Raw genomic sequence first — 106,331 nt, forward strand, 5'->3', positions numbered from 1 at the left:
CATAGGGAGGTGGACGTGACCGATGCCGCCGCCGTCGCGCGGGCGATGGTCGAGGCGCGCGATGCGATGGGCGGGCTGGACCTGCTGGTCAATTGCGCGGGCATCGCGCCCGGCGCGCGCACGGTCGGGCGGCAGGGCGCGCACGACGCGGCGCTGTTCGCCAAGGTCGTGCAGGTGAACCTGATCGGCAGCTTCAACTGCGCCTCGCAAGCCGCCGCGCTGATGTCGGAAAACGAGGCCGTGGGCAGGGATGGCGAGCGGGGGGTGATCGTTCACACCGCATCCATTGCGGCATGGGAAGGGCAGATCGGCCAGGTCGCCTATGCGGCATCCAAGGCCGGGATCGTCGGCATGACGCTGCCCATGGCGCGCGATCTGGCGGGGCTGGGCATCCGCGTCTGCGCCATCGCGCCGGGGTTGTTCCTGACGCCGATGATGCAGGGCCTCCCCGAGGATGTGCAGGCGTCGCTGGGCGGGCAGACGCCCTTTCCGCAAAGGCTGGGCGACCCGGCCGAGTTCGCGGCGCTGGCGCTGCACGTTGCGGAAAACCCGATGCTGAACGGCGAGGTCATCCGCCTGGACGGCGCGATCCGGCTGCCGCCGCGCTAGGCCGCGAACGCATAGCGTGTGGTCTGGCGGAAGGTTCGGCCGGGGCGCAGCACGATGTCGGGCCAGTCGGCGCGGCCCAGGGCGTCGGGCCACATCTGCGGCTCGAACGCCAGGGCGAAGCGGGGGCGATAGGGCCGGGCGTGATGGGTCGGCACGTCGCCCAGGTCGATGGTGCCCATGTCGAAGACCTGCATTCCCGGCGCGGTCGTCGCAATCTCCAGCGTGCCCAGCGGCCCGGCCAGCAGCAGCGCCGGGGTCAGGTCGCGCGGGGCGTCGGCAAGGCAGAAATTGGCGTCGAGCTTGGGAAGCGTCGGGTCGAGTTCGCGGGCCTCGCGGAAATCGAAGGGCGTGCCCGCGACGGGGACGATGGCGCCGGTGGGCAGGTTTTCGTCCGTCGTGGGCAGATAGCGGTCGGCCAGAACCTGCAACCTTTGGCCGGTCCAGTCGGGGCCGCCGTTCATCGTCCAATAGCCGTGATTGGCCAGGTTCACGGGCGTCGGCGCGTCGGTCGTGGCGGTCAGATCGACGATCAGCGCCGCGTCGTCCAGCCGATAGGACGCGGTCAGGCGGCGGTTGCCGGGAAAGCCGCCTTCGCCGTCCGGCAGGTCGATCCGAAACGTCGCATGGGCCGGGCCGTGGTCCGCGATCCGCCAAACCTTGAGATGCGTGGCCGCCGATCCGCCATGGCGGGTATGCCGCCCGTCCTGATTGGCGTCGAAGCGGTATTCGCGGCCGTCGATCACCGCCCGCGCGCCGCCGATGCGGTTGACGACCGGCCCCATCACCGCGCCGAAATGCCCCATCCGCCCCGCATAGGCGGCGATGTCGGGCGAGCCGAGCGTCAGCGCCGTTTCGATGCCGTTCAGGCGCACATCCTGAATCAGCGCGCCCAGATCCAGCAGCCCGACGCGCAGCGCGCCATTGTCGAGCGTCACGCGCCGCACGGGGCGTCCGTCGGGCAGGGTGCCGAAATCGTCGATCGGGGCGGCCGGGCGCAGGGTCACAGCACGACGCGGTGTTCGGCCTGGCCCTTGGCGACGCCCTCGATGGCGAAGGTGCGGCCGTTGCCCATGCGCTCGGACAGCTCGCCCTCGGACAATCCGGCGGCGGCGGAGGTGCAGAAAAGCGTGGTCAGATCCGGGCCGCCGAAGGCGGGGCATGTGACCTGCCTGGCGGGCATCGGGATCGCGTCCAGAAAGGCGCCGTCCGGCCCGTAGCAGGCGATGCGCGACGCGCCCCATTGCGCGTTCCACACCCGCCCCTCGGCGTCGCACACGGCCCCGTCGGGGTTATAGCCGTCGCCGCCATCGGCGTTGCGCAGGTCGGCCCAGACCACCGGGTCGCCCTTGGGCCAGCCGTCGCCGTCCAGATCCCAGCGCATGATCATCTGCGTGGGCGTGTCGCTGAAATAGGCATGCCCCCCGTCCGGCGAGAAGCAGGTGGAATTGTTGATCGTCATGCCCGCCTTCAGCTTGCGCAGTTCGCCCCGATACCAGCGATAGAGCGTGCCTGCCCCGGTTTCCTTGGCATGTCCCATCGTGCCGATCCAGAACCCGCCCCACGGATCCGCCCGGCCGTCGTTCGAACGGTTGGCGGGCCGGTCATCCTCAAGCGGGCAAAGCCGCTCGCGCAAGTCGGTCTCGACGTTCAGGATCGTCAGGTCGGTGCGGGTGGCGACCAGCAGGCGGTCGCGGTCGATCCAGCCGCAGGTGGAAACGTGGCTGTCGAACGCCCATTCTCGCAGGCTGCCCTCCACCCGGCTGAGCACCCGGTTCGACAGGATGTCGCACCAGAAAAGCTGCCGCCGCTCGGGATGCCAGAGCGATCCTTCGCCCAGAAGGCAGCGGGTGGCGTCGTGCGTGTCGATCCTGCGGTCGGTCATGTCGTCGCCTCGTCCCAGGCGGCGACCATCTGCGCTGCGCGTCCGGCCACGTCTTCGGCCGTGTCGCCGGGCCGGTAAAGCGCGCCGCCGATGCCGAAGCCGTTGGCCCCCGCCGCCAGCCAGTCGCGGAAATCCGCAGGTCCGACGCCGCCGACCATGAACATCCGCGTCTCGACCGGCAGCACCGCGCGCAAAGCCTTCAACCCCTGCGTGCCAAGCTGGAAGGCGGGAAAAACCTTCAGCCCCGTCGCCCCCGCCTTCAGCGCCGCAAAGCATTCCGTCGCCGTCAGCGCGCCCGGATAGCTGGCCAGCCCCCGCGCGCGGGTTTCGCGGATCACGTCCGCGTCGGTGTTGGGCGACACGATCATCCGGCCGCCCGCCTGGGCCACCAGCGCGACCTGTTCCGCGGACAGCACGGTGCCGGCCCCGATCTCGGCCGCGTCGCCGTGGGCGCGCACCATCGCGGCGATGCTGTCGAAGGGTGCGGGGGAATTGAGCGGCACCTCGATCCGGGTGATGCCGGCCCCGATCAGCGCGGCGGCCACGTCCACGGCCTCGTCCGGGTCGATGCCGCGCAGGATGGCGATCAAGGCGCGGCTCATGGCGCGACCGTCCGCCGGGCGGCGGCAAGGCCCGCCAGTGTCGTCGTGTCGGCGCGGGTCAGCATCGGCGTTACCCCCTGTGCCTGCAACGCCGCCGCGTAATGACGGCAAAGGTCGGGCGCGCCGATCAGCGCCACGGCCCGTCCCAACCAATAGGCACGGGTCGCCGCCAGTTCCATCCCGATCAGCAGTCCCGACAGCCGCGCGGTGGCCGAGGCGGGCGCCAGCCCGTCCAGCAGCCCCTCCGCGCGCAGGCCGAACAACCCCGTCGCCAGACGTTCGGGCCGCGACAGCGCGGTCGAGACGGCATCGCCGAAGGCGTCGTCGTCCCAGCCGTCGCCGATGGAATGGCGCAAGACGGTGTGGCGGGACAGGGCGGCGAACAGCTCGCCGGTCATGGCGGTCTGGAACGACACGACCTCGCCCGCGCTGACATGCACCCATTTGCAATGGCTGCCGGGCAGACAGACGACGCCGTCGAAATCGGGGTTCAGCGACAGGAACCCGGCGATCTGCGTCTCCTCGCCGCGCATCACGTCGGGCGGGGCGGATTGCGACAGGCCGGGAACGATGCGGACGTTCAGACGGGGATCGTCGCAGTGGGCGGCGACGGGCACGCCGCCCAGCGGCGGGCAGGGCACGGGCCGATAGGGCGCCTCGACCCAGCCCTGCCGCGCGCCGACCATGCCGCAGGCGATCACCGGCGTCGCGGGCGCCAGCGACCAGCCGCCGACCAGGTCGAGCAGCGCCGCCTCGAAACCGCCGGGGGGTATGGCGTTCATGCCCGTTTCAGCCCGCGCCTCGGCCAGCGGATCGGTGCCGCGCATCGCCCAGGCCCGCAGGCGCGTGGTGCCCCAATCGACGGCGATCCAGTCCGGCGCGGTCACGGGCGCGCCCCCGTCCCCGCAGGGGTCATCCGCCGAACCTGTAGCCGAAGCGGTCGATCAGCCCGGCATTGCGCCGCGCGACGAGGGCGCGGGTTTCGTCGTCGTAATAGGCGGTGTAATCGGTGCGGTCGGACCTGTTCTTGTGGGGCAGCGCGATGTCCTGTCCCAGACGGTCGCAGATGCGCGCCCAGTCGTCCTGCAACCGCTCGAACCGCGCGTGGAAGGCCAGCGGGGCGGGCCGCCCGCGCAGCCCGATGGCCAGATGCCGCCCCTGCGTGATCTGGGTGTGATAGGCGACATAGCCGCGCGCGGATTTGAACTTGCGCTTGTGGGGGTTGTCTTTCAGCCCGTCCTTCCATGCGCCGCGCAGGAAATCGGCGAAGGCCGGGGGCGTGTCGCCATAGGCCGGGCGGTTGCGGGTGACGTAAAGCCAGCCCGAGACCGTCCAGTCCCACGGGTTGCGCAGAAAGCAGAAGCTCCACCGCCGGGCGAGGATGTCGGGGCCCAGTCTCGATGCGATATAGGCTGCGGCCCCGCGCCGGCCCCGTTCGTTCCGAACCGGGAACGCCGTCGCGTCCTGCACCTGTTCTGTCAGGGCCGAAGTGATCGAGAATCCGGCGGTCTTGGGCACGTGCAGGAACAGGGCGTTCTGCCGGGGAAGGTCGATACTGGCCATCAGCGTCCCCCGGCCAGAAGCGGCCAGGCCAGCCGGATGAACGGCCGCATCGCGGGCCTGTCGCGCTGGCGGGCGATGGCACGCCGCCAGCCGCCTTCCACCTCGGCGCGATGAAAGGCGCGGTCGGCCTCGTATTCGGGGGCGGGGCGGAAGGCGTCCAGTCGGCGCCGCACCTCGTCCCCGGCCATCGCGGTCAGGGGCGGCTTTTCGGCCATGCCCGCCGGGACCAGCAGCGCGTCGATATTGTCGGCGAAACCGCGCACGTCGATGGCGACATTCTCCATCTCGCGCAGGCCCGGTCGGGCGATCCAGGGATCGAGCAGCCGCGCCAGTTCCAGCGACCAGAGGGCGACGCGCAGATCGGGATCCTCGTTCGCCATCCGCCGCCAGTATCGGCGGGCATATCCCATCAGATAGGCATGCTTGCGGCTATGGGCGAAAACCGTGCGATAGATGTCGCGATAGGATTGTTCGTCGTCATGCAGGCCGATGACGGTTTCGGATGGATGCCAGCGATGCCCGTCCTTGCGCATCTGCCGCTTGACGTGGGATTCGGGCCGCCGCTTGGCCGCGTCGAAGCTGCCGATTTCCAGCGCGCGGGGGATCCGTGCCGTGAAATAAAGCGAATTGCCCGCGATGCGCCACTGGCCCAGCAGCTTGTCCGCTACCGTACCGCTGACGCCGTAAAGCTGCGGATCGTTCTCCAGCGCGGCCTCGGCCGCCGCCACCAGATCGCCCACCGCGCCCGGCCGCAGCAGCACATCGGCATCGAGGCAGAGCGTCCAGCGCCGCCCCGCTTCGACGCCCAGTTCCAGCCCCCGGCGCAGGGCCGCGGCAAAGGGCACCTCGCGGATGACATGAACCCTGTCCGCGCCCACCTGCGCCGCGGCCAGATCGCGCGCGGCGGCGACCGTCCGCTCGCCCGCCTCGCGCAGGATGACGGCGATATCGGGCGCGTCGCGATTTCCTGAATCCGCCATCGCGGCATCCCCCAAGGCACGATGGGCGCACTAGAAAGCCGCATGCCGCGAAGATCAAGGCCGCGCGGGCGGCGTCAGGGCAGGCGGCGGCCATAGTAGAAGCCGACGACATGCTCGGCCTCGGCGAAGAACAGCCAGCGCTGCACGGCGACGCCCGCGGCATGCGACAGCACCGCCAGTGCGGCAAGGATGTGGCCGAAGGGCAGCAGCAGGAATGCCACCGGCACCGCGAAGGCCAGCAACAGCGCGATGACGCGCAGTTTGACCGCGTGACGCCGGGCGACGCGGAACACCATCTCGTGCGTCAGATAGTTGCCGCCGGTATGGGGCGGCTCGAACAGGCGCACCGCGCCGCGCCCGCCCAGCCCCGTGGCCGTCGCGATGTCGGTGCCGCTTGCCGCAAGGCGCGCATCCCCGGCAACCCATGCGGCGATCTGCGCGGCCGACATCGCCGCCAGCAGGATCGCGGCAGGCCCGACATGCCCCGACAGCAGCGTGCCGCCGGCGATCGCATAGCCCAGAAACAGCGCGGGCGTGGACCAGTGATGCCAGCGCGGCACGGTGCGTAATTGCGCATAGATCATCGCCGTTGCGAACACCGTCCCCAGCGACAGGGCGGCCCCCAGCCCGCCAAGCGGCGGCACGACGATCCCGGCCAGGATCGCCAGCGCGGCATAGGTCGCCATGACCGCCAGCGCCGTCACCGCCAGCCACGCCTCGCGCGACAACCATGACGACCGCCATTGCGTGAACGCCTTGAGCGCGCGTTCGGGATGGCCCAGATGCAGCGCCGAGGACAGCAGCCCGCCGCCCGCCAGCGCGAAGGCCAGCGCGAAGAAGACCAGCCCGGTCAGCCCGGCGACCGGGGCCAGCCCCAGCCCCAGCATCGCCAGCAGCCCCAGCCCCAGCCCCGACAGCGTCGAGAACGCGATGAGCGACGGCGCGGGATGCATCAGATCCGCTCGAGCGTCCGGTCGAGCCAGCCCAGAAACCCCTTCGGCCCCTCGTCCACGGGGGGCAGCAACGGGGCCAGAACGTCGAGCGTGTCGCGGTCGCGGGGCGGCAGATACTTGTTCACCGGTGCCGTGCCCTGTTCGGGCATCAGATCGAACCCGCCGCGTTCCGCGACCAGCCGCGACACGGCGCTTTCGGGATCGGCCAGATCGCCGAAATGCCGCGCCCCGGTGGGGCAGGTGCGCACGCAGGCCGGTTCGCGGTCCTCGGGCGGCAGGGTGTCGTTATAGATACGATCCACGCAAAGGGTGCATTTCTTCATCACCTTCTCGACCGGATCCTGTTCGCGCGCGCCATAGGGGCAGGCCCAGGCGCACAGCCCGCAGCCGATGCAATCGTCCTCGTTCACAAGAACGATGCCGTCCTCGGCGCGTTTGTAGCTGGCCCCGGTCGGGCAGACCGTGACGCAGGGCGCGTCGTCGCAATGCAGGCAGGATTTCGGAAAATGCACGATCTGGGCGGGACCGTCGCCGGGCTGCACCTCGAAACTGTGGACGCGGTTCAGGAACGCGCCCACCGGCTCGGCCCCATAGGCATCGGCATCGGCCAGCGGCGCGCCGTAATTCTGCGTGTTCCATCCCTTGCAGGCGATCACGCAGGCATGGCACCCGACGCAGGTATCGAGGTCGATCACCAGCCCCAGCTTGCGGTCGGTCGTGGCGGGCAGCGTCGTCATCCCGGCATCTCGAACGCGACGTTGCGGGGCGCGGGCGGCACGGGCGAGGTCTGGGCGGACAGGACGGGGTGGCTGACCGAGGCCGCCGGAACCTTCTCGATCCGCACGCGCAGGTCGAACCAAGCGGCCTGCCCGGTGATCGGGTCCGAATTGGCCCAGCGCAGCCCGTCGCCGCGCGGCGGCAGCAATTCGTGGATCAGGTGGTTCAGCAGATAGCCCTTCGTCGCCTCGGGGGCGTCCGCATCCAGCGCCCAGGCGCCGCGCCGCTTGCCGATGGCGTTCCACGTCCAGACCGTGTCGGGGTTCAGCGCGGCCATATGCGCCACCGGCACCGTCATCTCGCCCGAGGGCGACACCAGCCGCGCCCAGTCCCCTTCGGCAAAGCCGTGCCGGTCCCAGATCCGCGTCGGCACGTAGAGCGGGTTCATCCCGTGGATCTGGCGCAGCCAGGCGTTCTGCCCGCCCCAGCTGTGATACATTGCCATCGGCCGCTGGGTCAGGGCGTGAACGTCGTATTCGGCCGGATCCGCATGGCCGTCGCCCAGCGGCGGATACCAGATCGGCAGCGGGTCGTGCGTGGCCTTGATGCGTTCGCGCAGATGGTCGGGCGGCTGGCGGCGGCCCTTGCCCTCGGCGGCAAGCTGGAACCGGCGCAAGGGTTCGCAGTAAAGGTTGAAGGCATAGGGGGTCGGCTTATCCTGAAGCCCCGTTGCGACCGCCCAGTCCTGATACGCGGCGTTCCACGGCTTATAATACGCGGCATTGTCAGGAATGTGCGCCGTCCAGAAGCCGCCGTGGCGGATGTATTCGTCGATCTGCGCGCCGTTGGGCATGCCGCGTCCGTGCGCGATGCCCGTCTCGCCGGTGCGCCAGCCGGCCAGCGGACCGATGCCGGGCCGGCGTTCGTGGTTGACCATGTAATCGGCGTAATCGGCGTATCGCGGGCCGCCGTCCTCGGTCACGAAGCCGGGCAAGCCCAGCCGCGCGCCGAGGTCGATCAGCACCGACTGGAAGGGCCGCACGTCGCGGTCGGGCGCGACCACCGGCCAGCGGATCGCGTCGGCGGCCATGTCGGCCTCGCTTATGGGGCGGTCCAGCAGGCTGATGCAGTCGTGCCGTTCCAGATAGGTCGTGTCGGGCAGCACGATGTCGGCATAGGCCACCATCTCGGACGCATAGCTGTCGGCGACGATGACGTTGGGGATGACATACGCGCCGTCCGCGTCGCGGTCGGTCAGCATGTCCATCACGGCGGCGGTGTTCATCGAACTGTTCCACGCCATGTTCGCCATATAAAGCATCAGCGTGTCGATGGGATAGGGATCGCCCGCATGGGCGTTCGAGATGACCATATGCATCATCCCGTGCGCCGAAAGCGGGTTTTCCCAGGTGAACGCCTTGTCGATGCGCGCGGGGCTTCCGTCGTCGCGCAGGCACAGATCGTCCGGCCCCTGCGGATAGCCCAGATGCGGCCCGTCCAGCGGCTGCCCCGGCACCACGCCGCAATGGGGGCGCGGATGGGCCTCGGCGGGTTTGGGATAGGGCGGCTTGAACCGGAAGCCGCCCGGCACATCGACCGTGCCCAGCAGGATTTGCAGCAGGTGCAGCGCGCGGCAGGTCTGGAACCCGTTGGAATGGGCCGAGATGCCGCGCATCGCGTGAAAGCTGACCGGCCGCCCGATCATCGTCTCGTGCCGCTCGCCTCGGAAATCGGTCCAGGGACGCGGCAGTTCGATCGCCTCGTCGAAGGCGACGCGCGCCAGTTCGGCGGCGACGGCGCGGATGCGGTCAGGCGCGATGCCCGTGCGCCCGGCCACGGCTTCGGGCGCATAGGCGTCCGAAAGATAGCGCTCGGCGATATGCTGGAACACGCTGCGATGAGTCGTGCCCGCGCGCCGCATCCGCCCCGCCAGATCGGGCCGCACGCCGGGTGCGTCGAACGCGGCGGGCTTGCCCGTGCGGCGGTCGATGACCGTCTTCGCGCCCCCTTCGGTCCGCATCAGCAGACCGTGCGTCGGGCTGGCCGGATCCTCGTCCACCAGAACGGCGGCGTCGGTATAGCGGGCCAGATAATCCAGATCGACCTTGCCCGCCTTCAGCAGGCAATGCACCAGCGACAGGATGAACAGCCCGTCCGATCCGGGCGTGAGGCCGATCCAGTCGTCGGCGATGGCGTTGTAGCCGGTGCGGATCGGATTGACGCCAATCACCCGCGCCCCGCGCGCCTTGAGCTTGCCCAGCCCCATCTTGATCGGGTTGCTGTCGTGATCCTCGGCCACGCCGAAGATCATCAGCAGCTTCGTGCGGTCCCAGTCGGGCTGGCCGAATTCCCAGAACGCGCCGCCGATGGTGTAGATGCCCGCCGCCGCCATGTTGACGCTGCAAAAGCCGCCATGCGCGGCATAGTTCGGCGTGCCGAAGGCCTGCGCCCAGAACCCGGTGAAGGATTGCGACTGGTCGCGCCCGGTGAAGAAGGCCAGCTTTTCGGGGACGGTGGCGCGCAGATGCGACAGGCGCCCCGCGACTGTGGCCAGCGCCTCGTCCCAGCCGATGGGTTCGAACCGGCCCGAACCGCGCGGGCCGGTGCGGCGCAGCGGCGTTCGCAGGCGCGCGGGCGACAGGTGCTGCATGATGCCCGCGCTGCCCTTGGCGCACAGCACGCCGCGATTGACGGGATGGTCGCGGTTGCCCTCGATATAGGCGACGCGCGGGCCGCCCGCAGTGTCCTTCAGATGCACGTCGATGCCGCAGCGGCACGCGCACATATAGCAGGTGGTCTTCGCCACCCGGTCGCCGGTGCCTGGAGTGAGGTCGATTCCGGGTTCGCTCATGCCGCCATCCTCGCCCTCAGGGGTCTAGCGCGTCCCGTCACCGGGCGCAAAGGGGCCGGTCAGCGCCCGCGCGTCGCGGGCGATCTCGCGCTCCTCGTCGGCCGGAACGATGTGGACGGGCACCCGTCCGGCCCAGGCCAGGCCGTCCGCGATGGCGTCGCGGACCGGCGCGCTGTTCTCGCCGATGCCGCCGGTGAAGGCGATGGCGTCCAGCCCGCCCATCGCCGCGATCATGCTGCCCGCATGGCGGATCGCCCAATAGATGAACGCCTCCACCGCCTTCGGTGCATCGGCTTGCAGGCGGCGCATGTCGTTGGTGCCGCCCAGCGCCGTCAGCCCGCTGTCGTGGTTCAGGATCCGGCCCGTTTCGGCGATGCCGGCCTCCTCGGCCATCCGCAGGACGGCCATCGCGTCGATGTCGCCCGTGCGGCTGCCCATGACCAGACCCGATACCGGCGAATAGCCCATCGTCGTGGCCACCGACCGCCCGTCCGCGATGGCGCAAAGCGACGCGCCGTTGCCCAGATGGCAGGCCAGCAGGCGCGGGATGCCCGTCAGCGACCGCGCCAGCGCGGCATAGCTGAGCCCGTGAAAGCCATAGCGCCGCAGGCCCCTGGCGCGCCATGCTTCGGGCAGGGCATAGGTGCTGGCGACGTCGGGAATTGTGGTGTGAAACGCGGTGTCGAAACTGGCGGTCTGCGGCAGGCCGGGCAGGATCGCGGCAATGGCGTCGATCCCTGCCAGGTTGACGGGATTATGCAGCGGCGCCAGCGGCGACAGGGCGTCGATGCGCGCGCGCACGTCCCGGTCGATGCGGACCGGCGCGGTCATGTCCGCGCCCCCGTGCACGACGCGGTGCGCAGCGACGCGGATTCGCGCCATATCCACCGGCAGGGCGGTCAGGATCGCCTCGATGGCCGCCGCGTGGTCGGGCAGGTCGGCGGGCAAGCCCCCGATCCGCGAAGCGCCGCCGATCTCGGTCGCCTTCAGGGTGGTGACGCGCTTCAGGTCGCCGTCGAAGACCGCGCACTTGACCGACGACGACCCGGCATTGACGACCAGGATCACGGCGCCGCCGCCGCGATCGCCCCGAGCGCCGCCGTCCCGATCCGGGCCGCGGATTTCTGCGCCCGGCTGGTCAGCAGGATCGGCACCTTCGCGCCCAGCACGATGCCCGCCGCGCAGCACCCCATGCCGAACACCATCAGCTTGAAGACCGCGTTGCCGGTGGTGATGTTGGGCGCCAGCACGATGTCGGCATCCCCAGCCACCGCGCTGTCATAGCCCTTGATCCGCGCCGCTTCGGCCGACCAGATCAGGTCCAGCGCCATCGGTCCCTGCACCACGGCCTGCGGCAGCGCGTCCTTGGCCCAGGCGGCAATGGCGGCCGATGCGCCGGTATGCGCGATGGCGGCGACCACGTCCTCGCTGGGGGCCAGCAGCCCGGCCTTGGGCGATTCGACCCCCAGCCGCCGGGCAAGCGCGACCGCATGCGTCAGACAGGCGCGCCGCGTCTCGACATCGGGATCGACGTTCAGCGCCGCGTCGGTCAGCAGCAGCGGCCGGTCGCTGCCGGGCGCGGTGATGTGGAACACATGGCCGCAGCGCGCATCCGGTTCGCGCAGACCCGCATGGGCGGGCAGCAGGCCGCGCAGGAAGGTGCTGGTATGGATCTGCCCCTTCATGATGGCATCGACCTCGCCCGCGACGGCCAGCATCGCGGCGCGCGGGGCGGCCTGCGGGCCGGGCGCCTCGTCGATGCGCAGCCCGGCGATATCCCAGCCGATGGCCTGCGCCGTTTCGCGGATCTTCGCCGTGTCACCGATCAGGACCGGCTCGGCCAGGCCGTGATCGGCGGCCTCGCGGATGCCTTGCAGGGCGGTCTCGGACCCCGCGTTGACCAGCGCCACGCGCGGCACGGGCAGACCGTGCGCGATGTCCAGCAGCGTCCGGGGAACCTGCGGCACGATATCCGTCAGGAACGGGAAGGGCGGTCTTTCCGGCACGGTCTTTTCCTGGTCCTGGCGGGCTTTCAAAGAACGCGGGTCAGCGCGCGGTCCACGGCATCGGTCAGATGGTCGATCTCGTCGGCGGTGGCGATCAGCGCGGGGCTGAAGCACAGCGTATTGTTGCGCCCCGGCACGCTGCGGTTTGTGGCCCCGATGATGACGCCCTGCGCCATGCAATCCTTGACGACCGCCTGCACCTGCGCCTCGGCCAGCGGTTCGCGTGTCTTGCGGTCGGCGACCAGTTCCGCGCCGCAGAACAGCCCCATGCCGCGCACGTCGCCGATGGCCGCGTGCTTCTCCATCAGCCGCCGCAGGTTATCCATCAACCGGTCCGACATCGCATCGACATTGGCCAGCAGATCCTCCTCCTCGATGATGGCCATGTTCTCGAGCGCGGCGGCGGGGCCGGCCGTGCAGCCGCCGAAGGTCGAGATGTCGCGGAAATAGTTCAGCGGATCGGACGGATCGTCGCGGAACATCTCGAACACCGCATCCGTCGTCACGCAGCACGAAATCGCCGCATAGCCAGACGCCACGCCCTTGGCCATCGTCACGATGTCGGGCCGGACCCCGTATTGCTGGTATCCGAACCACGCGCCGGTGCGCCCGATGCCGCAGACCACCTCGTCGATATGCAGCAGCACGTCGTATTTGCGGCAGATCTCCTGCACGCGCGGCCAATAGCCCTCGGGGGGCGGGATGACGCCGCCGCCCGCCGTCACCGGCTCTAGGCAGAGCGCGCCGACGGTGTCGGGGCCTTCGCGCAGGATCACGTCCTTGATCAGGTTCGCGGCGGCGACGCCGAAATCCTCGCCTGACAGGTGGCCCAGCCCCAGCTCGTCCTTGCGGTATTCGAGGCAATGGGGAACCTCGACGAAGCCGGGGGCGAAGGGGCCGTATTGCGCGTTGCGTTCCTGCTGCCCGCCCGCCGACAGACAGCCGATGGTCGTGCCGTGATAGTCGCGGTCGCGATAGAGGATCTTGTGCTTGGCGCCCTTGCGATGGGCGATCTGGCGGACGATCTTGAACGCCTTCTCGTTCGCCTCGGACCCCGAATTGGCATAGAACACGCGCGACAGCCCCGGCATCTTCTTGATCAGGCGCTCGGCGAATTGCGCGCCGGGGACGGAACCCAGCGATCCGCCGAAGAAGTTCATCTTGACCAGCTGGTCGCGCACCGCGTCGGCGATCCGCGCGCGGCCATAGCCGACATTCACCGTCCAGACCCCGCCCGACACCCCGTCGAGATGTTCCTTGCCGGTTATGTCCCACAGCTTCAGGCCCTTGCCCTCGACGATGATGCGGGGATCGACGGCGGTGTCGAGATAGGGCGCGTGCTGGCTCAGGTGATGCCAGACATGGGCGCGGTCGGCCTCGATTATTCCGCGCGGATCGTTGACCTGGAAGGGAACCGTCATTGTCGCGACCTTTCGGGATGGGCTGCACCGTGATGCGTCCGATCATCGCGGCAAACGGACGCCGAAGCAATCGGCGCGCGGGTGCGGAAAAAACATTGGCCGCGCGGCCCGGCCCGTGTTCTGGTCGCCCGCGGGCGGCGGCACCGTCCGCCCCGGCACTGGCAAAGGACGCGACGGATGAAGACCCATGTGAAGGCCCTTGTCGTGGGCGGCGGCGCGGTGGGGGCGTCGATCCTCTATCATCTGGCGCGCGCGGGATGGGACGCCATGCTGGTCGAACGGGACGAGCTGACCGCCGGCAGCACATGGCACGCCGCGGGACTGCTGCCCTATTTCAACATGAGCTATGCGTCATCGTGGATTCACGACTATTCCATCAAGTTCTACACGGGGCTCGAGGCCGAAACCGGGCTGAACCCCGGTTTTCGCGTGGTGGGCAACCTGCGCATGGCGCAGACGCAGGACCGCATGGACGAATTCATGCTTTATGCGGCGACCGCCGAAAACGTGGACATTCCCTTCGAATGGCTGACGGCGGCGCAGATCGCCGACCGCTATCCGCTGGTGCGCACCGACGATCTGAAGGGCGCGATCCTTCATCCGACCGACGGCTATATCAACCCCGCCGACGTGACGCAGGCGATGGCCAAGGGCGCGCGGCAACAGGGTGCCGCGATCGAACGGCGCTGGCAGGTGGACGGCTATGACTGGACCGGGTCCGAATGGCGCGTGACCTGCACGAAGATGGCCGAGAAGGGCGGCAACCTGGTGTCCACCGACGAACGGGTCGTCGTCACCGCCGAACACGTCGTCACCGCCACCGGCAACCACGCGCAGCGCACCGCGCGGCTGCTGGGTATCAGGACGCCCGCCATCCCGGTCGAACATCAGTATATCGTCACCGAACCCGATCCGGCGCTGGTCGAATGGCGCAAGGCGAACGGCGAACATCCGGTGCTGCGCGATGTCGATGCGCGCTGGTACGTGCGCGAGGAACGGGGCGGCTGGATCCTCGGCCCCTATGAGGACGGCGCGCCCGCGCGTTTCCGCCACAGCGTTCCCGACAGCTTCCGCGCCGATCTCTTTCCGCTCGATCTGGACCGGATCGAAAAGGAATACATGGATTTCATCCACCGCATCCCGTCCTCGGAACAGGTCGGCATCAAGGACGATTTCAACGGCCCGATCTGCTATACCCCCGATGGCAACCCGCTGATCGGTCCCGCACCCGGTCTGCGCAACATGTGGCTGGCCGAAGGGTTCAGCTTTGGCATCACCGCGGCGGGCGGGGCGGGGCATTATCTGGCGCAGATGATGACCGAAGGCGAGGCCGAGATCGACATGGCCGCCCTCGACCCTCGCCGCTTCGGCCCGTGGATCGCGTCCGATCACGCGGTGGCGAAGAACGAGGAAACCTATGCCTTCCTGCTGAAACCCCACTACCCCGACGAGGAACGGCCCGCCGCCCGGCCCCTGCGCACCGCGCCCTGCTATGACCGGATGAAGGCGCTGGGCGCGCGGTTCGGGCAGGTCGATGGCTGGGAACGGCCCAACTACTTCGCGCCCCAGGGGTTTTCGGACAAGGATGCGTGGTCGTTCCGGCGCGGCGGCTGGTGGCCCTTCGCCCGCGCCGAGGCCGAGGCGATCCGCAACGCCGCCGGGCTGATCGACGCCAGCGCCTTCGCCAAGCATGTGCTGAAAGGGCCGGGCGCGGCGGCGTTTCTCGACTGGTACACGACCAACCGCCTGCCAAAGGTGGGCCGCATCGCGCTGACCTATGCGCTGACGCAGGCCGGCACCGTGCGCAGCGAATACACCGTGCTGCGCCAGGCCGAGGATCGGTTCTATCTGGTCAGCGCCGGGGCCTGGAACGGCTATGACGCCGATCACCTTCTCAAGGCGATGGAGGACCGGGCCGACGATTTCGGCCCGATGGTGTTGCAGGACGTGACCACGCAATTCGGCGTCTTCGCGCTGGCCGGCCCGCATTCGCGCGACATCCTGTCCCGCCTGCTGCGCGACCCCGATCCCGACGGCGCGCTGGGCAACAAGCGCTTCCCGTGGCTGGGCGCGCGCGAGATCGAGCTTGGGATGGTCCCCCTGACCGCCATCCGCGTCGCCTATACGGGCGAGCTGGGATGGGAGCTGCACCACCCGATCGAGATGCAGAACCACCTGCTGGACCGGCTGGTCGAGGCGGGCGCCGATCTGGGGCTGCAACCCGTGGGCGCGCGGGCGCAGAACTGGCTGCGGCAGGAAAAATCCTATCGCGCCTTCGGCACCGAACTGGGCCGCGACGCATCCCCGCTCGAGGCCGGATTGCACCGCTTCGTCGATCTGTCGAAGGATTTTCACGGCAAGGACGCGATGCAGGCGCTGGGCATCCGGTCGTCCTGTGTGACGCTGCTGATTGACGGGCCGGACGATTGCGACCCCTGGGGACGCGAATCGCTGTGGCAGGACGGCACGCGCGTCGGGCGGCTGACCTCGGGCGGCTATTCGGTGGCGTTCGGCAAAAGCATCGGCATGGGCTATGTCCGCCCCGATCTGGCGCAACCCGGAACGCGGTTGACGGTGCGGATGCTGCGCGACCTCTGGGATGCCGTCGTGACCGAGGACAGCCCCCACGATCCCGGCAATGCCCGCATCAGGGCCGACGGCTAGCTTTGCCGCGCCGCCCGACCGCCCCGAACGCCGCCAGTCCCGCGATCAGCAGCACGCCGCCCGCCGGCAGCGGCACGGCAGGGACATCGACCGCCGGCGCCGCATCGCCTGGATTGTCGGACGTCAGGTTCAGCGGATCGGGCTTGCGCGCCTGATCCGACCAGGACGATGTCAGCCGCAGGGTGTCGGGGCTGTCGTCCCTCTGCGACGAGGTCAGCAGAAATTCGGCGGGGCTGCCGCCGGTCAGACCGGGCCGCCCGGATCCCGCATCGCCGCCGGGCGCGTCCGTCGGATGTTCGTCGCCAGAAGGCCGTCCGACCTCGACCCGGCCGCCGACGTGCAGCGTCGCGTCGAAGGGCTGCGCGTCGGGCGGCGGCGTGAACACTTCGGGCAGGAAGGTGACGTTCGCCGCAGCACCCATGCCGGCGGTCAGAAGGACCGACAGCGCCGCCGCCGCAATGATGATCGCCTGTTTCATGGCCGTTCCCTCGATTTACGTCGCATTCGACATAAACCGGATGGTAGGCCGTAGCCTAATCCTTTATGAACAAAGGGTTAAGGAACATGGCTAACGAAGCGAGCGCCTGATCCGCCAGTCGTGCCATGCCGAGGCCGACCCCACGAAGGCGTTGATGTCCGTGCCACCCGAAAACCCCGGCACCGTCCCCGTCGCGGTGTATTGCCAGAACGTCCAGCGCGCGCCCGGATAGCGGTCGGCGGGCGTCGCCGCCGTGGAGCGCAGCCAGAATTCGGCGTCGAGTTGGCCGATATCGTTGCGGTCCCAGAAATCCGGCGTCGTATAGACGATGGGCCGCTGCCCGTAATGCCGCCCCACGATGTCCAGCCATGTGCGCGCCTCGGCCCGCACCACGGCGGGATCGGGGCGGAAGGTGCAGGTGGGCGAATGGGGGTTCCATTCCAGATCCAGCACCGGCGGCAGGTTGCCCGCCCGCCGCGGGACGTTGGCGATGAACCAGCGGGCTTGATCCTCGGCCGGGGTGCAGAAATAGAAGAAGTGATAGGCTCCCACCGGAATGCCCGCCCGCGCCGCGCCCTCCGAATGGCTGCCGAAGGCCGGGTCCAGCCTGTCGCCGCCCTCGGTCGCCTTGAGGAAGGCGAAGTTCACCCCCGCCGCCCGCGCCGCGTTCCAGTCGGGCGCGGCCTGCCAGCGGCTGACGTCGATGCCGTGCACGCCATAGGCCGCGGGGCCGCGTCCCGGCCAGTCGTGCGGGCGGCTGTCCCCGAAGGCGGGCGGCACCACCTGCATCTGTCCCGGCACCGGCGGGGCAGGGCGGGCGCAGGCGGCAAGCAGCAGGAACAGGATCAGCATCGCGCGCATCGGGTCAGTCCTTTTGATCGGTCAGCCAGTCGGCGCGGTTCGCGGCGACATAGGCATCGAAAGAGGTCGCGGGCCGTCCGGTCAGCCCCTGGAAATCCGGCGAAACCGGCGCGGCGCGGCCCAGCCGCTGCACGGTGTAAAGCGCGGCCATCACCGCGGTCATGCCCGCGGGCCGCCCTTGCGCCAGGTTTTCGGCGACGAACCGGGCGATGCCGACCGGGCGATAGACGATGCGCCGGTTCAGATGCCGCGTCAGGATCGCCGCCACCGCGTCGAAGGTCAGCGCCTTCGGCCCGGTCAGGTCGAAGGCGCGCCCGACGGTCGCAGGCTCGTCCAGCGCCGCGACCGCCGCGCGTCCCACATCGCCCACATCGACAAAGGCCGACCGCCCGCGCCCCGCCGGCACCGCGATCTCGGATCGCCGCAGGATGCCGCCGGCCAGCGGCCCTTGCAGGTTCTGCATGAAATCGGCGGGCCGCAGCAGCGTCCAGGGGATGCCGCCGCGTGTGATCTCGGCCTCCATCGCGTGATGGGGCAGGATGCGCGTCCGTCCCGCGCCATGCACGCTCATGCATACGACGCGCTTGACGCCCGCCCGGCGGGCCGCGCCGATCAATGCGCGGAAGGGCCGCCCGCCCGTCACCTGCGGCGGGCGCATCGCGAACAGCGCCTGCGCCCCTTCAAGCGCCGCGTCGAAGCTGCCCGGATCGGCGATGTCGAACCGGCGACCGGGTCGCCCCGCCACCGCGCCGCCCGTCCGCGACAGGGCCACGGCGGCGCTGCCGGGGGGCAGGGCGGCCAGCACCGCGCCGCCCGCGCGCCCCGTCGCCCCCATGACGGCGATCATCCCGCCAGGCGGCGGGGCGACAGCGAGGCGGTCAGCGACGCCAGGTCCGACGCCCCGCCATTCATCACCCCCTTCAGCACCCGCGCCGCCGCCGGCGCGATCTGGAAGCCATAGCCGCCTTGCCCCGCCAGCCACCAGAAATCCGGCGTTTCGGGATCGGGGCCGATGACCGGCGTGCGGTCGGGGGCGAAGGTGCGCAGCCCCGCCCATGTGGCGATGGGCCGCGTGACGGGTTCGGTCACGTGTTCCTCGTAACGCGCCAGCCCCTCGGCCAGCACCATGTCGTCGGGCCAGGCATCGAAGGGATCCATCGGATCCTCCTCGCCGGGCGAAACCAGCAGCGCCCCGGCATCGGGCTTGCAATACCACGCCTCGCCCGCCGAAAAGCAGAAGGGCCAGGCCCGCGTGTCGCGTCCGCCCGGTCCTGCGATCCGCGCCATCGACCGCCGATAGGGTTGCAGGCCTAGCGGCGTCGCCCCCGCCAGCCGCGCGGTTTCGTCCGCCCAGGCGCCGGCGGCATTGACCAGATGGCGCGCGCGCACCTCGCCGCCGGGCCAGCGCAGCACCCAGGCGCCGTCCTCGCGCGAAATGTCGGTGATCCGCGATCCGGTGACGATGCGGGCATCCGCCGCCATGGCGATGCGGCGATAGTGCTGCACGAGAAGATCGGTGTCGATATCGGCCGATCCGTGCTCGGCCGCGGCCAGCGTCACGTCGGGCGCCAGGATCGGCAGCAGCGCGCGCGCCTCGTCGGGGCCGATGCGGTCCATGCCCAGTTCGGCCAGGTCGCGCTCGAACGCGTCGGCCATGTCGTCCTTGGCGACCAGCATCACCGGGCGCGGCATCAGAACGTCGGCCTCGCGATGCTCGTCGGCGCTGATGGCGTTCATCTCGCGGATGGTGGCGTTGCCATAGCCGCGGATGAACATCGCGGCCGACCGGCCAGACGCGTGGTAGGCCAGCCCCTGTTCGGCCTCCAGCAGCGTCACCGATGCCTGCGGCGCCAGTGCCGCGGCCGCCGAGATGCCGGCGATCCCGCCGCCGACGATGACGATGTCCATATCCATGACGCTTCTCCTTGCCGCGCGGGCGCTATACCTCTTCCAGCCGGTCCGTCGCGGGCGGAGGGGCATGGCCGAGCGCGCTGATCCGGGCACAGAGCGCATCGTCCATGCCGAAGTCCAGCGCCGCCAGCGACGGGGCAAGCTGTTCGGCCGACCGCGCGCTGACGATCGGCGCGGTGACGGCGGGGTGCCGCATCGCCCAGGCCACCGCCAGCGTGGCGGGATGGGCGTCCGCCTGCATCGCCAGCGTCGCCAGATCGGCGGCGGCGCGGTGCATCCAGTCGGGCCGGTATCGCGCCGCATAGCGGTCGTCCTCGGTGATCCGCCCGCTGCCGCCCGCCGAATACTTGCCGCTCAGCAATCCGCCGCCCAAGGGCGAATAGGGCAGGGCGGCGATGCCTTCGGACAGGCACATCGGAAACAGCTCGACCTCGGTCTGCCGCTTCACCAGGTTGTACATGGGCTGGATCATGTCGATCCGCGTGCCGTGGGCAGCGGCGACGGCCTGCGCCTTCATCACCTGCCACGCGGCGAAGTTCGACACCCCCAGATAGCGCACCCGCCCCTGTCGTTGCAGATCGGCCAGCGCGGCGATGCTGTCCGCAAGCGGCGTCGCCGCGTCCCAGCGGTGCAGATAAAGGATGTCGATCACATCCACCCCCAGCCGCCGCGCGGATGTGTCGGCGCTGCGCCGGATCGTCTCGGGCGCGTTGCCGGCCTGGAAATCGACCTTGGTGGCGATGGCGATGTCGTCCCGCGCCGCGCCGGTCAGCGCGCCCAGAATCTCCTCGGACCGCCCGCCGGTATAGACATGGGCCGTGTCGAAGGCATTGATCCCGGCCGCGCGGCACGCCTCGAACATCGCGCGGCTGGCGGATGCGTCGGCGGCGCCACCGAACTGCATCGCGCCGAAGCAGAGGCGCGACAACGGCGCGCCCGAAAGGGTGGTGATCGCGTTCATCGCCCGATCATGCCAGCCCCCGCCGCCAATGGAAAGCGGCGCTCAAAGGAACAGCGGAAGGATCGCCGGCGCCAGGATCGCCGTGGCCAGCGCGTTCATCGCCATCCCCAGCCCCGCGAAGGCCCCCGCCGTCCGGTTCACCTGGAACGCGCGCGCGGTGCCGATGCCGTGGCTGGCCACCCCCAGCGCAAAGCCGCGCGCCCGCCAGTCCCTGATGCGCAGAAGGTTCAGCAGCGGGGTCGCCACCACCGCGCCTGTGATGCCGGTCAGGATGACCAGCACGGCGGTCAGCGTGGGCGATCCGCCGATGCGTTCGGCGATGCCGATGGCCACCGGCGCCGTCGCGGATTTGGGCGCAAGCGATGCCAGCAGCGTGTCGCCGACCCCGAAGGCCCGCGCGATGGCCAGCGCCGACAGCGCCGCCGTCAGCGACCCCGCCAGCAAGGCCGCCAGCACCGGCAGCAGGGCGCGCCGCAGACGCCCCAGATTGTCGTAAAGCGGCAGCGCCAGCGCGACCGTCGCCGGACCCAGCAGGAAATGCACAAACTTCGCGCCCTCGAAATAGGTGGGATAGTCGGTCCGCGTCACGAAAAGCAGCCCCGCCAGCAGCGCCACCGCGACCAGCACCGGGTTGACCAGCGGCACCCGCCCCGATCCGCGAAAGCACGCATCCCCGATGGCATAGGCCAGCAGCGTCGCCGTCAGCCATACCAGCGGCCCTTCGGACAGATAGCTCCAGAAGTCGGCGAGGCTAGTCATCGCCCGACCCCGTCAGCCGCGCGACCAGCACGAATGTCAGCGCCCCCGCCGCGATGGCCAGCACGGTCGATCCGACGATGGCGGCGGCGATGGCCATGGTCTGCGATCCCAGCGTCGTCATATGCCCCATCACCCCGACCCCCGCCGGCACGAACAGCAGCGACAGATGCGCCAGGATCGTCTCGGCGACCGGACGCAGCAGGTCGCGCATCCGCGCCGACAACCGGATCAGCGCCAGCATCAGCAGCATCCCCGCGACGGGGCCGGGCACGGGCAGGCCGGCGGCGCGCGTCAGCGCCTCGCCCGCAAGCTGGCAGATCAGCAGCGCCAGAAACGCATGGACCATTGCGGCCTCAACCCCACCCGAACGAAAGAACCGCCCCCCGCATCATGCAAGGGGGCGGTCGTGACGCGCAAGTCGCAGGCGTCAGTTCTCTTCGGCGCCTTGCAGGCCGGTATCGTCATAGGTGATCCGCCAGACCGTCCCGCCGGTATCGTCGATGACGTAAAGCGCGCCGTCGGGGGCCACCGTCACGTCGGCGGGCCGGCCCCAGACCTCGGCCCGGTCGGTGCCGCGCGACCAGAACCCGGTCAGGAAGTTCTCGTAGGTGCCTTCGGGCATCCCGTCCGAGAAGGGCACGAACACCACCTTGTAGCCGGTGGGCTGCGTCCGGTTCCACGATCCCTTCAGCGCCACGAACGCCCCGTCGCGGAACCGCTCGGGGAACATCTCGCCTTCATAGAACGCCAGGTCCATCGCCGCCGAATGGGGGTTGAACAGCAGGTCGGGCACCTCGGCGCTGTCCACCAGGTCGGGGGCAAGCTGCGCGAAACCGGGCTGCGGATTGCTGCCCATATAGCTGTAGGGCCAGCCGAAGAATTCGCCCTCGTCCACGCGGATCAGGTAATCGGGCACCAGATTGTCGCCCGCGCCGTCCCGTTCCTGCACCACGGCGAAAACCTCGCCCGTATCGGGATGCACATCCAGGCCCGCAGGGTTGCGCACGCCCGTCACCAGCGTCCTCTGGTCCGACCCGTCCGCGGCGAAGCTCTGGATGGTGGCCTTGGGGTCCGGCTCCACGGCGATATTGCCCATCGAGCCCACGCCGACATAAAGCCGCCCGTCCGGCCCGATCTCGATATCCCGGTTCACATGGCCGTTCATCGCGCCGAAGACCCCGCTTTCGGTCAGCAGGCTTTGGCCCGAAAAGTCGAACAGCGGCTTGCGGTTCTCGACCGGCGTTTCGTCCACGGTCTGGCTGCGCGCGCCCACATTGCGGATGTTGGGGCTCTTGTAGGGTTGCGACCAGATGCCTTCCAGATCGGCGATCAGGATCTCGGTGTCGAAATCGCCCTCGCCGGTCCAGTCGCGGTGGGTGATGCCATAGGGCGCGGTGAACGGCTCGAACGCGCGCGAGATGATGTCGGCCTCGCCGTCGCCGTCCGTGTCGCGCAGCAGCGTGATATAGCCGCCTTCCTGCATGGAAACCAGCAGATCGCCGTTGGGCAGGACATGACCCTGGCGGGGCTTTTCAAGCCCCTTGGCGAACAGGGTCGCGTTGAACCCGCCGGGCAGCGACAGCTCTCGCGGCACCTCGGTCGCGCGCAGCGGCGCATTGGCGACGGGCGGCCCCTCATAGGGCTGCGGCAGGTCCGACAGATCGACGCGGAACCGCTGGCCGACCGCCTGATCCTGTTCGGGGCTGGCCGAGATGGCGCTGATAACATCGTCGCCGGCCGGGCTGTCGTCCGCACCGCCGCCCTGGCTGTCCGATGTGACGATTTCCGCGTCGCTGGGGGCGGGGCTGGTCTGCCCTTCGGTGGCGTCCTGCGCGTACCCGAACCCCGGAGAGGCAAGCGCCGCGACGATGGCGGTGGCGGTCAGGCGGAAACTGGGCATCGAACGCTCCTTTGAAGATCGCAACTGACGGTCAATGCCGCAGGGCCGTCCGGGGTCCATCGCCGCCTCCATCCGCCGCACCCGGCCATGGGCGCGGCCCGGTCGTCGCTATTGACAGCCCCCGCAGGCCCGCCCAATCCACGGCCGGGCAGGGCGGAAGGGCGGGCATCCATGCTGTTGATCACCATCTGGCCGATCTTCGCCCTGATCTGCCTCGGCCATGTCCTGTCGCGCCGAGGCGTCCCTTCGGCGGATTTCTGGCCCGCGGCCGAGCGGCTGAACTATTTCGTCCTGTTCCCCGCCTTGCTGATCTCGGGCCTCGCGGACGCGCCGGTGCGCGATCCGCAGGTTCTGCGGCTGGGGGCCGCCGCGATGGCGACGATCCTTTTCGCCGCCGGTTGCGTGACCGCCCTGCGCCGCCTGCGCCCCATGCCCGCCGCCCGGTTCGGCCCGGTCCTTCAGGGCGTGATCCGCTTCAACACCTATCTTGCGCTTGCCGTCGTCACGATGCTGGCCGGGTCCGAAGGGGTCGAGCGGGCGGCGATCTATCTCGCCGTCGCTGTGCCGCTGGTCAACGTGCTGGCGATCCAGGCGCTAAGGACGCCGGGCGACGGACACGGGGCGCTGAGCCTGCTGAAATCCGTGTTCCGCAACCCGCTGATCCTTGCGTGCCTGTTCGGTTTCGCGCTGGCCGTCACCGGCATCGGCACGCCGCTGGGCACGGGGGCGCTGCTGACGCTGATGGGGCAGGGCAGCCTGCCGTTGGGCCTTCTGTGCGTCGGCGCCGCGCTGCAACCGACAGCCCTGCGCGCCGACATTGCGGGCCTCGGGACCAACGGCTTCGCGCGCCTTTTGCTGATGCCCGCTCTGGCGGCGCTCTCGGCCCGGCTGTTCGGGCTGTCGGGGGTGGAAACGCTGGTGCTGGTGGTCTTCTCGGCCGTGCCCACCGCCCCCTCGGCCTATATCCTGACGCGGCAGATGAACGGTGACGGGCCGTTCATGGCGGGCCTCGTCACCTCGCAGACGCTGGCCGCGATCCTGACGATCCCGCTGGTGCTGCTGGTCCTCACGACCCGCTGACCCTAGCCCCCCGCGCCGAAGCCGCCCGAGGTGCGCGACGCGCCGAAGCCGCCGCTGCGGGCGACGGTGGACCGGGTCAGCGGCGGCGCGTTGCGGGTGCTGGCGGCCTGCGTCGTCAGGGACGACGCCGCGACGCTGCCCCGCCCCGACAACCCCGCCGCCCGCGTTCCCCCGTCGGTGGTGGCGAATCCCGATCCGGCCGTCGGCACCAGCGCGCGCGACCCCATCCCGCGCCCCGACAGCAACTGCCCCATCAGATACCCCGCCATCAGCGGCATGAAGATCGACCCGCCGCCGCTGCCGCTGGCGGCATCCGCGACGCACGCCCCCTCGCCATGCTGTTCTTCGCAGACGTCAATGGCGTCATAGCGCGGCGCGGTCTCGGCATGTTCGGCCAGCGCCTCGGCGTATTGCTCGGCGCAGATGTCGGGCTCGATGCCGCTCGCCTCGCAGGTGGCCGGATCGTCGAAAACGACGATTTCCGCCTGTTCCTCGCGGCAACCCGCCAGGGCCAGCGCGCTGGCCGCCCCCAGTAGGACCAGGCGGTGAGGTGCCGATGATTTCATGTCGGATCCTTTCGATGGTCTCACGGCTCTATATAGTGCGGCTTGAACCGGCTCAGATCCTGCGTGATCCGCGACCGATCCTCGCGGATGCCCAGAGCGACGCAGACCTCGCCGACGATCCACGTTCCCATGACGGGGCGGAAGCCGTCCATCTCGGGCAGCGGCGCATAGGCCTGCACGACGCCCGGCCGCGCGTCGCCCGCCGGCCGCGCCGACGCCTCGACGGCCACGCCGTCCGCGCCCACGATCCGCACGCCCGCCCCCTCGCGCGAGAAGAGCGGCTTGCGCACCGTGCCGTGCGCGAACTGCCCCGCCGCCACCGCCCGGTCCCAGGCGGGCGTCCCCCGCTCCGCATCGTCGGCGAAAAAGCTCGCCAGCAGGTTCGGATGCCCCTCGAACATCTCCCACAGAACGGCAAGGATGCCCTTGTTCGACACCAGCGCCTTCCACGGCGGCTCGATGAAGCGCGTGCCCGACCGGGCCAGCGCATCGGCCGCCTCGTCGCGCAGGAAATCCTCCCAGGGATAAAGCTTGAACAGCGTGCCGATCACCCGCGCCTCGCCGTCCACCAGCCGCCCCTCGGGGTCGATGCCGATGGCCCCCATATCGACGTAATGCGCCCCCAGCCCGGCATCGCGCGCGGCATAGGCCAGCGTCTCGACATTGGCGTAATCCTCGGCATTGCCGGCGGTGGCGGCGAAATGAAGCTGATCGCCCGGCGCGCAGATGGCGGCGAACCGCTCGGACAGCGCCTCTTGCAAACGGTTCAACTGATCCGCGCCCTCGGGGATCGTCCCCGCCTCGCGCGCACCTTCCAGCCAATCCCACTGAAAATGCCCCGCCTCGTAAAGCGATGTGGGCGTGTCGGCGTTGTATTCCAGCAGCTTGGCCGGCCCGCCGCCGTCATAGGCCAGATCCATCCGGCCATAAAGCTCGGCCTCGCCGTCCCGCCACGACCGGGCGACGAACTCCATATGCGCCTCGGGGATGCCCAGACGCGCCATCAGCGCCTCGTCCCCCGCGATCCGCGCGACAGCCTCGCGCGCCATGCCGTGCAACTCGGTCGAGGGATCCTCGAGCCGCGTCTCGATCTCCTCCAGGCCGAAGGCATAGGCGCTGGTCTCGTCCCAATAGGGCTCGCCATGCATCGTGTGAAACACGAACCCCGCCGCCTCGGCCCGGTCCTTCCAGTCCGCCCGCTCGACCCCCGAAACCTTCCGCATCCCCACCCCCGCCGTTCACGGACATATAGGGCGATGGGATGCACGGGTTGCAAGGGCAGCGGGTGGCGGAGACGAAGGGATTCGAACCCTCGAGACGGTTTCCCGTCTGCGCCCTTAGCAGGGGCGTGCCTTCGACCACTCGGCCACGTCTCCGAGGCGGGGTATAGCCTCGGGCGCGCGGCAAGGACAAGGGGCCATCGCGGCGCCGCGTCAGTCCAGGTGAAGATCGACCACGATGGGCAGGTGATCGGACGCGATGCGCGCGGCGCCCTCGGTCCAGACGCTCATCGACCGTTCGCGAATCCGCCCCGAGATCGCCACCCGGTCCAGCGCCGCCATCGGCGCGCGCGCGTGAAAGCTGGGGCCGGGGGTCAGGATGCGGTAATCCTCGCCCAGCGACGGCACGCCGTTGGCGCGCCATTCGTTCCAGTCGCCCGCGATCAGCCGGGCCGAGGCGCGGGTCTCCTTCAGCCGCTCGACCACGGTGTCGAGCTGGATCAGGCGGTTCGCCCGCCGCAGCCCCAGATGCACCGCCGCCAGCGCCAGATGCGCGCCGCCAACATCGACATCGGCGATCAGCGCGCCGCGCGGCTCCAGCCCCGGCAGGACAAGCCCGTCCAGGCCGATCAGGTCGATGCCCGGCCGCATCAGCAGCGCGTTGCCGTGCCAGCCCATGCTGACCTCGCTGCCGGGCGTCACCACGGGCACAAGGCCGGTCAGTTCCGCCACCATCTGCGCGGGCAGCACGCTGTGGCGCGGCCCCAGGCGGCGGTCGGCCTCCTGCAAGACGGCGATGTCGGGGCGGATATCGCGCAGGATCGACAGCACGCGTTCGGGGTCGCGCCGCCAGTCGAGGCCGACCGCCTTGCGGATGTTGTAGCTGCAAAGCCGCAGGCGCATCAGATCACCGGCGCGAACAGACGCGCCACCGGGGCCGCGACGCGCAGCCAGGCCGGCGCGTCCTTCAGCCACTGGGTGACTTCCCGCGCCTGCGCGAAATCGCGTTCCAGCATGTCGTTCACCGTCTGGCCCAAATCCCCGTCCTCCATCACCGCCGTCACCTCGAAGTTGATCATCGCCGACCGCACGTCCAGGTTAACGCTGCCGATGGAAACGAGGTCGTGATCGGCCAGGATAACTTTCTGGTGCATGAAACCGGGCTTGTATTCGAAGATCCGCACGCCGGTGCGGCGCAGATCGTCGAAATAGGAACGCGCGGCGATCCAGGGAAGACGGTGATCGGCCCGGGCGGGCACCAGGATGCGCACATCGACGCCGCGCAGGGCGGCCAGTTGCAGCGCCGTCACCAGATCGTTGTCGGGCACCAGATAGGGCGAGGCCAGCCAGAGCCTGCTGCGCGCCTCGCCGCACATCCCGCACAGGAAAAGCGATCCGCGCTCGATGGCGTCGGACGGTCCGCTGGGCAGGATCACGCCCCAGGCGGTCGCGCCCTCGGGCGGGTCGGTGCGGTGCGGCGCGACGATGCGGTGGCCCGTGGTCCAGAACCAGTCCCGTTCGAACACCCGCTCGAGTTGGACGACCAGCGGCCCCTCGATCCGCAGATGCGTATCGCGCCACCGGTCGAAGGCGCTGCCGCCATCGACATATTCCTGCGCCATGTTCAGCCCGCCCAGAAACCCCACCTTGCCGTCCACGACGACGATCTTGCGGTGGTTGCGGAAATTGACCGACAGCCGGGTCAGCCATCTGCGGGTGCCGCGCACCTCCTCGACGGCGACGCCGCCCCGGCGCAGGTTCTCGACGAAGGCGCGGGGCAGGGCGATGCAGCCCACGCGGTCGTAAAGCAGCTTGGTCGTCACCCCGCGCGCCTCGGCCGCCAGCAGCGCGTCGCGCAGCCGCCGGCCCAGCGCGTCGTCGCGCAGGATGTAGGTCTGCACCAGCACGTAAGTTCGCGCGGCGGCGATGGCGTCGAAGATGGCGGCGAAGGTCGCGTCGCCGTCGATCAGTACCTTCACGCCGTTCGGCCCGGCCGCATTGTCGTCGGCGATGCGCGCGAACGTCTCCAGCCGGGGGCGGATGCCGTGGCGGGCATCCTCCTCCGCCTTGTGCAGGGCCGCCGCGTCCGATGCGCGCCGCCGGCGCACCATCCGGGTAAAGCCGACGCGCCCGAACAGCAGAAAGGCGATGATCGCCAGATGCGGGAAGGACACCAGGAACACGACCCAGGCCGACGCGCCCTGCGGCGTGCGCGCGGCCTTCAGCGCCGCGAAGGCCACCGCCGTGCCGGCCAGCACCAGCAGGATTTGCGATAGCACCAGAAGAAGCGTCAATGTCCGGGTCCGATCCGTCTTGCGTCACGATGCGGGGCGGTCTATTTCCGCCCCTGCGCGGGCGTTGTGTAATGGTAAGACCTCAGCCTTCCAAGCTGATGATACGGGTTCGATTCCCGTCGCCCGCTCCAGACCTTTCGCCGCTGCGGCGGCGCGCGTGGGGTCTTACGAGACTCCCACAGGATTCTTACGGTATTCTTATTGCCTTCCCGGCGGTCCCGGCGCTTGCCGCCCGTGGCGCCGCGCCATAGAACGCGCCGGGCGGCGCTGGGGGCACGACATGGCACGAAAAGACACCGAGGAACGCGAAAAGTCCAGACGTGTCGGGGCCTTGGCGGCCCTGGCCCCGTTCCTCAGACCCTATCGCCGCTTGGTCGTCGCCGCGGGGCTCGCCCTGGTGCTGACCGCCTGCGTCGCCCTGATCCTGCCGCTCGCCGTCCGCCGCGTCGTTGACGGCTTCGACACCGAATCCACCCAGCTTCTCGACAGTTATTTCCTTGCTGCATTGGGGATTGCGGCGCTCATGGCGGTGGGAACCGGCCTGCGCTACTACCTGGTGACGCGCCTCGGCGAACGGGTCGTGGCCGACATCCGCAAGGCGGTTTTCGACCGCGTGATCGGCATGTCCCCCACCTTCTACGAACGCATCATGACCGGCGAGGTTCTCAGCCGCATCACCACCGACACCACGCTGATCCTCTCGGTCATCGGTTCGTCAGTGTCGATCGCGTTGCGTAACCTGTTGATATTGATCGGCGGTCTGGCCTTGCTGATGTTCACGTCGGTCAAGCTGACGGTGCTGGTCCTGTTGATCGTCCCCGCCGTCATCGTGCCGATCATTGTCCTGGGCCGTCGCCTGCGGGTGCTGGGGCGCGAGAATCAGGACTGGATCGCCAATTCGTCCGGCAACGCGTCCGAGGCTCTGGGCGCGGTGCAGACGGTGCAGGCCTTCACGCACGAGACGATCTCGCGCGCGGCCTTCGGCACCGTGACCGAACGCGCCTTCGACAGCGCCCGCCGCCGGATCGCCGTGCGCGCGGCGATGACGGTTATCGTTATCTTACTGGTGTTTGCAGGCGTTGTCGGCGTTCTCTGGATCGGCGCCCGCGACGTCCGAGCCGACCTGATGAGCGTGGGCGAGCTGGTGCAGTTCGTCATCTACGCCGTGATGGTGGCGGGTGCGGTCGCCGCCCTGTCCGAGATCTGGGGCGAATTGCAACGCGCCGCCGGCGCCACCGAACGTCTGGTCGAGCTGCTGGAAGCGCAGGATACTGTCGATGACAGTCCGGAACCGCGCGCTCTGCCCGTTCCCGTCAAGGGGGCCATCGCGTTTCGCGACGTCACCTTCCACTATCCGGCGCGTCCCGGCACGGCGGCGCTGAACGGCGTCTCGCTTGACGTGACGCCGGGCGAGACGGTGGCGCTGGTCGGGCCTTCGGGGGCGGGCAAGACGACGATCATCCAGCTTCTGCTGCGCTTTTACGACCCCGACAGCGGTCGCATCACACTGGACGGCATCGACCTGCGCGACATGGCCCGGTCCGAGTTCCGCCGTAATATCGCGCTGGTGCCGCAGGATTCGGTGATCTTCGCCGCCTCGGCCCGCGACAACATCCGTTTCGGCCGCCCCGATGCCACCGATGCCGAGGTGGAACAGGCCGCGCGCGCCGCGGCGGCGCACGAGTTTCTGTCAGCCCTTCCCGACGGTTACGACACCTATGTCGGCGAACGCGGCGTGATGCTGTCCGGGGGCCAGAAGCAGCGCATCGCCATCGCCCGCGCCATCCTGCGCGACGCGCCCGTGTTGCTGCTGGACGAGGCGACATCGGCGCTGGACGCGGAATCGGAGCAGGCGGTGCAGATCGCCGTGGAACGGCTGGCGCAGGGCCGCACGACGCTGATCGTGGCGCACCGGCTGGCCACGGTGAAAAAGGCCGACCGCATCCTTGTCTTCGAGGAGGGGCGCATCGTCGCCTCGGGCACGCATGATGCGCTGGTGGCGCAGGGCGGGCTTTATGCGCGGCTGGCGCGGTTGCAATTCACCGCGGGCATGGCGGCCGAATAATCCCGATTGCGCTTGCGTCCAGTTGGCGCAGCGTCAGACTTGCCACGCGCGTCCTTCGGCACCGATGCTGACGGCGTGATGCAAGACCCGCAGCAGACGGGCCAGGGAGGATTCGGGATGACCTATGCAACGCTCGCCGACCGCGAGGCCATCGAGAAGGAGATGCCCTTCGCCGACCGCGACCTGCCCAAGACCGTCTGGCAGATGATCCAGCGGACCGCGGACGCCCACGGCCCGCGCCCCGCGATCACCTATCAGCTCTTCTCGGGTCCGACGGACAAGGCCGAAACGCTGACATGGAACGATTTGCGCGTTCAGGTGGCCCAGACCGCCAACATGCTGCGCGCCTTGGGGGTGGGAGAGGGCGATACCGTCGCCTTCCTTCTGCCCAACTGCACCGAGACGGTTCTGACCTATGTGGGCGGCATGGTGGCCGGCGTCGTCAATCCGATCAACCCGCTGCTGGAATCCGCCCAGATCGCGGCCATCCTGCGCGAGACGGATGCCAAGGTGCTGGTGACGCTGCGCGCGTTTCCCAAGACGGACGTGGCGCAGAAGGCGACCGAGGCGGTGGCGCTGGCCCCCGGCGTCAGGCATGTGGTCGAGGTCGATCTGCACCGCTATCTGACGGGGGCGAAAAAGCTGATCGTGCCGCTGATCCGGCCCAAGGTGAAGGTGACGCACGATGCGCAGGTCCATTCCTTCGCCAAGCTGGTCGCCGCCCAGCCGCGCACCCTGACCTTCGCGGATGCGACCGCCGACCGTGTCTGCACGCATTTCCATACCGGCGGCACCACGGGGATGCCCAAGGTCGCGCAGCACCGCTATTCCGGCATCATCTATAACGCGTGGCTGGGGTCGCGGCTGCTGTTCACCGAACGCGACGTGCAGATGTGCCCGCTGCCGCTGTTCCATGTCTTCGCCGCCGTCGTGTCCCTGGGCGCGTCCCTGGGATCGGGCGCGCATGTGGTCTTTCCCACGCCCGCCGGCTATCGCGGCGAGGGGGTGTTCGACAATTTCTGGAAGCTTTGCGAACGCTATGGCGCGACCTTCATGATCACCGTGCCGACGGCCGTGTCCGCGCTGATGCAGCGACCGGTGAACGCCGACATCTCGAAACTGCGGTTGGCCTTCTGCGGGTCGTCGCCGCTGCCGGTCGAGTTATACAAGCGGTTCGAGCAGGCGGCGGGCGTCACCATCTGCGAGGGCTATGGCCTGACCGAGGCGACCTGCCTCGTGTCGATAAACCCGCCCGCCGGCACCAAGAAGATCGGATCGGTCGGCCTGCCGTTCCCCTATACCGAGGTGCGCATCCTGCGCGATACCCAGGATGGGCCAGAAGCCTGCGGCGTGGACGAGGTGGGCGAGATCTGCGTCTCCAGCCCCGGCGTCATCCCCGGTTCGACCTATACCGAAGCCGACAAGAACCATCGGTTGTTCCATCACGACGTCTATCTGCGGACCGGCGATCTGGGGCGGATCGACGCGGACGGCTATCTGTGGATCACCGGACGCGCCAAGGATCTGATCATTCGCGGTGGTCACAACATCGACCCCGCCCAGATCGAGGAGGCTTTGTCGGGCCATCCGTCCGTCGCCATCGTCGGGGCCATCGGCCAGCCCGACGCCCATGCCGGCGAACTGCCCTGCGCCTATGTCGAACTGGTCGAGGGCGCCAGCGTCACGCCGGACGAACTGATGGCCTATGCCCGCGACAAGGTGGCCGAACGCGCGGCATGGCCCAAGCATGTCGAGGTTCTGGACGAGCTGCCGAAAACCGCTGTCGGCAAGGTCTTCAAGCCCGATCTTCGCAAGCGCGCCATCGGTCGTGTCTACGATGCGGCGCTGAGCGATGCGGGACTGCCCGCGCGCGTGGCCGAGGTTGTCGAGGACAAGAAGCGCGGGCTGGTCGCGCGGCTGGAACGCAGCGGCCCGGTCGAGGATGCGGCGGTGGCGGCTGTGCTGGGCACTTTCACCCGGCCCTGGGAATGGCGCGACGGCACTCCGTCCTGACGCGGGGCCTGCTTGCGCACGGGCGCGGGCGGCCCTAGCTGCCCCTCAGCGCCCACGACGAAGGAGACCGGCACAATGGCAATCACCCGCGATGCGGTGGTCGAGGCGCTGCGCGACGTGGCCGACCCGGTGGACGGTCAGGACATCGTGACATCGGGCATCGTCCGCGCCCTGACGATTGAGGGCGATGCGGTCCGGTTCGTGATGGAGGTCGCGCCGGATCGGGCCCCTGCCTACGAACCTGTCCGCGCGCAGGCCGAAGCGCGGGTGCGTGCGCTGCCCGGCATCGGCAAGGTGTCGGTCCTGCTGACAGCGCACAGCGAAAAGGCCCCGCCGCCCGAACTGAAGCCGCGGCGCGCGACTCCGCCCGGCGGGCCCGCCCGTATTCCCGGCGTCAAGCATCTGATCGCCGTCGCCTCGGGCAAGGGCGGTGTCGGCAAGTCCACGGTCAGCGCCAACCTTGCCTGCGCGCTGGCGCTGGAAGGGCGCCGGACCGGGCTGCTGGATGCCGATGTCTACGGTCCCTCGCAGCCGCGGATGCTGGGCGTCAGCGGACGACCGGCCTCGCCGGACGGCAAGACCATCCTGCCGATGCGCAATTTCGGCGTCACGATGATGTCGATGGGCCTGATGCTGGACGAGGGGCAGGCGGTCGTCTGGCGCGGCCCGATGCTGATGGGGGCGTTGCAGCAGATGCTGCTTCAGGTTCAATGGGGCGATCTGGACGTGCTGATCGTCGATCTGCCGCCCGGCACCGGCGACGTGTCGATGACGCTGGCGCAGAAGGCGCATCTGGACGGCGCGATCATCGTCAGCACCCCGCAGGACGTGGCGCTGATCGACGCGCGCAAGGGGATCGACATGTTCGGCAAGCTGAAGACCCCGATCCTCGGCATGATCGAGAACATGAGCACCCATGTCTGCTCCAATTGCGGACACGAGGAACACATCTTCGGGCATGGCGGCGTCGCCGCCGAGGCGGAAAGGCTTGGCGTTCCGCTGCTGGCCGAGATCCCGCTGCATCTGGACGTGCGGCGCGCCAGCGATGGCGGCGCGCCCATCGTCGTGTCGCAGCCCGACCATCCTGCCGCGCAGGTCTTTCGTCAACTGGCCCGCCGGCTGGTCGCGGACGGGGTCGCCTGACCGCGGATCGCCTCAGCCGCGTCCGGTATCGGTCGAGACGCGGCTGACGATCGTGCCGTCCGCGGCGCAGGTATAGCGGACCGACCGATTCGCATACCAGAAGGTGACGCGAAAGCGGCCGGCATCCTCGTCCTGCCCGTCTTCGGCCATGCTGGTGATCCGCCCCGTTCGCATCAGGTCGGGCACATCCGCCGGGGCAAGGTCGAAGGCCGCGGCCAGCAATTCGGCGGGCACGACGATGCGCCCGTCCGCCCGTTCGATGCGGGCCGCGTCGTGGGGATCAGGCGTCGTCGTCATCCGGGTCGTCGTCCACGCCTTCATGCGTGTCGGGCAGATTGAAGAAGCTGTCGGCGTCGCGCACGTCGCGGGTATCTTCCTTCAATTCCTCGCCCGTGGTGGAAAGGGTGAACGTTCCAAGCTCCGAGATGGCCGAGGGAATGCGCGATTCGGGTCCGGCGGCCAAACTTTGTTCGGTCGAGACCAGCTTGCGCCGTTCGTCGTCGGTCATCACCCCGCCTTCGCGCAGCTTCTTGGCGGCGGCCTTCTGCACCGCCTGATCCAGTTCCGACTGCTTGCAAAGCCCCAGCGCCACGGGGTCGATCGGTTCGAGATGGTTGATGTTCCAGTGCGTGCGTTCGCGGATCGCCTGGATCGTCGGCTTGGTCGTGCCGATCAGGCGGGCGATCTGGGCATCGGCCAGCTCGGGGTGGAACTTGACCAGCCACAGGATCGCGGCCGGGCGGTCCTGCCGCTTGGACAACGGCGTATAGCGCGGGCCGCGGCGCTTTTCCTCGCCCACGGCGGCCGCGTTGAATTTCAGCTTCAGCTTGTAGGCGGGGTCCGCTTCGCCGCGCTCGATCTCGTCCTGGGTCAACTGGTTGTTGGCGACGGGATCGAACCCCTTGACGCCCGTGGCCACGTCGCCGTCGGCGATGCCCTGAACCTCAAGCTCGTGCATGCCGCAGAAATCGGCGACCTGCTTGAAGGTCAGCGTGGTATTGTCCACCAGCCAGACCGCGGTGGCCTTGGCCATGATCGGTTTGTCGGCCATAGAAAGCTCCTTCACATATCTTCCCCGCCGCCCGGTGAGGGGCGACCCGGAAGCCGGGCCAAGTCCGCATTGTCGGGGAACTCGGATCCCGTATAATCCCGCGATGGCCCGAGGGAAAGCAAAAACCGGAATTGCGCTGGCGCTGCTTTTGCTGGCCGTGGGGCCGGCCAAGGCCGACGATGCGGGCGTCTTCGACTACTGGATCCTGGCGCTGTCTTGGCAGCCGACATGGTGCGCGCTGGAAGGCGACGCGCGCGGTGCGGAGCAATGCAACCGAAGCGCGGGGTGGGTCCTGCACGGTCTTTGGCCGCAATACGAGCGCGGCTGGCCGGAATATTGCGCGACCGATCAGCGCGATCCCACCCGCGCCGAGACGGGTGCGATGGCCGACATCATGGGCGACGGCGGCGCTGCCTGGTATCAATGGAAAAAGCATGGTCGCTGTGCGGGTGTCGCCGCTGACGAATATTTCGGCCTGGCGCGGCAGGCTTACGACGCCATCGCCCGCCCAGCGGTCTTCCGGCAGATGGAACGGCCCCTGAGGATGCCCGCAAGCGTGGTCGAGGAGGCATTTATGACGGCCAATCCCGCGCTTTTTGCCGATGCGGTGACGATCACCTGCAAGGGCGGGCGCATTGCCGAAGCGCGGATTTGCCTCTCCCGCGACGGCCTGACGCCCCGCACTTGCGGAAACGATGCAATCCGCGATTGCCGGATGACCGACGCGCTGCTCGACCCGGTGCGCTAGCTAGTCGGGCCGCAGCGGCACGCGGCCCCGCGGCGTCAGCGTCCAGCTTTCGCGTCCCTCGAAGACGACCGGCACCAGCGGATTGCCATATCCCGCCCCGCCGTCGAGGTTGACCCGGTTGCCGTAATGCCGCGGATGGTCCAGCGCGGTATGGCCATGCACGACCAGCGGACCGTGATCGCGCGTATCTTCCAGCCAGCCCTGGCGGATCCACAGCAGATCGTCGGGATCCTGACGTTCAATCGGGATACCGGGGCGCAGCCCTGCATGAACGAACAGCAACGGGCCGTCCGCCACCCAGAGATCCAGCGTCGCCAGAAACTGGATATGGGCCTCGGGCACCGCCTCGCGCGCGGCGATGACCAGTTCCTGCGGGCCCAGGCGGCGGCCGTCGATGTCGTAGGACGACAGCGTTTCGCGGCCGCCATTGTTCGTATGAAGGAACGCCGCCCCTTCGCGCGACCGCAATCCATAGGAGGCAAGCGTCGTCGTGCCGCCCAGCCGGCGGTTCATCCACGACAGGCCGGATTTGATGCGGTCGTCGTTCTGCGCGCCGTCGGTGACGAAGCGCAGGAACATGCGGTCGTGATTGCCCATGACGAACCGCCACGGGCGGCCCGCATCGCGCCCGTCGATCAGGCGATCCAACACGCCGCGGCTGTCGGGGCCGCGGTCGGTATAGTCGCCCAGGAAGACGACAGGCGCATCCGGTCCGCCATCCGTCTCGATCAGCGCCAATGCGCGGTCGAGCGCGGCCGCCTGGCCGTGTATGTCGCCGATGGCATAGATCATCCCGCGTCCCCCATGCGCCCGTCATACCGCATGGGGAACGCGATGCCAGCCGTCACATGGCGAAGCGCAGCGGACGCACGGCCTGGAACATGCCGGTCGCTTCCAGCTTGGCCAGAACCTCGGGCGGGGGCTGGTCGTCGAGATAGAGAAGCGCGATGGCATCCTTGCCGCGCTCGGCCCGGCCAAGCGTGAAATTGGCGATGTTCACGCCGTTTTCGCCCATCGTCTGCCCCAGCGTTCCGATGATGCCCGCACGGTCCTGATTGGTCGTATAGAGCATATGCGCGCCGATCTCGGCGTCGATGTTGATGCCCTTGATCTGGATGAAACGGGGCTTGCCATCGCTGAAGACGGTGCCGGCGATCGACCTTTCGCGATCCTCGGTAGTGACGGTGATCTTGATGTAAGCGTCGAAGACGCCTGTCTTTTCCTGCGTCGTGGTGGACAGGTCGATGCCGCGTTCGCGGGCCATGACGGGGGCGCTGACCATGTTCACGTCGGGATTGCTGGCCTGCATCAGGCCGGCCACCGCGGCGGCGTTGAGGGCGGCGGTGTTCATCTCGGCCACCGCGCCGTCGTAAAGCACGTTGACGGCGACGATCGGTTCCTCGGTCATCTGCCCGGCGAAGGCGCCCAGATGTTCGGCCAGCTTCAGCCACGGCCCCATCACCTTCGCCTCCTCGGCGGTGACGTTGGGCATGTTCAACGCGTTGCTGACGGCGCCGGTCAGCAGATAATCCGCCATCTGTTCAGCGACTTGCAGGGCGACATTCTCCTGCGCCTCGGTGGTGGCGGCGCCCAGGTGGGGGGTAACGACGACGCCCGGCAGGTTGAAAAGCGGGGAGGCGGTGGCCGGTTCTTCGGCGAAGACATCGAAGGCGGCGCCGGCGACGTGCCCGGATTTCAGCGCATCGGCCAAAGCCTGTTCATCGACCAGGCCACCGCGCGCGCAGTTGATGACGCGGGCGCCGGGCTTGAGACGGGCGATGTTTTCGGCCGACAGGATGTTGCGGGTCTTGTCGGTCAGCGGGACATGCAGGGTGACGAAATCGGAATTCTCGAGCAGTTCCGGCAGCTTGACTTTCCGCACGCCAAGTTGCACGGCGCGCTCCTCGCTCAGATAGGGGTCGTAGGCCAGCACCTTCATCCGCAGCCCCAGCGCCCGGTCGATGACGATGGAGCCGATATTGCCGGCGCCGATGACGCCCAGGGTCTTGCCGGTCAGCTCGACCCCCATGAAGCGGGATTTTTCCCATTTTCCGGCATGGGTCGACGCGTTGGCTTCGGGGATCTGGCGGGCGACGGCCATCATCAGACTGATCGCGTGTTCGGCGGTAGTGATGGAATTGCCGAAAGGCGTGTTCATCACGATGACCCCTTTCTTGGACGCGGCGGTCAGATCGACATTGTCCACGCCGATGCCCGCCCGGCCCACGACCTTGAGATTGCTTGCGTTTTCCAGCAACTTGGCCGTGACCTTGGTGGCCGAGCGGATGGCGAGGCCGTCATATTCGCCGATGATTTCGGCAAGGCGGTCCTTGTCCTTGCCCAGTTTCGGCTCGAACGTCACGTCGATGCCGCGGTCGCGGAAGATCTGCACGGCGGTTTCGGACAGCGCATCGCTGACCAGCACTTTGGGGGCCATCGGGGGCACTCCTTCAAGAATGAAATGTCGGGGGCGGACGGGCGAAACGTACAACTTGTACATTTCGCCCGCCGAAATGTACGTTTCAGGCGGCCGTGGCCAGGGCCGCGCGTTCGGTGCGATAGGCCCATTCGATCCACGGCATCAGCGCCGCCAGATCGTCGGCCTCGACCGTCGCGCCGCACCAGACCCGCAGGCCCGGCGGGGCGTCGCGGTAGCTGCCCACGTCATAGGCGACGCCTTCGGATTCGAGCCGCTTGGCCACCGCCTTGGCGAAGGCCGCGTCGCCCGCGACGGCGGGGTCGGTGAAGGTCAGGCACACGGACGTGTTCGAGCGCGTCGCCGGATCGGCGGCGAGGTTGGCGATCCAGTCACGGCCTTCGCAGAAATCCCAGACGATCCGCGCGTTGGAATCGGCACGGTCGAAAAGGCCGCGCAACCCGCCCACCGACCGGCCCCAGGCGAGGGCCTGCAACCAATCCTCGACGCAGAGCATCGAAGGGGTGTTGATGGTTTCGCCGCGGAAGATGCCTTCGATCAGCTTGCCGCCTTTCGTCAGGCGGAAGATCTTGGGCAGGGGCCAGGCGGGAGTATAGGATTCCAGCCGTTCGACGGCACGGGGCGACAGGACCAGCATGCCGTGCGCGGCCTCGCCGCCCATGACCTTCTGCCAACTGAAGGTGACGACATCGAGCTTGTCCCAGGGCAGCGGCTGGGCGAAGGCGGCGGATGTGGCATCGCAGAGCGTCAGGCCGCCGCGATCCGCCGGGATCGCGTCGCCGTCCGGCATCCGCACGCCGCTGGTGGTGCCGTTCCAAGTGAAGCACACGTCGCGGTCGTAATCGAGGGCCGCCATATCGACGATATCGCCGTAATCGGCGGTATGGGTGCGTGCATCCAGCCGAAGCTGCTTGACCGCATCCGTGACCCAGCCCGCGCCGAAGCTTTCCCACGCGACCATTTCGACGGGCCGCTGGCCCAGCATCGTCCACATCGCCATTTCGAACGCGCCGGTATCCGAGGCGGGCACGATGCCGAGACGGTAATCGTCGGGAAGCCGCAGCAGATCGCGCGTCTGATCGATGGCGGCGGCGAGGCGGGCCTTGCCAATGGCGGCGCGGTGCGACCGGCCCAGAGGGGCATCGCCGAGGGCGTCGAGCGAGAAGGCGGGGGGCTTGGCGCAGGGGCCGGAGGAGAAGCGCGGATTGCGCGGCTTCAGGTCCGGCCGCCGGGCCGGAATGGGGTCGGTCATCGGTGGTATCCTTGCAGATATATGCCCTTCGTTGGGGAAGGGTGTCCCGCCGACCGATCTAGCGGCGGGATGTGACCGCCGCAAGCGGAAGTTGCGAAGGATTGTGCCGGATGAGGGCGGGTATGGGTATTTGTGGAAAGATGAAGGGTCAGGCCGGCGCGTCGCAGGCAAGCCCGGCTTCGGCATAATCCTTGAAGCCGCCCATGCTGGACACGTCGGTATAGCCCATCTCGATCAGGGTGCGCGCGGCCAGCACCGCGCGTCCGCCCGAGGCGCAATAGAGAATCACCGGGCGGTCGGGACGCAGGGCGTCGTTATAGTAGGGCGAGGCGGGATCGGCCCGGAATTCGAGCATCCCGCGCGAGACGTTCAGCGCGCCCGACGCCTTGCCGGACTGGGCGACCTCGGACGGGTCGCGCACGTCGAGCAGCAGCGCGCCGTCCTCGTCGGCGCGGCGGCGGGCCTCGGCCGCGTCGATCTGCGTCACGTTCGAGCGGGCGTCGTCGAGAAGGGCCTTGAGGGTCACGGTCATGTCGGGTTCCTTTCCTGTCGGGCGTCAAGCCGCGAGCAGTTCTTCCAGATGCGCCTGTGCGGCGGCAAGGTCGCTGCGGAAATCCTGCATGGCGGCCTCTTTCGCGGAAGCGTCGGGGACGCGCAGCAGATAGCTGGGATGCAGGGTGATAAAGACGGGCGTGCCGTCCTCCGTCGCCTCGATCGTGCCGCGCCGCTTGAGGATGCCGGCGCCGGTGCCGGTCAGCGATCCAACGGCGGTGGCGCCCATCGCCAGGATCAGGCGGGGGCGGATCATCTGGCGTTCGATGTCCAGCCACCAGCGGCAGGCGGTGATTTCGCCCATGTCGGGACGCTGGTGGATGCGGCGCTTGCCGCGCGGTTGAAACTTGAAATGCTTGACGGCATTGGTGACGTAGGCGCCGCCGCGGTCGAACCCGGCCTCGTCCGCGAGCCTGTCGAAAAGCTGGCCGGCGGGACCGACGAAGGGGCGGCCCTGCAAATCTTCCTGATCGCCGGGTTGTTCGCCCACGACCATCAGCGGCGCGTCGTGCGGACCTTCGCCCGGCACCGCCTGCGTGGCATTGGCATGCAGGTCGCATCGGGTGCAGCCTTGCAGGCGGCGCAGGAAGTCGGCGCGGTCTTCGGGCATGTCGCCTTCCATACGGGAGAGCAGATCCATCGCATCGTCCTTCGCGTGTCGGGCCGCGATCCGGGCGGCCCGGACCGGCGGCAGGGTTGGGGCGGCGTCCTGCATGGCGCGGGCGCGGGCGCTGGCCCCCGCGATCATGGCGGGAATATGGGCGGCCTCGGGCATGTTGCGCCAGTATTTCTTCGGCATCTCGGCCTGCATCGCCTTCACCTTCAGGCGGGCGGGGTTGAAGATGTTCCTGAAATAGGTGGTCCAGAGATCTTCTGTCGCATCCTCGGGCAGCGGCGGTTTCGCACCGCCATCGGCGAAGGACAGCGATTGCGCCGTGCTAATGGCGGTCAGGTCGGGGGTGAGGATGATCCAGTCCATGTCGCCGAAGCGGTCCGAGAAGAAGCCGCGGGCCAGCGGCTCGACGATATGGTGCTGAGGTTCGAACCATGCGGCGAAGCGGCGGCGGGGCGGGGCGGCGGCGTCGATCTCGCGGAAGCGCAGGAACGCCTTCATCTTGTGCTTGTCGCGGTGAACGGATTTCTGCATCGCCAGCAACCGGCCGACCAGCGGATCGGCGCGGTCGGCCATCAGATGCGGCGCGCCGCGCAACCGCCAGAGCAGCGTATAAAGCAGCGCGAAGCGTTCGGGATCGGCGTGCCAGGCGACGGTGCCCGCCAGATCGACGAAGGCGCGGGGAACGCGCAGCGCCGGGTCGGGCGTGGGCAGGGCGGCGGGGCCGTCGGCAAAGAGATCGCCCGCGCCGCCGTCGTAATGCCACAGGATGTCGTCGGGGGGGGTGTCGGCCGAGACGAGCGCGCGGGCCGCGTCGCGCCAGGCGGCGGCGGTGCCCAGTTTCGGCAGGGCGACCGTCGGCATCAGAACAGCGAAAGCTGCATCGGCGGCGGAGCGAAGCGGGTGCGCAGCGCCGCGCTGTCGAGGGCCGCGCCCGGAGACCAGCCGCCGGCCGAGATGAAGCTGCGGGCCTTTTTCATCGACGCGCCCATGCGGGTCAGATCCTCGTATCGCAGGGTGCGGTGACGCCGCGCGGCCAGGATGCGGTTCACCGTCTTGACGCCGAAACCCGGCACCCGCAGCAGCGGTTCCCTTGCGGCGCGGTTCACGTCCACGGGGAAGTGGTGACGATTTTGCAGCGCCCAGGCGAGCTTGGGGTCGATATGCAGGTCGAGATTGCCGTCGGGGGTGGCGCCGGTGATCTCGGCCAGGTCGAATCCGTAGAAGCGCAGGAGCCAGTCGGCCTGATAGAGCCGGTGTTCGCGTTCGAGTGGCGGCCGGATCAGCGGCAGCGCGGCGGTGGCGTCGGGAATGGGCGAGAAGGCGGAGTAATAGACGCGCTTGAGGTGATACGCGGAATAAAGGCGCGTGGCGTTGCCCAGGATGGCCGCGTCGTTCGAGCCGTCGGCGCCGACGATCATCTGCGTGGACTGCCCGGCGGGCGCGAAGCGCGGCGGACGCTTGCCAGTATGCGATCGGTCCTTCGCCGCCTCGCGCGTCAGGCGGACGTCGGCCATCGCCTTGCGGATCGTTTCGGGCTTCTTCTCGGGGGCATAGGCGCGGACGCTGGCATCGGTCGGCAGTTCGACGTTGATCGACAGGCGGTCGGCGTGACGACCCGCTTCCTCGATCAGCAGGGGGTCGGCGTCGGGGATGGTCTTGAGGTGGATATAGCCGCGAAAGCCGTGCTTCGTCCGCAGGTCGCGGGCAATCTGCACCATGTCGGCCATCGTGGCGTCGGGCGAGCGGATGATGCCCGACGACAGGAACAGCCCCTCGATATAGTTGCGGCGATAGAATTCCAGCGTCAGCGACACGACCTCGTCCGGGGTGAAGCGGGCGCGGCGCACGTTCGAGCTGACGCGGTTCACGCAATAGGCGCAGTCGTAGATGCAGAAATTCGTCATCAGGATCTTCAGCAGGCTGATGCAGCGGCCGTCCGGCGCATAGGCATGGCAGATGCCCGAGCCTTCGTTGCTGCCCAACCCCTTGCCGTCGCGCGAATTGCGTTTGTCAGACCCGCTGGAGGCGCAGGACGCATCGTATTTCGCGGCGTCCGACAGGATCGCGAGTTTTTCCTGAAGATCCGGTCTGGCCATCGCCGGATAGTATGTTCGCCCTTGGTTCGCGGCAAGGGGCGGCGTCGGGTTGCGGCAATCCGTCCGTGCTTGACCGGACGGGGCGGCGCGCCGCTAATTAACGCGACAGACGGGGGGCGGCATGCAGGTCGATATTGCGATCGTCGGCGGCGGGATCATGGGGGCGTCGATCGCCTGGCATTTGACGCGGGCCGATCCGGCGCTGCGGATCGCGGTGATCGAGCGCGATCCGAGCTTCGAGCATGCGTCCAGCACCGCCACCAATTCGTGCATCCGGCAGCAATTCTCGACCGCGGCGAATGTGCTGGTGTCGCGCTATGCGGCCGAGGTGATCGCGGATTTCCCCGAAGCCACCGACGATCCGGCCGCGCCGCGCATCGCGACGGATTATTTCGGATACCTCTATCTGGCGGGCGACGAGGGCGCGGTGGCGGGGTTGCGGGCCGCGCAGGCGGTGCAGCGGTCCTGCGGGGCGGCGACGCGGCTGATGACGCCCGAGGAGATCATGGCCGAGTATCCGTTCTTCGACCTGACCGGCATCGTTCTGGGCAGCCAAAATCCGCGCGACGAAGGCTGGTTCGACGGCCATGCGATGTGGGAATACTGGCGGCGGGCCGCGCGCCGTGCCGGCGTCGTTTTCAGGACGGGCGAGGTCGCGGCGCTGCGGATGGCGGGGGGCCGGATCGGTGCCGCGGTGCTGGCCGACGGCACCAGCATCGGCTGCGGATGGCTGGTGAACGCGGCGGGGCCGCGCGCGGCGGCCTTGTGCGCCATGGCCGGCTGCGCGATCCCGGTCGAGCCGCGCAAGCGCTTTACCTATGTCTTTCGCGCCGCGACGCCGCTGCCGTGCCGGTTGCCGTTGACCATCGACCCATCGGGCGTGCATGTGCGCAGCGACGGCGACGCCTATATGGCCGGTTGCCCGCCGCGATACGACGGCCCGGTCGCGCCGGACGATTTCGAGGACGACCCCGATCTGTGGATGGACAAGGTGTGGCCGGTGCTGGCGGCGCGCATCCCTGCCTTCGAGGCGATCCGGCTGACGCGAAGCTGGGTGGGGCACTACGCCTGGAACCCGCTGGACCGCAACGCCATTCTGGGGCCGCATCCGGGCTGCGCCAACCTGATGCTTTGCAACGGGTTTTCGGGCCACGGGCTGCAACAGGCCCCGGCGATGGGGCGCGGGGCGGCGGAATGGATCGTGTCGGGGCGTTTCACGACGCTGGATCTGTCGGCCTTCACGCCCGCGCGGCTGACCGGCGCGGGTATCGCCGAGGCGGCGGTGATCTGAAGGCGGCGGAAACGGTGAAAAGTGGGGCTTATCGGCATCATGATCGGCGGCTTTTCGCGGATCGGGCCGGTTAACGCTTCCGCCGCTGTCATGTTCGCGGGCATCTGTTAAGGAACAGTCGAACGCGCCCCCGAGTCGCGAGGGGCCGACCAGAGCAGTATTGGCAGCAGATGTCCCCAGACGACGACAAGCGCCTATTCGCCGGCTTGCGGCGCCGGGCCGGGCGGGTTCAGGACGCGTTGTTCTTCCGCATCCTGCGGCTGAACCGCGACGCCAAGCGCGCCTTCTTCCTATTGACCGATACGGTGACCATGCTGGCGGCCTATGCCTTCACGCTGGCGGTGCAGGGGCTGGGTGTCGGACGGCTGGGCGAGCCGGGCAAGGAATGGCTGATCCTGGCGCTGATGGTTCTGATGACGGCGGTGATCTCGGTCTATCTCAAGATCCCCAACATCCGGCTGGTCAGCTTCGATTCCAGGGGTTTCGGACGCATCGGGCTGATGGCGGCGCTGGTCGTGGCGACTGGCGTGGCGCTGCATTTCCTGGGCGGCGTCGCGCTGGGCATGGGGACGTTCATCGTCTTCGGGCTGATGTTCTTCGTCTTCGCCGCCGGCGGCCGGGTCGCCATGCTGGAGGCGCTGACGCATCTTTACCGCCGCCAGCGCCCGCGATGCCGGGTGCTGATCTATGGCGCGGGGGCCACGGGGATGCAGCTGGCGCGGGCCCTGTCCAACCATGAGAGCATCGACCCGGTGGCCTTCGTCGATGACAGCGTGACGTTGCAGGGGCTGACGGTGGCGGGCCTGCCGGTGCTGCGGCCGGTGGACATCGCCAAGATCGCCCAGGAACGCAAGGTGGACCGCGTGCTTCTGGCGATGCCGTCTCTGTCGCACCCCAAGCAGCTGCAACTGAGCCGCCGGATCGTGAAGGCGGGGCTCGAGGTTCAGGCGCTGCCATCTTTCGCGCAACTGATCGGCGAGGAAGCGCTGATCGAGAAATTCGTGCCGGTGCGCACCGCGTCGCTGCTGGGCCGCAAGCCGGTGAACCGGCGCCGCCATCAGGGCCGCGAGATGCTGGAAGGCAAATCGGTGCTGGTCAGCGGCGGCGGCGGGTCCATCGGATCGGAGCTGTGCAGCCAGGTGCTGGATTGCCGCCCCAAGCGGCTGGTCATCTTCGAGCTGTCCGAACTTGCGCTTTACGAGGTCGAGCGCGCGCTGAGCCAGCGCGCCGCCGATATGGGCGCGACGCTGGTGCCGGTGCTGGGATCGGTGACGGAAGCGCGGCTGGTGCGCCGTGTCCTGGCCGAGCACGACGTGGACGTGGTGCTGCATGCCGCGGCCTACAAGCACGTGCCGATGGTCGAGCGCAATTCGCTGGTGGGGCTGGCCAACAACGTGCTGGGCACCTGGACGCTGGCGCGCGAGGCGGCGAGCGCGGGGGTCGAGCGGTTCATCCTGATTTCGTCCGACAAGGCGGTGCGGCCCACCAACATCATGGGCGCGTCCAAGCGGCTGGCCGAACAGGTGGTGCAGGATCTGGCCGCGCGGTCGCAGAAGACGGTCTTCGCCATGGTGCGGTTCGGCAACGTCATCGGGTCGTCCGGGTCGGTCATCCCCCTGTTTCAGGAACTGATCGAACGCGGCGGCCCGGTCACGGTAACGCATCGCGACGTGACGCGGTATTTCATGACCACCGAGGAAGCGGTGGGGCTGGTGCTGGTTGCGGGATCGTTCGCCAAGGGGGGCGAGGTCTTCGTGCTGGACATGGGCAAGCCCGTGCGGATCTGGGACATCGCGCACCAGATGATCACCGATGCCAACTATACCGTGCGCGACGAGGCCAATCCCGACGGCGACATCGAGGTGATCGAGACCGGCCTGCGTCCGGGCGAGAAGCTGCATGAGGAGCTGATCATCGGCGAGGGGCATCTGACCACCGCGCACGAGAAGATCTTCTGCGCGCACGAGGCGCATCTGAGCGAGATCGAGGTCGCAACGGCCATCCGGTCGCTGCGCGAGGCGCTGTCCTCGGGCGACGAGGCCGCGGCGCTGCGCGTCGCCTGCCGCTGGGTCGAAGGCTATGCCGACGCGCACGAGCAGGCCACGCTGGCGCTGGGGGTCTGACTTGCGCGCGTCGCGGGACGGTGGGCTGTTGCCGCGCCGTGCCCGCCGCGCTAGAGCCACGACTGCAACCGCCCGCGGCAGCGGGCCCGCCATGACCGGGGCAAGCCCATGCGTATCCGTCGCCCGCTGAGCATCCGCGCCCCGCGCCCCGCGGCCACCGTCGCCCTTTTGCTGGCGACGACGGCCGCCTGGCCGCAATCGCGCCCGCCCGAGCCGCAGGACGGGGCGGTAGTGGGGCTGGCGGACCTGCCCGCATCGCTGGCGGTGGACCGTCCGCCGCTGAACTTCTACGGCGTCAGCGGCGCGGTGGACACGCCGACGGCGGACGGGCAGCTCGACGGCGATCTGTCCGTCACGGTGGCCAGCTTTGCCGGCATCACCCGCACGACGCTGTCGTTCCAGTTCGCCCCCCGCATCCAGGGCAGTTTCCGCTACAGCCGGTTCGCGGACCTGAATTACGAAGGATTCGACGATTACTACGACCGCAGCTTCGACGTGTCGCTGCAACTGCTGAAGGAACGCCGCTATCTGCCGGCGCTGAAGATCGGGTTGCAGGATTTCGTCGGTACGGGCCTCTTTTCGGGCGAATACCTGGTGGCGACGAAGAATATCGGCCCCGTCAAGGTCAGCGCGGGGCTGGGCTGGGGCCGGTTCGCCGGGCTGAACGACATCGGATCGCCCTTCGGAGGCCGCGAGGAATCGGACGTCGGCCGGGGGGGCGAGTTCAACGCGGGCGAGTGGTTTCGCGGTCCGGCCTCGCCCTTTGCCAGCGTGATGTATCGCCCGACCGACCGCCTGACGCTGATGGCCGAATATTCGTCGGACGCCTATGAAGTCGAGACGGGCAACGCACGGCTGGCTTCGGACGCCCTGTTCGAGCGGGAATCGGACTTCAACTTCGGTGCCAGCTACCGCGTAAACGAGTCGCTGGCGCTGGGGGCCTACTGGCTTTACGGGTCGGAACTGGGGGTGAACGTCAACCTGACGCTGAATCCCAACCGTCCGCCGGTGCGCGGATCGCTGGATCCGGCCCCCGGCGCCGTCATCGCGCGCCCCGACCGCGCGGCGCTGCCCGCCGCCTATACGACCGCCTGGGTGGGACGCGACAGCGTGAGAACCGCCGCGACCGAGGCGCTGGAGGAGGATCTGGACGCGCAGGGCATCACGCTGGAGGCCATCGCGCTGGACGGCGACGCGGTGACGGTGCGGGTCCGCAACCGCCGTTACAACGTCGCGGCGCAGGCCGTGGGCCGCACCGCGCGGGCGCTGACGCGGACGATGCCCCCCTCGGTCGAGACGTTCCGCATCGTGCCGTCGCCGGACGGCCTGCCCGCGTCCGAGATCGTGCTGCGCCGGTCTGATCTGGAGGCGCTGGTCAACGCGCCGGATGCCGAGGCGCAGCTTCTGGCGGTGACGGGGCTGAACGACGCGGTGCCGCTGGTCGATGCGAACGTGAACGGCGACGTCTTTCCGCGCTTCGACTGGTCCATCGGGCCGTATGTCCGCAACAGCTATTTCGACCCGGACGCGCCGTTGCGGATCGGCGCGGGGCTGCGGCTGGCCGCCAGTTACGAGCCGGTGCCGGGGCTGGTCTTTGCGGGGGCGGTGACGAAGAAGGTCGTCGGCAACCTGGACGACGCGGGCCGCGAGCAGACCGACTCGAACCTGCCCGCCGTCAGGACCAGCCTGCCCATCTACGAGCGCGAGGGCGATCCGGGGCTGGAGCGGCTGACCGGCGCCTATTACTTCCGCCCCGGCGAGAACCTTTATGCGCGCGCCACGGCCGGCTATCTGGAACGGATGTTCGCCGGCGTGTCGGGCGAGGTTCTGTGGAAGCGGGTGGACAGTCGCCTGGGGCTGGGGGCCGAGGTCAACTGGGCCAAGCAGCGCGCGCCCGATCTGGGGCTGGGGCTGGCCGATGGCAGCGACGGCGTGGACGAATACGATGTCGTGACCGGGCATCTGTCGGCCTATTACCAGTTCGACGGCGGCTATCAGGCGCAACTGGATGTCGGCCGCTATCTGGCGGGCGACGTGGGCGCGACGCTGTCCATCGACCGCACCTTCGCCAACGGCTGGACCGTCGGCGCCTTCGCCACGAAGACGGACGTGTCGTCCGAGGATTTCGGCGAGGGGTCGTTCGACAAGGGGATCCGGTTCAGTATCCCGCTGGCCTGGTTCACCGGCAGCGCCAGCCAGCGCCGCATCGGAACGACGCTGCGCCCGGTGACGCGCGATGGCGGCGCGCGGCTGTCGGTGCCGGGGCGGCTTTACGGCAAGGTCGTGGACTGGCACCGCGCCGATTTGGAAGACGAATGGGGTCGGGTATGGCGATGAAGGCGGCCACCGCGGCGGGGCTGGCACTGGCGGGTCTGCTGACCCTTGCGGCCTGTTCAAGCGGGTCCGAAGGCAGCGGCGTGGGCGAGGCGGTGTCGCTGATCGGCGCGCAGGTGCAGGCGCTGCGCGGCAAGGACACGGGCGCGCAGATCACCGCGACCGACGCGCAGTTGCGCGCCTTTCCGCAGGATCTGTTGCTGGTATCGGTGCCCGACAAGAAGGTCAGCGCCGGGCTGGTGCGGCGCAACGTCAACCGCGACACGGTGACATGGGTGACGCCGGACGGCGTGACGGTGGTCCTGCGGCAGGGGCAGGTGGTGCGCACGTCGGGCTTCGGCAACGATCTGTCGTCGGGGCAGATGGACGACATCCGCAAGGGGCGGGGCGGCACTGTGCGGGACTATTACTATCTGGGCGGCGACGAGACGGTGAAGCGGGTGCGCCTGACCTGCGATCTGGCGACGCGCGGGGCGCAGCGGGTCGTCGTCGCGGGCCTTGCCCATGCCGCCACGCTGATCGAGGAACGCTGCACCGATGCGGCCGGTGCGTCGATCGTCAACCGCTATTGGGTGGAAGCCGGCGGGTTGATCCGCAAATCGGTGCAGTTCGTCAGTCCCGGCATCGGCTATGTCACGGTCGAGGACGTGCATGGCGGCGGCGTGCGCCGCTGAAGGCCAGCCGCCGGCCTGTCGCCGTCTCGATCATCAGCGCAAGGTCGATGCAGATCGTGCGGTGGCGCGCGTAAAGCAGATCGAGCGCGGCCTTGCGCGGCACGCAGCGGCGGCGATAGACGCGATCGGTTTCTTCGGGGGTGCGGCACCGGGCCAGCAGCCATTCCTCGTGCCGGTGAAAACGCAGGGTGGCGAGGCCGGTGATGCCGGGGCGGCTTTGCAGCACATGCGCATAAAGGTCTGGGAAATCCTCGACATAGCGGCGCAGGGGCGGGCGGGGTCCGACGAAGCTGATATCGCCGCGCAGCACGTTCCAGAGTTGCGGCAATTCGTCCAGGCGGGTGCGGCGCAGGAACCGGCCCATCGGCGTGATGCGGTCCGACTTGTCGCCGCCGGTGACGCCGCTGTCGGCGGGATCGGGGCGCATGGTGCGGAACTTCCACAAGGTGAAGGGCCGCGACGGGGCGCGCATCCGTTCCGATCCGTAAAGGACGGGGCGGCCCGATGTTGCCAGCAGCGCCAGCGCCAGCAGGGCGACGGGCAGCGCCAGAAGCAGCGCCAAAAGCAGGGCGACGGTCAGGTCCAGCGCGCGCTTGCCGGGGGTCATCGGGCCGGATCCGCCGTTTCCGATGCCTGCGACAGAAGGTCGGCGGCGCCCTGGTGCGGGACGGGACAGTAGCGCGACAAGGCGGTCACGTCGAGGTGGACGTGCTGGACCGCGCCGTCCGGGGCGGGGCGCCAGCGGCTTGTGCGGCCCGCGGCGGTGAAGATGTCGGCCATCGCCACGCTGCCGCGGGCCGCGACGTTCAGGACGGGCGGCAGGGACGCATCGGTGCCGGCAAGGGCCGCAAGGCAGCGCGCCAGCAACACCGGCCCGATGAAGGACCGGCGGGGCCCATCGCCATCGGCGAAACGGTCGAGCAGCGGATCGGTGACGGTGGCGAGGGACAGGAACGGCTCGGACGCGCCGGCGACGTTGGCGAGGCGCAGCGCGGTCACGTCCGGCCCGGCGGCGGCCCGTTCGGCCGCCAGCTTGGCCGCGCCATAGGCGTTGGCGGGGGCCGGCGCGGCGTCTTCGGATACCGGAACGGGGCCGGTCGCGCCGTAGACGGCCGAACTGGACAGGACGAGGATGCGGCGCGCGCCCCACGCCCTTGCCGCGTCGCGGCAGGCGACCGCGATGGCCGCGTTGGCGTCCACGTCGCGGCCGGGGCCGGGCACGACCCCCGCCATGACGATGGCGGTGGCATCGCGGGCCTGCGGCAGCGGCGGCAGCGGCGCGCCGGGCGACCAGGCGAGATCGGCGTCGCATCCGTCGCGCGCGATGGCGACGACCGGCCTGCCATCCGCCGACCAGACGCGGCGCAGACGGCGGGCGACGCGGCCCGAGGCCCCGATCAGGATCAGCGGTTTCATGGCATTCTGGCTCAAGGCAGACTTTGCGCTGTCGCGGAGGTTCCTTTATAGGCATGGGGACGTATCGCGGCACCGGGCGCGATGCAAACGGGTGCACGAGAACGGGGGCGTTACGGATGATCGCGATGCGGGGACGGGCGGCACGCCTGATGACGCCGATCCTGCTTTTGTCGCTGGTCGCCGGGTGTTCCAGCCTGCCGCGCGGCGCGGCGCTGGAAAGCGAGATCCGCCGCGACGCCGTGCAGGGCGAGTCGGGCTATGCGTTCTATCCGGTGACGCGCGGCCTGCTGCCCACCGTCGCCGCATGGCCCGCCGTCAACGTCGAGCCGTCGCATGGCTGGCCGCGACAGACGCCCGGATCGCAGGGGCAGCTTATCGCGCCGGGCGACCGGGTGACGATCCGGTTCTGGGACAGTTCGGAAAACTCGCTGCTGACGGATTCGGGGCAGCGGTCGGCGGATCTGGGGACGATGACGGTCTCGCCCTCGGGGCGGGTGTTCATCCCGTATGTCGGCGAGGTGCGTATCGCGGGGATGAGCGACGCGCGCGCCCGCGAGGCCATCCAGACGCAATTGCTGGAAATTTCGCCTTCCGCGCAGGTGCAGTTGCAGCTTGAACAGGGACGGCTCAATTCCGTCGATCTGGTGTCGGGGGTCAAGTCGCCGGGCAGCTATCCGCTGATCGACCGCAACCTTTCGGTGCTTGAGGCGATCAGCCTGGGCGGCGGCGTGTCCGAACGTCTGCGCAACCCGCGCGTCAAGCTGCAACGCGGGTCGAACCTTTACGCGCGGTCGCTGACGGCGCTTTACCAGAACCCCGCGCTGGACACGCTGGTGACGGGCGGCGACAAGATCATCGTGGACGAGGACCGGCGCTATTTCCTGGCGCTGGGTGCCGCGGGCAAAGAGGATCTGGTCTATTTCACACAGGAAGACCTGAGCGCGCTGGAAGCGATCAGCATGATCGGCGGCATCGCCGATACCCGCGCCGATCCCGAAGGGATCCTGGTGCTGCGCGAATACCCGCGCGAGGCGCTTGCGGCGGGCCTGCGCGGCCCGCGCGAGACGCGGGTGATCTTTTCCATCGACCTGACGACGGCGGACGGGCTGTTCAGCGCCAAGAACCTTCAGATCATGCCGGGCGACGTGGTGCTGGCCACCGAAAGCCCGGTGGGATCGCTGCAACTGGCGCTGGCCATCGTCGGCGCGGGCTTCGGCACGATCCGCACGGCCGCCGCCCTGCGCTAGCTAGGACGACGCGGCGAAGCCGGCCATCTGGTCCTTGGCCCAGGCGCGGATGTCGTATTTGCGGATCGTCGCGCGCATCTGCCGCATCCGTTCGCGCCGTTCTTCTTCGGGCATAGCCAGCGCCTGAAGCAGCGCGCGGTCCATCGAGCGATACGAGAACGGGTTGGCCAGCACCGCCGATCCCATCTCGATCGCGGCGCCGGCGAATTCGGACAGCACCAGCACGCCGTCGCCATCGGTGCGGCAGGCGGCAAATTCCTTGGCGACCAGGTTCATCCCGTCGGCCAGCGGCGTGATCCAGGCGATGTCGGCGGCGACGTAATAGGACACCAGTTCGTCGAAGGGGATGGCGCGGCTGATCAGGGTCACGGGCTGCCACGCGAAGGTGCCGAAGCGGCCGTTGATCCGGCCCGCCGTCTGTTCGATGCGGTTCTGGATGCCCTCGTAGACCGACATGTTGCGGTTGGCGCTGACCGACACGTGCATCAAGCGCAGCTTGCCGCGCAGGTCGGGATTGTCGTCCAGGATCCGCTCGAAGCTCATCAACTGGTCGGTGCCGCCCTTGGTGTAGTCGGTGCGCCCGACCGACAGGATCATCGCGCAATCGCCCAGTTCGCGGCGGATCGCGGCGGCGGCGTCGCGGGTCTCGGGCAGGTCGGCCTTCGATTCGATGTAATCCACATCGACCCCGACCGGCGAGGCCAGAACGCGCACATCGTGGTCCCCCCATCGCAGCGAGTTGGCGACGCGCCGTTCGCTGAGCGCCGCGCGATCGACGATGAAGTCGGGATTGACCGGCTGTCGGGGCGCGGTATCGACGTCGAACAGGCTTTCGACGACGCCGATGAAGTTGGCGGCATAGCGCGGGATGTGGAAGCCCACGACATCGCAGGCCAGCAGGCTTTCGACGATCTCGCGCCGCCAGGGCAGGACGTTGAACATGTCGGCGGACGGAAACGGCGTGTGGTGGAAGAAGCTGATCCGCAGGTCGGGGCGCAGCCTGCGCAGATAGCCGGGCACCAGCCACAGGTTGTAATCGTGCACCCAGACGACCGCGCCCTGCGCCGCTTCGGCGGCGGCGGCTTCGGCGAAGGCCCAGTTCACTTCGCGGAAGGTGGGCCAGTCCACGGGGTCGTAATCGTATTTTTCCTTGAAGGAATGGAGGATCGGCCAGAACGCTTCCTTGCTGGTGACATGATAGAAGCTGCGAACCTGATCCTCGGTCAGGGGCAGGCGGCTGACGGAATAGGCGCCATAGCTGTCCTCGATCTCGACCACGCGGTCGAAGCCCGGATCGGACGGATCCTCGGCCAGCTTCCACGCGACCCAGGCCCCGTGATCGACGCGCCCGAAGAACCCCTTGAGCGTCGGGACGATGCCGTTGGGGCTGGCATTCTCGCGAAACTCGATACGACCGTCGACCTCGACTTCCTCGTAGGGTTGGCGGTGATAGACGATGACCAGATCGCTGGGCATGGACGCTCCTTCAGGGGGTATCGGACCAGAGGGCGGGGTGCAGGTCGAGAACGCGGATCGCTTCCATGATGCCGCCCGCGCCCCTGGCTTCAGCGATGTGAACGTGGCGCAGGGGCGCGACGCGATCGACCAGCGCCTGTTCGGCCCCGCCCACGACGACGGCCGGAAGGCCGCATTCGATCATCGACAGGTCGTTCAGCGTGTCGCCGGCGGCCAGCACCCGGTCGGGCGGCACGCCCAGATGCGCGACCAGCCGCTTGAGCGAGGGGCCCTTGCTGATGCCGGGCGGCAGGACGTCGAAATAGCGGTTGTCGGAAATCAGATGGTCCAGCCCCAGCGCGTCGATCCGGTCGATGGCGTCCCTCTCGAAGGTCGCCGCATCGAGGTCGTAGCTGACGCGATAGCGAAAGTCGGTCGATTGCAGCGTCAGGCCGGGTGCATCGCGCAGCGCGTCGCGCACACGTTCGCCCGCATCGTCCCAGGCCGCCGCGATCTCGGCCTCCAGCTCGGGCATCGGGGATTGCATGCCGTCGCGCATCCGGGCGATGGTGGTGCCCACGTCGCCGACGACGTAATCGGGCCACGGCACGCCGTCCTTGCACAGATCGGCGATGAAGCCCGGATCGCGCCCGGTGACGAAGATAAGGCCAATACTGTCGCGGTTCTCCTCGATCCAGTCATAGAGCGTGCGCCGATCCTCGGCCGAGCCGCCGAGGAACGTGCCGTCCAGATCCGTCGCCAGCACGAAGGTCTTGCCGCCCAGTTCGTCATCCATTCCGTCCGTCCTTTCCGGTCATAGAACCCGCGTGCCGAACGGGTGGTCGAAATAGAGGCCCATCGCCTTCGGTTCGGCCTCGATCGGGCGGGACCACAGATCGCGGAAGGTCTGCCGCAGATCGGCGCCGCGATGCAGAACGTCATGGACCGCCTCGCAGATGGGCAGCGAGACGCCGATGCGCCGGGCCAGATCGACGACCGAGATGGCGTTCACCTCGCCCTCGACCACGACAGGGGCGCCGTCGAAGCATTCGGCGCGCGGCAACCCGCGGCCCAGTTGCATCCCCAGGCTCATGTTGCGGGACGTGGCGGACGAACAGGTCAGCGTCAGGTCGCCCGCGCCCGACAGGCCGGTGACGGTTTCGCGGCGGCCGCCCAGAACCTCGGCCAGGGTCTTCATCTCGTCCATGCCGCGGGTGATGAGGGCGGCGCGGGTGTTTTCGGCGAACCCCGCGCCCGACATCATGCCGCAGGCAATGGCGATGACGTTCTTGACCGCGCCGCCAATTCCCACGCCGACCAGATCGTCGCTGATATAGGGCCGGAATGTCGCCCCGCTGAGCGAGACGGCCAGCCGCGCGGCGGGGCTTTGCGCGGGATCCAGACGGTCGCGATAGCGGAAGGCGAAGGCGACGGTCGCGGCGGTGGGATGGTCCAGCACCGTTTCGCGCGCGAAGGTCGGCCCCGACAGCGCGCCGACCGGATGGCCCGGCAATTCCTCGCGCGCGACCTCGCCCAGAAGCAGGCCGGTCTGCGCCTCGATCCCCTTGGCGCAAAGGGCCAGCGGCACGGCCTGCGGCAGATGCGGGCGCATCGCGGCGCAGATTTCGCGCAGCGTGACCGACGGCGTGACGATCAGCACGGCCTGCGCGTCGCGCAGGGCGGCGGCCATGTCGGTGGTGGCGGCGATGCCCGGAGGCAGGGGCAGGCCGGCCAGATAAACGGGATTTTCCGCGCGTTCCGTAATGGCCCGCGCGACATCGGCATCGCGGCCCCAAAGCGCCACCTCGCGGCCCGCGCGGCGCGCGACGCTGGCCAGCGCGGTGCCCCAGGCACCCGCGCCGATGACGGCGATCCGGTCATAGGGACGGACCTGCGGTCTGGCCCGCGGCGAAGGGTCGGTGTCAGGCATTCCGTCCAGTTCGTTTCGCCCCGACGCCGGGGGCCGCGGTGCCGCGCACGGGCCGGACCGCGAAAATCCGGTCGGCACCCCTGCGGGCATTGGAGGCGAGTACCGGAATCGAACCGGTGTACACGGATTTGCAATCCGCTGCGTAACCACTCCGCCAACTCGCCGCGCAGCGTCGCCCCGTGTCTTAACGGTGCCGCACCAGGGCCGCAAGGCGCGTTTGCGCGTTGCCGGGGCAGGGCGGGTGTGGCACACGGACGGCAAGCGATCTGGACAGATGGGTTGGGTCATGGCCGATTACGCACTCCGCCGCACGATGATGGTCGATACGCAGGTCCGCACGGCGGACGTGACCAGCTTTCCGCTTCTCGATGCGATGCTGCGGATTCCGCGCGAACGCTTCGTGCCGGACGCCCTGCGCGAAACCGCCTATGTCGGCGAGAACATTCCGCTGGGCCCGCGGCGCGTCGTGCTGGAACCGCGCACGCAGGCCAAGCTGCTGGAGGCGCTGGACATCCAGCCCGGCGATCTGGTGCTCGATCTGGCGCCGGGGCTGGGCTATTCGACGGCGGTGATCGCGGTTCTGGCCGAGGCCGTCGTCGCGGTCGAACCCGATGCCGACATGGCGCGCGAGGCGCAGGCGGCGCTGGTCGAGGTCGGCGCCGACAATGCCACGGTCGAGACGGGCGATCCGACCCTGGGCGCCCCGGCGCACGGCCCCTACGACGCGATCGTCGTCGAAGGCGCGGTGCAGCGGGTGCCGGATTCGGTTATCGACCAGCTGGCCGAGGGCGGGCGGATCGGATGCATCTTCATGCAGGGATCGCTGGGCGTCGCCCGCGTCGGAGTGAAAACCGGCGGGCAGGTCAGCTGGCGCTATGCGTTCAATGCCAGCGCCCCGGTTCTGGAAGGATTCGATGTCATGCCGGAGTTCACGCTGTGACCTGCCTTGGCCGATTGAGAACGGGCGTGGCCGCGCTGATGCTGGTCGCGGCGCCGCTGGGGGCGAGTGCCGAAAGCCTGTCCGACGCGCTGATCATGGCCTATCGCAACAGCGGTCTGCTGGAAAATAACCGCGCGACGCTGCGGGCGGCGGACGAGGACGTGGCGCAGGCGGTGGCGGCTTTGCGCCCGGTCATCACCTATACCGCGCAGATGGCGCGCCAGTATGCGTTTCCCAACGACCGCACGACCGGCGAAACCAGCATCGGCGGTCTGACCATCGCCGGGCGGCGGATCACCGACACCGAGGAAACGGTGGCCAGCATGTCGCTGGCGGCGGACCTGCTGCTTTGGGACGGCGGCGCGGCGCGGCTGGCCATCGATTCGGCCAAGGAGCTGGTCCTTGTCGCGCGGCAGGGCCTGATCGCCGTCGAACAGATCGTTCTGCTGAACGCCGTGGATGCCTTCGTTTCGGTCCGCGAGGCCGAGGCGCTGGTCAACCTGCGGCAGAACAACGTCCGACTGATCGACCAGCAACTTCAGGCGGCGCAGGACAGGTTCGAGGTGGGCGAGGTGACGCGGACGGACGTGGCCTTGGCCGAGTCGCGTCTGGCCTCGGGGCGCAGCGATCTGGCGGCGGCGCTGGGCAATCTGGAAATCGCACGCGCCGAATACCGCGAACAGATCGGCCAGTTGCCGGGGAACCTCACGCCGCCGGGCAATCTGCCGCAAACCGCGCCGTCGCTGGACGCGGCGCAGGCGGTGGCGGTGCGCACCCATCCCGACATCCAGCGCGACCAGCGGCTTGTCACCGTGGCGGAACTGTCCATAGCGCGGGCCAAGGCGCAGATGAAGCCGCGCATCTCGGCGCAGGCGCGGGTGGCCATCGACGAGAACTATGAGGAAAATGCATCGGTCGGTATCGTCATGACCGGGCCGATCTATCGCGGCGGGCAGCTTACGTCGCTATACCGGCAGGCCATCGCGCAGCGCGACGCAAATCGCGGCGACCTTTACGAGACGATCAACGATATCGAGCGTCAGGTCGCCACGGCATGGGCGCGGTTGGAAGTGGCCCGCGCCCGGATCAGCGCGACCGATCTGGAAATTCGCGCCGCGACCGTCGCCTTCGAGGGGTTGCAGGAGGAGGCGCAGCTTGGCGCGCGCACCACGCTGGACGTTCTGGATGCCGAACAGGATCTGCTGAATGCGCGCGTGGACGCCATCCAGGCCCGCACGACCGAGGTGCTGGCCGTCTATGCTGTGCTGGCGGCGATGGGGTTGCTGACGGTGGATCACCTGAACCTCGGCATCGTCACCTACGATCCGTCGGCCTATTACGATGCCGTGTCGGATGCGCCGATCCACCGCATCAGCCCGCAGGGTGCCAAGCTGGACGCGTTGCTGCGCAGTTTGGGGCGCGAATAGGCGCCCCGCTGCCGGTGAGGTCCGCCGCAGATTGTTCGCGTGCCGGGCGCGCGCTAGGATGAGTTCCGTGCAACCCGGAGGCGTGTGAATGTCCGATACCAGACCCGGCGAGGTCGAGGATGTGCTGGCGTCGATCCGCCGGCTGGTCGAACGGGACGTGGCGGCGGAACGGTCCGGGGCCGCCGAACGATCAGGGGCCGACGATACGGCCGAGGACCGGCTGGTTCTGACATCCGACCTGCGCGTGGCCGAGCCCGAGGCCTTGCCGGCCAGGCCTGCCGAAATGGCCAGGCCGCGGGGCGCCGATCTGGTGCTGCCGGATATGGCGGACGGCGACATGCTGGACGAAGCGGCTTTGCGCGAGATGATCGCCGATGTCGTGCGCGAGGAATTGCAGGGCGTGCTGGGCGAACGGATCACCCGCAACGTGCGCAAGCTGGTCCGGCGGGAAGTGATGCGCGCCCTGGCGCTGCGCGATCTGGAGCAATAGCGCCGCCCCGCAGGCCCCATTCAAAACACCGGCGCCGCGGGCAAGCCGCGGCGTCCGGTCGTCGAAAGCCCTTGAGAATCAGGCGGCTTCGGCCTGTGCGGCGTTGCGGCGTTCGCTTTCCTCGCGGCTGAGCGCGACCGAGGTGCGCACGCCCTTGGACACGAATTCCATCAGCCCGTTCACCACGCGCTCGTTCGGGTCGATCCCGGCGCAGCTCAGCACTTCGCGGCCGTCGCGGGATCTGGCCCAGCGGGCGATCTGCTCGGGTCCGTTACCGTATTTCTTGTCGTCGGCAATCGCATCGTCCAGAGCGGCCAGCACCACCGCGGCAAAGAGTTTGCGCGCGCGGTTGCCCTGCTCGTGGTTGAATGCGGTCCCATCAACGAAATCAGACATTCGTCGTTCCTTGTGTTCCGGTCGGTTGAGCCGCTTATGGACTGCCCGACCGCGATTCTGGTCCGCCCTTTCGGAATGGCGCCGTTGCGCCCGGCGCATGGCTGGCACGAAGGACACCCCGAAATGAAGGCCCTCGGCCCCGGCTGTTTCCATATCTAGCGGTGCCGGGCGATCCTGCAAGGGCGCCGTCCGCCCGACCCTTCGCGTCGTCGTGCCGGGGCGGGCGTTTCGCGCTTGCGTTCGGTGGCTTGCCAGTGCAGCGCCCGAAAGCTAGGACAGCGGCCTGTTCGGTTTTCTGCAAGGACCATGGAATGCCCAAGATCAACGGCAACGAAATCCGGCCCGGCAACGTGCTGGAACATGACGGGCATCTGTGGTCCGCGGTCAAGGTCGATCACGTCAAGCCCGGCAAGGGCGGCGCCTTCGCCCAGGTCGAGCTGCGCAACCTGCGCAACGGCAGCAAGCTGAACGAACGGTTCCGGTCGGCCGACAAGGTGGAACGCGTGCGTCTGGACCAGAAGGACCAGCAGTTCCTTTACGAAACCGACGGGATGCTGGTGTTCATGGACAGCGAGACGTTCGAGCAGATCGAACTGCCCGCCGAAATCCTGGGCGAGCGGCGTCCGTTCCTTCAGGACGGCATGACGGTGCATATCGAGTATTACGAAAGCGAGGCGCTGAACGCGACGCTGCCGCAGAAGGTGGTGTGCAAGGTCGTCGAGACCGAGCCGGTGGTGAAGGGCCAGACCGCGGCCAACAGCTTCAAACCCGCGATCCTGGATAACGGCGTCAAGGTCATGGTGCCGCCTTTCGTGGGGCCGGACGAGGATATCGTCGTCAACACCGAAACGATGGAATATTCCGAACGCGCCTGATCGCGCCCGGTCCGGCGGTCAGAAACGCCGGACATCCCCCACGGCCGCCTCGCCTGCGCGCATGTCGTCCGTCACGCGGTCGAAGCGCAGATAGGCGATGGCGCGGTCCCCAGACCGGGTGTGCAGCGTTCCCGCCGGCTTGTCCCCGGCCATGATCGGGGTTCCGGGGGCGGCATCGCCCGTGACGGCGACGGTCGCCAGCCCCTTGCGCAGGTCGGTCTTGTGCTTCATGCGCGCGACGATTTCCTGCCCGACATAGCATCCCTTGCGAAAATCTACGCCGTTCAGGCGCTCGAACCCCGCTTCCAGAAGATAGGTGTCGTCAGGGATCAGCTCGATCCCCGCCTGCGGGATGCAGTGGGCGACGCGGACCGCATCCCAATCGGTGCCGTCCTCGCCGTCGCTGCCGTAAAGCCGCCAGCCGAGGTCGGGATGCCGCGGATCGGGCAGGGCGCCCTCGGGGGCGGGTCCGGTGCCGCAGGCGACCGGCATGTCGGTCACGTCGATGCCGATCTTGCGGCGCAGGCGATACATCGTCAGCCGTGCTGCCAGCGCGTCGGCCTGGCCCGCATCGGCGTCGATCAGAGTCCTGTCGTCCCGGTTCAGCACGAAGAAATCGGCCAGATACTTGCCCTGCGGCGTCAGCAGCGCGGCATAAATCAGCCGATCCCTGGGGGTGACATCGTTCGTGACCAGATCCTGAAGAAAGGCGATCCGGTCGTCGCCCGAAAGCGACAGGATGGTGCGGGCGTTCATGCCGTCCTCCATTGGCGGATGCGGTTTTCGTCGAATTGCAGGCGGTAGAGGTCGGCATAGATGCCGCCGCGCGCCAGCAGGTCGTCATGCGTGCCGCTGTCCGCGACGCGGCCCTGGTCCAGCACGACGATGCAGTCGGCAGTGCGGACCGTGGACAGCCGGTGCGCGATGACCAGTGTGGTGCGCCCTTCGGACAACCGTTCGAGGGCCGCCTGAACCGCCGCCTCGGACTGGGCATCCAGCGCCGATGTCGCCTCGTCCAGCAGCAGCACGGGCGTGTTGCGCAGCAGCGCGCGGGCGATGGCGACGCGCTGGCGCTGGCCGCCCGACAGGTTCGATCCGCGCGGACCGGCCAGCGTGTCCAGACCCAGCGGCATGTCGTCGGCGAAGTCGGCCACGCGCGCATCCTCGACCGCGCGACGCAGCGCGTCCTCGGACACGTCGCGGCGGCCCAGCAGGATGTTCTCGCGGATGGTCTCGTCGAACAGCAGCGCATCCTGCGACACGATGGACACCATCCCGCGCAGCGCGTCCAGCGGCATGTCGGCGATGGATTGCCCGTTCATGGCGATGGTGCCCTGCGACGGCTGCACCAGCCGCGTCAGCAGGCGGAAGATGGTGGATTTGCCCGCCCCCGACGCGCCGACCAGCGCCGTGGTCTTGCCGGCGCGCGCGCGGAAGGTCAGGTCGCGCAGCACGGGCGTGTCGTCATAGCCGAAGGTGACATGCTCGACCTCGATCTCGGGGGTGCCGGCGATGGGCGCGATCTGTCGCGGGGCAGACAGGATCGTGGGACGGGTGGCGAAGACGGTATAGATGTTTTCCAGCGACGCGGCGGCAACTTGGAAGGTGCCCGAGATCGCCCCGATCCGGCGCAGCGGCTGGAACGCCAGCGCCATGGCAGTGAAGAACGACATGAATTCGCCGACCGTCTTTTCGCCCGAGATGATGTCGCGCCCGCCCAGCACCAGCACGCCGAAGAACCCCAGCCCCGTCACGATGTCGATCATGCCGGGCAGCAGGGCGCGGCCCGCGGCACTTTTGATCTGGCTGTGAACGATACGGTCCACGACCTTGCGGAAGCGGGCAAGCTGATAGGGTTCCAGCCCGTTCAGCTTGATCGCGTCGATCCCGTGAAAGATTTCGTCCAGACGGGTGGCGCGGTGCCGCGAATCGCTGCGCATCTGCCGCGTCTTGCGGCGCACGTATTTCTGCAACGCGACCGTGGGCAGGATCAGCAGCGGGATGCCGACGACCGCGATCGCCGTCCATCCCACGTCGATGGTGACGGCCACGACGAACAGCGACAGAAGCGACACGACATCGCGTCCAAGCCCCTGGATCAGCACCTGCCAGACGTTCTGCACCGCCAGCGTGTCGCCCTGCACACGCTCGATCAGCGCGCCGGGGGCGTTGCGTTGGAAGTAGGTGCTGTCCAGCGTCATCATGTGCGCCAGCAGGTCGGTCTGCATGTCGGTCGAGGTCAGTTGCGCCACGCGCGTCAGGATCACCCGCTGCGCCACGCCCGTCACCGCGCGGATGACGAACAGCGACAGGATCACGCCGCCGACCCACCACATCGCCCCCACATCGCCATCGACGAACACGCGGTCGAACATCGGCTGCAACGTATAGCTGAGCAGCCCCAGCGTGCTGCCCTCGACCACCATCAGCAGCACCGCGACGGCCAGCCAGGGCCAGTGCCGCGCGACGTATTCGCGCCAGAGCCGCCCCATCAGGGCGGTCGCGGAACCGAGGTCGGGCACGTGTCTGTCCATCGCCGCCAGCCCTAGCGCGAAGGCGGGCCGAGGGAAAGCCGCCCGGCCCCGGCGGCCGATTGACGGCCCCGCCGCGCCGATCTAGGCCGGCGCGATCCCTTTCGGACAGAGCGCCATGACCCTTGCCAACGGACGCCGCCTTCTTGCCATACCGGGCCCTTCGGCGGTGCCCGATGCCGTGCTGCGCGCCATGCACCGCGCCGCGCCCGACATCTATCAGGGCGAACTGCCCGACATGATGCCCGGCCTTGTAACCGATCTTCGGGCGGTGGCGCGAACGGCGGGGCATGTCGCGATCTATATCGCCAACGGCCACGGGGCCTGGGAAGCGGCGCTCGCCAATGTGCTGGCTCCCGGCGATGCCGTGCTGGTGCCGGCCACGGGCCGGTTCGGGCATGGCTGGGCCGAGATGGCGGCCGGACTGGGGGCCGCGCCCGAGGTACTGGATTTCGGCAAGCGCAGCGCCATCGACCCCGCGCAAGTGGCCCTGCGGCTGTCGCAGGACCGCGCGCACCGGATCAGGGCGGTGCTGGCGGTGCATGTCGATACCTCGACCGGGGTGCGCAACGACATCGCCGCCTTGCGCGCGGTGCTGGACGATCTGGGCCATCCCGCGCTGCTGATGGTCGATTGCATCGCCAGCCTCGGCAGCGACCCGTTCGAGATGGATGGCTGGGGCGCCGATGTCGTCGTCACCGCCAGCCAGAAGGGGTTGATGACGCCGCCGGGGCTGGGACTGGTGTTCTTCAACGACCGCGCGGATGCCCGGCGCGGCGATCTGCGCGTCAGCCGTTACTGGGATTGGCGTCCGCGCGCCCGGCCCGAGCAGTTCTATCAGTATTTCGGCGGCACCGCGCCGACGCATCACCTTTACGGTCTGCGCGCCGCGCTGGACCTGATGATGGCCGAGGGGGTGGAGGCGATCTGGCAGCGCCACGCCGTTCTGGCCCGCGCGGTCTGGGCGGCGTTCGATGCCTGGGGCCAAGGCGGGCCGCTGGAACTGAACGTGCCCGATCCCGGCCAGCGCAGCCATGCCGTGACGGCGGTGCGCACCGGCGGCGATCTGGGGGCGCGGCTGCGGCAATGGACGGACGAGCGGGCCGGCGTGACCTTGGGCATCGGTCTGGGCATGGTGCCGCCCGGCGATCCGGGGGCGGGCGGCTTTTTCCGCATCGGGCATATGGGTCACGTGAACGCGCATATGGTGCTGGGAACGCTGGGCGCGATCCAGGCGGGACTGGTCGCGCTGGACATCCCGCACGGACAGGGCGCGCTGGAGGCGGCGGCGCAGGTCTGCGCCACGGCCTGATTCAGCCCAGCAGGGCGCGTTCCAGCAGCGCCATGTCGGCCTCGGGGCCGCAGCTGATCCGCACGAGGCGATCCAGCGGCGGGGTGCCGGGACGGCGCGCGAAGATGCCGGCCGCCTCGAGGCAATCCATCACCTGACCCGCGCGCGCCGCATCGCCGCAATCGCAGGCGACGAAGTTGGTGACGGAGGGCAGCGGCGTCATCCCGGCCCGTTCCGCGATATCGGCGATGCGGTCGCGGCTGGCGGCGATGCGGGTCTGCACCTCGGCCAGCCAGGCGTCATCGGCAAGGGCCGCCAGCGCCGCGTCCTGGGACATGCGCGCGACGCCGAAATGGTTGCGCACCCGGTCGAAGGCCGCGATCAGCGGCTTCGGCCCGATCGCATAACCGATCCGCAGCCCTGCCAACCCGTAAGCCTTGGAAAACGTGCGCATCCTGATGACGCGGGGATCGTCGGGGACGATACACGGATGCGGCGTTCCAGCATCGCAGCCCAGATAGGCTTCGTCGAGGATCAGCAGCGCGCCGTCGGGCACCGCTGCGACCATCCGCTCGACCGTGGCGGCATCGTGGACGCTGCCGGTGGGGTTGTCGGGGTTGGCGAGGTAGATCAGCCGCGCGCCGGTTTCGGCCGCGCGGGCGATCAGCGCCTGCGGATCTTCCTTGTCGTCGCGGTAAGGCACCTTGGACAGCGTGCCGCCATAGCCCGTGACGTGATAGTCGAAGGTCGGATAGGCGCCCGAGGATGTGACGACCGTGGTTCCCGGCGCGACCGTCAGGCGCACCAGCCAGCCCAGCAGCCCGTCGATGCCTTCGCCCACGACGATATGTTCGGCGTCCAGCCCGTGATGCGCGGCAAGCGCGGTTTTCAGCTCATGGCATTCGGGGTCGGGATACATCCAGGCGTCGGGGGCCGCTTTCTGCAACGCCTCCAACGCCTGGGGCGACGGGCCGAAGCCGTTTTCGTTCGCCCCCAGCCGTGCGGCGAAGGGCGCGCCGCGCCGCCGTTCCAGCGTTTCGGGACCGACGAAGGGCACCGTGGCGGGCAGGGCGGCGGCCAGCGGGGTCAGGCGCGGATCGGTCATGCCAGTTCCGCCAGACGGGCCTGCGCGGCCTTCAGACGGTCCTGTTCGGCGGACTTTTCGGCCAGAAGCGCCTCGGTCTCGGCCACGATCTCGGGCGGGGCGCTGTCGCGGAATCTGGGGTTGCGAAGGCGGCCGGACAGGCCGGCGATGTCCTTGTCGAGCTTGCCCATCGCCTTTTGCAGCCGGTCGCTTTCTGCGGCGACGTCGATGATCCCTTCAAGCGGCAGCGCGAACGTGCCGCCGCGCACGGGGATGGTGACGGCGCCCTTGGGGGGCTTGGCCACCGTTTCCAACGACTCGATCCGCGCAAGGCGTTGAATAAGCGCGGCATTCCTGTTCCATGTCGCTTCGCCGGCATTGTCCAGTTCCAGCACCAGCAGCGGAATTTGCAGCGCCGCGGGCACGTTGACCTCGCCCCGCGCGGACCGGACAGCCTCGATCAGGGCGATCACCCAGGTCATCTCGGCGTCGGCTTCGGGGTCGGAAACGGCGTCGTCGTATTCGGGCCAGTCGGCGTGGATCAGCAGGGTGGGGCGGGGGTGCTGGCCCCACAGATCCTCGGTCACGAAGGGCATGAAGGGGTGCAGCAGGATCAGGCACTGGTCCAACACCCAGGCCAAAGTGGCGCGGGTTTCAGCCTTTTCGGCGTCGGATCCGTCCATCAGAAGCGGTTTCGACAGTTCCAGATACCAGTCGCAGACCCGGCCCCAGACGAAGGAATAGAGCGCGTTCGCCGCCGCGTCGAAGCGGTAGGCGGACAGCGCCGCATCGACCTCGGCGTGGACGCGGGCGGTTTCGCCGACGATCCAGCGGTTCACCGGGGCGGTCGAGTTGTACAATTCGTACATTTCAGCGCCCGAATTGTACAAGTCGGGTGTCGCGCCATTCATTTCGGCAAAGCGGAAGGCGTTCCACAGCTTCGTCCCGAAATTGCGATAGCCGGCGATGCGGTCCTTCGACAGTTTCAGGTCGCGTCCCATGGCCGCCATCGCCGCCAGCGTGAAGCGCACGGCGTCGGCGCCGTATTCGTCGATCAGGTCCAGCGGGTCGAGCACGTTGCCGAGGCTCTTGGACATCTTCTTGCCCTTTTCGTCGCGGACAAGGGCGTGGACATAGACATCGCGGAAGGGCGCCCGACCGACGACCTCGAGCTGCATCATCATCATCCGGGCGACCCAGAAGAAAATGATGTCATGCCCGGTGACGAGGGCCGAGGTCGGGAAATAGCGGCGCAGTTCGGGGGTGTCTTCGGGCCAGCCGAGCGTGCCGATGGGCCAGAGACCGGAGGAGAACCAGGTGTCGAGGACGTCGGGGTCGCGCCAGACGGGCATCTCCTCGTGCATCCGAGGCCCGTCAGTGATGTCATGCGCCGCGCGCTCGTCTGCAACCAGCACCGCATTTCGACCATAATATGTGCTTGCCATTTCCAGAGCTTGTGCTTCGCTGGTCGCACAAAATCTTACAGTCTCGCCATTCGTCCAACTTATAACCTTCATACCGGGAACGGCTTCCCACTTTGGCCCATACCACACCGGGATCCGGTGCCCCCACCAGAGCTGGCGGGAGATGCACCAGGGTTCGATGTTTTCCAGCCAGTGGAAATACACCTTTTCGTCCCGCTCGGGCAGGATGCGGACATCGCCGTTGCGCACGGCGTCGATGGCGGGCTGGACGATGCGGGCGGTATCGACGAACCACTGGTCGGTCAGCATCGGTTCGATCACCACCTTCGAGCGGTCGCCGATGGGCTGCATGATCTTCTTCGGCTCGACCAGCGGCACCAGTTCGGCGCTGCGCGTCTCGCCGCCTTCCTCGGGGGCGAGCGGGGTGCGGGCGGCGCGGCCGAGGCGGGGGTCGGTTTCCGGCACCATGACGGCCAGCCCCTCGGTGGTGATTTCGTCCACCACGCGGCGCCGCGCCTCCAGACGGTCGAGGCCGCGCAGATGGTCGGGGACGAGGTTGATCTCGCCGACATCGCCGGGTTCGGCCCCTTCGGCGATGGCCTGCGCGCGGGCGGCGGATGCGTCGTAGGACAGCCCGTCGGCGCGCATCGCGCCCTTGGTGTCCATCAGGACGTAAAGCGGGATGCCGTTGCGCTGCGCCACGGCATAGTCGTTGAAGTCGTGTGCGCCGGTGATCTTGACCGCGCCCGACCCGAAGGCCGGGTCGGGATAGTCATCGGTGATGATCGGGATCTGGCGGCGATGCTCCTTCGGGCCGACGGGGATTTCGCAGAGTTTCCCGACGATCGGCGCATAGCGTTCGTCGGACGGATGAACCGCCACGGCGCCGTCGCCCAGCATGGTTTCGGGGCGGGTCGTGGCGATGGAAATCCAGTCGCGTGTTTCGCGGAAGGTGACGTTTCCGTCCTCGTCCTTCTCGACGTATTCATAGGTTTCGCCGCCCGCCAGCGGATAGCGGAAGTGCCACATGTGGCCGTCCACTTCGGTGGATTCGACTTCGAGATCGCTGATCGCGGTCTCGAAATGCGGATCCCAATTCACGAGGCGTTTACCCCTGTAGATTATCTTCTTGTCATAAAGATCGACGAACACCTTAAGGACGGCATCGTGAAAGCCCGCATCCATCGTGAAGGCCGTGCGCGACCAGTCGCAGGACGCGCCGAGGCGCTTCAACTGGCCAAGGATCGTGCCTTCGCTGCGTTCCTTCTGCTGCCATACGCGCTGTTCGAACGCCTCGCGGCCCATTTCGCGGCGGGACGGTTCGCCGTTGGCGGCCATGTCGCGTTCCGTCACCATCTGCGTGGCGATGCCCGCATGATCGGTGCCGGGCTGCCAGAGGGTGTCGAAGCCGCGCATCCTGTGCCAGCGCACCAGGATGTCCTGCAAGGTGTTGTTGAAGGCGTGCCCCATATGCAGGCTGCCCGTGACGTTGGGCGGCGGGATCATGATGCTGAAAGGCGGCTTGCCGGGCTTCGCGTTGGCCCCGGCGGCAAAGGCGTTCGCGGCTTCCCATGCCGCATAGATCCGCGCCTCGGCCTCGGTTGGGTTGAAGGTCTTGTCCATGTCCGTATCCCTCGCGGCGTCGGGCGTCCTGCATCGCCCGCCTGATTAGAGATTAAGGCGGGCGAGGGGAAGGCCGGCGGGATGCGGGGCGGTCAGGCCACCCGTTCAAGCCCGCCCTGCGGCACGACGCCCAGGGCACGGGCCACGTCGCGCGTCAGGTGCGGCTTGTTCAGGGTGTAGAAATGCAGATCCTCGACGCCGCCCTCGACCAGGCGGGTGCATAGATCGGTGCACAGGCGCGTGGCCAGCGCGTCGGATCCGCCGTTCTGTCCGGCGGTGGCGAAGGCGTCGTCCAGCCAGGCGGGCACCGGCGTGCCGCAGCGTTCGGCGAACCGGCGCACGCCTTTCCAGCTTTCGATGGGCAGGATGCCCGGAACGATGGGCCGGTCGATGCCGGCGGCGGCGCAGCGGTCGCGGAAGCGGAAGAAGGTGTCGGCGTCGAAGAAGAATTGCGTGATCGCCGAGGACGCCCCGGCATCCAGCTTGCGCCGGAGCCAGTCGACATCGGACGTGTCGGTCGCGGCGTCGGGATGCCGGTCGGGATAGGCACCGACGCGGATGGTGAAGCGCCCGGTGGCGGCCAGCGCCGCGATCAGCTCGCCCGTATCGGCGAAGCCGCCGGGATGGGGCGCGAACCTGCGGCCATCGGGCGGATCGCCGCGCAGCGCCACGATGTCGGTGATGCCCGCATCGGCATAGCTGTCGGCGATGGCCAGCGTTTCGTCGCGCGTGGCCTCGACGCAGGTGAGATGCGCGGCGACGCGCAGGCCGGTGCGCTTGTTGATCGTCGTCACCGCGTCATGCGTCAGGTCGCGCGTGGTCCCGCCCGCGCCGTAGGTGACGCTGACGAATTCGGGACGCAGGGGCGCCAGCGTGCGGATCGTCTCCCACAGGCGGAAAGACGCGTCGAGCGATTTGGGCGGGAAGAATTCGAACGAGATGCGGGGCGGTGTCATCGTGCATTCCTGTAAAACCGGGTTGCCTTGTGGCACGGGCGATGATTTGAAGCAAATTCATAATCCTCAAGAAGAACATGAGGCGCGCCATGAATATCGAGTTTCGCCACCTTCGCACCGTCAAGGCCATCCACGAGGCGGGCGGCTTGGGGCGGGCGGCGGCGCGGCTGAACATCACCCAATCCGCGCTGAGCCATCAGATCAAGGGGCTGGAGGATCAGGCCGGGGTCGCGCTGTTCGTGCGGCGCAGCAAGCCGATGACGCTGTCGGCGGCGGGGCTGAAGCTGCTGCGCGCGGCCGAGCGGATCCTGCCCGAGGTCGCCGCGCTGGAGGCCGAGTTCGCGGGTCTGGTCAGCGGCAGGGCGGGGCGGCTGCATATCGCCATCGAGTGTCATGCCTGTTTCGAGTGGCTGTTCCCGGTGCTGGAGGCGTTCCGCCGCGACTGGCCCGACGTCGACGTGGACATCCGCCCCGGCCTGGCCTTCGGCGCGCTGCCCGCCTTGCAGCGGCAGGAGGTCGATCTGGTCGTGTCGTCGGATCCCGAAACGCTGCCCGGCGTCGATTTCACGCCGCTTTTCGACTATGAGCCGGTCTTCGTCGCGTCGTCGCGGCATCCGCTGGCGGCAAAGCCCTTCGTCGTGGCCGAGGATTTCCGCGACCAGACGCTGATCACCTATCCGGTCGAACGCGCGCGGCTGGACGTGTTCAGCCAGTTGCTGATGCCCGCGGGGGTGGAACCCGCCGAGGTGCGGCAGGTCGAGCTGACGGCGGTGATCCTGCTGCTGGTCGCGTCACAGCGGGGGGTGGCGGTGCTGCCCGACTGGGTGGTGCGCGACGTGCGGCTGCAATCGGATTACGTCACGCGACCGCTGACCAAGGGCGGGCTGACCCGCCGCCTTTATGCCGCGACGCGCAGCGACGAGACGGAAGCGCCGTTCATGGCCGATCTGCTGCGGCTGACGCAGACGGTGCCGGTAAAACTGCAACGGGGTGCGGCGTAAAGACATGCGCCGCGGTCAACCGCCGCTATAGCGGCCCGTCAGCGGCGCGCGAAAGGTATCAGTCGATGGAAAACGTGCTTGGTGCGGTGATCGACTGGCTGAGCAGACGATTCAGGACCAAGATTTTCGTCATGTATCCCTTGGTCGGAGCCGTTTTCGCGTTTGGTCTGTGGCTCGTCTATGCGGAATGGAGTTTTCGATAGGCGATAGGCGATAGGAATGTTCAGTCCAGCCGGAAGCCTGGTGCGGATGTTCTCAGGCGTGGGCGAATGTCGGGCGCGACTGGATGAAGGCAGAACGGTCGGCAGGCTTGGCATCCGGGGCGGCGCGCTTTATGCCGCGCGTCTGGCAATCCGGGGGATCCCATGCAGGGCAGCGCGAACCTGAACATCATGATGAAGGCCGCGCGGGCGGCGGGGCGGTCGCTGGTCAAGGACTTCCGCGAGGTCGAGAACCTTCAGGTGTCGTCCAAGGGGGCGGGCGATTTCGTCAGCCGCGCCGACATCGCCGCCGAGAAGATCGTCCGCGACATGCTGAGCGCCGAGCGGCCCAATTACGGCTGGCTGGGGGAAGAAACGGGCGCGGCCGAGGGCAAGGATCCGACGCGGCGCTGGATCGTCGATCCGCTGGACGGCACCACCAACTATCTGCACGGGCTGGCGCATTGGGCGGTGTCCATCGGGCTGGAGCACAAGGGCGAGGTGGTGGCCGGCGTCGTCTATGACGCGGCCAAGGACGAGATGTTCGTGGCCGAAAAGGGCGGCGGCGCGTTCATGAACGAAAGCCGCCTGCGGGTCTCGGGGCGCCACAAGCTGATCGAGTGCATCTTCGCCACCGGGCTGCCTTTCGGCGGGCGGTCGGATCTGCCCGCGACGCTGAAGGATCTGGGCCGGCTTCTGCCCGCGACGGCGGGGGTGCGGCGGTTCGGGGCGGCCGCTCTCGACCTTTGCTATGTCGCGGCGGGGCGGTATGACGGGTTCTGGGAACGGCGGCTGCACCCATGGGACATGGCCGCGGGACTGGTCATCGTGCGCGAGGCGGGCGGTCTGGTCGAGCCGTTGGAGGACGGGGCCGGCATCTTCGAGACGGGCACGGTGATCGCCGCCAACGCCAACGTCTTCGACGGGTTCCGCAAGGTTCTGGCGGGCTAGCGCCGGCGGCCCGCGACGGGGATCGACGTGCGGCGATAGACGGCCTGCGGATGGGGCGGCGCACCGCGATTGCGCCGCCAGAAGGCCATGCCGCCGCGCCGCAGCCAGAGCGGCAGCGCCAGCGCCGTCCCCGCGACGAAGCCGCCCGCATGGGCCCAATAGGCGACGCCGCCCACGCCCGCGGGCGCGCTGGCGCCCGAGAAGATCTGGATGCCGAACCAGACGCCCAGCACGATCCAGGCGGGGATGGGAATGACGCGGAAGAACACGATGAAGATGATCAGCACATCGACGCGGGCGCGCGGAAACATCAGCAGATAGCCGCCCATGACGCCCGCGATGGCGCCCGACGCGCCGACCATCGGGATGGGCGAGGCGGGATCGGACAACGTCTGCGCCAGCGCCGCCGCGATGCCGCCCAGCAGGTAGAAGCCGAGAAAGGGCAGGTGGCCCATCTCGTCCTCGAGGTTGTCGCCGAAGACCCATAGAAACAGCATGTTGCCGGCAAGATGCATGAAGCCGCCATGCAGGAATTGCGAGGTGATATAGGTTAGCGGATCGGATTCGGCGGGGATCAGCGCCCAGGCGTCATAAAAGGCGATCAGCGTGCGCTGGTCGGCGCTGGCCCCCAGCGTGACCAGATAGACCAAGACGTTCGCGCCGATCAGCGCCCAGGTGATCCAAGGCGTGCCGAGCGACGGGTTGTGATCGCGGATGGGAAACATGGCGCGCAGCGTTGCCCGCTGCGCGCGGGGCGGTCAATCGTCAGGCCGCCGCAGGATCGTCGCGGGCGACCTGCGCCAGAAGGTCGGCATTGCCGCCCGACGCGGTGGTATCGACGCAAAGGTGGCGTTCCAGCAGGACGTCGGGCACCGTGATTTCGCCCGTAACCAGCCGCAGGATCGGGCCGTCGCGGGCCGCGAGCCGCCGCGCCATATCGCGGGCGGTCGCCGCATCGCCCCACCAGACCGCGCCGCCGATACCCGCCGCGTCGAGATCGCCGGCCGTGCCGTCCCGCGCGATGCCGCCCAGACGCCGCACGTCGGCCATCTGGCGGGCCTTGTCGTCGTCCGTGGGGCCGAGGCAGAGGATCGGCGCGCGGGGATGCAGCGTCAGGCGGTTCAATTCGCCGGTCGGGCCGGGAAGGTGGCGCGGCGTCTCGGGCGGGGTCGCCGCGACGGGCTGCGCGAAGCGGGGAACGTAGAAGGGGCCGCCCGCCTTGGGGCCGGTGCCCGACAGCCCCTCGCCGCCGAAGGGCTGGGAGCCGACGATGGCGCCGATCTGGTTGCGGTTGACATAGACGTTGCCGGCGCGGACGCGGTCGGCGATGTGCTGCACACGGTCGTCGATGCGGGTATGCAGCCCGAAGGTCAGCCCATAGCCGGTGGCGTCGATGTCGTCGATCACGCGGTCGATCTGCCCGGCGCGGAACGTCGCCAGATGCAGGACGGGGCCGAACACCTCGAACGGGATGTCGGCGATGCCCTGCACGGCGACGACCGCGGGGGGCAGGTAGTGGCCTTGCGCGGGCGCGTCGAGGCGGTGCAGGATCGGGCGATCCGCGAGGTAATCCGCGATGCGGGCCTTCGCGTCGGCGTCGATCAGGGGGCCGATATCGGTGGACAGGTCCCAGGCGGGCCCGATGCGCAACTCGTCCATCGCGCCGAACAGCATGGCGCGGAAATCGTCGGCGATGTCTTGCTGCACGTAAAGGCACCGCAGCGCCGAGCAGCGTTGTCCGGCGCTTTGGAACGCCGAGGCGATCACGTCGCGCACCGCCTGCTCGGGCAGGGCGGTGCTGTCCACGATCATCGCGTTCATGCCGCCGGTTTCGGCGATCAGCGGCGCGCCGGGGTCGCAATGGTCGGCCATCGCGGCGCGGATGCGGCGTGCGGTGGCGGTCGAGCCGGTGAAGGCCACGGCGGCGACGCGCGCGTCCGAGGTGAGCGCCGCGCCCAGATCGCCGCCGCCGGGCAGGAATTGCAGGGCCACGCGTGGGATGCCCGCGCGGTGCAGCAGCGTCACCGCCAGATGCGCGATCAGCGGGGTCTGCGGCGCGGGCTTGGCCAGCACCGCGTTGCCGGCGGCCAGCGCGCCCGCGATCTGGCCGGTGAAGATGGCCAGCGGGAAGTTCCACGGCGAGATGCAGGTGACGGTGCCCAGAGGCGCGGCATCGGGGATCTGCGTGGCGTAGTAGCGCAGGAAATCCACCGCCTCGCGCAATTCGCCCACGGCGTCGGGCAGCGTCTTGCCGGCTTCGCGCGCGAGAAGGGCGTAGATGCGCCCGAACTCGGATTCGTAGAGATCCGCAGCGGCGTCGAGGATACGCGCGCGGGTGGCGGCGTCGGCGTCCCAGGGCCGGGCTGCGGCCAGCGCGGCCTGCGCGTCGGCGGGGCTGGCGGGGCGGACATGGCCCACGATGTCGGACGGATCGCCGGGATTGGCGACGGGCATGGCCGGGGCGGGGTGCGCCTCGGCGGCCAGAAGGGGGGCGGCGTCGAACGTCGCGCTGCGGTGAGGGTCGCGGGCGGCGTCGATCCGCGCCAGATGGTCGGCGGCGGCCAGATCCCAGCCGCGCGAATTGGGGCGCGTGGGCTGAAACAGCGCATCGCCCGGCGTGACCTGGATGGCGTGGCCCAGCAGCGCGAAGGGATCGGCGGCGACGGTTTCGGGCGGCACGGCCTTGTCGACGATCTGGTTGACGAAGCTGCTGTTGGCACCGTTTTCCAGCAGGCGGCGGACCAGATAGGCCAGCAGGTCGCGATGCGCGCCGACAGGCGCGTAGATGCGGCAGCGCGTGCCCTGATCGCGCAGAACGATGTCGTGCAGCGCCTCGCCCATGCCGTGCAGGCGCTGGAACTCGAAACTGTCGCGGTCCGCGCCCATGGTGCGCGCCATGTCGAGGATGGCGGCAACGGTATGGGCGTTGTGCGTGGCGAATTGCGGATAGAGCCTGTCGCGCGCGGCCAGCAGCCTGCGCGCATTGGCGATATAGCTGACATCGGTGGCGGGCTTGCGGCTGAAGACCGGGAACCGGGGCAGGCCGTGTTCCTGCGCACGCTTGATTTCGGTATCCCAATAGGCGCCCTTGACCAGACGCACCATAAGGCGTCGGTCGAGCGACGCCGCGCGGTCGGCCAGCCAGTCGATGACCGCACCGGCGCGGGGGCCGTAGGCCTGCACCACGACGCCGAAGCCGTCCCAGCCCGCAAGGCGGGGGTCGGTCAGCACGGCCGCGATCACCTCGAGCGAGAGCGACAGGCGGTCGGCTTCCTCGGCGTCGATGTTGAGGCCGATATTGAGCCGCGCCGCCTGCGCGGCGAGATCGGCCAGCACCGGCACCAGTTCGGCCAGCACCCGGTCGCGCTGGGCGGCCTCGTAGCGCGGATGCAGCGCGCTGAGCTTGACCGAGATGCCGGGATTGCGGGCGATGTCGTCGTGGGTGGCGGCCCGCGCCATGCGGTCCATGGCATCCGCATAGGCGGCGCGGTAGCGTTCGGCGTCGCGGGCGGTGCGCGCGGCCTCGCCCAGCATGTCGTAGCTGTAGGTATAGCCGCGGCGTTCCATCCGGGCCGCGCGGTCCATGGCGGACGCCATCGTCTCGCCCAGCACGAACTGGCGGCCCATCTCGCGCATGGCCTGGCCGACGGCGCGGCGAATCACCGGCTCGCCCATCCGGCGGACGGCGCCGCGCAGGGCGCGCACGGGGTTCTGGCCGCGGCGCGCCGGGTCGTCCAGCACGCGGCCCGTCAGCATCAGCGCCCAGGTCGAGGCGTTGACGAGGCTGGAGGACGAGCGGCCCAGATGCCGGCCCCAGTCGCCCGGCGCGATCTTATCCTCGATCAGCGCGTCGACGGTGGGGGCGTCGGGCACGCGCAGCAGCGCCTCGGCCAGACACATCAGGGCGATGCCTTCGTCGGTCGAAAGGCCGTATTCGGCCAGAAACACCTCCATCAGGCCCGGTCTGGCCTCGGATCGCAGGCGCGCGACCAGATCGGTCGCGGCGGCGTGAATGCGGGCGCGGTCGGCTTCGGTCAGCGCCGCCGTCGCGATCAGACCGGCGAGGATCGCGTCGGGATCGGGATAGGCTTCGACGGGAAGGACCGAAGGAACGGGGGCGGCGTCGCGCGGCATGGCATCCTCCTGCTGGTGCGGACAGGATACGTCAGGATGCGCAGGCGATTCGACCGAAAGGATGCCGGATGAAGGCGGATGGACCGCAAAGCGAGGACGGCGAGGTTCGGTTGGATCGATTCGACCGGGCGATGCTGAAGATCCTGGCAGGGGACGGGCGGATCAGCGTGACCGACCTGGCGCGGCGCGTCGGGCTGTCGAAATCGCCGGTGCAGACGCGGCTGCGGCGGCTGGAACGGGCGGGCGTTGTGCGCGGCTATCGCGCGATGGTCGATCCGGTGCGGCTGGGATTGCAGCATGTCGCCTTCGTCGAGGTGCGGCTGACCGACACGCGCGAGGCGGCGCTGACCGCCTTCAACGCCGCCGTCGCCCGCGTGCCCGAGATCGAGGAATGCCACATGATCGCGGGGGCCTTCGACTATTTGCTGAAGGTGCGCACCACCGACATGACGGCCTATCGCGCGATCCTGGGCAGCGCGATTTCGGCGTTGCCGCACGTGTCGCACACATCGACCTATGTGGCGATGCAGGCGGTCAAGGAGACGGGCGTCGCGCCGGGCTGAAAAGGCTTTGCGCGAGAGGCAAAGTAGTTTAGTCGGGTATTCGGCATTCGGAAGGACCGGGCATGGCGGAACGTGCGCTGAAACTTGTCGGGGATGCGGCGCCCAGGCCGTGCCCGGCCATCGACCGCGATCTGCTGGACGTGCTGCGGCGGGCGGCGCTGGTGGGGCAGGCGCGGCCGCGCAGCGACCTGTTCCGCGCCTGCGCGCTGCTGAGCACGACGCCCTGCCGCACCCGCGCGTCCTTTGTCGAGGCGCTGCTGGGAACGCTGGCGCAGGGGCTGGACCGGCGGCCCGTCTTCTATCGGCCGGGATCGGACGAGACCAGTTTCGACGAACGCTGGATCCTGGCGCTGGTGGCGGCGATCCGGGGCGGTGACGGTCACAGCACCGATTTCCTGATCCGGTCGCGCATCGCGCATCCGGCCCGCCGGCTGGTGACTTTTCTGGTTTCCGGCATAGCTTGCGCGTCCGACAGCCCCATTCCCCAGAACGAAAGGCAATCCCATGGCTGAAACCGCATTGTCGCTGGCCCCTTCGTCGCGCGAGGCGATCGCAGAGGCGCTGAATCAGGCCAAGGCGGAAACGACCGTCGCCACCGCGCTGGCGCAGAATTTCCATTGGAACGTGACCGGCATGGCGTTCGGTCCGCTGCATGCGCTGTTCCAGCAGATTTACGAGGACCATTTCGCCGCGCAGGACGATCTGGCCGAACGGGTCAAGGCGCTGGACATGCACGCGCAGGGCCAGTTGTCGGCCATGCTGGAACGGTCGAAGATCGCCGAGCATGACGGTCACGCCGACGAGCGCGAGATGATCGCCGCGATGCTGAAGGCCGAGGAACAGCTTTCGGCGACGCTGTCGGGGGTCGAGCGGGTATCGGCCGAACACGGCGACACGCTGACCGAGGATCTGGCGGTCGAACGCGGCCGCGTCCATGAGAAGTTTGCCTGGATGCTGCGCGCGCATCTGAAGGGCTGACACCCGCTTTCAGGCGCCTTTCGGCAGCAGGCCGGGGGGCGCCTTGACGTCTTTCTTCGCGCATTTCTTCAGATAGGCCGGCGCCCAGTGCGAATAGCGGCCCATATCGCCCTGCTGGTGGATCAGCATGTCGATGAAGGCCGCGCGGTGTTCGGGCCGCTTGAGCGACTTGAACAGCTTCTTCTGCGCCTTGGTCATCGAACAGCCGATGCAATGCCCCTCGCGGCGGAACTTGCAGACGTCGATGCAGGGGCTTGGCAGCTTCTTCATTGCGGGTCCGGCATTGCGGTGACGGAAGGGAGATATGGTAGGCCCGGAGGGACTTGAACCCCCAACCAAAGCGTTATGAGCGCTCTGCTCTGACCAATTGAGCTACAGGCCCCCTGGGGCGGGCTTAGCAGAGGACGGGCGCGGGTCAAGCGTTGCGGCAAGCGGGGCGTTCGTCTATCGGGCGGGCATCGGGCAGGGCGGGTGGACGACATGACGGACCGGACGGGACTGACCTATGCGCAGGCGGGCGTCGATATCGCGGCGGGCAATGCGCTGGTCCGCCGGATCGCGCCCCTCGCCGCGCGCACGGCGCGCCCCGGCACGATGTCGGGGCTGGGCGGATTCGGCGCGCTGTTCGATCTGAAGGCGGCGGGATATGCCGATCCGGTCCTGGTGGCGGCGACGGACGGAGTGGGCACCAAGCTGCGCGTCGCCATCGAGACGGGCGATCTGGGCGGCGTCGGTGTCGATCTGGTGGCGATGTGCGTCAACGACCTGATCTGCCAGGGGGCCGAGCCGCTGTTCTTTCTGGATTACTATGCCACCGGGGCGCTGGACGTGGACGAGGCGGCCGCCGTCATTGCCGGGATCGCCGAGGGCTGCGCCGCGTCGGGCTGCGCGCTGATCGGCGGCGAGACGGCCGAGATGCCGGGCATGTACGGCGCGGGCGATTTCGATCTGGCGGGGTTCGCGGTGGGCGCGGCGGATCGCGGCGCGCTGCTGCCGCGCGACGTGGCGGAAGGCGACGTGCTGCTGGGGCTGCGATCGTCGGGCGTGCATTCCAACGGCTTTTCGCTGGTGCGCCGGGTGGTCGAGCGGGCCGGGCTGCACTGGCAGGACGAGGCGCCCTTCGGCGAGGGAAGCCTTGGGCAGGCTTTGCTTGTTCCCACAAGGCTTTATGTCAAGGACTTGATGCCCCGCGTGAAGGCGGGGGATATCCGTGCGCTGGCCCATATCACCGGCGGCGGGCTGACCGAGAACGTGCCGCGCGTGCTGCCCGAAGGGCTGGGTGCCGCCATCGACCTTGGCGCATGGGCGCTGCCGCCTGTCTTCGGCTGGCTGATGGAGGCGGGCGGGATTGCCGGCGACGAGATGCTGCGCAGCTTCAATTGCGGGATCGGCATGGTCGCGGTGGTGGCGCCCGACCGGGCCGACGCGCTGGCGGACGGGCTGTCGGCGGTGCGGCTGGGCCATGTCGTGCGCGGCGACGGCGTGACCTTCGCGGGGCGCCTTGGGGGGTGAGCCTGCGGGTCGCGATCCTGATTTCGGGCGGCGGGTCGAACATGGCGCGGCTGGCCGACGACATGACCGGCGACCATCCCGCGCGCCCGGTTCTGGTCGTGTCGAACCGGCCCGATGCGGGGGGGCTGGCGCTGGCCTCGGCGCGCGGCATCCCGACGGCGGTGGTCGATCACCGGGCCTATGACGGGCGGCGCGCGTTCGAGGCGGATCTGGCCGCGACGCTGGACGCGGCCCGGCCCGACCTGATCTGTCTGGCGGGGTTCATGCGTATCCTGACGCCGGATTTCATCGACCGTTTCGCCGGGCGGATGCTGAACGTCCATCCGTCGCTGCTGCCGCTTTATCCGGGGCTGGACACCCATCGCCGGGCGCTGGAGGCGGGCGACACCGTGGCGGGATGCAGCGTGCACGAGGTGACGGCGAATCTGGATGCGGGGCCGGTGCTGGGGCAGGCGCGGGTGCCGGTGCGGCCCGGCGACACGCCCGACAGCCTGGCCGCCCGCGTGCTGGAGGCCGAGCATCGTCTTTATCCGGCAGTCCTGCGGCGGGTGGCCCGAGGCGAGCGGGCGCCGCTGAGCCTGGGATGAGCTTTCCATCCGCCGCCGACCGCCCTATCAGGACGCGACATTGCCGAGGATGACACACCACGCATGATGACGATCGTCACGACCGACGCGCTTGCCGCCTTTTGCGAACGCGCCCGCAGCCGCCCCTATGTCACCGTCGATACCGAGTTTCTGAGAGAGCGGACCTATTACTCGCAGCTTTGCCTCGTGCAGCTTGCGCTGCCGGGCGATGCCGAGGACGACGCGGTGCTGGTCGATCCGCTGGCACCGGACCTGTCGCTGGAACCGCTCTATGCGTTGTTTCGCGATGCGGATGTCGTGAAGGTCTTTCACGCCGCGCGGCAGGATATCGAGATTTTCTGCCTGGAAGGCGGGGTGATTCCGCAGCCGCTGTTCGATACGCAGGTGGCGGCGATGGTCTGCGGTTACGGCGATCAGGCGGGATACGAGACGCTGGTGCGCAAGATCGCCAGGGCGCAGGTGGACAAGACATCGCGGTTCACCGATTGGTCGCGGCGGCCGCTTTCGGATGCGCAGAAAGCCTATGCGCTGGCCGATGTCACGCATCTGCGCGGGATCTACGAATATCTTGCCGCCGAACTGGAGCGCACCGGACGGACCGCCTGGGTCGAGGAGGAACTGGCGGTGCTGAGCGATCCCGACACCTATCGCATCCGCCCCGAGGATGCCTGGAAGCGGATCAAGACGCGCAACGGATCGGGGCGGATGCTGGCGGTGGTGCGTGAACTGGCGGCGTTCCGCGAAGCCTATGCGCAGGACCGCAACGTGCCGCGCGGACGGGTCTTCAAGGACGACGCGCTGGTCGAGCTGGCGACCGCCAAGCCGCAGAACGAGGCCGATCTGGGCCGTCTGCGCCTGCTGCTGCGCGAGGCGCGGCGTGGGGACATCGCCGAGGGCATCCTGGCCGCCGTGAAGCGCGGGCTGGCGGCCGATCCGGCGGATTTTCCGCAACCCGACCGCAGCCGCGACAATTTGCAGGTGAACCCGGCGCTGGCCGATCTGCTGCGGGTGTTGCTGAAGTCGAAGTCCGAGACCGCAGGCGTGGCGCAGAAGCTGATCGCCAGCAGCGCCGATCTGGACACCATCGCCAGCGGCGGCCGGGACGTTGCCGCGCTGGGCGGATGGCGGGCCGAGGTGTTCGGCCACGACGCGCTGCGCCTTTGCCGGGGCGAGGTGGGGTTGGCCGCGAAGGGATGCGACGTGGTGGTGTTCGCGCTGGGCCGAGACGCCTAGCGCCGCACGGCACGGGCGTTGCGCGCCCCCGAGACGCGGATTTCGGACACGCCGGCAAGCTGGCGGTCGGTCAGGAAGATGCCGACGATCACCTCGCGCGAAACTGCGGTCGAGACGCGGGTGGGTTGCAGCGGCGGTTCGATCCTGAACTCGAAATCGAGGCGCCCGTCCGCCGCGTCGCCCACCGGGACCAGCGCGCCGTTCCAGAAGCCTTGGACGGGCGGCAGGCCGGTCGCCGTCAGGATCGCGCCACCCGGCTTGCGCGCGATGTCGAGGGCGGCGACCTGTTCGACCAGAGGGCGCGTTTCTACCGCGACGACGCGGCCGGTATCCAGCGTCACCGTCTCGGTCGAGCCGCCGAACCAGTTGAACGGATTGAGCCGCGACTGGCCGCAGCCCGCCAGCAGCGCCGCACATGCCAGCGCCGCGATCCACGTCCTGCCCATACTTGTCCCCCGCAAATCCCCTGACCCCGGTTAGCGGATGGGGCGCGGCTTGAAAAGCGGCGCGCGCGGTTGCAAGGCCCCCGAGCGCCGACTAGGTCTGCCGCACCGCCACGGAAGGAATGTCATGGCCAGCGCCGCCTTCGAGGATCTTGTCGAGACGTTCGCGTTTCTGGACGATTGGGAAGACCGTTACCGCCACGTGATCGAGATGGGCCGCGCCCTGCCGCCCATGGACGAGGCGCTGAAACTGCCGGCGACCAAGGTGAACGGCTGTGCCAGCCAGGTCTGGCTGGTGCCGACGGTCGAGGACGGACGGTTTGATTTCGCCGGCGACAGCGACGCGATGATCGTCAAGGGGCTGATCGCGGTGCTGCACGCGCTTTACGCGGGCGCGCCTGTCGGGGAGGTGCCGAAGATCGACGCGGCGGCCGAATTGAAGCGGCTGAACCTGCACGATCACCTGTCGTCGCAACGGTCCAACGGATTGCGGGCGATGGTGGACCGGATCCGGCTGGTCGCGGGGCAGGCGGCCTGAACGGTCAGGCGGCGGGCGAGAGGCGCACGGCGGTGCCGTAGCACATCACCTCGGACGCACCCTGCTGAATGGTCGAGGTCTGGAAGCGGACGGCCACGACGGCATCGGCCTGCAACCGCGCGGCGTCGGCCAGCATCCGTTCCAGCGCAAGATCGCGGGCATCGGCCAGAAGGCGGGCATATTCGTGCACTTCGCCGCCCACTAGATTGCGCAGCCCGGCCACGATGTCGCCGCCGATATGCTTGGCGCGCACCGTCGAACCGCGCACGATGCCCAGGGCCGCGGCGGTGTCGCGCCCCGGAACGGTGTCGGTCGTGACGGCGATCATCGCGGTCCCCTGGGATCGTTGCGGCGGTCGCGCAGGCGATCCGCGACGACCCGCCAGAACACATAAAGGAACAGGACGACAGGAACCGCCACCAGCAGCGACCACGGGCCGAGTTGCAGGGCCGCGCCCGCAAAGGCCGCGACCCAGACGGTCAGCGCGGCCCCGGCGATGGCGACGACAAGGATCAGGACAAGACGGTCGAGCGGCATGGATCCTCCTGTCCCCGATATGGGGGCGGCGGGTTAAGGTTCAATGAAGAGGCTTCCCGATGTTCTGCAAATGTTCTAGAGTGGGGGGATGGAAACCGATGAGACCGGCCGCATCGCGCAGGCGCGCCGCAGGGGGCGGGGGGCCGCCAGCAATCCTGCGACGCGGTTCGACCCCTATCTGCGCGCGGCCGAGGATGACGGCTGGACGCCCGACGACGACCTGCCGCCCTGGCGCACCGAGGTCAGCGAGGAGCGATCGGGCCGCGCGATGGCGCGCAACACGTCGCCCGATATCGGGTTCGACCGGTCGCTGAACCCTTATCGCGGGTGCGAGCATGGCTGCATCTATTGCTTCGCGCGGCCCACCCATGCCTATCTGAACCTGTCGCCGGGGCTGGATTTCGAAACGCGGCTGGTGGCGCGCCCCCATGCGCCCGCCGCGCTGGAAAGGGAACTGCGCGCGCCGTCCTATCGCGCGGCGCCCGTGGCGCTGGGCACGGCGACGGATCCCTATCAACCCATAGAACGCGACCGGCGGATCACCCGGCGGCTGCTGGAAGTGTTGCAGGCGTTCCGGCATCCGGTGACGGTGGCCACGCGCGGCACGCTGGTCGAGCGCGACGCCGACATTCTGGGCGAGATGGGGCAGGCGGGGCTGGCGCGGGTCGGGATCACGATCACCACGCTCGACCCCGATCTGGCCCGCCGGATGGAGCCGCGCGCGCCGTCGCCCGCGCGCCGCCTGCGCAGCGTCGCGGCGCTGGCGCAGGCGGGCATTCCCGTGCGGGTGATGGTCGCGCCGATCGTTCCGGGCCTGACCGATGCGGAGATCGAATCGATCCTGACGGCGGCACGCGATGCGGGGGCCGAAGGGGCAAGCTGGGTCATGCTGCGCCTGCCTTACGAGGTATCGGCGCTGTTTCAGGACTGGCTGGCCGACCATGTGCCGCTGAAGCGCGACAAGGTGCTGGCGCGTCTGCGGGAAATGCATGACGGCCAGCTTTACGCCGCCGATTGGGGACGGCGGATGCGCGGGCAGGGGCCGCATGCCGACCTGATCGGCCGCCGCTTCGCGCTGGCCTGCGCCCGGCTGGGGCTGACCGAGCGCATGACGCCGCTGCGCCGCGACCTGTTCGCGCCGCCGCCCCGGCCCGGCGATCAGCTGTCGCTGTTCTGACTATTCGACCTCGTCCACGAGCTGCGCCTTGGCCGTGACCATCAGCGCGGCCATCTTGGTGCGGATCTCTTCCTCGGTCGCGCGGTCGCCCAGATCGCCCTTGACCTTGCGGAACACGTCCTCGTCGCCAGGTTCCGAGAAGTCGGATTTCACCACCTCGCGCGCATAGGCGTTCGCGTCCTCGCCATCCTTGCCCAGAAGCTCGGCCGCCCAGAGACCCAGAAGGCGGTTGCGCCGCGCCTCGGCCTTGAACTGCATCTCGGCGTCGTTGGCGAACTTGGCTTCGAACGCGTTCTCGCGATCCTTCATGCTGGTCATCGGCACTCTCCCCGGTTTCGGTCTATCACGTTCATATGATCGCGGCCCGCCGCGTTGCCAAGGGCCGGAGGGCGGCGCGCTTGCCGCGCGGGGGCGTTTCCCATATATCGGCGCGGATACGGGGACCCCCCGCCGCCCGTCCGTGCGGCGCCGTCCCATCGGAGTACGTTCATGGCGCGTCGCAAGAAGATCTACGAAGGCAAGGCAAAGATCATGTACGAGGGCCCCGAGCCGGGGACGCTTGTGCAGTATTTCAAGGACGACGCCACCGCCTTCAACGCCGAGAAGCGCGCCAAGGTGGAAGGCAAGGGCGTTCTGAACAACCGCCTGAGCGAGTTCTTCATGAAGGGGCTGACGCAGATCGGCGTGCCCAACCACTTCATCAAGCGGCTGAACATGCGCGAGCAGCTTGTCCGGTCGGTCGAGATCATCCCGCTGGAAGTGGTGGTGCGCAACTTCGCCGCCGGGTCGCTGTCGGCGCGTCTGGGCATGGCCGAGGGCACGCCGCTGCCGCGTCCCATTGTCGAGTTCTGCCTCAAGGACGACGCGCTGGGCGATCCGCTGGTCAGCGAGGAGCATATCTGCGCCTTCGGCTGGGCCACGCAGCAGGATCTGGACGACATGATTTCGCTGGCGTTGCGGGTCAACGACTTCATGTCGGGGCTGATGCTGGCGGTGGGCATCAAGCTGGTGGATTTCAAGATCGAGATCGGCCGTATTTGGGAAAACGATTTCCAGCGCCTGATCGTCGCGGACGAGATCAGCCCCGATAGCTGCCGTTTGTGGGACATCGAGACGGGGCAGAAGCTGGACAAGGACGTGTTCCGGCGCGATCTGGGCAATCTGACGGACGCCTATACCGAGGTGGCCCGGCGTCTGGGCGTGCTGCCGTCGAACGTGACGCATGCGCCGCGGCCGACGCTGATCAACTGATGGATGACGGGGACGCGCGCATGAAGGCCCGTGTGACGGTAATGCTGAAGGACGGCGTTCTGGACCCGCAGGGCGAGGCGATCCGCCACGCGCTGGGGACGCTGGGATTTCAGGGCGTCGCGGGCGTGCGGCAGGGCAAGGTGATCGAGCTGGATCTGGACGAGGGCGCCAGCGAGGACAAGGTCGCCGAGATGTGCGAGCGGCTGCTGGCGAACACCGTCATCGAAAGCTATCGCGTGGAGATGGTGTGATGCGCCCCACGCGCCGGATTGCGCCATGAAGGCGGCGGTGGTGGTCTTTCCCGGATCGAACTGCGACCGGGATCTGGCGACGGCCTTCCGCGCGGCGGGGGCCGAGGTCGCGATGGTCTGGCACAAGGACCGGACCCTGCCCGAGGGGGTGGACGTGGTCGGCCTGCCGGGGGGGTTTTCGTTCGGGGATTACCTGCGTTGCGGGGCCATCGCGGCCCGGTCGCCCGTCTGCGCCGCCGTCAGCGACCACGCGGCGCGGGGCGGCTATGTGCTGGGCGTGTGCAACGGTTTCCAGATCCTGACAGAGACCGGCATCCTGCCCGGCGCGTTGATGCGCAATGCCGGGCTGAAATACGTCTGCCGCACGGTGACGCTGCAGGTCGAGCGGACCGACAGCGCCTTTACCCGCGGCTATGCGGCGGGGCAGGAGGTGCGGGTGCCCATCGCCCATCACGACGGCAACTATGCCGCGTCCCCGGCCGAGCTGGACATGCTGGAGGCGGAAGGGCGCGTTGCCTTCCGGTATGCCGACAATCCCAACGGATCGGCGCGCCAAATTGCCGGCATCCTGTCGGCTAACCGCCGCGTGCTGGGCATGATGCCGCATCCCGAACGGGCGGCGGACGCGGCACTGGGCGGAACGGACGGCGCGCCGCTTTTCGCGGGACTGGTGGCGACGTTGGCGGGACAGGGCGTTCCGGCCTGACCGGCGGCGCATCGCCTGCCGCGACGGGGCGGCGGATGCGCGTGCTTGTTGGCGGGCGGGGCAGCGACTAGGATTCTGCGATGGCCAGATCAGACCGATCCGACGAGGAGCGAGTGCCCGAACGGTTCAGGCGCTGGCCCTTGCGCGTCGCGGCGCTGGCGCTGGTGGCGGTCGCCGTCGCGGTCGTGTGGATCACCAACCAGCTTCTGACCGAGCGGTTCACCGAGACGACGCGCAACCGCGCCGAGGTGCGGCTGGCGCTGTATTCGGGCAACCTGATGAGCGAGTTGCAGCGCGCGTCGGTCGTGCCGCTGCTGCTGAGCCGGGATCCGTCGCTGATCGGCGCGCTGACCTCGCAGGATTATTCGGCTTCCACCCAGCGGCTGATTTCCTATCTGGACGAGATCGGCGCGGCGTCGCTGATGCTGCTGGACAGCGACGGGCGGACGGTCGCGGCCACCGATCGCAGCGAGCTGGGCACGAACCACCGGCTGACGCCCTTCTTCGTCGAGGCGCTGCGATCCGACGGCACGGTGTTCAGCACCAATGTCAATGACAGCGGCGGAATGGATTTCACCTATTCCCGCCGCATCGACGTGGGCGGCGCGTTGACCGGCGTGATGGTCGTCGGCGTCGATCTGCGCCAGTTCGAGCAAAGCTGGGCGGGCTTTTCCGACGCGGTGATGGTGACGGACAGCGAGGGGCGGATTATCCTCGCGACCGAGTCGCGCTGGCGCGGCCTGCCAGAGAGTGAGGCGCTGGAACGCCGGTCGCCCACGGGCGCCATTGAGCGGGCGATCCAGGCGACGGCGGACTGGACCGCGCTGCCCGCCGACGCCTATCTTCGCGGCGAGGCGGTGATGCGGCAGACGACGCGGATCCCGTTCCAAGGCTGGCAGATGACCAGCTTCACCACCTATGCGTCGGTGCGCGAGCGGGTGAACGGCGTGCTGGCGCTGGAAATCATGGGATTTGCGCTGCTGCTGGCGGGCGGCTTCTATCTGGCCAGCCGCAAGGCACTGAGCGCGATGACCCTGTTCCAGCGCGAATCGGTCGAACTGCGCGCGCTCAACGCCGCGTTGCAGCGGGAAATCGCCGAGCGGGAGCGCGCCGAAAAGAGCCTGGAAGTGGCCGAGCAGACGGTCGCGCAGACCTCGAAACTGGCGGTGCTGGGCGAAATGTCGGCGGCCGTCAGCCACGAGCTGAACCAGCCGCTGGCGGCGATGAAGACCTATCTGGCAGGCGCGCGTCTGCTGGTGCAGCGCCGCCGCCCGGACGAGGCGCTGTCGTCCTTCCACCGCATCGACGACCTGATCGAGCGGATGGGCGCGATCACGCGGCAACTGAAATCCTATGCGCGCAAGGCCGGCGACGCGCTGGAGCCGCTGGATCTGCGCGATTGTTTGTCGAACGCGCTGGCGATGATGGAGCCGCAACTGAAGCGGCGCGACGTGACCATCGCGCGCAGCGTGCCGCGCCAGCCGGTGCCGGTGATGGGCGACCGGATCCGCGTCGAGCAGGTGATCGTGAACCTGCTGCGCAACGCGCTGGACGCCGTGAAGGACAGCGACAATCCGCGCATCGACCTGATCCTGGCGGCAGGCGACACGGCGATGCTGACCGTGCGCGACAACGGCCACGGCATCGCCGATCTGGAATCGCTGTTCGAGCCGTTCTACACGACCAAGGCGCCGGGCGACGGCACGGGTCTGGGGCTGGCCATATCCTCGGGGATCGTGGCCGATCTGGGCGGGCGGCTGACCGCGCGCAACGGCAATGCGGGCGGGGCCGTCTTCGAGATGCGCCTGCCCATCCATCATCCGGCCGCGCTGGCGGCCGAGTGATCCAACAGACGTCCGGCAGGACCGGACGAGCAAGGAGCAGCCATGGCCCAGGCTATGAAGATCGCCATCGTCGATGACGAGCAGGACATGCGCCAGTCCATCAGCCAGTGGCTGAGCCTGTCGGGATTCGAGACGGAGACCTATCCCAGCGCCGAGGACGCGCTGAAGGCGCTGTCGCCCGACTGGCCCGGCGTCGTCATCAGCGACGTGAAGATGCCCGGCATGGACGGCATGGCCTTCCTGAAACGCCTGTTGAGCGTCGACTCGGCGCTGCCCGTCATCATGATCACCGGGCATGGCGACGTGCCGATGGCGGTCGAAGCGATGCGCGTGGGCGCGTTCGATTTTCTGGAAAAGCCGTTTAACCCCGAACGGATGACCGAGCTGGCCAAGCGCGCCACCTCGACCCGGCGGCTGACGCTGGACAGCCGCGCGCTGCGCCGCGATCTGGGCGACGGCACCGGCATCATGCGCAAGCTGATCGGTTCGTCCCCTGTGATGGAGCGTCTGCGCGAGGACATCCTCGATCTGGGGCAGGGCGACGGCCATGTACTGATCGACGGGGAGACGGGCACCGGCAAGACGCTGACCGCCCATGCGCTGCATGCCGTCGGGGCGAAGGCGGGGCGCAAGTTCGTGCTGTTTTCCTGTGCCGGCAAGGACGAGGAGGCGCTGGGCGCGGCGCTGTTCGGACCCAACGAGGCCGACCTGCCGCTGCTGGAGCAGGCGCGCGGCGGCACCCTGGTGCTGGAGGATATCGACGCGCTTCCCACGGCGTTGCAGGGCAAGCTGCTGGCGTGGATGAACGATCAGGGCACCCCGCCGGAAACGCGGCTGGTCGCGGTGTCGAACCTGTCGGAACAGGGGCGCACCTGCGAGGACGCGCTGCGGCCCGAGCTTTATTACCGGCTGGCGACGATGAAGATCACGCTGCCGCCCCTGCGCGCGCGGGGCGAGGACATCCTGACGCTGTTCTCGCGGTTCTCGGAACAATACGCCGAGGAATACGGCTGTGACGCGCCCGAGATCAGCGCGCAGGAGGCCGCGCAATTGTTGCAGGCGCCATGGCCCGGCAACGTGCGGCAATTGTCCAACGTGGCCGAACGCGCGGTGATGCAGAACCGCCGCGGGACCGGCACCATTTCGTCGCTGCTGATGGCGGGCGACGACGGGATGGCGGGCATGACGACCGAGGGCAAGCCGCTGAAGGAATATGTCGAGGCGTTCGAGAAGATGCTGATCGACAACACGATGCGGCGGCACAAGGGCAGCATCGTCGCCGTCATGGACGAGCTGTGCCTGCCGCGCCGCACGCTGAACGAGAAGATGGCGAAATACGGGCTGAGCCGGTCGGATTATCTGTGAGGGTGCGCGACGCCGTTGCGCAACTTTAGGTTGCACCGACTTCGTGATTGCATCGCCGCCCCCCCCGGTCCTATGTAGGGGAGCGGCGTCGCGACTTCTTTCGCGTCGCGCGCCGCTCTCGATTTCGCTGTTGGCGGGATGGACGGCCCTGGGGTCGAGCCTGCCACGACAGATGGATCCGGGCTTCGGCCCTCGACTGCCCGAAAGCCGGCATCGCCCGGCCCGACGGTTCAACATGGCATGCTTTGGCGCATGCCGGAGACAAACCGCGATGCGCTGTGCGCCGACGACAGACGAGACCGATCCGGCGCCTTCGGGCGACTGCCGGACCTTCTGCCGCGCGCCCCGCATCGCCGCAACCAGCCTTGCCGCCTCGACGCGGAGACCCGACGGGCCTTCCGGCCGGGCGCAGGGCGGAAACAGGATCAATGGCAAAGAAAATGCTGATCGACGCCACCCACGCGGAAGAAACCCGCGTCGTGGTGGTGGATGGAAACAGGGTTGAGGAGTTCGATTTCGAATCCGAGGCCAAGCGGCAACTGGCGGGGAACATCTATCTCGCCAAGGTGACGCGGGTGGAGCCGTCCTTGCAGGCGGCGTTCGTCGAATACGGCGGCAACCGGCACGGCTTCCTGGCCTTTTCGGAAATACACCCCGACTACTATCAGATCCCCGTCGCGGACCGCGAGGCGCTGCTGGCCGAGGAAGCGGCCATGGCCGCCGAGGAGGACGAGGACGATAACGGATCGCGCCGTCGCCGCGCGCCGCGGGCCGCGCAGGGGCCGAAGGACGCCACCGCCGCGACCGAGCCGCAGGCGGACGATCTGGCCGATGCGCGCACCGCGCTGGCGATGGCCGACATCCCCGGAATGGATGTGGTCGATCTGGCGCCCGATCCCGCCGCCGCTGCCGACGACGACAGCGACGACGATGGCGACAATGCCGACCGGAACGGCGACGACGACGACAATCGGCCCTATGTGGCCGCCGACGACGCGTCGGAACGCGACAGCAGCATCGAATCGGTCGGGTCCGACGATCCGGCCGACGAGATCAGCCGTCCGCGCAAGCCGCGCGCGCGGCGCTACAAGATCCAGGAGGTCGTCAAGGTCCGGCAGATCATGCTGGTCCAGGTCGTCAAGGAAGAACGCGGCAACAAGGGTGCGGCGCTGACCACCTATCTGTCGCTGGCGGGCCGTTACTGCGTGCTGATGCCCAACACCGCGCGCGGCGGCGGGATCAGCCGCAAGATCACCAACGTCGCCGACCGCAAGAAGTTGAAGGAGATCGCGCAGGGCATCGAGGTGCCGCGCGGCGCGGGGCTGATCATTCGCACGGCGGGGGCCAAGCGCACCCGCACCGAGATCAAGCGCGACTATGAATACCTGCAACGCATGTGGGAACAGATCCGCGAGTTGACGCTGCGGTCCATCGCGCCTGCGCCGATCTATCAGGAAGGCGACCTGATCAAGCGGTCGATCCGCGACCTTTACAACCGCGACATCGACGAGGTGCTGGTCGAGGGCGAAGCAGGCTATCGCATCGCCAAGGACTTCATGAAGATGATCATGCCGTCGCATGCGAAGAACGTGAAGTATTACCACGATCAGATGCCGCTATTCGCGCGCTATCAGGTGGAATCCTATCTGTCGGGCATGTTCAACCCGACGGTGCAGTTGAAATCGGGCGGCTATATCGTCATCGGCGTGACCGAGGCGCTGGTCGCCATCGACGTGAACTCGGGCCGGGCGACCAAGGAAGGATCCATCGAGGAGACCGCGTTCAAGACCAATTGCGAAGCGGCGGACGAGGTCGCGCGGCAATTGCGGCTGCGCGACCTTGCCGGGCTGATCGTGATCGACTTCATCGACATGGAGGATCGCAAGAACAACGCGGCGGTCGAGAAGCGGTTCAAGGACGCGCTGAAGACCGATCGCGCGCGCATCCAGGTCGGCAAGATCAGCGCCTTTGGGCTGCTGGAAATGTCGCGCCAGCGGCTGCATCCGGGCATGATCGAGGCGACGACCCAGCCCTGCCCGCATTGCCACGGCACCGGCCTGCTGCGGTCGGACGAGAACGTGGCCCTGGGCATCCTGCGCCAACTGGAAGAGGAAGGCACGCGCGAGCGCACCAAGGAGGTGCTGGTCACGGCGCCGGTGGCGGTCTGCAACTACCTGATCAACCACAAGCGCGACCACATCGCCCAGATCGAGGCGAGGTATGGCATGGCCGTCCGGCTCGAGGCCGACCCGACCCTGACCAGTCCCGATACCCGGATCGAGAAGTTCAAGACCCAGACGGCGCGCATCGTCCGGCAGACGGCGGCCATCGTCGGATCGTCGGCGCTGATGGACGATGTGGACGACAATCTGGAAGTGGACGAGGACGAGGCGCCGCCGCCCCCCGAAGCCGAGATCGAGGACGAGGCGATCGAGGCGCAACCGTCCGAGCGCGCGTCGTCCGACGACGATGCGGGCGGGCGCGATGACGGTCAGACCAAGAAGCGCCGCCGCCGCCGCCGCCGCCGCAAGTCGAACGGCAACGGCGATAACGGTGTCGAGGCCGCGTCCGACGAGACGGAGGGAAGCGACGACTCCGCCGATAGCGAGGGTGCGGACGATGCCGAGGCCGGGGATAGCGACGGCGACGAGGCCCCGCGCCGTCGGCGCAGCCGGTCGCGCAGCCGCCGGCGTTCCGACCAGCCCGTCGCCGCGCCGGTCAGCGATGAGGTCGAGGCGCAGATCACCGAAGACGCGCCCATAGCACCGCCAGTTCCGCAAGACGCGCCGAAGGACGACGACCGGCCCGAGGTCGAACCGGCACTGTCCGGCGACCGCCCCGATGCCGGGCCGGTCGTGCCCGAGGAGGTGGCCGAGACGGTGACGGAAAGCGCGCCGGTCGCGCCACCCGTTCCGGCGGCGGCGGAAAGCGACAGCGCGGTCGCCGACGATGCGCCCCGCGAGGCCGAAAAGCCCAAGCGGCGCGGCTGGTGGTCGTTGAGCCGGTGATTTTGGGGGCCGCCTTCGGGCGGCCCTTCGCGTTTCAGGCGCCGCGTTTCAGCAGATAGACCCGCGCGCCGTCCCGTTCGGTGACGGACAGCAGCGTGTGACCCGCCTGCGCGCAGAAATGCGGCACGTCCACGACGGCGGCCGGATCGTCCGCGACGAGTTGCAGAACCTGCCCCCCCGACAGCGCGGCCAGCCTTTTGCGGGCCTTCAGGACGGGCAGGGGGCAGAGCAATCCACGCGCATCGACGATGGCGTCGGCACTTGTCGCATTTTCGATCATCGGTGCAGATTGTCGCGCGACCGGGCGAATGTCCACGAGGATGTGTGCGATGACGCAATGACGGGGCGGCCCGGATGGCGTAGGTCGGGGCCATGATCGGATTCGACATCATCGACGCGGGTCTGTTGCCCGCCATGCTTATCGCGCTGACGGCGGGGCTTTTGTCGTTCCTCAGCCCGTGCGTCCTTCCCATCGTGCCGCCCTATCTGGCGTATATGGGCGGAATGACGATGACCGAGATGACGGGCGCCGCGCAGCGCGGGCGCGCAGTGCTGCCGGCGCTGTTCTTCGTTCTGGGGCTGAGCACGGTCTTCCTGCTGCTGGGCTTCACCGCGTCGGCCTTCGGTGCCTTCTTCTTGCAGAACCAGACCCTGTTCTCGCGGCTGTCGGGCCTTGTGGTCATCGTCTTCGGGCTGCATTTCCTGGGCGTGTTCCGCATCGGTTTCCTGGATCGCGACATGCGGCTCGATGCGGGCGACCAGGGCGGATCGGCGCTGGGGGCCTATGTGCTGGGGCTGGCCTTCGCCTTCGGCTGGACGCCCTGCATCGGCCCGCAGCTTGGCGCGATCCTTAGCCTTGCGGCGAGCGAGGCGGACGTGACGCGGGGCACGACGCTGCTGGCGGTCTATGCGGCGGGTCTGGGCATTCCGTTCCTGCTGGCGGCGCTGTTCATCCAGCGCGCGGTCGGGCTGATGAACCGGCTTAGGCCCTATATGCGGCTGATCGAGCGGGGGATGGGCGTGCTGCTGCTGATCGTGGGGTTCGCGTTGCTGACGGGCGCGTTCAGCGCGTTTTCCTACTGGCTGCTGGAGACGTTTCCCGGTCTGGCGCTGCTGGGCTGAGCGCACCCGCGGCAACCTCGCCGAGGATGAAGACCCGCAGGGCCGAGGCGAGGCCGACATCCCCGCGCGCGGCGTCGATCTCGGCGGCCAGATCGTTCAGCGGGCGATTGCGCGCGGCGGCGATGCGGCGGAAGGCAGTCCAGAACGCGTCTTCGAGCGTCACGCTGGTGCGGTGGCCGCGCAAGGTCAGCGAATGCTTGCGTGGCCGGCCGGTGGTCATTCGTCGCGGCGATGCCCGTCGAGCCGGGCGGCCTGCGCCGCGCGTTCGGCCGCCTGCGCCGCGCGTTCCGTTGCGGTCCGGCCATAGGCGGCGGCGTTCAGATCGGCCTGACGGCGCGCATCCTCGCGCGCCTTCTGCTTCCTGACGCGGTTGAGGTTCACCGGCGCGGTCATTTCGGGCCGATCATGTCTTCGGGCCGCACGACGCGGTCGAAGGTTTCGGCATCGACATAGCCCAATCCGATCGCTTCCTCGCGCAGGGTGGTGCCGTTGCGGTGCGCGGTCTTGGCGACCTTGGTCGCGGCATCGTAGCCGATGGTCGGTGCCAACGCCGTCACCAGCATCAGGCTTTCCTTCATCAGCCGGTCGATCCGTTCGACATTGGCCTGCGTGCCCACGACCATGTTGTCGGTGAAGCTGGACGCCGCGTCGCCCAGAAGCTGCATGGATTGCAGGACGTTATAGCTCATCATCGGGTTATAGACATTGAGTTCGAAATGGCCCTGGCTGCCGGCGAAGCCCACGGCGGCGTCGTTGCCCATGACCTGCGCGCAAACCATGGTCAGCGCCTCGGCCTGCGTCGGATTGACCTTGCCCGGCATGATGCTGCTGCCCGGTTCGTTCTCGGGCAGGATCAGCTCTCCCAGGCCGGACCGGGGGCCGGAACCGAGGAAACGCATGTCGTTGGCGATCTTGAACAGCGAAGCGGCAACGGTCTTGAGCGCGCCCGAGAACATGACCATGGCGTCGTGGGCGGCCAGTGCCTCGAACTTGTTGGGGGCGGTGACGAAAGGCAGGCCGGTGATCTCGGCAATCTGGGCCGCGACCTTTTCGGCGAAACCCTTGCGGGTATTCAGCCCGGTGCCGACGGCCGTGCCGCCCTGCGCCAGCTCATAGATGTCGGGCAGGCACATCTTCACCCGCTCGATCCCCTTGGCGACCTGATGGGCGTAACCGCCGAATTCCTGACCCAGCGTCAGGGGCGTGGCGTCCTGCGTATGGGTGCGGCCGATCTTGATGATGTCGCAAAATTCGTCGGACTTGGCGGCAAGGGCCGCGTGCAGCTTTTCCAGCCCCGGCAGCAGCACATCGCGGGCGGTCATGCCGATGGCGACGTGCATCGCGGTGGGGAAGGTGTCGTTCGACGACTGGCCCATATTGCAGTGATCGTTGGGGTGGACGGGCTTCTTCGATCCCATCTCGCCGCCCATGATCTCGATCGCGCGGTTGGCGATCACCTCGTTCGCGTTCATGTTCGACTGGGTGCCGGATCCGGTCTGCCAGACGACCAGCGGGAAATTGTCGTCGAACCGGCCTTCGATCACCTCGGTCGCGGCCTGCCGGATGGCGTGGGCGAGATCGGGGTCGAGATCGCCGAAGCCCTCGTTCACGGTCGCCGCGGCCTTCTTGATGACGCCAAGCGCGCGGACGATGGCGATGGGCTGGCGTTCCCAGCCGATGGGAAAGTTCTGGATGGAGCGCTGGGTCTGCGCGCCCCAATACTTGTCGGCGGGAACGTCGAGGGGGCCGAAGCTGTCGGTTTCTGGGCGGGTCTGGGTCATGGCGGTCCTGCAGGTAAGGTCGTGCCGTCGATACCGTTCCGCCACGCGGGCGGCAATGGGGCCGCCGCCGATGGCCTATTTGCGGAAGGAATCGAGGCTGACGATCTGCGCGTCCTGCTTTTCTGCGGTCTCCTCGACCTCGACCAGATCGACCTCCTCCTCGGCCTCCTGCGTCTCGAAGCGCAGGCCGAACTCGACCGACGGGTCGACGAAGGTGCGGATCGCGGCGAAGGGGATGTAAAGCGGTTCGGGGTTCTCGCCGAAGTTCAGCGTGATCGCGAACCCTTCCTCGGACACGTCGAGATTGTCGAACCAGTGCTGGATCACCACCGTCATTTCGCCCGGATAGCGGTCGGACAGCCAGTCGGCGATTTCGACATCGGGGTGCATCGTGTCGAAGGTGATGAAGAAATGATGCTCGCCCGGCAAACCGTCGGCGGCCACGTCCTGAAGAACCTGCCGGATCAGGCCGCGCATGGCCCGGTGCATCAGATTGCCATAGTCGATACTGCGCGTCATGGCGGCCCCTTCACCCCTTGCAGCGGAAAGCATAAGGGATTCGGCGGTGATGAAAAGGCGGGTCTTGCGTCCATGCGGCTGGCCACACGGGGGGTCAGAGCGCCGCATCCCCCGCCAGCATCACTTCGACCGTTTCAGGGGCGACGAGACCGAGTTGCTGGAAAAACGCCATCGTGTCGAAGTGATTATACGCCTCGACGATGCGCCCTTCGTCGAAACGGCACATGATCTGTCCGCTCAGCCGCACGGGATCGCCCGTGGCGCGCGACCGACAGTGAACGTCGATCAGCGCGGCGATCCAGTCGCCCTGGGCCAGATGATGGACGATTTCGATCTGCGGGTTAGCGACCAGCGCCATGACCGTCTGAACGAGGATCTCGAAGTCGGCCGGGCCGAGGGCCAGGTCGGGAAGCAGGCCGCCGGCGCGCGCGTCGGGCGCGAAGAAGCGGTCCATCTGGTCCAGCCTGCCGCCGATCCAGATGGTCCGATAGAAGTCCTGCAAGGTTTCGAGATTGTCCATCGACGTCTCCTTTACGAGGACGCTAGCGGGCGAATCTTACCGAAACCCTAACGCGATCGGGGCGAATTGAGGAAAGTGCAGGCTTCTGTTGCCAGGTGCCTGCGAACCCCGCCTTACGCTGCTAGGCGCAAGGGCTTAGATTTCGATTACTCGAACTGCTTACGCAGCCAGAGCAACCGGAGCATGGTTGTTGTTGGCAACTATACTTTTCGCACCGATAACGGTGGTAGCTCACCGAGTGAAAGCCACAGCTTTAGACGTCCGTCGATCCTGTTTCGGCCCCATGCTCTTCCAACAAAAGAGGTTTGGTGGAGCCGCCGGGTACCGCCCCCGGGTCCGATCCGCTTATTACCTGCGCGTTTATCACCATAGTCCCTAAGGACACTTTGAAGGTAAGGCGGCCGGGGGCGGAAATCAAGCCGTCAGAACCCCGCCTTGATCTTCTCGAACGCCTCGCTGTGGCGGGCGCGCTGGTCGGCGTCGATGGGAAGCTGCGCCAGCAGCGGCACGTCCACCGGGCCAAGGCCGGATGCCTGCAACGCCTCGGCGCCCTGCGCATTCAGAGCGATCGAATTGGCGCTGCCGAAGCCCGCGTCCAGAAGGCCGGGCGCCGCCGCTTCGGACAGCATGGCGTTGAGGTAATCGTAGGCCTTGTCGGCCGATCCGGGCCCGTCCTTGAGGTTCACATAGCCGCAAAGCCACAAGGACGATCCTTCCGCCGGTTCGCGCTGAAAGCCGATGGGAAAGTCCTGCGCGGCCATCGTCGGCAGCGTTTCGTTCCAGGCCCAGGCGACCAGTACGTCGCCGGTGGCCATCAGCTGCGCCAACTCGGCCGGTCCGGTCCAATAGGTGCGCAGGTTCTCGTGCGCCTGACGCAGCCAGTCGGCGGCAGCCTGAAACTGCGCGTCGCTGGCATCGCGCCAGTCGGTCGTGCCGGTGGCGAGATAGGCCAGCGCGAAGGCGTCATCGACATTGTCGGGGATCGCCACGCGCTGCGAATAGGCGGGATCGAGAAACACGTTCAGCGATGCCACGGCCTCGGCCGGGACTTCGTCGGTGTTGTAGGCGATGCCGGTCGTGCCGAAATCGGTCGGCACCCATGTCACCTGGTCCAGATCGGCGGTCACGTCGCTGCCGGTCAGGTCTGTGTCGAGATCGTCGAAGGCGTCGATGCGCGCGGTGTCCCACGGTTCCAGCAGGTCGGACGCTTCCCATTTGGACACGGATCCGGCGCAGATATGGGCGATGTCCGCCTCGAACCCCGAACGCAGCTTCTGGAACGCCTCTTCTTCGTCGCCGAAGAAGCTGTAGGTCGGGCTGGCGCCGTGCTGGTCGATATAGGGTTGGTGGAAGGCCGGATTCTCGAACCCCGAATAGTCGAGGATCAGCAGATCGCCGTCTTCGGCCATGGCGGGCGCGGCCAGGCAGGACAGGGTGACGAGTGCGGTCGTGCGACGGGCCATGCGTTCCTCCGGGTCATGGATGCGGGCGAACGCTAGGGCGCGCGTCGCGGGGTCACAAGCGATTCGCTTGCACGGTTTCGGTTTGACATGGGACCGGGACGCGCCGACCTTCGCAGACCGATGGCAGGGCAGGAAGGATGACGATCATGTTCAGGGCGCTTGTGGTGACGAAGGACGACGACGGAAAGACCCGCGCGGCCGTCGAGCGGATCGCCGAGGACCGCCTGCCGCAGGGCGACGTGACGGTCGCCGTCGAGTATTCGGCGCTGAACTACAAGGACGGGCTTTGCATCGGGCCGGGCGGCGGGCTGGTGCGCAGTTATCCGCATGTGCCGGGCATCGACTTTGCGGGCAGGGTCGAGGCATCGGACGATCCGCGCTATGCGGCGGGCGACAAGGTGGTGCTGACCGGCTGGCGCGTGGGCGAGGCGCATTGGGGCGGATACGCGGAAAAGGCGCGCGTGAAGGGCGACTGGCTGGTGCCGTTGCCCGAGGGGCTGACGACACGGCAGGCGATGGCCGTGGGCACCGCCGGCTTCACCGCGATGCTGGCCGTCATGGCGCTGGAGGATCACGGCCTGACCCCCGATGCACCGCAGCCGGTGCTGGTGACGGGGGCGTCGGGCGGTGTCGGGTCCGTCGCTGTCGCCATCCTGGCCAATCTGGGCTACCGCGTCGCCGCCGTGACCGGACGGCCCGAAAACAGCGACTATCTGACCGGGCTGGGGGCCACGCAGATCGTGCCGCGCGCCGATCTGGCCGAGACGGTGAAGCGGCCGCTGGAATCCGAAGCCTGGGCCGGATGCATCGACGCGGTGGGCGGCGCGATGCTGGCGCGGGTGCTGGGGCAGATCGCCTATGGCGGATCGGTCGCCGCCGTGGGGCTGGCGGGGGGCGCGCAACTGCCCGCGACGGTGATCCCGTTCCTGCTGCGCGGCGTGAACCTGCTGGGCATCGACAGCGTGATGCAGGCACGCGACGCCCGCCTGCGCGCCTGGGCCCGCATCGCGCACGACCTGCCGATGAAGAAGCTGGAAGCGATGGTCCGTCCCGCGATGCTGGAGGATCTGCCGCGTCTGGGCGCCGATATCCTGCAAGGCCGGGTGACGGGCCGCGTGCTGGTCGATGTCGCGGCCGCCGGTGCGGACCGCTAAACCGGTTGCATCCGGGGGGCGGGGGCTGTTAGCTTGGCGGAAATCAGAAGAACCGAATAGCTGCACAGCGCCCCGCCGGGTGCCCTGCCGCCTGTCGTGGAGCGCTGCGTTTGTTCGACATGATGGATATTTCAGTCGATCCGGCATGTCCTGACCGGGCAGGAAAGGCGCCGGGCCGCGCGGAAAAGCCGCTTGTCCCGGCGCCGCTGGCCCGCGTTCGGGCGTGCCGCCCGGTGGCGTCGGTCCTTCCGACGGGGGGATAGCCTGCGGGACGGACCCCTCGAACAACTCGAACAACCGAAAGGATCGGCGATGACCGACACCACCACCGATGGTCTACAGGAGCCTGAAGGCACCTCGCAGATCATCGACACCGATTACGAGATCGGACAGGACAATTACGAAACCTCGATCGGTCCGGTAGCGGTGGACATCCACAACCCGGTCTTCGCGATCTCGGCCGTCGCCATCGTGGCCTTCGTGCTATACGCCGTGATCGCGCCGACGCAGGCCTCGACCTTCTTTCAATGGTTGCGCCCGGCGGTCACGGACACGCTGGACTGGTTCTTCCTGTCGGCGGCCAATGTCTTTGTGCTGTTCTGCCTCTATCTGGTCGTGTCGCCCTATGGCCGCGTGCGGCTGGGCGGGTCGGACGCGACGCCCGATTACGGCTATCTGGGCTGGTTCGCGATGCTGTTCGCGGCCGGAATGGGCATCGGCCTGATGTTCTTCGGCGTGCTGGAGCCTGTTTATCACATGGCGGTTTCCGCCCCGCTGAACGCCGTGTCGCCCTTCGGGGAGGACGGTGCGGTGATCGCCGGTTCGCAGGTTGCGGCGCGCGATATCGGGATGGCCGCGACCATCCTGCACTGGGGGCTTCACCCTTGGGCGATGTATGCGGTGGTGGCGCTGGCGCTGGCGCTGTTCAGCTATAACAAGGGGCTGCCGCTGACGATCCGGTCGGCCTTCTATCCGATCCTGGGCGAACGCGTCTGGGGCTGGTGGGGCCATGTCATCGACACGCTGGCGGTCTTTGCCACGCTGTTCGGGCTGGCCACGTCGCTGGGGTTCGGCGCGCAGCAGGCCGGCGCAGGGCTGGATTACATCTATGGCATCCCGAACGGCACGGTGTTGCAGGTGGTGCTGATCGCCGCGATCACGGCGGTCGCGCTGATTTCGGTACTGCGCGGCCTCGACGGCGGGGTCAAGCTGCTGAGCGAGATCAACATGGGCCTTGCGATCCTGCTGCTGGTCTTCGTGGTGGCGGTCGGTCCGACGCTTTACATCCTGGCGACCTTCGGCAACGGGCTGCTGGCCTATTTCGTCGATCTGCCGGCGCTGGCCAATCCGTTCGGGCGCAGCGACGACAGCTATCGCCAGGGCTGGACGGCGTTCTACTGGGCCTGGTGGATCAGCTGGTCGCCGTTCGTCGGCATGTTCATCGCGCGGGTCAGCCGGGGGCGGACGGTGCGCGAATTCATCACCTGCGTCCTGCTGATCCCCAGCCTGGTCTGCGTCATCTGGATGGCCGCTTTCGGCGGCACCGCGATCGAGCAGGTGTTCAGCGATCCCGTCGGTTCGGCCGTCAAGGCGCAGGTCATCGACGCCTACAACCCGCCGCTGTCACTGTTCGCGATGCTGTCGGAACTGCCGCTTGCGGGCATCACGTCGACGCTGGCCATCGTGCTGGTGATCGTGTTCTTCGTGACGTCGTCGGATAGCGGCAGCCTGGTCATCGACACGATCACGGCGGGAGGCAAGACCGACGCGCCGCTGCCGCAGCGGGTGTTCTGGTGCGTGTTCGAAGGGCTGGTCGCGGCCGTGCTGCTGATCGGCGGCGGGCTGGGCGCGTTGCAGGCGATGGTTCTGACGACCGGCTTTCCGTTCGCCATCGTCCTGCTGCTGATGTGCTTTTGCATCTTGCAGGGATTGCGGGCCGAACGCGCGCTGCTCAGACGGTCCTAGACTTGGCGCGGGGCGGGTGAGACGCTAGGGGTGCTTCACCCGCCCCAGGATGCCAGATGCCACTCGATACCGATTTCGTTCGCGTGCAATTTCCCTCTTTCGATCAGCCGTCGCTGGCCGGACAGGCGTTTTTCGAGAATGCGGGCGGATCCTATCCCTGCCGGCAGGTCGTCGATCGGCTGACGCGGTTCTATCTGACGCGCAAGGTGCAGCCCTATGGCTCCTATGCCGCAAGCGCCGCCGCCGGCGACGAGATGGACGAGGCGCGCGCCCGTCTGGCCGCGCTGCTGAACGTCGCGGATGACGCGCTGAGCTTCGGGCCGTCCACCACGCAGAACACCTATGTTCTGGCGCAGGCCTTTGCCGGCACGATGCGGCCGGGCGATGCGGTGATCGTGACCGACCAGGATCACGAGGCCAATAGCGGCCCCTGGCGGCGTCTGGCCGACCGGGGTTTCGAGATCCGCGAATGGCGCATCGACCCAGCGACCGGGCATCTGGACCCCGACGCCCTCGACGACCTGCTGGACGACAAGGTGCGGCTGGTCTGTTTCCCGCATTGTTCCAACGTCGTGGGCGAGATCAACGATGTCGCGGCCATCGTTGCGAAGGTCCATGCGGCGGGGGCCGTCGCCTGCGTCGATGGCGTCAGCTATGCGCCGCACGGCCTGCCGGATGTGGGTGCGCTCGGCGCCGACATCTATCTGTTCTCGGCCTACAAGACCTATGGACCGCATCAGGGACTGATGATCGTCCGCCGCGAACTGGCGGAACGGCTGCCCAATCAGGGGCATCATTTCAACGGCGGCACGCTTTACAAGCGGTTCACACCGGCAGGGCCGGATCACGCGCAGGTCGCCGCCTGCGCGGGTATCGCGGATTACATCGACGCGCTGCATCTGCATCACGGCGGTTCCCCCAACGCGGCCCCGAAGGATCGCGCCGCGCATGTGCACGATCTGATGCGCGCGCGGGAAACGGCATTGCTGCAACCGCTGCTGGATCATGTCGCATCGCGCAATGCCGTGCGGCTGCTGGGCCCCGACCGGGCCGCGCCGCGCGCGCCCACGGTCGGGCTGGCCCTGCGGGTGCCGGGCACCGAGGCGGCGGCGCGGCTGGCCGGGCAGGGCATCATGGCGGGGGGCGGATCGTTCTATGCGCAGCGTCCCCTGCGCGCGATGGGGATTGACCCCGATCACGGCATCCTGCGCATCAGCTTCACGCATTACACGACCGAAGACGACATCGTGCGCCTGATCGCCGCGCTGGATACCCTGGAATGAGCGCGGACGCCGCGCCGATCCTGCTGTGGTTCCGGCGCGATTTCCGGCTGACCGACCATCCGGCGCTGGACGCCGCCGCGCGGTCGGGCCGTCCGGTCATCCCCGTCTTTCTGAACGACGAGGTCGTGCGGACCTATGGCGCGGCCCCGACATGGCGGCTGGGACTGGCGGCCGAGGCATTCGCGGAACGGCTGAAGGGGATCGGCAGCAGGCTGACCTTCCGCGAAGGCCGCGCGGCCGAGGCGCTGGCCCGTCTGGCGGACGAGACGGGCGCGCGGACCGTCTGGTGGACCCGCGCCTACGATCCGGCATCGCTGGCGCGGGACGAAGCGGTGAAAGAGGCGCTGGTGGCGCGCGGGGTGGACTGCGCCGATCATCCCGGCCATCTGCTGTTCGAGCCTGAAAGCGTCAGGACGGGGCAGGACGGATACTACAAGGTCTACACGCCCTATTGGCGCAAGGTGAAGGACCGCGATCCCGGTCCCGCCCTGACCGCCCCGACGGCGTTGCAGGCGCCCGACGGCTGGCCCGAAACGGACGATCCGGCGATATGGGGCCTTGGCACCGCAATGAACCGGGGCGCGGCGATCGTCGCGCCCCATTGCCATGTCGGCGAGGCGGCGGCGCAGACGCGGCTGGCCGTCTTCCTGCGCGACCGGGTGGAGGGTTACGCGACGGCGCGTGACATTCCGGCCATGCACGGCACATCGGGGCTGTCCGAGAACCTGACATACGGCGAAATCTCGATCCGGTCGTGCTGGCATTCGGCGCAGCGGGCCATCGCGGAAGGCAAGCGCGGCGCGCCGACCTTCCTCAAGGAGCTGGTCTGGCGCGAATTCGCCTATCACCTTCTTTACCACACACCGCGCCTGATCACCGGCAACTGGCGGCCCGAATGGGATGCCTTTCCCTGGAACGAGGACGCGGCCGGCGACGACGCGACAGCATGGAAGCGGGGGCGCACCGGCATGCCGTTCGTGGACGCCGCCATGCGCGAGATGTTCGTCACCGGCACCATGCACAACCGTGCGCGGATGATCGTGGCCAGTTATCTGACCAAGCATCTGATGTGTCACTGGAAGATCGGGATGCACTGGTTCGAGGAGTGCCTGATCGACTGGGATCCGGCCAACAACGCGATGGGCTGGCAATGGTCGGCCGGATCGGGGCCGGATGCGACACCGTTCTTCCGGGTGTTCAACCCCGAAACCCAGCTTGATCGGTTCGACGCCGACCGGACCTATATCCGCCGCTGGATCGCCGAGGGGCGCGACGACCCCGATCCCTGCGCGTTGGCCTATTTCGACGCGATCCCGCGACGCTGGGGCATGGCGGCCGACGACGCCTATCCCGACCCGATCGTAACGGCGGCCGAGGGGCGGGCGCGGGCGCTGGACGCCTATCGCGGGCGGGATCTGTGATGTATCCGACAGCGGCCAAGCTGACGGGCGCCGTGTCGCTGGCGGCGCTGGCATGGCTGGTCAGCGGCATTGTCCGCCACGACCTGCCCCCTGCCATGCCGTCGGGGATGCTGGCGCCCGTCAACGCCGCTGTGGGCTTTGTGGCGGGATGGCGTGTCGTCGGGCCGGGCGCTGGCCGGGGCTATGGCGCTGCCATCGGGGCGGCGGCGACGGGCGGCGCGGTGACGCTGATCGTCTGCCTGCTGATCTGGGCATCCCATACGGCGCTGGGACGGTCGCTCGACGGGTTCTATGACGGTCCCGTCGAGGCGATCGAGGCGGCGATGGGCCTTGCAGCGGATCATGCGCGCGTCCTGTGGCCGGGCGCGGCGATCCCGGTGCTGTTGGGCGGCTGCGCTATCGTCGGCCTTGTGGTCGAATGGGTATCGAGGCGGGCGAACTGATGGAAGACGTGGTTCTGCGCGGCCGGTTGCGGGACGATGCCCTGCGCCGCATCGTCCTTGGCGTCGATTGGCCGGCCGAGGTTCCGGCAGGCGGCGCGGCGGAGGCGGTCGTATTGCGGGACCTGCCGGGCGAGCCTGTCGAACGACTGCGTTTCTACGGCGAGGGCAACGGCTGGACGCCGCGAATGACGACGCTGGACGATAACGGCGCCCCGGCTGTCCTGTGGGCGGGCGACGCGGACATGGAACGGGACTGGTCCCTGGAACGCTGGCAGCGCGAGAATGGCGCGCTTGAACGCGAGGCGGCTGCCGAGGCGATGGCGTTCTTCGGGCGGATCGACACCGGCGAGTTGCGCTTCCGCCTGCCGACGATCCGGGTCCGCGTCTGGTCGCGCATCGTCGCCGCGTCGAACCCGGTGCCGCGCGACCTGCGGGCTGACCTGCACCGCGACCGGGTCGAGGTTCTGCGCAGCCATACGCCCTATACGCATTTCTTCCGGGTCGAGCAGACCGAGCTGCGTCATCCGCTGTTCGACGGCAACCCTGGCGCGCCCGTCACGCGCGCCGCCTTCGTGCTGGGCGATGCGGCGACGGTTCTGCCCTACGATCCGGTCCGCGACCGCGTAATGATCGTCGAGCAGTTCCGCTTCGGCCCGATGATGCGCGGCGACCCTTATCCCTGGTGCCTGGAACCCATTGCCGGGCGCCTCGACCCCGGCGAGACCCCCGAGACCGCGATCCGCCGCGAAGCGCAGGAGGAAGCGGGGCTGGTGCTGGACGCGCTGCACCGAGTGGCGACCTGCTATCCCAGTCCGGGGGCGGTATCGGAATATCTGACGATCTTCGTCGGCATTGCCGATCTGCCCGACAGCGCGCAGGGCACCGGCGGCGCGCCGGACGAACACGAGGATATCCGCGCGCATGTCATTTCGTTCGACCGTCTGATGGCGCTTCTGGACACGGGCGAGGCCGACAATGCGCCGCTGTTGATTTCCGCCCTCTGGCTTCAACGTGAACGGGCGAAGGGCCGCTTCGCTTGAGTTCGGATCGGCCCGCGCCTACCAAGAGGCGGGACGAGAAGGAGTGTTGCATGTCCATCCACGGTGATCTTGCGGCGGCTATCGGCAATACACCCCTTGTCCGACTGAAAGGGCCGTCCGAAGCGACGGGATGCGAGATCCTCGGCAAGGCCGAGTTCATGAATCCCGGCCAATCCGTCAAGGACCGCGCGGCGCTTTACATCATCCGCGATGCGGTGGCGCGCGGGGCGCTGAAACCCGGCGGCACCATCGTCGAAGGCACGGCCGGCAATACCGGCATCGGGCTGGCGCTGGTCGGCGCGTCGATGGGCTATCGCAGCGTCATCGTCATCCCCGAGACGCAAAGCCAGGAAAAGAAGGACATGCTGCGGCTGGCCGGCGCCGAGCTGGTGCAGGTGCCCGCCGTCCCCTACCGCAATCCCAACAATTACGTCCGTTATTCCGGGCGCCTGGCCGAAAGGCTGGCCGCGTCCGAGCCGGCGGGCGCGATCTGGGCGGACCAGTTCGACAACACCGCGAACCGGCAGGCCCATGTCGAGGGGACCGGACCCGAAATCTGGGAACAGACGCAGGGCAGGGTGGACGGGTTCGTCTGCGCCGTTGGGTCGGGGGGGACGCTGGCCGGTGTGGCCGAGGCGTTGCAGCCCAAGGGCGTCAAGATCGGCCTGGCCGATCCCGAAGGCGCGGCGCTTTACAGCTTCTACACGTCGGGCGAATTCGATGCGCCGGGATCGTCCATCACCGAAGGCATCGGTCAGGGCCGCATTACCGCCAATCTGGAAGGATTGCGCCCCAACCTGGCCTATCGCATCCCCGATGCCGAGGCGCTGCCGGTGGTGTTCGACCTGCTGGCGCACGAAGGACTTTGCCTTGGCGGATCGTCGGGCATAAACGTGGCGGGCGCCATGCGCATGGCCCGCGACATGGGGCCGGGCCATACCATCGTGACGATCCTGTGCGATTACGGCACGCGCTATCAATCCAAGCTCTACAATCCCGCTTTCCTGCGCGAGAAGGGTCTGCCGTTTCCCGAATGGCTGACCGAAGGCGCAGGCCGCATTCTGCCGACCGTTTTCGAGGATCAATGATTCCGGCATTTCGACAGGCCTTCCTGTCGCGGCTGCTGATCTTCCTGCTGACGGCGACGATCGGCTGGGCTGCCCTTGCGCAGGAACAGCCTGCCGGCCCCGTGCTGCCCGATCCCCAGGAATGGGCCGCGCAGGTTTCCGCAGCCGAAGCGCTGATCGCCGATGACGAAAGCGCCGTCGAGGATCTGGAGAGGCTACGCACCATAATCTCTGGCCGTCGGGCGGCCTTTCTGGCGGCGCAGTCGGCCAATGCGGCCCGGATCGCCACGGCCGAGGCGCAGATCGCGGCGCTGGGCCCCTTACCCCCCGAAGGCGAAACCGAAGACCCCGAGATTGCCGAACGGAGGGCCAGGTTGAATGCCCAACTGGCCGAATTGCGGCGGCCGGTCGTCGCCGCCGAGGAAGGCTTCGCGCTGGCCAACAGCCTGGTCGCGTCGATCGACAGCACCATCCGCGACCGCTATGCGCGTCAGCTTCTCGCGCGGCAGCCCAGCCCGCTGAACCCGGTCCTGTGGCCCTCGGCGCTGACCGTCCTGACCGATACCGTCCAGCGGATCGGCACCGAGGCGCGCGATGCCTGGCGCAATCCCGACAGCCGCGCGGTGGCGTTGCAGGCCGCGCCGCTATCGGCGTTTCTGGGCTTTGTCGGTCTGCTGCTGGCGCTGCGCAGCCGCTGGTGGGTGGGCCTGTTCGCGGATTGGGTCGCGCCGCGATGGCCGCGCGGGCAGGGCGTTCTGGATTTCGCATTGTCGCTGGGGCAGATCGTGCTGCCGCTTGCGGGCGTGATGCTGGTCGCGCTGGCGATAGACCTGACGCATATTCTGGGCGAAGCGGGCCGCATCGTGATCGTCGTGGGCCTGCCGACCGTCGCGCTGCCGGTGATCCTGTCGCGCTGGCTGGTGCTGCGATTGTTCCCCCAGGCCGAACCCTGCCTGCTGCCGGTGACGAAGCGCGACGGCGGCCGTCTGCGGCGGCTGGGGGTCATTGCGGGCCATTTCGTCGCGGCCAACATCGCGCTTGGCGGGGTCGAGACTCAGCTCGGCTATTCCGACCTGTCGGTCAGCGTCCTGCAATATCCGCTTCGGCTGCTGACGGCGTTTCTTCTGTGGCGGATCGGGCGGATCCTGCTGCGTGCGCGGCGGCCCGATCCGCAGGCCGAAAACGAACTTCGGCTGGGCGAGACGTTCGTTCGCACCCTGGGCCGGGTGGCGATGGCGATCGCGTTGCTCAGCGTGGTGCTGGCGACGGCGGGCTATTCCATCGCCACGCAAGGGATCCTCGTTCCCGCTTTCGCCACTTTGGGATTGGGCGGGCTGCTGGTGGTGCTGCAACGCCTGATCGGGGACGTCTATGCGTTGGTGACGCGCACCAGCGAAAGCAGCGCATCCGACGCGCTGGCGCCGATCCTTGCGGGCTTCGTCCTGTCGTTGGCCGCAATCCCGGTGCTGGCGCTGCTTTGGGGTGCACGTGTCGCCGACCTGTCGGAAATGTGGCAGCGCTTCCTCCTTGGCTTCGCGGTGGGCGAGACGCGGATCTCGCCGGATGTGTTTCTGGTCTTCGCCATCGTCTTCGCGGTCGGGCTTGCCCTGACGCGCCTTGCGCAGCGGACCTTGCGCGGATCGGTCCTACCGCGCACGGCGATGGATGTGGGCGCGCGCAACGCGATCGTGTCGGGCACCGGATATATCGGCATCTTCCTCGCCATTCTGCTGGCCATCACCTCGGCTGGGATCGACCTGTCGAACCTGGCCATCGTCGCCGGTGCGCTGTCCTTGGGTATCGGTTTCGGGTTGCAGAACGTGGTGTCAAACTTCGTGTCCGGCATCATCCTGCTGATCGAACGGCCTATCAGCGAAGGCGACTGGATCGAGGTAGGCGGCCAGATGGGCTATGTGCGCGACATTTCCGTCCGCTCGACCCGGATCGAGACGTTCGACCGCACCGACGTGATCGTTCCCAACGCCGATCTGGTATCCGGCACGGTGACGAACTGGACCCGTGGCAACCTTGTCGGCCGGGTGATCGTGCCCGTGGGCGTCGCCTTCGGCACCGATACGCGTCTGGTCGAGGCGATCCTGATGGAAATTGCCGAGGCGCATCCGCTGGTCGTGCTGAACCCGCCCCCGGCGGTGCTGTTCCGCACATTCGGGAACGGCGCGCTTAATTTCGAGATCCGGGCGATCCTGCGCGACGTGAACTTCGTTCTGGCCGTGCAGTCCGACATGAACCACGAGATCGCCGCCCGCTTCGCCGCCGAAGGCATCGTCATCCCCCATTCGCAGCATGACCTCTGGCTGCGCAATCCCGAGACGCTCGTGGGCCCGTCCGCGAGCGTCAGCTAGGCCGTCCCTCGGCGTCGCTATCCCTTGCACACCGCCCCACGATCCAGTAACCGCGCCCCCACGGAGCGGTGGCCGAGTGGTCGAAGGCGCACGCCTGGAAAGTGTGTAGGCGGGAAACCGTCTCGAGGGTTCGAATCCCTCCCGCTCCGCCAC

99 protein-coding genes, 5 tRNA genes and 1 other RNA gene (1 of these 105 cut by a window edge) are annotated in these 106,331 nt (G+C 68.4%); 44 read left to right on the plus strand and 61 right to left on the minus strand.

What is annotated here, in order from left to right:
- Positions 1 to 609, plus strand: the 3' portion of a protein-coding gene (locus OCGS_RS09850) for an SDR family NAD(P)-dependent oxidoreductase (protein ID WP_007427095.1). 138 nt of this gene lie to the left of the window's left edge; only the last 609 of its 747 coding nucleotides appear in the window; its start codon lies beyond the left edge, outside the window; it ends in the stop codon at positions 607 to 609.
- Here the strand turns inward: OCGS_RS09850 and OCGS_RS09855 are convergent.
- The 12 genes from OCGS_RS09855 to OCGS_RS09910 form a co-directional block, all read right to left on the minus strand.
- Complete coding sequence (locus OCGS_RS09855) at positions 606 to 1,613, minus strand: aldose epimerase family protein (RefSeq protein ID WP_007427096.1); 1,008 nt, start codon at positions 1,611 to 1,613, stop codon at positions 606 to 608. The two genes, OCGS_RS09850 and OCGS_RS09855, sit on opposite strands and share 4 nt — an antisense overlap.
- Positions 1,610 to 2,491, minus strand: a complete 882-nt coding sequence (locus tag OCGS_RS09860; RefSeq protein WP_007427097.1) for an SMP-30/gluconolactonase/LRE family protein — start codon at positions 2,489 to 2,491, stop codon at positions 1,610 to 1,612. Before OCGS_RS09860 ends, OCGS_RS09855 begins: the two co-directional genes overlap by 4 nt.
- Positions 2,488 to 3,093 carry a 2-dehydro-3-deoxy-6-phosphogalactonate aldolase gene (locus OCGS_RS09865; RefSeq protein ID WP_007427098.1) on the minus strand — a complete coding sequence of 202 codons (606 nt, stop codon included), beginning with the start codon at positions 3,091 to 3,093 and terminating at the stop codon, positions 2,488 to 2,490. The genes OCGS_RS09860 and OCGS_RS09865 overlap by 4 nt, the downstream gene beginning before the upstream one ends.
- Positions 3,090 to 3,980, minus strand: coding sequence for a 2-dehydro-3-deoxygalactonokinase (locus tag OCGS_RS09870; RefSeq protein WP_007427099.1), 891 nt, complete (start codon positions 3,978 to 3,980; stop codon positions 3,090 to 3,092). The genes OCGS_RS09865 and OCGS_RS09870 overlap by 4 nt, the downstream gene beginning before the upstream one ends.
- 25 nt (positions 3,981 to 4,005) lie before the next feature.
- Positions 4,006 to 4,656 (minus strand): sulfotransferase family protein, encoded by a 651-nt coding sequence (locus OCGS_RS09875; protein ID WP_007427100.1) that lies wholly within the window; start codon positions 4,654 to 4,656, stop codon positions 4,006 to 4,008.
- On the minus strand, positions 4,656 to 5,636 hold the full coding sequence (locus OCGS_RS09880; RefSeq protein WP_007427101.1) for a hypothetical protein: 981 nt from the start codon (positions 5,634 to 5,636) through the stop codon (positions 4,656 to 4,658). The genes OCGS_RS09875 and OCGS_RS09880 overlap by 1 nt, the downstream gene beginning before the upstream one ends.
- Positions 5,637 to 5,710: 74 nt before the next feature.
- Positions 5,711 to 6,589: a dimethyl sulfoxide reductase anchor subunit family protein gene (locus OCGS_RS09885; protein ID WP_007427102.1), complete on the minus strand. Its 879-nt coding sequence runs from the start codon at positions 6,587 to 6,589 to the stop codon at positions 5,711 to 5,713.
- Positions 6,589 to 7,326, minus strand: a complete 738-nt coding sequence (locus OCGS_RS09890) for a 4Fe-4S dicluster domain-containing protein (protein ID WP_007427103.1) — start codon at positions 7,324 to 7,326, stop codon at positions 6,589 to 6,591. The genes OCGS_RS09885 and OCGS_RS09890 overlap by 1 nt, the downstream gene beginning before the upstream one ends.
- On the minus strand, positions 7,323 to 10,157 hold the full coding sequence (locus tag OCGS_RS09895; RefSeq protein WP_007427104.1) for a molybdopterin oxidoreductase family protein: 2,835 nt from the start codon (positions 10,155 to 10,157) through the stop codon (positions 7,323 to 7,325). The genes OCGS_RS09890 and OCGS_RS09895 overlap by 4 nt, the downstream gene beginning before the upstream one ends.
- Positions 10,158 to 10,181: 24 nt before the next feature.
- Positions 10,182 to 11,225, minus strand: a complete 1,044-nt coding sequence (locus tag OCGS_RS09900; protein WP_007427105.1) for an acetate/propionate family kinase — start codon at positions 11,223 to 11,225, stop codon at positions 10,182 to 10,184.
- A complete protein-coding gene (locus OCGS_RS09905) occupies positions 11,222 to 12,163 on the minus strand; it encodes a phosphate acyltransferase (protein ID WP_007427106.1) in 942 nt (313 codons plus the stop codon). Before OCGS_RS09905 ends, OCGS_RS09900 begins: the two co-directional genes overlap by 4 nt.
- A 26-nt stretch (positions 12,164 to 12,189) precedes the next feature.
- Positions 12,190 to 13,584: an aminotransferase family protein gene (locus OCGS_RS09910; protein ID WP_007427107.1), complete on the minus strand. Its 1,395-nt coding sequence runs from the start codon at positions 13,582 to 13,584 to the stop codon at positions 12,190 to 12,192.
- A 177-nt stretch (positions 13,585 to 13,761) separates the two neighbouring features.
- On the opposite strand from OCGS_RS09910, the gene OCGS_RS09915 reads away from it, so the two are divergent.
- Positions 13,762 to 16,248: a GcvT family protein gene (locus tag OCGS_RS09915; RefSeq protein WP_007427108.1), complete on the plus strand. Its 2,487-nt coding sequence runs from the start codon at positions 13,762 to 13,764 to the stop codon at positions 16,246 to 16,248.
- On the opposite strand, the gene OCGS_RS09920 is transcribed toward OCGS_RS09915, so the two are convergent.
- The 8 genes from OCGS_RS09920 to OCGS_RS09955 all read right to left on the minus strand — a co-directional run bounded on the left by OCGS_RS09920 (position 16,232) and on the right by OCGS_RS09955 (position 23,118).
- Entirely contained in the window at positions 16,232 to 16,726 is a 495-nt protein-coding gene (locus OCGS_RS09920) for a VPLPA-CTERM sorting domain-containing protein (protein ID WP_007427109.1), read from the minus strand. The two genes, OCGS_RS09915 and OCGS_RS09920, sit on opposite strands and share 17 nt — an antisense overlap.
- A gap of 90 nt (positions 16,727 to 16,816) precedes the next feature.
- Positions 16,817 to 17,587: a glycoside hydrolase family 25 protein gene (locus tag OCGS_RS09925; protein ID WP_007427110.1), complete on the minus strand. Its 771-nt coding sequence runs from the start codon at positions 17,585 to 17,587 to the stop codon at positions 16,817 to 16,819.
- Between the two features lie 4 nt (positions 17,588 to 17,591).
- Positions 17,592 to 18,434 (minus strand): NmrA family NAD(P)-binding protein, encoded by an 843-nt coding sequence (locus tag OCGS_RS09930; protein ID WP_007427111.1) that lies wholly within the window; start codon positions 18,432 to 18,434, stop codon positions 17,592 to 17,594.
- Positions 18,431 to 19,501: an NAD(P)/FAD-dependent oxidoreductase gene (locus OCGS_RS09935; RefSeq protein ID WP_007427112.1), complete on the minus strand. Its 1,071-nt coding sequence runs from the start codon at positions 19,499 to 19,501 to the stop codon at positions 18,431 to 18,433. Before OCGS_RS09935 ends, OCGS_RS09930 begins: the two co-directional genes overlap by 4 nt.
- A 25-nt stretch (positions 19,502 to 19,526) precedes the next feature.
- The gene (locus OCGS_RS09940; RefSeq protein ID WP_007427113.1) at positions 19,527 to 20,459 is read right to left on the minus strand and encodes an aldo/keto reductase; all 933 of its coding nucleotides are present in this window, start codon (positions 20,457 to 20,459) and stop codon (positions 19,527 to 19,529) included.
- A 42-nt stretch (positions 20,460 to 20,501) separates the two neighbouring features.
- A complete protein-coding gene (locus tag OCGS_RS09945; protein ID WP_007427114.1) occupies positions 20,502 to 21,218 on the minus strand; it encodes an LrgB family protein in 717 nt (238 codons plus the stop codon).
- Positions 21,211 to 21,564: a CidA/LrgA family protein gene (locus OCGS_RS09950; RefSeq protein WP_007427115.1), complete on the minus strand. Its 354-nt coding sequence runs from the start codon at positions 21,562 to 21,564 to the stop codon at positions 21,211 to 21,213. The genes OCGS_RS09945 and OCGS_RS09950 overlap by 8 nt, the downstream gene beginning before the upstream one ends.
- An 81-nt stretch (positions 21,565 to 21,645) precedes the next feature.
- Positions 21,646 to 23,118 (minus strand): PQQ-dependent sugar dehydrogenase, encoded by a 1,473-nt coding sequence (locus OCGS_RS09955; protein WP_007427116.1) that lies wholly within the window; start codon positions 23,116 to 23,118, stop codon positions 21,646 to 21,648.
- Positions 23,119 to 23,289: 171 nt separating this feature from the next.
- Here OCGS_RS09955 and OCGS_RS09960 point away from each other — a divergent pair, with 171 nt between their 5' ends.
- Positions 23,290 to 24,198 (plus strand): AEC family transporter, encoded by a 909-nt coding sequence (locus tag OCGS_RS09960; RefSeq protein WP_007427117.1) that lies wholly within the window; start codon positions 23,290 to 23,292, stop codon positions 24,196 to 24,198.
- Positions 24,199 to 24,200: 2 nt separating this feature from the next.
- On the opposite strand, the gene OCGS_RS09965 is transcribed toward OCGS_RS09960, so the two are convergent.
- The 5 genes from OCGS_RS09965 to cls all read right to left on the minus strand — a co-directional run bounded on the left by OCGS_RS09965 (position 24,201) and on the right by cls (position 28,278).
- Positions 24,201 to 24,764, minus strand: coding sequence for a DUF1190 domain-containing protein (locus OCGS_RS09965; RefSeq protein WP_007427118.1), 564 nt, complete (start codon positions 24,762 to 24,764; stop codon positions 24,201 to 24,203).
- Positions 24,765 to 24,784: 20 nt separating this feature from the next.
- Positions 24,785 to 25,987: a glutathionylspermidine synthase family protein gene (locus tag OCGS_RS09970; protein WP_007427119.1), complete on the minus strand. Its 1,203-nt coding sequence runs from the start codon at positions 25,985 to 25,987 to the stop codon at positions 24,785 to 24,787.
- A 63-nt stretch (positions 25,988 to 26,050) separates the two neighbouring features.
- A tRNA-Ser gene (locus OCGS_RS09975) sits at positions 26,051 to 26,140 on the minus strand.
- Between the two features lie 57 nt (positions 26,141 to 26,197).
- Positions 26,198 to 26,887, minus strand: coding sequence for an endonuclease/exonuclease/phosphatase family protein (locus OCGS_RS09980; protein WP_007427120.1), 690 nt, complete (start codon positions 26,885 to 26,887; stop codon positions 26,198 to 26,200).
- Positions 26,887 to 28,278, minus strand: a complete 1,392-nt coding sequence (cls, locus tag OCGS_RS09985) for a cardiolipin synthase (RefSeq protein ID WP_007427121.1) — start codon at positions 28,276 to 28,278, stop codon at positions 26,887 to 26,889. The genes OCGS_RS09980 and cls overlap by 1 nt, the downstream gene beginning before the upstream one ends.
- A 57-nt stretch (positions 28,279 to 28,335) precedes the next feature.
- Between cls and OCGS_RS09990 the strand changes: the two genes are divergently transcribed.
- The 4 genes from OCGS_RS09990 (at position 28,336) to OCGS_RS10005 (ending at position 33,499) form a co-directional block, all read left to right on the plus strand.
- Positions 28,336 to 28,409, plus strand: a tRNA-Gly gene (locus OCGS_RS09990).
- A 149-nt stretch (positions 28,410 to 28,558) separates the two neighbouring features.
- Positions 28,559 to 30,343 carry an ABC transporter transmembrane domain-containing protein gene (locus OCGS_RS09995; RefSeq protein ID WP_007427122.1) on the plus strand — a complete coding sequence of 595 codons (1,785 nt, stop codon included), beginning with the start codon at positions 28,559 to 28,561 and terminating at the stop codon, positions 30,341 to 30,343.
- Positions 30,344 to 30,460: 117 nt separating this feature from the next.
- A complete protein-coding gene (locus tag OCGS_RS10000; RefSeq protein WP_007427123.1) occupies positions 30,461 to 32,356 on the plus strand; it encodes an acyl-CoA synthetase in 1,896 nt (631 codons plus the stop codon).
- Positions 32,357 to 32,431: 75 nt separating this feature from the next.
- The gene (locus OCGS_RS10005; protein WP_007427124.1) at positions 32,432 to 33,499 is read left to right on the plus strand and encodes an Mrp/NBP35 family ATP-binding protein; all 1,068 of its coding nucleotides are present in this window, start codon (positions 32,432 to 32,434) and stop codon (positions 33,497 to 33,499) included.
- Positions 33,500 to 33,511: 12 nt separating this feature from the next.
- Here OCGS_RS10005 and OCGS_RS10010 read toward each other — a convergent pair whose 3' ends face one another.
- Positions 33,512 to 33,796 (minus strand): DUF6522 family protein, encoded by a 285-nt coding sequence (locus OCGS_RS10010; RefSeq protein ID WP_007427125.1) that lies wholly within the window; start codon positions 33,794 to 33,796, stop codon positions 33,512 to 33,514.
- Positions 33,780 to 34,550: a DUF1013 domain-containing protein gene (locus tag OCGS_RS10015; RefSeq protein ID WP_007427126.1), complete on the minus strand. Its 771-nt coding sequence runs from the start codon at positions 34,548 to 34,550 to the stop codon at positions 33,780 to 33,782. The genes OCGS_RS10010 and OCGS_RS10015 overlap by 17 nt, the downstream gene beginning before the upstream one ends.
- A gap of 103 nt (positions 34,551 to 34,653) precedes the next feature.
- On the opposite strand from OCGS_RS10015, the gene OCGS_RS10020 reads away from it, so the two are divergent.
- The gene (locus OCGS_RS10020) at positions 34,654 to 35,298 is read left to right on the plus strand and encodes a ribonuclease T2 family protein (protein ID WP_007427127.1); all 645 of its coding nucleotides are present in this window, start codon (positions 34,654 to 34,656) and stop codon (positions 35,296 to 35,298) included.
- Here OCGS_RS10020 and OCGS_RS10025 read toward each other — a convergent pair whose 3' ends face one another.
- The 6 genes from OCGS_RS10025 to OCGS_RS10050 all read right to left on the minus strand — a co-directional run bounded on the left by OCGS_RS10025 (position 35,299) and on the right by OCGS_RS10050 (position 42,251).
- A complete protein-coding gene (locus tag OCGS_RS10025) occupies positions 35,299 to 36,090 on the minus strand; it encodes a metallophosphoesterase (protein WP_007427128.1) in 792 nt (263 codons plus the stop codon).
- A gap of 52 nt (positions 36,091 to 36,142) precedes the next feature.
- Positions 36,143 to 37,735 (minus strand): phosphoglycerate dehydrogenase, encoded by a 1,593-nt coding sequence (gene serA, locus OCGS_RS10030; protein WP_007427129.1) that lies wholly within the window; start codon positions 37,733 to 37,735, stop codon positions 36,143 to 36,145.
- Positions 37,736 to 37,820: 85 nt separating this feature from the next.
- Positions 37,821 to 38,987, minus strand: coding sequence for a phosphoserine transaminase (locus tag OCGS_RS10035; protein ID WP_007427130.1), 1,167 nt, complete (start codon positions 38,985 to 38,987; stop codon positions 37,821 to 37,823).
- A gap of 148 nt (positions 38,988 to 39,135) precedes the next feature.
- Positions 39,136 to 39,519: a rhodanese-like domain-containing protein gene (locus tag OCGS_RS10040; protein WP_007427131.1), complete on the minus strand. Its 384-nt coding sequence runs from the start codon at positions 39,517 to 39,519 to the stop codon at positions 39,136 to 39,138.
- Between the two features lie 24 nt (positions 39,520 to 39,543).
- Entirely contained in the window at positions 39,544 to 41,016 is a 1,473-nt protein-coding gene (locus tag OCGS_RS10045) for a UdgX family uracil-DNA binding protein (protein ID WP_007427132.1), read from the minus strand.
- Positions 41,016 to 42,251, minus strand: a complete 1,236-nt coding sequence (locus OCGS_RS10050) for a putative DNA modification/repair radical SAM protein (protein ID WP_007427133.1) — start codon at positions 42,249 to 42,251, stop codon at positions 41,016 to 41,018. Before OCGS_RS10050 ends, OCGS_RS10045 begins: the two co-directional genes overlap by 1 nt.
- Positions 42,252 to 42,372: 121 nt before the next feature.
- Between OCGS_RS10050 and OCGS_RS10055 the strand changes: the two genes are divergently transcribed.
- The 4 genes from OCGS_RS10055 to OCGS_RS10070 all read left to right on the plus strand — a co-directional run bounded on the left by OCGS_RS10055 (position 42,373) and on the right by OCGS_RS10070 (position 48,673).
- On the plus strand, positions 42,373 to 43,542 hold the full coding sequence (locus OCGS_RS10055) for an NAD(P)/FAD-dependent oxidoreductase (RefSeq protein WP_007427134.1): 1,170 nt from the start codon (positions 42,373 to 42,375) through the stop codon (positions 43,540 to 43,542).
- A 170-nt stretch (positions 43,543 to 43,712) separates the two neighbouring features.
- Entirely contained in the window at positions 43,713 to 45,665 is a 1,953-nt protein-coding gene (locus OCGS_RS10060) for a polysaccharide biosynthesis protein (RefSeq protein WP_007427135.1), read from the plus strand.
- Between the two features lie 108 nt (positions 45,666 to 45,773).
- Positions 45,774 to 48,002 (plus strand): YjbH domain-containing protein, encoded by a 2,229-nt coding sequence (locus OCGS_RS10065; protein WP_007427136.1) that lies wholly within the window; start codon positions 45,774 to 45,776, stop codon positions 48,000 to 48,002.
- Entirely contained in the window at positions 47,993 to 48,673 is a 681-nt protein-coding gene (locus tag OCGS_RS10070; RefSeq protein WP_007427137.1) for a YjbF family lipoprotein, read from the plus strand. Before OCGS_RS10065 ends, OCGS_RS10070 begins: the two co-directional genes overlap by 10 nt.
- On the opposite strand, the gene OCGS_RS10075 is transcribed toward OCGS_RS10070, so the two are convergent.
- Positions 48,633 to 49,280, minus strand: coding sequence for a sugar transferase (locus OCGS_RS10075; RefSeq protein ID WP_007427138.1), 648 nt, complete (start codon positions 49,278 to 49,280; stop codon positions 48,633 to 48,635). The two genes, OCGS_RS10070 and OCGS_RS10075, sit on opposite strands and share 41 nt — an antisense overlap.
- A complete protein-coding gene (locus OCGS_RS10080; protein WP_007427139.1) occupies positions 49,277 to 50,089 on the minus strand; it encodes an NAD-dependent epimerase/dehydratase family protein in 813 nt (270 codons plus the stop codon). The genes OCGS_RS10075 and OCGS_RS10080 overlap by 4 nt, the downstream gene beginning before the upstream one ends.
- Before the next feature lie 125 nt (positions 50,090 to 50,214).
- Here OCGS_RS10080 and OCGS_RS10085 point away from each other — a divergent pair, with 125 nt between their 5' ends.
- A complete protein-coding gene (locus OCGS_RS10085) occupies positions 50,215 to 51,336 on the plus strand; it encodes a polysaccharide biosynthesis/export family protein (protein ID WP_040610903.1) in 1,122 nt (373 codons plus the stop codon).
- Here the strand turns inward: OCGS_RS10085 and ggpS are convergent, their stop codons facing one another.
- The 4 genes from ggpS to OCGS_RS10105 all read right to left on the minus strand — a co-directional run bounded on the left by ggpS (position 51,337) and on the right by OCGS_RS10105 (position 54,885).
- Positions 51,337 to 52,812 (minus strand): glucosylglycerol-phosphate synthase, encoded by a 1,476-nt coding sequence (gene ggpS / locus OCGS_RS10090; RefSeq protein ID WP_007427141.1) that lies wholly within the window; start codon positions 52,810 to 52,812, stop codon positions 51,337 to 51,339.
- Between the two features lie 10 nt (positions 52,813 to 52,822).
- Complete coding sequence (locus OCGS_RS10095) at positions 52,823 to 53,587, minus strand: HAD-IIB family hydrolase (RefSeq protein ID WP_007427142.1); 765 nt, start codon at positions 53,585 to 53,587, stop codon at positions 52,823 to 52,825.
- An 18-nt stretch (positions 53,588 to 53,605) separates the two neighbouring features.
- The gene (locus OCGS_RS10100; protein WP_007427143.1) at positions 53,606 to 54,721 is read right to left on the minus strand and encodes an NAD(P)H-dependent glycerol-3-phosphate dehydrogenase; all 1,116 of its coding nucleotides are present in this window, start codon (positions 54,719 to 54,721) and stop codon (positions 53,606 to 53,608) included.
- A 90-nt stretch (positions 54,722 to 54,811) separates the two neighbouring features.
- Positions 54,812 to 54,885 (minus strand) — tRNA-Cys (locus tag OCGS_RS10105).
- Positions 54,886 to 55,007: 122 nt separating this feature from the next.
- On the opposite strand from OCGS_RS10105, the gene OCGS_RS10110 reads away from it, so the two are divergent.
- The 3 genes from OCGS_RS10110 (at position 55,008) to OCGS_RS10120 (ending at position 57,578) form a co-directional block, all read left to right on the plus strand.
- Positions 55,008 to 55,661 (plus strand): protein-L-isoaspartate O-methyltransferase family protein, encoded by a 654-nt coding sequence (locus OCGS_RS10110; RefSeq protein WP_040610881.1) that lies wholly within the window; start codon positions 55,008 to 55,010, stop codon positions 55,659 to 55,661.
- A gap of 26 nt (positions 55,662 to 55,687) precedes the next feature.
- Entirely contained in the window at positions 55,688 to 57,088 is a 1,401-nt protein-coding gene (locus tag OCGS_RS10115) for a TolC family outer membrane protein (RefSeq protein ID WP_007427145.1), read from the plus strand.
- A gap of 88 nt (positions 57,089 to 57,176) precedes the next feature.
- The gene (locus OCGS_RS10120; RefSeq protein ID WP_007427146.1) at positions 57,177 to 57,578 is read left to right on the plus strand and encodes a hypothetical protein; all 402 of its coding nucleotides are present in this window, start codon (positions 57,177 to 57,179) and stop codon (positions 57,576 to 57,578) included.
- A gap of 78 nt (positions 57,579 to 57,656) precedes the next feature.
- On the opposite strand, the gene OCGS_RS10125 is transcribed toward OCGS_RS10120, so the two are convergent.
- Entirely contained in the window at positions 57,657 to 57,974 is a 318-nt protein-coding gene (locus OCGS_RS10125; RefSeq protein ID WP_007427147.1) for a DUF6280 family protein, read from the minus strand.
- A 311-nt stretch (positions 57,975 to 58,285) separates the two neighbouring features.
- Here OCGS_RS10125 and efp point away from each other — a divergent pair, with 311 nt between their 5' ends.
- The gene (gene efp, locus OCGS_RS10130; RefSeq protein WP_007427149.1) at positions 58,286 to 58,849 is read left to right on the plus strand and encodes an elongation factor P; all 564 of its coding nucleotides are present in this window, start codon (positions 58,286 to 58,288) and stop codon (positions 58,847 to 58,849) included.
- An 18-nt stretch (positions 58,850 to 58,867) separates the two neighbouring features.
- Here the strand turns inward: efp and ygfZ are convergent, their stop codons facing one another.
- Together ygfZ and OCGS_RS10140 are read right to left on the minus strand one after the other, a co-directional pair.
- Positions 58,868 to 59,605, minus strand: a complete 738-nt coding sequence (gene ygfZ, locus OCGS_RS10135; RefSeq protein WP_007427150.1) for a CAF17-like 4Fe-4S cluster assembly/insertion protein YgfZ — start codon at positions 59,603 to 59,605, stop codon at positions 58,868 to 58,870.
- Complete coding sequence (locus OCGS_RS10140; RefSeq protein WP_238538245.1) at positions 59,602 to 61,341, minus strand: ABC transporter ATP-binding protein; 1,740 nt, start codon at positions 61,339 to 61,341, stop codon at positions 59,602 to 59,604. Before OCGS_RS10140 ends, ygfZ begins: the two co-directional genes overlap by 4 nt.
- 157 nt (positions 61,342 to 61,498) lie before the next feature.
- On the opposite strand from OCGS_RS10140, the gene OCGS_RS10145 reads away from it, so the two are divergent.
- Positions 61,499 to 62,692: a pyridoxal-phosphate-dependent aminotransferase family protein gene (locus tag OCGS_RS10145; RefSeq protein WP_007427152.1), complete on the plus strand. Its 1,194-nt coding sequence runs from the start codon at positions 61,499 to 61,501 to the stop codon at positions 62,690 to 62,692.
- A 1-nt stretch (position 62,693) separates the two neighbouring features.
- Here the strand turns inward: OCGS_RS10145 and OCGS_RS10150 are convergent, their stop codons facing one another.
- The 3 genes from OCGS_RS10150 to metF form a co-directional block, all read right to left on the minus strand.
- Positions 62,694 to 63,776 carry a pyridoxal phosphate-dependent aminotransferase gene (locus OCGS_RS10150; protein WP_007427153.1) on the minus strand — a complete coding sequence of 361 codons (1,083 nt, stop codon included), beginning with the start codon at positions 63,774 to 63,776 and terminating at the stop codon, positions 62,694 to 62,696.
- Positions 63,773 to 66,802, minus strand: a complete 3,030-nt coding sequence (locus OCGS_RS10155; RefSeq protein WP_007427154.1) for a valine--tRNA ligase — start codon at positions 66,800 to 66,802, stop codon at positions 63,773 to 63,775. Before OCGS_RS10155 ends, OCGS_RS10150 begins: the two co-directional genes overlap by 4 nt.
- Before the next feature lie 92 nt (positions 66,803 to 66,894).
- A complete protein-coding gene (metF, locus tag OCGS_RS10160) occupies positions 66,895 to 67,758 on the minus strand; it encodes a methylenetetrahydrofolate reductase [NAD(P)H] (RefSeq protein WP_007427155.1) in 864 nt (287 codons plus the stop codon).
- Between the two features lie 89 nt (positions 67,759 to 67,847).
- Here metF and OCGS_RS10165 point away from each other — a divergent pair, with 89 nt between their 5' ends.
- Together OCGS_RS10165 and OCGS_RS10170 are read left to right on the plus strand one after the other, a co-directional pair.
- Complete coding sequence (locus OCGS_RS10165; protein WP_007427156.1) at positions 67,848 to 68,759, plus strand: LysR family transcriptional regulator; 912 nt, start codon at positions 67,848 to 67,850, stop codon at positions 68,757 to 68,759.
- A gap of 365 nt (positions 68,760 to 69,124) precedes the next feature.
- The gene (locus tag OCGS_RS10170) at positions 69,125 to 69,910 is read left to right on the plus strand and encodes an inositol monophosphatase family protein (RefSeq protein WP_007427157.1); all 786 of its coding nucleotides are present in this window, start codon (positions 69,125 to 69,127) and stop codon (positions 69,908 to 69,910) included.
- Here the strand turns inward: OCGS_RS10170 and OCGS_RS10175 are convergent.
- Together OCGS_RS10175 and putA are read right to left on the minus strand one after the other, a co-directional pair.
- Positions 69,907 to 70,635 (minus strand): rhomboid family intramembrane serine protease, encoded by a 729-nt coding sequence (locus OCGS_RS10175; protein ID WP_007427158.1) that lies wholly within the window; start codon positions 70,633 to 70,635, stop codon positions 69,907 to 69,909. The two genes, OCGS_RS10170 and OCGS_RS10175, sit on opposite strands and share 4 nt — an antisense overlap.
- 40 nt (positions 70,636 to 70,675) lie before the next feature.
- Positions 70,676 to 74,044, minus strand: a complete 3,369-nt coding sequence (putA, locus tag OCGS_RS10180) for a bifunctional proline dehydrogenase/L-glutamate gamma-semialdehyde dehydrogenase PutA (protein ID WP_007427159.1) — start codon at positions 74,042 to 74,044, stop codon at positions 70,676 to 70,678.
- Positions 74,045 to 74,112: 68 nt separating this feature from the next.
- Here putA and OCGS_RS10185 point away from each other — a divergent pair, with 68 nt between their 5' ends.
- The 3 genes from OCGS_RS10185 to OCGS_RS10195 all read left to right on the plus strand — a co-directional run bounded on the left by OCGS_RS10185 (position 74,113) and on the right by OCGS_RS10195 (position 75,585).
- Positions 74,113 to 74,607: an Lrp/AsnC family transcriptional regulator gene (locus tag OCGS_RS10185; protein WP_007427160.1), complete on the plus strand. Its 495-nt coding sequence runs from the start codon at positions 74,113 to 74,115 to the stop codon at positions 74,605 to 74,607.
- Between the two features lie 62 nt (positions 74,608 to 74,669).
- Positions 74,670 to 75,119, plus strand: coding sequence for a hypothetical protein (locus tag OCGS_RS10190; RefSeq protein WP_007427161.1), 450 nt, complete (start codon positions 74,670 to 74,672; stop codon positions 75,117 to 75,119).
- Positions 75,112 to 75,585, plus strand: coding sequence for a Dps family protein (locus OCGS_RS10195; RefSeq protein WP_007427162.1), 474 nt, complete (start codon positions 75,112 to 75,114; stop codon positions 75,583 to 75,585). Before OCGS_RS10190 ends, OCGS_RS10195 begins: the two co-directional genes overlap by 8 nt.
- Positions 75,586 to 75,594: 9 nt before the next feature.
- Here the strand turns inward: OCGS_RS10195 and OCGS_RS10200 are convergent, their stop codons facing one another.
- Positions 75,595 to 75,855 carry a DUF1289 domain-containing protein gene (locus tag OCGS_RS10200; protein ID WP_007427163.1) on the minus strand — a complete coding sequence of 87 codons (261 nt, stop codon included), beginning with the start codon at positions 75,853 to 75,855 and terminating at the stop codon, positions 75,595 to 75,597.
- 35 nt (positions 75,856 to 75,890) lie between these two features.
- Positions 75,891 to 75,967, minus strand: a tRNA-Ile gene (locus tag OCGS_RS10205).
- A 98-nt stretch (positions 75,968 to 76,065) separates the two neighbouring features.
- Here OCGS_RS10205 and purM point away from each other — a divergent pair.
- From purM to rnd, 3 genes are all read left to right on the plus strand, one after another.
- A complete protein-coding gene (gene purM, locus OCGS_RS10210) occupies positions 76,066 to 77,097 on the plus strand; it encodes a phosphoribosylformylglycinamidine cyclo-ligase (RefSeq protein ID WP_040610906.1) in 1,032 nt (343 codons plus the stop codon).
- Positions 77,094 to 77,684 (plus strand): phosphoribosylglycinamide formyltransferase, encoded by a 591-nt coding sequence (gene purN / locus OCGS_RS10215; protein ID WP_007427165.1) that lies wholly within the window; start codon positions 77,094 to 77,096, stop codon positions 77,682 to 77,684. The genes purM and purN overlap by 4 nt, the downstream gene beginning before the upstream one ends.
- Before the next feature lie 63 nt (positions 77,685 to 77,747).
- On the plus strand, positions 77,748 to 78,917 hold the full coding sequence (gene rnd, locus OCGS_RS10220; protein WP_007427166.1) for a ribonuclease D: 1,170 nt from the start codon (positions 77,748 to 77,750) through the stop codon (positions 78,915 to 78,917).
- On the opposite strand, the gene OCGS_RS10225 is transcribed toward rnd, so the two are convergent.
- A complete protein-coding gene (locus OCGS_RS10225; protein WP_007427167.1) occupies positions 78,914 to 79,363 on the minus strand; it encodes a hypothetical protein in 450 nt (149 codons plus the stop codon). The two genes, rnd and OCGS_RS10225, sit on opposite strands and share 4 nt — an antisense overlap.
- 124 nt (positions 79,364 to 79,487) lie before the next feature.
- Between OCGS_RS10225 and OCGS_RS10230 the strand changes: the two genes are divergently transcribed.
- Positions 79,488 to 79,898, plus strand: a complete 411-nt coding sequence (locus OCGS_RS10230; RefSeq protein WP_007427168.1) for a SufE family protein — start codon at positions 79,488 to 79,490, stop codon at positions 79,896 to 79,898.
- Positions 79,899 to 79,902: 4 nt separating this feature from the next.
- On the opposite strand, the gene OCGS_RS10235 is transcribed toward OCGS_RS10230, so the two are convergent.
- Together OCGS_RS10235 and OCGS_RS10240 are read right to left on the minus strand one after the other, a co-directional pair.
- A complete protein-coding gene (locus OCGS_RS10235) occupies positions 79,903 to 80,226 on the minus strand; it encodes a YbjQ family protein (protein ID WP_007427169.1) in 324 nt (107 codons plus the stop codon).
- Positions 80,223 to 80,435, minus strand: a complete 213-nt coding sequence (locus OCGS_RS10240) for a hypothetical protein (protein ID WP_007427170.1) — start codon at positions 80,433 to 80,435, stop codon at positions 80,223 to 80,225. Before OCGS_RS10240 ends, OCGS_RS10235 begins: the two co-directional genes overlap by 4 nt.
- 88 nt (positions 80,436 to 80,523) lie before the next feature.
- Here OCGS_RS10240 and OCGS_RS10245 point away from each other — a divergent pair, with 88 nt between their 5' ends.
- Positions 80,524 to 81,612, plus strand: coding sequence for a PA0069 family radical SAM protein (locus OCGS_RS10245; protein WP_007427171.1), 1,089 nt, complete (start codon positions 80,524 to 80,526; stop codon positions 81,610 to 81,612).
- Here OCGS_RS10245 and OCGS_RS10250 read toward each other — a convergent pair whose 3' ends face one another.
- Complete coding sequence (locus tag OCGS_RS10250) at positions 81,613 to 81,930, minus strand: DUF1476 domain-containing protein (RefSeq protein WP_007427172.1); 318 nt, start codon at positions 81,928 to 81,930, stop codon at positions 81,613 to 81,615. It lies immediately after the preceding gene.
- A gap of 171 nt (positions 81,931 to 82,101) precedes the next feature.
- On the opposite strand from OCGS_RS10250, the gene purC reads away from it, so the two are divergent.
- The 6 genes from purC (at position 82,102) to OCGS_RS10280 (ending at position 90,037) form a co-directional block, all read left to right on the plus strand.
- Entirely contained in the window at positions 82,102 to 82,863 is a 762-nt protein-coding gene (purC, locus tag OCGS_RS10255) for a phosphoribosylaminoimidazolesuccinocarboxamide synthase (RefSeq protein WP_007427173.1), read from the plus strand.
- A 20-nt stretch (positions 82,864 to 82,883) separates the two neighbouring features.
- Positions 82,884 to 83,114, plus strand: a complete 231-nt coding sequence (purS, locus tag OCGS_RS10260) for a phosphoribosylformylglycinamidine synthase subunit PurS (RefSeq protein ID WP_040610909.1) — start codon at positions 82,884 to 82,886, stop codon at positions 83,112 to 83,114.
- 25 nt (positions 83,115 to 83,139) lie between these two features.
- A complete protein-coding gene (purQ, locus tag OCGS_RS10265; RefSeq protein WP_007427175.1) occupies positions 83,140 to 83,820 on the plus strand; it encodes a phosphoribosylformylglycinamidine synthase subunit PurQ in 681 nt (226 codons plus the stop codon).
- Positions 83,821 to 83,900: 80 nt separating this feature from the next.
- A complete protein-coding gene (locus OCGS_RS10270; protein ID WP_040610883.1) occupies positions 83,901 to 85,664 on the plus strand; it encodes a sensor histidine kinase in 1,764 nt (587 codons plus the stop codon).
- 42 nt (positions 85,665 to 85,706) lie between these two features.
- On the plus strand, positions 85,707 to 87,029 hold the full coding sequence (locus OCGS_RS10275) for a sigma-54-dependent transcriptional regulator (protein ID WP_007427177.1): 1,323 nt from the start codon (positions 85,707 to 85,709) through the stop codon (positions 87,027 to 87,029).
- A gap of 428 nt (positions 87,030 to 87,457) precedes the next feature.
- On the plus strand, positions 87,458 to 90,037 hold the full coding sequence (locus OCGS_RS10280; protein ID WP_007427178.1) for a ribonuclease E/G: 2,580 nt from the start codon (positions 87,458 to 87,460) through the stop codon (positions 90,035 to 90,037).
- Between the two features lie 34 nt (positions 90,038 to 90,071).
- Here the strand turns inward: OCGS_RS10280 and OCGS_RS10285 are convergent, their stop codons facing one another.
- Positions 90,072 to 90,317, minus strand: coding sequence for a sulfurtransferase TusA family protein (locus tag OCGS_RS10285; RefSeq protein ID WP_040610884.1), 246 nt, complete (start codon positions 90,315 to 90,317; stop codon positions 90,072 to 90,074).
- Positions 90,318 to 90,409: 92 nt separating this feature from the next.
- Between OCGS_RS10285 and OCGS_RS10290 the strand changes: the two genes are divergently transcribed.
- A complete protein-coding gene (locus OCGS_RS10290) occupies positions 90,410 to 91,159 on the plus strand; it encodes a cytochrome c biogenesis CcdA family protein (RefSeq protein ID WP_007427180.1) in 750 nt (249 codons plus the stop codon).
- Here OCGS_RS10290 and OCGS_RS14865 read toward each other — a convergent pair.
- The 7 genes from OCGS_RS14865 to OCGS_RS10315 form a co-directional block, all read right to left on the minus strand.
- Complete coding sequence (locus tag OCGS_RS14865) at positions 91,101 to 91,379, minus strand: ribbon-helix-helix domain-containing protein (protein ID WP_083848249.1); 279 nt, start codon at positions 91,377 to 91,379, stop codon at positions 91,101 to 91,103. The genes OCGS_RS10290 and OCGS_RS14865 overlap by 59 nt on opposite strands.
- Positions 91,376 to 91,552: a DUF4169 family protein gene (locus OCGS_RS10295; protein ID WP_007427181.1), complete on the minus strand. Its 177-nt coding sequence runs from the start codon at positions 91,550 to 91,552 to the stop codon at positions 91,376 to 91,378. The genes OCGS_RS14865 and OCGS_RS10295 overlap by 4 nt, the downstream gene beginning before the upstream one ends.
- Complete coding sequence (fumC, locus tag OCGS_RS10300; RefSeq protein ID WP_007427182.1) at positions 91,549 to 92,940, minus strand: class II fumarate hydratase; 1,392 nt, start codon at positions 92,938 to 92,940, stop codon at positions 91,549 to 91,551. Before fumC ends, OCGS_RS10295 begins: the two co-directional genes overlap by 4 nt.
- 75 nt (positions 92,941 to 93,015) lie before the next feature.
- Entirely contained in the window at positions 93,016 to 93,459 is a 444-nt protein-coding gene (locus tag OCGS_RS10305) for an SspB family protein (protein ID WP_007427183.1), read from the minus strand.
- A 94-nt stretch (positions 93,460 to 93,553) separates the two neighbouring features.
- Positions 93,554 to 93,979 carry an ester cyclase gene (locus OCGS_RS10310; protein ID WP_007427184.1) on the minus strand — a complete coding sequence of 142 codons (426 nt, stop codon included), beginning with the start codon at positions 93,977 to 93,979 and terminating at the stop codon, positions 93,554 to 93,556.
- A gap of 74 nt (positions 93,980 to 94,053) precedes the next feature.
- Positions 94,054 to 94,401, minus strand: a transfer-messenger RNA (tmRNA) gene (ssrA, locus tag OCGS_RS14870).
- The gene (locus OCGS_RS10315; RefSeq protein WP_007427185.1) at positions 94,402 to 95,442 is read right to left on the minus strand and encodes an ABC transporter substrate-binding protein; all 1,041 of its coding nucleotides are present in this window, start codon (positions 95,440 to 95,442) and stop codon (positions 94,402 to 94,404) included.
- Positions 95,443 to 95,588: 146 nt separating this feature from the next.
- Here OCGS_RS10315 and OCGS_RS10320 point away from each other — a divergent pair, with 146 nt between their 5' ends.
- From OCGS_RS10320 to OCGS_RS10360, 9 genes are all read left to right on the plus strand, one after another.
- Positions 95,589 to 96,596 carry an MDR family oxidoreductase gene (locus OCGS_RS10320; protein ID WP_040610911.1) on the plus strand — a complete coding sequence of 336 codons (1,008 nt, stop codon included), beginning with the start codon at positions 95,589 to 95,591 and terminating at the stop codon, positions 96,594 to 96,596.
- A gap of 312 nt (positions 96,597 to 96,908) precedes the next feature.
- Positions 96,909 to 98,561, plus strand: coding sequence for a BCCT family transporter (locus OCGS_RS10325; protein ID WP_007427188.1), 1,653 nt, complete (start codon positions 96,909 to 96,911; stop codon positions 98,559 to 98,561).
- 56 nt (positions 98,562 to 98,617) lie between these two features.
- Positions 98,618 to 99,844: an aminotransferase class V-fold PLP-dependent enzyme gene (locus OCGS_RS10330; protein WP_007427189.1), complete on the plus strand. Its 1,227-nt coding sequence runs from the start codon at positions 98,618 to 98,620 to the stop codon at positions 99,842 to 99,844.
- Complete coding sequence (locus OCGS_RS10335; RefSeq protein WP_007427190.1) at positions 99,841 to 101,265, plus strand: cryptochrome/photolyase family protein; 1,425 nt, start codon at positions 99,841 to 99,843, stop codon at positions 101,263 to 101,265. Before OCGS_RS10330 ends, OCGS_RS10335 begins: the two co-directional genes overlap by 4 nt.
- The gene (locus tag OCGS_RS10340; RefSeq protein ID WP_007427191.1) at positions 101,265 to 101,708 is read left to right on the plus strand and encodes a TrgA family protein; all 444 of its coding nucleotides are present in this window, start codon (positions 101,265 to 101,267) and stop codon (positions 101,706 to 101,708) included. Before OCGS_RS10335 ends, OCGS_RS10340 begins: the two co-directional genes overlap by 1 nt.
- On the plus strand, positions 101,684 to 102,748 hold the full coding sequence (locus OCGS_RS10345) for an NUDIX domain-containing protein (protein ID WP_052026168.1): 1,065 nt from the start codon (positions 101,684 to 101,686) through the stop codon (positions 102,746 to 102,748). Before OCGS_RS10340 ends, OCGS_RS10345 begins: the two co-directional genes overlap by 25 nt.
- 50 nt (positions 102,749 to 102,798) lie before the next feature.
- Positions 102,799 to 103,836: a cysteine synthase A gene (locus OCGS_RS10350; protein ID WP_007427193.1), complete on the plus strand. Its 1,038-nt coding sequence runs from the start codon at positions 102,799 to 102,801 to the stop codon at positions 103,834 to 103,836.
- Entirely contained in the window at positions 103,833 to 106,178 is a 2,346-nt protein-coding gene (locus OCGS_RS10355) for a DUF3772 domain-containing protein (protein WP_007427194.1), read from the plus strand. Before OCGS_RS10350 ends, OCGS_RS10355 begins: the two co-directional genes overlap by 4 nt.
- Before the next feature lie 62 nt (positions 106,179 to 106,240).
- Positions 106,241 to 106,330 (plus strand) — tRNA-Ser (locus OCGS_RS10360).
- Position 106,331 lies beyond the last annotated feature (1 nt).

The sequence above is a fragment of the Oceaniovalibus guishaninsula JLT2003 genome (assembly GCF_000299575.1).
GTDB classification, from domain to species: domain Bacteria; phylum Pseudomonadota; class Alphaproteobacteria; order Rhodobacterales; family Rhodobacteraceae; genus Palleronia; species Palleronia guishaninsula.

Excerpts from the sequence above, each read along its gene's own strand:
- OCGS_RS09860 (WP_007427097.1), bottom strand. The coding sequence starts at position 2,491 with ATGACCGACCGCAGGATCGACACGCACGACGCCACCCGCTGCCTTCTG.
- OCGS_RS09865 (WP_007427098.1), bottom strand. The coding sequence starts at position 3,093 with ATGAGCCGCGCCTTGATCGCCATCCTGCGCGGCATCGACCCGGACGAG.
- OCGS_RS09875 (WP_007427100.1), bottom strand. The coding sequence starts at position 4,656 with ATGGCCAGTATCGACCTTCCCCGGCAGAACGCCCTGTTCCTGCACGTG.
- OCGS_RS09880 (WP_007427101.1), bottom strand. The coding sequence starts at position 5,636 with ATGGCGGATTCAGGAAATCGCGACGCGCCCGATATCGCCGTCATCCTG.
- OCGS_RS09885 (WP_007427102.1), bottom strand. The coding sequence starts at position 6,589 with ATGCATCCCGCGCCGTCGCTCATCGCGTTCTCGACGCTGTCGGGGCTG.
- OCGS_RS09890 (WP_007427103.1), bottom strand. The coding sequence starts at position 7,326 with ATGACGACGCTGCCCGCCACGACCGACCGCAAGCTGGGGCTGGTGATC.
- OCGS_RS09895 (WP_007427104.1), bottom strand. The coding sequence starts at position 10,157 with ATGAGCGAACCCGGAATCGACCTCACTCCAGGCACCGGCGACCGGGTG.
- OCGS_RS09910 (WP_007427107.1), bottom strand. The coding sequence starts at position 13,584 with ATGACGGTTCCCTTCCAGGTCAACGATCCGCGCGGAATAATCGAGGCC.
- OCGS_RS09915 (WP_007427108.1), top strand. The coding sequence starts at position 13,762 with ATGAAGACCCATGTGAAGGCCCTTGTCGTGGGCGGCGGCGCGGTGGGG.
- OCGS_RS09920 (WP_007427109.1), bottom strand. The coding sequence starts at position 16,726 with ATGAAACAGGCGATCATCATTGCGGCGGCGGCGCTGTCGGTCCTTCTG.
- OCGS_RS09925 (WP_007427110.1), bottom strand. The coding sequence starts at position 17,587 with ATGCGCGCGATGCTGATCCTGTTCCTGCTGCTTGCCGCCTGCGCCCGC.
- OCGS_RS09930 (WP_007427111.1), bottom strand. The coding sequence starts at position 18,434 with ATGATCGCCGTCATGGGGGCGACGGGGCGCGCGGGCGGCGCGGTGCTG.
- OCGS_RS09935 (WP_007427112.1), bottom strand. The coding sequence starts at position 19,501 with ATGGATATGGACATCGTCATCGTCGGCGGCGGGATCGCCGGCATCTCG.
- OCGS_RS09940 (WP_007427113.1), bottom strand. The coding sequence starts at position 20,459 with ATGAACGCGATCACCACCCTTTCGGGCGCGCCGTTGTCGCGCCTCTGC.
- OCGS_RS09945 (WP_007427114.1), bottom strand. The coding sequence starts at position 21,218 with ATGACTAGCCTCGCCGACTTCTGGAGCTATCTGTCCGAAGGGCCGCTG.
- OCGS_RS09950 (WP_007427115.1), bottom strand. The coding sequence starts at position 21,564 with ATGGTCCATGCGTTTCTGGCGCTGCTGATCTGCCAGCTTGCGGGCGAG.
- OCGS_RS09955 (WP_007427116.1), bottom strand. The coding sequence starts at position 23,118 with ATGCCCAGTTTCCGCCTGACCGCCACCGCCATCGTCGCGGCGCTTGCC.
- OCGS_RS09960 (WP_007427117.1), top strand. The coding sequence starts at position 23,290 with ATGCTGTTGATCACCATCTGGCCGATCTTCGCCCTGATCTGCCTCGGC.
- OCGS_RS09965 (WP_007427118.1), bottom strand. The coding sequence starts at position 24,764 with ATGAAATCATCGGCACCTCACCGCCTGGTCCTACTGGGGGCGGCCAGC.
- OCGS_RS09970 (WP_007427119.1), bottom strand. The coding sequence starts at position 25,987 with ATGCGGAAGGTTTCGGGGGTCGAGCGGGCGGACTGGAAGGACCGGGCC.
- OCGS_RS09980 (WP_007427120.1), bottom strand. The coding sequence starts at position 26,887 with ATGCGCCTGCGGCTTTGCAGCTACAACATCCGCAAGGCGGTCGGCCTC.
- OCGS_RS09995 (WP_007427122.1), top strand. The coding sequence starts at position 28,559 with ATGGCACGAAAAGACACCGAGGAACGCGAAAAGTCCAGACGTGTCGGG.
- OCGS_RS10000 (WP_007427123.1), top strand. The coding sequence starts at position 30,461 with ATGACCTATGCAACGCTCGCCGACCGCGAGGCCATCGAGAAGGAGATG.
- OCGS_RS10005 (WP_007427124.1), top strand. The coding sequence starts at position 32,432 with ATGGCAATCACCCGCGATGCGGTGGTCGAGGCGCTGCGCGACGTGGCC.
- OCGS_RS10010 (WP_007427125.1), bottom strand. The coding sequence starts at position 33,796 with ATGACGACGACGCCTGATCCCCACGACGCGGCCCGCATCGAACGGGCG.
- OCGS_RS10015 (WP_007427126.1), bottom strand. The coding sequence starts at position 34,550 with ATGGCCGACAAACCGATCATGGCCAAGGCCACCGCGGTCTGGCTGGTG.
- OCGS_RS10020 (WP_007427127.1), top strand. The coding sequence starts at position 34,654 with ATGGCCCGAGGGAAAGCAAAAACCGGAATTGCGCTGGCGCTGCTTTTG.
- OCGS_RS10025 (WP_007427128.1), bottom strand. The coding sequence starts at position 36,090 with ATGATCTATGCCATCGGCGACATACACGGCCAGGCGGCCGCGCTCGAC.
- serA (WP_007427129.1), bottom strand. The coding sequence starts at position 37,735 with ATGGCCCCCAAAGTGCTGGTCAGCGATGCGCTGTCCGAAACCGCCGTG.
- OCGS_RS10035 (WP_007427130.1), bottom strand. The coding sequence starts at position 38,987 with ATGACCGACCCCATTCCGGCCCGGCGGCCGGACCTGAAGCCGCGCAAT.
- OCGS_RS10040 (WP_007427131.1), bottom strand. The coding sequence starts at position 39,519 with ATGACCGTGACCCTCAAGGCCCTTCTCGACGACGCCCGCTCGAACGTG.
- OCGS_RS10045 (WP_007427132.1), bottom strand. The coding sequence starts at position 41,016 with ATGCCGACGGTCGCCCTGCCGAAACTGGGCACCGCCGCCGCCTGGCGC.
- OCGS_RS10050 (WP_007427133.1), bottom strand. The coding sequence starts at position 42,251 with ATGGCCAGACCGGATCTTCAGGAAAAACTCGCGATCCTGTCGGACGCC.
- OCGS_RS10055 (WP_007427134.1), top strand. The coding sequence starts at position 42,373 with ATGCAGGTCGATATTGCGATCGTCGGCGGCGGGATCATGGGGGCGTCG.
- OCGS_RS10060 (WP_007427135.1), top strand. The coding sequence starts at position 43,713 with ATGTCCCCAGACGACGACAAGCGCCTATTCGCCGGCTTGCGGCGCCGG.
- OCGS_RS10065 (WP_007427136.1), top strand. The coding sequence starts at position 45,774 with ATGCGTATCCGTCGCCCGCTGAGCATCCGCGCCCCGCGCCCCGCGGCC.
- OCGS_RS10070 (WP_007427137.1), top strand. The coding sequence starts at position 47,993 with ATGGCGATGAAGGCGGCCACCGCGGCGGGGCTGGCACTGGCGGGTCTG.
- OCGS_RS10075 (WP_007427138.1), bottom strand. The coding sequence starts at position 49,280 with ATGACCCCCGGCAAGCGCGCGCTGGACCTGACCGTCGCCCTGCTTTTG.
- OCGS_RS10080 (WP_007427139.1), bottom strand. The coding sequence starts at position 50,089 with ATGAAACCGCTGATCCTGATCGGGGCCTCGGGCCGCGTCGCCCGCCGT.
- OCGS_RS10085 (WP_040610903.1), top strand. The coding sequence starts at position 50,215 with ATGCGGGGACGGGCGGCACGCCTGATGACGCCGATCCTGCTTTTGTCG.
- ggpS (WP_007427141.1), bottom strand. The coding sequence starts at position 52,812 with ATGCCCAGCGATCTGGTCATCGTCTATCACCGCCAACCCTACGAGGAA.
- OCGS_RS10095 (WP_007427142.1), bottom strand. The coding sequence starts at position 53,587 with ATGGATGACGAACTGGGCGGCAAGACCTTCGTGCTGGCGACGGATCTG.
- OCGS_RS10100 (WP_007427143.1), bottom strand. The coding sequence starts at position 54,721 with ATGCCTGACACCGACCCTTCGCCGCGGGCCAGACCGCAGGTCCGTCCC.
- OCGS_RS10110 (WP_040610881.1), top strand. The coding sequence starts at position 55,008 with ATGGCCGATTACGCACTCCGCCGCACGATGATGGTCGATACGCAGGTC.
- OCGS_RS10120 (WP_007427146.1), top strand. The coding sequence starts at position 57,177 with ATGTCCGATACCAGACCCGGCGAGGTCGAGGATGTGCTGGCGTCGATC.
- OCGS_RS10125 (WP_007427147.1), bottom strand. The coding sequence starts at position 57,974 with ATGTCTGATTTCGTTGATGGGACCGCATTCAACCACGAGCAGGGCAAC.
- efp (WP_007427149.1), top strand. The coding sequence starts at position 58,286 with ATGCCCAAGATCAACGGCAACGAAATCCGGCCCGGCAACGTGCTGGAA.
- ygfZ (WP_007427150.1), bottom strand. The coding sequence starts at position 59,605 with ATGAACGCCCGCACCATCCTGTCGCTTTCGGGCGACGACCGGATCGCC.
- OCGS_RS10140 (WP_238538245.1), bottom strand. The coding sequence starts at position 61,341 with ATGGGGCGGCTCTGGCGCGAATACGTCGCGCGGCACTGGCCCTGGCTG.
- OCGS_RS10145 (WP_007427152.1), top strand. The coding sequence starts at position 61,499 with ATGACCCTTGCCAACGGACGCCGCCTTCTTGCCATACCGGGCCCTTCG.
- OCGS_RS10150 (WP_007427153.1), bottom strand. The coding sequence starts at position 63,776 with ATGACCGATCCGCGCCTGACCCCGCTGGCCGCCGCCCTGCCCGCCACG.
- OCGS_RS10155 (WP_007427154.1), bottom strand. The coding sequence starts at position 66,802 with ATGGACAAGACCTTCAACCCAACCGAGGCCGAGGCGCGGATCTATGCG.
- metF (WP_007427155.1), bottom strand. The coding sequence starts at position 67,758 with ATGACACCGCCCCGCATCTCGTTCGAATTCTTCCCGCCCAAATCGCTC.
- OCGS_RS10165 (WP_007427156.1), top strand. The coding sequence starts at position 67,848 with ATGAATATCGAGTTTCGCCACCTTCGCACCGTCAAGGCCATCCACGAG.
- OCGS_RS10170 (WP_007427157.1), top strand. The coding sequence starts at position 69,125 with ATGCAGGGCAGCGCGAACCTGAACATCATGATGAAGGCCGCGCGGGCG.
- OCGS_RS10175 (WP_007427158.1), bottom strand. The coding sequence starts at position 70,635 with ATGTTTCCCATCCGCGATCACAACCCGTCGCTCGGCACGCCTTGGATC.
- putA (WP_007427159.1), bottom strand. The coding sequence starts at position 74,044 with ATGCCGCGCGACGCCGCCCCCGTTCCTTCGGTCCTTCCCGTCGAAGCC.
- OCGS_RS10185 (WP_007427160.1), top strand. The coding sequence starts at position 74,113 with ATGAAGGCGGATGGACCGCAAAGCGAGGACGGCGAGGTTCGGTTGGAT.
- OCGS_RS10190 (WP_007427161.1), top strand. The coding sequence starts at position 74,670 with ATGGCGGAACGTGCGCTGAAACTTGTCGGGGATGCGGCGCCCAGGCCG.
- OCGS_RS10195 (WP_007427162.1), top strand. The coding sequence starts at position 75,112 with ATGGCTGAAACCGCATTGTCGCTGGCCCCTTCGTCGCGCGAGGCGATC.
- OCGS_RS10200 (WP_007427163.1), bottom strand. The coding sequence starts at position 75,855 with ATGAAGAAGCTGCCAAGCCCCTGCATCGACGTCTGCAAGTTCCGCCGC.
- purM (WP_040610906.1), top strand. The coding sequence starts at position 76,066 with ATGACGGACCGGACGGGACTGACCTATGCGCAGGCGGGCGTCGATATC.
- rnd (WP_007427166.1), top strand. The coding sequence starts at position 77,748 with ATGATGACGATCGTCACGACCGACGCGCTTGCCGCCTTTTGCGAACGC.
- OCGS_RS10225 (WP_007427167.1), bottom strand. The coding sequence starts at position 79,363 with ATGGGCAGGACGTGGATCGCGGCGCTGGCATGTGCGGCGCTGCTGGCG.
- OCGS_RS10230 (WP_007427168.1), top strand. The coding sequence starts at position 79,488 with ATGGCCAGCGCCGCCTTCGAGGATCTTGTCGAGACGTTCGCGTTTCTG.
- OCGS_RS10235 (WP_007427169.1), bottom strand. The coding sequence starts at position 80,226 with ATGATCGCCGTCACGACCGACACCGTTCCGGGGCGCGACACCGCCGCG.
- OCGS_RS10240 (WP_007427170.1), bottom strand. The coding sequence starts at position 80,435 with ATGCCGCTCGACCGTCTTGTCCTGATCCTTGTCGTCGCCATCGCCGGG.
- OCGS_RS10245 (WP_007427171.1), top strand. The coding sequence starts at position 80,524 with ATGGAAACCGATGAGACCGGCCGCATCGCGCAGGCGCGCCGCAGGGGG.
- OCGS_RS10250 (WP_007427172.1), bottom strand. The coding sequence starts at position 81,930 with ATGACCAGCATGAAGGATCGCGAGAACGCGTTCGAAGCCAAGTTCGCC.
- purC (WP_007427173.1), top strand. The coding sequence starts at position 82,102 with ATGGCGCGTCGCAAGAAGATCTACGAAGGCAAGGCAAAGATCATGTAC.
- purS (WP_040610909.1), top strand. The coding sequence starts at position 82,884 with ATGAAGGCCCGTGTGACGGTAATGCTGAAGGACGGCGTTCTGGACCCG.
- purQ (WP_007427175.1), top strand. The coding sequence starts at position 83,140 with ATGAAGGCGGCGGTGGTGGTCTTTCCCGGATCGAACTGCGACCGGGAT.
- OCGS_RS10270 (WP_040610883.1), top strand. The coding sequence starts at position 83,901 with ATGGCCAGATCAGACCGATCCGACGAGGAGCGAGTGCCCGAACGGTTC.
- OCGS_RS10275 (WP_007427177.1), top strand. The coding sequence starts at position 85,707 with ATGGCCCAGGCTATGAAGATCGCCATCGTCGATGACGAGCAGGACATG.
- OCGS_RS10280 (WP_007427178.1), top strand. The coding sequence starts at position 87,458 with ATGGCAAAGAAAATGCTGATCGACGCCACCCACGCGGAAGAAACCCGC.
- OCGS_RS10285 (WP_040610884.1), bottom strand. The coding sequence starts at position 90,317 with ATGATCGAAAATGCGACAAGTGCCGACGCCATCGTCGATGCGCGTGGA.
- OCGS_RS10290 (WP_007427180.1), top strand. The coding sequence starts at position 90,410 with ATGATCGGATTCGACATCATCGACGCGGGTCTGTTGCCCGCCATGCTT.
- OCGS_RS14865 (WP_083848249.1), bottom strand. The coding sequence starts at position 91,379 with ATGACCACCGGCCGGCCACGCAAGCATTCGCTGACCTTGCGCGGCCAC.
- OCGS_RS10295 (WP_007427181.1), bottom strand. The coding sequence starts at position 91,552 with ATGACCGCGCCGGTGAACCTCAACCGCGTCAGGAAGCAGAAGGCGCGC.
- fumC (WP_007427182.1), bottom strand. The coding sequence starts at position 92,940 with ATGACCCAGACCCGCCCAGAAACCGACAGCTTCGGCCCCCTCGACGTT.
- OCGS_RS10305 (WP_007427183.1), bottom strand. The coding sequence starts at position 93,459 with ATGACGCGCAGTATCGACTATGGCAATCTGATGCACCGGGCCATGCGC.
- OCGS_RS10310 (WP_007427184.1), bottom strand. The coding sequence starts at position 93,979 with ATGGACAATCTCGAAACCTTGCAGGACTTCTATCGGACCATCTGGATC.
- OCGS_RS10315 (WP_007427185.1), bottom strand. The coding sequence starts at position 95,442 with ATGGCCCGTCGCACGACCGCACTCGTCACCCTGTCCTGCCTGGCCGCG.
- OCGS_RS10320 (WP_040610911.1), top strand. The coding sequence starts at position 95,589 with ATGTTCAGGGCGCTTGTGGTGACGAAGGACGACGACGGAAAGACCCGC.
- OCGS_RS10325 (WP_007427188.1), top strand. The coding sequence starts at position 96,909 with ATGACCGACACCACCACCGATGGTCTACAGGAGCCTGAAGGCACCTCG.
- OCGS_RS10330 (WP_007427189.1), top strand. The coding sequence starts at position 98,618 with ATGCCACTCGATACCGATTTCGTTCGCGTGCAATTTCCCTCTTTCGAT.
- OCGS_RS10335 (WP_007427190.1), top strand. The coding sequence starts at position 99,841 with ATGAGCGCGGACGCCGCGCCGATCCTGCTGTGGTTCCGGCGCGATTTC.
- OCGS_RS10340 (WP_007427191.1), top strand. The coding sequence starts at position 101,265 with ATGTATCCGACAGCGGCCAAGCTGACGGGCGCCGTGTCGCTGGCGGCG.
- OCGS_RS10345 (WP_052026168.1), top strand. The coding sequence starts at position 101,684 with ATGGGTATCGAGGCGGGCGAACTGATGGAAGACGTGGTTCTGCGCGGC.
- OCGS_RS10350 (WP_007427193.1), top strand. The coding sequence starts at position 102,799 with ATGTCCATCCACGGTGATCTTGCGGCGGCTATCGGCAATACACCCCTT.
- OCGS_RS10355 (WP_007427194.1), top strand. The coding sequence starts at position 103,833 with ATGATTCCGGCATTTCGACAGGCCTTCCTGTCGCGGCTGCTGATCTTC.